Source organism: Leifsonia sp. LS1, assembly GCF_020521355.1.
Lineage (GTDB): Bacteria > Actinomycetota > Actinomycetes > Actinomycetales > Microbacteriaceae > Leifsonia.
In genome coordinates, this window is record NZ_BPER01000005.1 from 1 (window position 1) to 112790 (window position 112790).

The 112790-nt window shown below is 71.0% G+C and carries 103 protein-coding genes, 2 tRNA genes and 1 pseudogene (1 of these 106 running past the window's edge); 67 read left to right on the forward strand and 39 right to left on the reverse strand.

The window, feature by feature from the left end:
• Positions 1-178: 178 nt before the first annotated feature.
• The 3 genes from groL to LLS1_RS10195 all read left to right on the forward strand — a co-directional run bounded on the left by groL (position 179) and on the right by LLS1_RS10195 (position 4165).
• Entirely contained in the window at positions 179-1798 is a 1620-nt protein-coding gene (gene groL / locus LLS1_RS10185) for a chaperonin GroEL (RefSeq protein WP_223357670.1), read from the forward strand.
• Between the two features lie 183 nt (positions 1799-1981).
• Complete coding sequence (locus LLS1_RS10190) at positions 1982-3064, forward strand: hypothetical protein (RefSeq protein WP_226655253.1); 1083 nt, start codon at positions 1982-1984, stop codon at positions 3062-3064.
• A 3-nt stretch (positions 3065-3067) separates the two neighbouring features.
• The gene (locus tag LLS1_RS10195) at positions 3068-4165 is read left to right on the forward strand and encodes a hypothetical protein (protein WP_226655255.1); all 1098 of its coding nucleotides are present in this window, start codon (positions 3068-3070) and stop codon (positions 4163-4165) included.
• Between the two features lie 160 nt (positions 4166-4325).
• Here LLS1_RS10195 and LLS1_RS10200 read toward each other — a convergent pair whose 3' ends face one another.
• The gene (locus LLS1_RS10200) at positions 4326-6050 is read right to left on the reverse strand and encodes a cell wall metabolism sensor histidine kinase WalK (protein WP_223357667.1); all 1725 of its coding nucleotides are present in this window, start codon (positions 6048-6050) and stop codon (positions 4326-4328) included.
• 69 nt (positions 6051-6119) lie between these two features.
• Positions 6120-6812 carry a response regulator transcription factor gene (locus LLS1_RS10205; protein ID WP_018191755.1) on the reverse strand — a complete coding sequence of 231 codons (693 nt, stop codon included), beginning with the start codon at positions 6810-6812 and terminating at the stop codon, positions 6120-6122.
• Between the two features lie 116 nt (positions 6813-6928).
• On the opposite strand from LLS1_RS10205, the gene LLS1_RS10210 reads away from it, so the two are divergent.
• The 3 genes from LLS1_RS10210 to LLS1_RS10220 are packed head-to-tail and all read left to right on the forward strand — an operon-like array spanning position 6929 to position 9789.
• Positions 6929-8146: an NAD(P)/FAD-dependent oxidoreductase gene (locus tag LLS1_RS10210; protein ID WP_226655257.1), complete on the forward strand. Its 1218-nt coding sequence runs from the start codon at positions 6929-6931 to the stop codon at positions 8144-8146.
• Positions 8133-9044 (forward strand): dihydropteroate synthase, encoded by a 912-nt coding sequence (folP, locus tag LLS1_RS10215; RefSeq protein ID WP_226655259.1) that lies wholly within the window; start codon positions 8133-8135, stop codon positions 9042-9044. Before LLS1_RS10210 ends, folP begins: the two co-directional genes overlap by 14 nt.
• On the forward strand, positions 9037-9789 hold the full coding sequence (locus tag LLS1_RS10220) for a pyrimidine reductase family protein (protein ID WP_226655260.1): 753 nt from the start codon (positions 9037-9039) through the stop codon (positions 9787-9789). Before folP ends, LLS1_RS10220 begins: the two co-directional genes overlap by 8 nt.
• A gap of 100 nt (positions 9790-9889) precedes the next feature.
• Here LLS1_RS10220 and LLS1_RS10225 read toward each other — a convergent pair whose 3' ends face one another.
• The 3 genes from LLS1_RS10225 to LLS1_RS10235 form a co-directional block, all read right to left on the reverse strand.
• The gene (locus LLS1_RS10225; RefSeq protein ID WP_223357663.1) at positions 9890-11533 is read right to left on the reverse strand and encodes a DNA repair helicase XPB; all 1644 of its coding nucleotides are present in this window, start codon (positions 11531-11533) and stop codon (positions 9890-9892) included.
• 78 nt (positions 11534-11611) lie between these two features.
• The gene (locus LLS1_RS10230; protein ID WP_226655262.1) at positions 11612-13507 is read right to left on the reverse strand and encodes a helicase-associated domain-containing protein; all 1896 of its coding nucleotides are present in this window, start codon (positions 13505-13507) and stop codon (positions 11612-11614) included.
• Positions 13508-13529: 22 nt separating this feature from the next.
• Positions 13530-13826: a hypothetical protein gene (locus tag LLS1_RS10235; protein WP_226655264.1), complete on the reverse strand. Its 297-nt coding sequence runs from the start codon at positions 13824-13826 to the stop codon at positions 13530-13532.
• 56 nt (positions 13827-13882) lie between these two features.
• Between LLS1_RS10235 and LLS1_RS10240 the strand changes: the two genes are divergently transcribed.
• Together LLS1_RS10240 and LLS1_RS10245 are read left to right on the forward strand one after the other, a co-directional pair.
• The gene (locus LLS1_RS10240) at positions 13883-14263 is read left to right on the forward strand and encodes a cold-shock protein (RefSeq protein WP_223357660.1); all 381 of its coding nucleotides are present in this window, start codon (positions 13883-13885) and stop codon (positions 14261-14263) included.
• Complete coding sequence (locus LLS1_RS10245) at positions 14256-15053, forward strand: DUF3027 domain-containing protein (RefSeq protein WP_226655266.1); 798 nt, start codon at positions 14256-14258, stop codon at positions 15051-15053. The genes LLS1_RS10240 and LLS1_RS10245 overlap by 8 nt, the downstream gene beginning before the upstream one ends.
• Before the next feature lie 107 nt (positions 15054-15160).
• Here the strand turns inward: LLS1_RS10245 and LLS1_RS10250 are convergent, their stop codons facing one another.
• Both LLS1_RS10250 and serC read right to left on the reverse strand, forming a co-directional pair.
• Positions 15161-15385, reverse strand: a complete 225-nt coding sequence (locus tag LLS1_RS10250) for a DUF2530 domain-containing protein (protein WP_223357658.1) — start codon at positions 15383-15385, stop codon at positions 15161-15163.
• An 8-nt stretch (positions 15386-15393) separates the two neighbouring features.
• Positions 15394-16509, reverse strand: a complete 1116-nt coding sequence (gene serC, locus LLS1_RS10255) for a phosphoserine transaminase (RefSeq protein WP_226655267.1) — start codon at positions 16507-16509, stop codon at positions 15394-15396.
• Between the two features lie 130 nt (positions 16510-16639).
• On the opposite strand from serC, the gene LLS1_RS10260 reads away from it, so the two are divergent.
• The 6 genes from LLS1_RS10260 to LLS1_RS10285 all read left to right on the forward strand — a co-directional run bounded on the left by LLS1_RS10260 (position 16640) and on the right by LLS1_RS10285 (position 20951).
• A complete protein-coding gene (locus LLS1_RS10260) occupies positions 16640-17338 on the forward strand; it encodes a metal-dependent transcriptional regulator (protein WP_226655269.1) in 699 nt (232 codons plus the stop codon).
• Between the two features lie 221 nt (positions 17339-17559).
• Positions 17560-18501: a C40 family peptidase gene (locus LLS1_RS10265; RefSeq protein ID WP_226655271.1), complete on the forward strand. Its 942-nt coding sequence runs from the start codon at positions 17560-17562 to the stop codon at positions 18499-18501.
• Positions 18502-18893: 392 nt separating this feature from the next.
• Positions 18894-19391 carry an HNH endonuclease gene (locus tag LLS1_RS10270; RefSeq protein WP_223357654.1) on the forward strand — a complete coding sequence of 166 codons (498 nt, stop codon included), beginning with the start codon at positions 18894-18896 and terminating at the stop codon, positions 19389-19391.
• 41 nt (positions 19392-19432) lie between these two features.
• Positions 19433-19504: transfer RNA gene (locus LLS1_RS10275), tRNA-Arg, on the forward strand.
• Positions 19505-19710: 206 nt separating this feature from the next.
• Positions 19711-20469 (forward strand): SDR family NAD(P)-dependent oxidoreductase, encoded by a 759-nt coding sequence (locus LLS1_RS10280; protein ID WP_226655273.1) that lies wholly within the window; start codon positions 19711-19713, stop codon positions 20467-20469.
• On the forward strand, positions 20466-20951 hold the full coding sequence (locus tag LLS1_RS10285) for a MarR family winged helix-turn-helix transcriptional regulator (RefSeq protein ID WP_226655275.1): 486 nt from the start codon (positions 20466-20468) through the stop codon (positions 20949-20951). Before LLS1_RS10280 ends, LLS1_RS10285 begins: the two co-directional genes overlap by 4 nt.
• Before the next feature lie 100 nt (positions 20952-21051).
• Here the strand turns inward: LLS1_RS10285 and LLS1_RS10290 are convergent, their stop codons facing one another.
• Together LLS1_RS10290 and arfB are read right to left on the reverse strand one after the other, a co-directional pair.
• The gene (locus LLS1_RS10290; RefSeq protein WP_226655276.1) at positions 21052-21612 is read right to left on the reverse strand and encodes a dihydrofolate reductase family protein; all 561 of its coding nucleotides are present in this window, start codon (positions 21610-21612) and stop codon (positions 21052-21054) included.
• Between the two features lie 38 nt (positions 21613-21650).
• Positions 21651-22088 carry an alternative ribosome rescue aminoacyl-tRNA hydrolase ArfB gene (gene arfB / locus LLS1_RS10295; RefSeq protein WP_226655277.1) on the reverse strand — a complete coding sequence of 146 codons (438 nt, stop codon included), beginning with the start codon at positions 22086-22088 and terminating at the stop codon, positions 21651-21653.
• 49 nt (positions 22089-22137) lie between these two features.
• Between arfB and LLS1_RS10300 the strand changes: the two genes are divergently transcribed.
• From LLS1_RS10300 to LLS1_RS10335, 8 genes are all read left to right on the forward strand, one after another.
• A complete protein-coding gene (locus LLS1_RS10300; protein ID WP_226655282.1) occupies positions 22138-22365 on the forward strand; it encodes an RNA-binding S4 domain-containing protein in 228 nt (75 codons plus the stop codon).
• 34 nt (positions 22366-22399) lie between these two features.
• Complete coding sequence (locus tag LLS1_RS10305; RefSeq protein WP_226655284.1) at positions 22400-22747, forward strand: LysR family transcriptional regulator; 348 nt, start codon at positions 22400-22402, stop codon at positions 22745-22747.
• Positions 22748-22898: 151 nt separating this feature from the next.
• On the forward strand, positions 22899-25736 hold the full coding sequence (locus LLS1_RS10310) for a discoidin domain-containing protein (protein ID WP_226655286.1): 2838 nt from the start codon (positions 22899-22901) through the stop codon (positions 25734-25736).
• Between the two features lie 178 nt (positions 25737-25914).
• Positions 25915-27162 carry an extracellular solute-binding protein gene (locus LLS1_RS10315; RefSeq protein WP_226655289.1) on the forward strand — a complete coding sequence of 416 codons (1248 nt, stop codon included), beginning with the start codon at positions 25915-25917 and terminating at the stop codon, positions 27160-27162.
• Positions 27163-27218: 56 nt separating this feature from the next.
• Positions 27219-28097 (forward strand): carbohydrate ABC transporter permease, encoded by an 879-nt coding sequence (locus LLS1_RS10320; protein ID WP_226655291.1) that lies wholly within the window; start codon positions 27219-27221, stop codon positions 28095-28097.
• Complete coding sequence (locus tag LLS1_RS10325) at positions 28084-29001, forward strand: carbohydrate ABC transporter permease (RefSeq protein ID WP_226655292.1); 918 nt, start codon at positions 28084-28086, stop codon at positions 28999-29001. The genes LLS1_RS10320 and LLS1_RS10325 overlap by 14 nt, the downstream gene beginning before the upstream one ends.
• Positions 29002-29027: 26 nt before the next feature.
• Positions 29028-30470: a glycoside hydrolase family 5 protein gene (locus LLS1_RS10330; protein ID WP_226655294.1), complete on the forward strand. Its 1443-nt coding sequence runs from the start codon at positions 29028-29030 to the stop codon at positions 30468-30470.
• Between the two features lie 17 nt (positions 30471-30487).
• Positions 30488-31717: an ROK family protein gene (locus LLS1_RS10335; protein ID WP_226655296.1), complete on the forward strand. Its 1230-nt coding sequence runs from the start codon at positions 30488-30490 to the stop codon at positions 31715-31717.
• Positions 31718-31734: 17 nt separating this feature from the next.
• Here LLS1_RS10335 and LLS1_RS10340 read toward each other — a convergent pair whose 3' ends face one another.
• Positions 31735-32673: an Lrp/AsnC family transcriptional regulator gene (locus tag LLS1_RS10340; protein WP_226655298.1), complete on the reverse strand. Its 939-nt coding sequence runs from the start codon at positions 32671-32673 to the stop codon at positions 31735-31737.
• A 226-nt stretch (positions 32674-32899) separates the two neighbouring features.
• Here LLS1_RS10340 and LLS1_RS10345 point away from each other — a divergent pair, with 226 nt between their 5' ends.
• From LLS1_RS10345 to LLS1_RS10390, 10 genes are all read left to right on the forward strand, one after another.
• Positions 32900-34246: an MFS transporter gene (locus LLS1_RS10345; RefSeq protein WP_223357646.1), complete on the forward strand. Its 1347-nt coding sequence runs from the start codon at positions 32900-32902 to the stop codon at positions 34244-34246.
• 3 nt (positions 34247-34249) lie between these two features.
• Positions 34250-35923: an amidohydrolase gene (locus tag LLS1_RS10350; RefSeq protein WP_226655300.1), complete on the forward strand. Its 1674-nt coding sequence runs from the start codon at positions 34250-34252 to the stop codon at positions 35921-35923.
• Positions 35924-35948: 25 nt separating this feature from the next.
• The gene (locus tag LLS1_RS10355) at positions 35949-37598 is read left to right on the forward strand and encodes a thiamine pyrophosphate-binding protein (RefSeq protein WP_226655302.1); all 1650 of its coding nucleotides are present in this window, start codon (positions 35949-35951) and stop codon (positions 37596-37598) included.
• 9 nt (positions 37599-37607) lie between these two features.
• A complete protein-coding gene (gene speB, locus LLS1_RS10360; RefSeq protein WP_226655304.1) occupies positions 37608-38633 on the forward strand; it encodes an agmatinase in 1026 nt (341 codons plus the stop codon).
• Positions 38626-39618, forward strand: a complete 993-nt coding sequence (locus LLS1_RS10365; protein ID WP_226655306.1) for a C-terminal binding protein — start codon at positions 38626-38628, stop codon at positions 39616-39618. Before speB ends, LLS1_RS10365 begins: the two co-directional genes overlap by 8 nt.
• A gap of 220 nt (positions 39619-39838) precedes the next feature.
• Positions 39839-40264 (forward strand): VOC family protein, encoded by a 426-nt coding sequence (locus tag LLS1_RS10370; RefSeq protein WP_226655308.1) that lies wholly within the window; start codon positions 39839-39841, stop codon positions 40262-40264.
• Positions 40265-40312: 48 nt separating this feature from the next.
• Positions 40313-41086, forward strand: a complete 774-nt coding sequence (locus tag LLS1_RS10375) for an SDR family NAD(P)-dependent oxidoreductase (protein WP_226655310.1) — start codon at positions 40313-40315, stop codon at positions 41084-41086.
• A 134-nt stretch (positions 41087-41220) separates the two neighbouring features.
• Positions 41221-42693, forward strand: a complete 1473-nt coding sequence (locus LLS1_RS10380) for an FAD-dependent monooxygenase (protein WP_226655312.1) — start codon at positions 41221-41223, stop codon at positions 42691-42693.
• A 123-nt stretch (positions 42694-42816) separates the two neighbouring features.
• Positions 42817-43911, forward strand: a complete 1095-nt coding sequence (locus LLS1_RS10385; protein ID WP_226655314.1) for an acyl-CoA desaturase — start codon at positions 42817-42819, stop codon at positions 43909-43911.
• A gap of 172 nt (positions 43912-44083) precedes the next feature.
• The gene (locus tag LLS1_RS10390; protein WP_226655316.1) at positions 44084-45490 is read left to right on the forward strand and encodes an LPXTG cell wall anchor domain-containing protein; all 1407 of its coding nucleotides are present in this window, start codon (positions 44084-44086) and stop codon (positions 45488-45490) included.
• 369 nt (positions 45491-45859) lie between these two features.
• Here LLS1_RS10390 and LLS1_RS10395 read toward each other — a convergent pair whose 3' ends face one another.
• Both LLS1_RS10395 and LLS1_RS10400 read right to left on the reverse strand, forming a co-directional pair.
• Positions 45860-46573 (reverse strand): DUF3592 domain-containing protein, encoded by a 714-nt coding sequence (locus tag LLS1_RS10395; RefSeq protein WP_226655318.1) that lies wholly within the window; start codon positions 46571-46573, stop codon positions 45860-45862.
• The gene (locus tag LLS1_RS10400) at positions 46570-46800 is read right to left on the reverse strand and encodes a PLD nuclease N-terminal domain-containing protein (RefSeq protein ID WP_223357636.1); all 231 of its coding nucleotides are present in this window, start codon (positions 46798-46800) and stop codon (positions 46570-46572) included. The genes LLS1_RS10395 and LLS1_RS10400 overlap by 4 nt, the downstream gene beginning before the upstream one ends.
• 345 nt (positions 46801-47145) lie before the next feature.
• Between LLS1_RS10400 and LLS1_RS10405 the strand changes: the two genes are divergently transcribed.
• Positions 47146-47751 (forward strand): DUF1992 domain-containing protein, encoded by a 606-nt coding sequence (locus tag LLS1_RS10405; RefSeq protein WP_226655320.1) that lies wholly within the window; start codon positions 47146-47148, stop codon positions 47749-47751.
• A gap of 37 nt (positions 47752-47788) precedes the next feature.
• Here LLS1_RS10405 and LLS1_RS10410 read toward each other — a convergent pair whose 3' ends face one another.
• The 4 genes from LLS1_RS10410 to LLS1_RS10425 form a co-directional block, all read right to left on the reverse strand.
• On the reverse strand, positions 47789-48532 hold the full coding sequence (locus LLS1_RS10410) for a hypothetical protein (protein ID WP_226655322.1): 744 nt from the start codon (positions 48530-48532) through the stop codon (positions 47789-47791).
• Positions 48529-48975, reverse strand: coding sequence for a DUF6114 domain-containing protein (locus tag LLS1_RS10415; protein ID WP_226655324.1), 447 nt, complete (start codon positions 48973-48975; stop codon positions 48529-48531). The genes LLS1_RS10410 and LLS1_RS10415 overlap by 4 nt, the downstream gene beginning before the upstream one ends.
• Positions 48966-49562, reverse strand: coding sequence for a DUF6230 family protein (locus tag LLS1_RS10420; RefSeq protein ID WP_226655326.1), 597 nt, complete (start codon positions 49560-49562; stop codon positions 48966-48968). Before LLS1_RS10420 ends, LLS1_RS10415 begins: the two co-directional genes overlap by 10 nt.
• 77 nt (positions 49563-49639) lie before the next feature.
• Positions 49640-50185 carry a hypothetical protein gene (locus LLS1_RS10425; protein ID WP_226655328.1) on the reverse strand — a complete coding sequence of 182 codons (546 nt, stop codon included), beginning with the start codon at positions 50183-50185 and terminating at the stop codon, positions 49640-49642.
• A gap of 70 nt (positions 50186-50255) precedes the next feature.
• Between LLS1_RS10425 and LLS1_RS10430 the strand changes: the two genes are divergently transcribed.
• Both LLS1_RS10430 and LLS1_RS10435 read left to right on the forward strand, forming a co-directional pair.
• Positions 50256-50885, forward strand: a complete 630-nt coding sequence (locus LLS1_RS10430; RefSeq protein WP_226655330.1) for a TetR/AcrR family transcriptional regulator — start codon at positions 50256-50258, stop codon at positions 50883-50885.
• A 9-nt stretch (positions 50886-50894) separates the two neighbouring features.
• On the forward strand, positions 50895-51500 hold the full coding sequence (locus tag LLS1_RS10435; RefSeq protein WP_226655337.1) for a TetR/AcrR family transcriptional regulator: 606 nt from the start codon (positions 50895-50897) through the stop codon (positions 51498-51500).
• On the opposite strand, the gene LLS1_RS10440 is transcribed toward LLS1_RS10435, so the two are convergent.
• Both LLS1_RS10440 and LLS1_RS10445 read right to left on the reverse strand, forming a co-directional pair.
• Positions 51497-51793, reverse strand: a complete 297-nt coding sequence (locus LLS1_RS10440) for a hypothetical protein (RefSeq protein WP_226655339.1) — start codon at positions 51791-51793, stop codon at positions 51497-51499. The two genes, LLS1_RS10435 and LLS1_RS10440, sit on opposite strands and share 4 nt — an antisense overlap.
• Before the next feature lie 124 nt (positions 51794-51917).
• Positions 51918-52823 (reverse strand): thioredoxin domain-containing protein, encoded by a 906-nt coding sequence (locus LLS1_RS10445; protein ID WP_226655340.1) that lies wholly within the window; start codon positions 52821-52823, stop codon positions 51918-51920.
• 120 nt (positions 52824-52943) lie between these two features.
• On the opposite strand from LLS1_RS10445, the gene LLS1_RS10450 reads away from it, so the two are divergent.
• Positions 52944-53570: a bifunctional 2-polyprenyl-6-hydroxyphenol methylase/3-demethylubiquinol 3-O-methyltransferase UbiG gene (locus LLS1_RS10450; RefSeq protein ID WP_226655342.1), complete on the forward strand. Its 627-nt coding sequence runs from the start codon at positions 52944-52946 to the stop codon at positions 53568-53570.
• A gap of 79 nt (positions 53571-53649) precedes the next feature.
• Positions 53650-54273, forward strand: a complete 624-nt coding sequence (locus LLS1_RS10455; RefSeq protein ID WP_226655344.1) for a G5 domain-containing protein — start codon at positions 53650-53652, stop codon at positions 54271-54273.
• 24 nt (positions 54274-54297) lie between these two features.
• Here LLS1_RS10455 and LLS1_RS10460 read toward each other — a convergent pair whose 3' ends face one another.
• From LLS1_RS10460 to LLS1_RS10470, 3 genes are all read right to left on the reverse strand, one after another.
• Complete coding sequence (locus tag LLS1_RS10460) at positions 54298-55554, reverse strand: alpha-hydroxy acid oxidase (protein WP_226655345.1); 1257 nt, start codon at positions 55552-55554, stop codon at positions 54298-54300.
• An 11-nt stretch (positions 55555-55565) separates the two neighbouring features.
• Positions 55566-56321: a FadR/GntR family transcriptional regulator gene (locus tag LLS1_RS10465; protein WP_226655347.1), complete on the reverse strand. Its 756-nt coding sequence runs from the start codon at positions 56319-56321 to the stop codon at positions 55566-55568.
• A gap of 146 nt (positions 56322-56467) precedes the next feature.
• Positions 56468-57913, reverse strand: a complete 1446-nt coding sequence (locus tag LLS1_RS10470) for an MDR family MFS transporter (RefSeq protein WP_374758266.1) — start codon at positions 57911-57913, stop codon at positions 56468-56470.
• A 75-nt stretch (positions 57914-57988) separates the two neighbouring features.
• Between LLS1_RS10470 and LLS1_RS10475 the strand changes: the two genes are divergently transcribed.
• The 4 genes from LLS1_RS10475 (at position 57989) to LLS1_RS10490 (ending at position 63946) form a co-directional block, all read left to right on the forward strand.
• On the forward strand, positions 57989-58573 hold the full coding sequence (locus tag LLS1_RS10475; RefSeq protein WP_226655349.1) for a helix-turn-helix transcriptional regulator: 585 nt from the start codon (positions 57989-57991) through the stop codon (positions 58571-58573).
• Positions 58570-59907, forward strand: coding sequence for an MFS transporter (locus LLS1_RS10480; RefSeq protein ID WP_226655351.1), 1338 nt, complete (start codon positions 58570-58572; stop codon positions 59905-59907). The genes LLS1_RS10475 and LLS1_RS10480 overlap by 4 nt, the downstream gene beginning before the upstream one ends.
• 9 nt (positions 59908-59916) lie before the next feature.
• On the forward strand, positions 59917-63678 hold the full coding sequence (locus LLS1_RS10485) for an AAA family ATPase (protein ID WP_226655353.1): 3762 nt from the start codon (positions 59917-59919) through the stop codon (positions 63676-63678).
• Positions 63679-63772: 94 nt separating this feature from the next.
• Positions 63773-63946 (forward strand): hypothetical protein, encoded by a 174-nt coding sequence (locus tag LLS1_RS10490; RefSeq protein ID WP_226655354.1) that lies wholly within the window; start codon positions 63773-63775, stop codon positions 63944-63946.
• 49 nt (positions 63947-63995) lie between these two features.
• On the opposite strand, the gene mscL is transcribed toward LLS1_RS10490, so the two are convergent.
• The 3 genes from mscL to LLS1_RS10505 are packed head-to-tail and all read right to left on the reverse strand — an operon-like array spanning position 63996 to position 65389.
• Positions 63996-64433: a large conductance mechanosensitive channel protein MscL gene (gene mscL / locus LLS1_RS10495; protein WP_223357615.1), complete on the reverse strand. Its 438-nt coding sequence runs from the start codon at positions 64431-64433 to the stop codon at positions 63996-63998.
• Between the two features lie 43 nt (positions 64434-64476).
• Positions 64477-64764: an FmdB family zinc ribbon protein gene (locus LLS1_RS10500; protein WP_226655355.1), complete on the reverse strand. Its 288-nt coding sequence runs from the start codon at positions 64762-64764 to the stop codon at positions 64477-64479.
• Between the two features lie 40 nt (positions 64765-64804).
• Positions 64805-65389 carry a 5-formyltetrahydrofolate cyclo-ligase gene (locus LLS1_RS10505; protein WP_223357613.1) on the reverse strand — a complete coding sequence of 195 codons (585 nt, stop codon included), beginning with the start codon at positions 65387-65389 and terminating at the stop codon, positions 64805-64807.
• Between the two features lie 59 nt (positions 65390-65448).
• Here LLS1_RS10505 and galU point away from each other — a divergent pair, with 59 nt between their 5' ends.
• The 5 genes from galU to LLS1_RS10530 all read left to right on the forward strand — a co-directional run bounded on the left by galU (position 65449) and on the right by LLS1_RS10530 (position 69108).
• Entirely contained in the window at positions 65449-66402 is a 954-nt protein-coding gene (gene galU, locus LLS1_RS10510; RefSeq protein WP_226655357.1) for a UTP--glucose-1-phosphate uridylyltransferase GalU, read from the forward strand.
• Between the two features lie 62 nt (positions 66403-66464).
• A complete protein-coding gene (locus tag LLS1_RS10515) occupies positions 66465-67133 on the forward strand; it encodes a GNAT family N-acetyltransferase (protein WP_226655359.1) in 669 nt (222 codons plus the stop codon).
• A 55-nt stretch (positions 67134-67188) separates the two neighbouring features.
• Positions 67189-68268, forward strand: coding sequence for a hypothetical protein (locus LLS1_RS10520; protein WP_226655361.1), 1080 nt, complete (start codon positions 67189-67191; stop codon positions 68266-68268).
• A gap of 58 nt (positions 68269-68326) precedes the next feature.
• Positions 68327-68402, forward strand: a tRNA-Ala gene (locus LLS1_RS10525).
• Positions 68403-68496: 94 nt separating this feature from the next.
• On the forward strand, positions 68497-69108 hold the full coding sequence (locus LLS1_RS10530) for a GyrI-like domain-containing protein (protein ID WP_226655363.1): 612 nt from the start codon (positions 68497-68499) through the stop codon (positions 69106-69108).
• A gap of 30 nt (positions 69109-69138) precedes the next feature.
• On the opposite strand, the gene LLS1_RS10535 is transcribed toward LLS1_RS10530, so the two are convergent.
• Positions 69139-70656 carry an alpha-N-arabinofuranosidase gene (locus LLS1_RS10535; protein ID WP_226655364.1) on the reverse strand — a complete coding sequence of 506 codons (1518 nt, stop codon included), beginning with the start codon at positions 70654-70656 and terminating at the stop codon, positions 69139-69141.
• A 242-nt stretch (positions 70657-70898) separates the two neighbouring features.
• On the opposite strand from LLS1_RS10535, the gene LLS1_RS10540 reads away from it, so the two are divergent.
• Positions 70899-74042 carry an endo-1,4-beta-xylanase gene (locus LLS1_RS10540; RefSeq protein ID WP_226655366.1) on the forward strand — a complete coding sequence of 1048 codons (3144 nt, stop codon included), beginning with the start codon at positions 70899-70901 and terminating at the stop codon, positions 74040-74042.
• A 138-nt stretch (positions 74043-74180) separates the two neighbouring features.
• A complete protein-coding gene (locus LLS1_RS10545; RefSeq protein ID WP_226655368.1) occupies positions 74181-75407 on the forward strand; it encodes an MFS transporter in 1227 nt (408 codons plus the stop codon).
• A 110-nt stretch (positions 75408-75517) separates the two neighbouring features.
• Here LLS1_RS10545 and LLS1_RS10550 read toward each other — a convergent pair whose 3' ends face one another.
• Positions 75518-76417 carry an AraC family transcriptional regulator gene (locus tag LLS1_RS10550; RefSeq protein WP_226655370.1) on the reverse strand — a complete coding sequence of 300 codons (900 nt, stop codon included), beginning with the start codon at positions 76415-76417 and terminating at the stop codon, positions 75518-75520.
• Between the two features lie 71 nt (positions 76418-76488).
• Positions 76489-77088: a LysE/ArgO family amino acid transporter gene (locus LLS1_RS10555; RefSeq protein WP_226655372.1), complete on the reverse strand. Its 600-nt coding sequence runs from the start codon at positions 77086-77088 to the stop codon at positions 76489-76491.
• A 71-nt stretch (positions 77089-77159) separates the two neighbouring features.
• Here LLS1_RS10555 and LLS1_RS10560 point away from each other — a divergent pair, with 71 nt between their 5' ends.
• Entirely contained in the window at positions 77160-78047 is an 888-nt protein-coding gene (locus LLS1_RS10560; RefSeq protein WP_223357603.1) for a LysR family transcriptional regulator ArgP, read from the forward strand.
• Positions 78048-78078: 31 nt separating this feature from the next.
• On the opposite strand, the gene LLS1_RS10565 is transcribed toward LLS1_RS10560, so the two are convergent.
• Positions 78079-80949 carry an aminotransferase gene (locus LLS1_RS10565; protein WP_226655374.1) on the reverse strand — a complete coding sequence of 957 codons (2871 nt, stop codon included), beginning with the start codon at positions 80947-80949 and terminating at the stop codon, positions 78079-78081.
• A gap of 132 nt (positions 80950-81081) precedes the next feature.
• Here LLS1_RS10565 and LLS1_RS10570 point away from each other — a divergent pair, with 132 nt between their 5' ends.
• Positions 81082-81462: a DUF3054 domain-containing protein gene (locus LLS1_RS10570; RefSeq protein WP_374758259.1), complete on the forward strand. Its 381-nt coding sequence runs from the start codon at positions 81082-81084 to the stop codon at positions 81460-81462.
• A gap of 44 nt (positions 81463-81506) precedes the next feature.
• Here LLS1_RS10570 and LLS1_RS10575 read toward each other — a convergent pair whose 3' ends face one another.
• Genes LLS1_RS10575 through LLS1_RS10590 form a run of 4 tightly spaced genes read right to left on the reverse strand, consistent with a single transcriptional unit; the run spans position 81507 to position 85937 of the window.
• Positions 81507-82811, reverse strand: a complete 1305-nt coding sequence (locus LLS1_RS10575; RefSeq protein ID WP_226655376.1) for a DUF445 domain-containing protein — start codon at positions 82809-82811, stop codon at positions 81507-81509.
• Positions 82808-83920, reverse strand: a complete 1113-nt coding sequence (locus LLS1_RS10580) for an aminopeptidase P family protein (protein ID WP_226655377.1) — start codon at positions 83918-83920, stop codon at positions 82808-82810. The genes LLS1_RS10575 and LLS1_RS10580 overlap by 4 nt, the downstream gene beginning before the upstream one ends.
• Positions 83921-83972: 52 nt before the next feature.
• Entirely contained in the window at positions 83973-85130 is a 1158-nt protein-coding gene (locus LLS1_RS10585; RefSeq protein WP_226655379.1) for an acyl-CoA dehydrogenase family protein, read from the reverse strand.
• A 51-nt stretch (positions 85131-85181) separates the two neighbouring features.
• Entirely contained in the window at positions 85182-85937 is a 756-nt protein-coding gene (locus LLS1_RS10590; RefSeq protein ID WP_226655380.1) for an SDR family NAD(P)-dependent oxidoreductase, read from the reverse strand.
• 58 nt (positions 85938-85995) lie between these two features.
• On the opposite strand from LLS1_RS10590, the gene LLS1_RS10595 reads away from it, so the two are divergent.
• From LLS1_RS10595 to LLS1_RS10605, 3 genes are all read left to right on the forward strand, one after another.
• Positions 85996-86586, forward strand: coding sequence for a TetR/AcrR family transcriptional regulator (locus LLS1_RS10595; RefSeq protein ID WP_226655382.1), 591 nt, complete (start codon positions 85996-85998; stop codon positions 86584-86586).
• Positions 86583-87389: an alpha/beta fold hydrolase gene (locus tag LLS1_RS10600; protein ID WP_226655383.1), complete on the forward strand. Its 807-nt coding sequence runs from the start codon at positions 86583-86585 to the stop codon at positions 87387-87389. The genes LLS1_RS10595 and LLS1_RS10600 overlap by 4 nt, the downstream gene beginning before the upstream one ends.
• Positions 87390-87581: 192 nt before the next feature.
• Entirely contained in the window at positions 87582-88562 is a 981-nt protein-coding gene (locus LLS1_RS10605) for an aldo/keto reductase (RefSeq protein ID WP_226655385.1), read from the forward strand.
• A 96-nt stretch (positions 88563-88658) separates the two neighbouring features.
• Here LLS1_RS10605 and LLS1_RS10610 read toward each other — a convergent pair whose 3' ends face one another.
• Together LLS1_RS10610 and LLS1_RS10615 are read right to left on the reverse strand one after the other, a co-directional pair.
• A complete protein-coding gene (locus LLS1_RS10610; RefSeq protein ID WP_226655386.1) occupies positions 88659-89540 on the reverse strand; it encodes a hypothetical protein in 882 nt (293 codons plus the stop codon).
• Between the two features lie 119 nt (positions 89541-89659).
• On the reverse strand, positions 89660-90871 hold the full coding sequence (locus LLS1_RS10615) for an MFS transporter (protein ID WP_226655388.1): 1212 nt from the start codon (positions 90869-90871) through the stop codon (positions 89660-89662).
• 312 nt (positions 90872-91183) lie between these two features.
• Here LLS1_RS10615 and LLS1_RS10620 point away from each other — a divergent pair, with 312 nt between their 5' ends.
• Together LLS1_RS10620 and LLS1_RS10625 are read left to right on the forward strand one after the other, a co-directional pair.
• Complete coding sequence (locus tag LLS1_RS10620) at positions 91184-93655, forward strand: ribonucleoside-diphosphate reductase subunit alpha (protein WP_223357590.1); 2472 nt, start codon at positions 91184-91186, stop codon at positions 93653-93655.
• 126 nt (positions 93656-93781) lie between these two features.
• Positions 93782-94771 (forward strand): ribonucleotide-diphosphate reductase subunit beta, encoded by a 990-nt coding sequence (locus tag LLS1_RS10625; RefSeq protein WP_226655389.1) that lies wholly within the window; start codon positions 93782-93784, stop codon positions 94769-94771.
• 96 nt (positions 94772-94867) lie between these two features.
• On the opposite strand, the gene LLS1_RS10630 is transcribed toward LLS1_RS10625, so the two are convergent.
• Positions 94868-95026 carry a hypothetical protein gene (locus tag LLS1_RS10630; protein WP_226655391.1) on the reverse strand — a complete coding sequence of 53 codons (159 nt, stop codon included), beginning with the start codon at positions 95024-95026 and terminating at the stop codon, positions 94868-94870.
• A 96-nt stretch (positions 95027-95122) separates the two neighbouring features.
• Here LLS1_RS10630 and LLS1_RS10635 point away from each other — a divergent pair.
• The 5 genes and pseudogenes from LLS1_RS10635 (at position 95123) to LLS1_RS10655 (ending at position 100302) form a co-directional block, all read left to right on the forward strand.
• Positions 95123-95958: pseudogene (locus LLS1_RS10635) on the forward strand (sulfurtransferase).
• Between the two features lie 116 nt (positions 95959-96074).
• Positions 96075-97094 carry a PLP-dependent cysteine synthase family protein gene (locus LLS1_RS10640; RefSeq protein WP_226655392.1) on the forward strand — a complete coding sequence of 340 codons (1020 nt, stop codon included), beginning with the start codon at positions 96075-96077 and terminating at the stop codon, positions 97092-97094.
• 32 nt (positions 97095-97126) lie between these two features.
• Positions 97127-98428, forward strand: coding sequence for an NtaA/DmoA family FMN-dependent monooxygenase (locus LLS1_RS10645; protein WP_226655394.1), 1302 nt, complete (start codon positions 97127-97129; stop codon positions 98426-98428).
• Positions 98428-99897 (forward strand): aromatic amino acid ammonia-lyase, encoded by a 1470-nt coding sequence (locus LLS1_RS10650; RefSeq protein WP_226655396.1) that lies wholly within the window; start codon positions 98428-98430, stop codon positions 99895-99897. The genes LLS1_RS10645 and LLS1_RS10650 overlap by 1 nt, the downstream gene beginning before the upstream one ends.
• Before the next feature lie 45 nt (positions 99898-99942).
• Positions 99943-100302, forward strand: coding sequence for a cell wall-binding repeat-containing protein (locus LLS1_RS10655; protein ID WP_226655397.1), 360 nt, complete (start codon positions 99943-99945; stop codon positions 100300-100302).
• Here the strand turns inward: LLS1_RS10655 and LLS1_RS10660 are convergent.
• The gene (locus tag LLS1_RS10660) at positions 100289-100825 is read right to left on the reverse strand and encodes a GNAT family N-acetyltransferase (RefSeq protein WP_226655399.1); all 537 of its coding nucleotides are present in this window, start codon (positions 100823-100825) and stop codon (positions 100289-100291) included. The genes LLS1_RS10655 and LLS1_RS10660 overlap by 14 nt on opposite strands.
• A gap of 144 nt (positions 100826-100969) precedes the next feature.
• On the opposite strand from LLS1_RS10660, the gene LLS1_RS10665 reads away from it, so the two are divergent.
• The 5 genes from LLS1_RS10665 to LLS1_RS10685 all read left to right on the forward strand — a co-directional run bounded on the left by LLS1_RS10665 (position 100970) and on the right by LLS1_RS10685 (position 104977).
• Positions 100970-101215 carry a hypothetical protein gene (locus tag LLS1_RS10665; RefSeq protein ID WP_223357581.1) on the forward strand — a complete coding sequence of 82 codons (246 nt, stop codon included), beginning with the start codon at positions 100970-100972 and terminating at the stop codon, positions 101213-101215.
• 221 nt (positions 101216-101436) lie between these two features.
• Positions 101437-102345, forward strand: coding sequence for an ABC transporter substrate-binding protein (locus LLS1_RS10670; RefSeq protein WP_223357580.1), 909 nt, complete (start codon positions 101437-101439; stop codon positions 102343-102345).
• A gap of 5 nt (positions 102346-102350) precedes the next feature.
• A complete protein-coding gene (locus tag LLS1_RS10675; protein ID WP_226655401.1) occupies positions 102351-103337 on the forward strand; it encodes an amino acid ABC transporter permease in 987 nt (328 codons plus the stop codon).
• Between the two features lie 32 nt (positions 103338-103369).
• The gene (locus tag LLS1_RS10680; protein ID WP_223360990.1) at positions 103370-104122 is read left to right on the forward strand and encodes an amino acid ABC transporter ATP-binding protein; all 753 of its coding nucleotides are present in this window, start codon (positions 103370-103372) and stop codon (positions 104120-104122) included.
• A 72-nt stretch (positions 104123-104194) separates the two neighbouring features.
• Complete coding sequence (locus LLS1_RS10685) at positions 104195-104977, forward strand: SDR family oxidoreductase (RefSeq protein ID WP_226655403.1); 783 nt, start codon at positions 104195-104197, stop codon at positions 104975-104977.
• Positions 104978-105041: 64 nt separating this feature from the next.
• On the opposite strand, the gene hrpA is transcribed toward LLS1_RS10685, so the two are convergent.
• Complete coding sequence (gene hrpA / locus LLS1_RS10690; protein ID WP_226655405.1) at positions 105042-108896, reverse strand: ATP-dependent RNA helicase HrpA; 3855 nt, start codon at positions 108894-108896, stop codon at positions 105042-105044.
• Positions 108897-109047: 151 nt separating this feature from the next.
• Here hrpA and LLS1_RS10695 point away from each other — a divergent pair, with 151 nt between their 5' ends.
• Positions 109048-110610, forward strand: a complete 1563-nt coding sequence (locus LLS1_RS10695; RefSeq protein WP_226655407.1) for a long-chain fatty acid--CoA ligase — start codon at positions 109048-109050, stop codon at positions 110608-110610.
• A 102-nt stretch (positions 110611-110712) separates the two neighbouring features.
• On the opposite strand, the gene LLS1_RS10700 is transcribed toward LLS1_RS10695, so the two are convergent.
• Positions 110713-111129 carry a hypothetical protein gene (locus tag LLS1_RS10700; protein ID WP_226655408.1) on the reverse strand — a complete coding sequence of 139 codons (417 nt, stop codon included), beginning with the start codon at positions 111127-111129 and terminating at the stop codon, positions 110713-110715.
• A 36-nt stretch (positions 111130-111165) separates the two neighbouring features.
• A complete protein-coding gene (locus LLS1_RS10705) occupies positions 111166-111999 on the reverse strand; it encodes an aldo/keto reductase (RefSeq protein WP_226655410.1) in 834 nt (277 codons plus the stop codon).
• Between the two features lie 54 nt (positions 112000-112053).
• Here LLS1_RS10705 and LLS1_RS10710 point away from each other — a divergent pair, with 54 nt between their 5' ends.
• Positions 112054-112790, forward strand: the start of a protein-coding gene (locus LLS1_RS10710; RefSeq protein ID WP_226655412.1) for a thioredoxin domain-containing protein. It continues 1150 nt past the right edge of the window; only the first 737 of its 1887 coding nucleotides appear in the window; it begins with the start codon at positions 112054-112056; its stop codon lies off the right edge, out of view.

Genomic DNA, 112790 nt, shown 5'->3' on the forward strand with positions numbered 1-112790 from the left:
GTGTGCGCGGGGCATCGGCGCCCCGCGCACACTCGTCTCCGCCGACGGCCGGCGTCACGGCCTCCCTCCCTCGTCTTGCACTCGACCGCCGCGAGTGCCAGAATCGCTTTAGCACTCCATCTGATCGAGTGCTAACAGACGGAATCTTTCGCAGACGTCCGGGAGGGACGAGAAACACATGGCAAAGATCATTGCTTTCGACGAGGACGCCCGCCGCGGCCTCGAGCGCGGCCTGAACATCCTGGCCGACACGGTCAAGGTGACCCTCGGCCCGCGTGGTCGCAACGTCGTCCTCGAGAAGAAGTGGGGCGCCCCGACGATCACCAACGATGGCGTGTCCATCGCCAAGGAGATCGAGCTCGACGACCCGTACGAGAAGATCGGCGCGGAGCTCGTCAAGGAGGTCGCCAAGAAGACCGACGACGTCGCCGGCGACGGAACCACCACCGCGACCGTGCTCGCCCAGGCGCTCGTCAAGGAAGGCCTGCGCAACGTCGCGGCCGGCGCCGACCCGATCACCCTCAAGCGCGGCATCGAGAAGGCCGTCGCCGCGGTGACCGAGGAGCTCATCACCAGCGCCAAGGAGGTCGAGTCCAAGGAGGAGATCGCCGCCACCGCGTCCATCTCGGCCGGCGACAGCACCATCGGCGAGATCATCGCCGAGGCGATCGACAAGGTCGGCAAGGAGGGCGTCGTCACCGTCGAGGAGTCGAACACCTTCGGCACCGAGCTCGAGCTGACCGAGGGCATGCGCTTCGACAAGGGCTTCCTGTCGCAGTACTTCGTGACCGACCAGGACCGCCAGGAGGCGGTCTTCGAGGACCCGTACATCCTCATCGCCAACCAGAAGATCTCCTCGATCAAGGACCTGCTCCCGATCGTCGACAAGGTCATCCAGGCCAACAAGCAGCTCCTCATCATCGCGGAGGACGTCGACGGCGAGGCGCTCGCGACCCTCATCGTCAACAAGATCCGCGGCATCTTCAAGTCCGTCGCCGTCAAGGCCCCGGGCTTCGGCGACCGCCGCAAGGCCATGCTGCAGGACATCGCGATCCTCACCGGCGGCCAGGTCATCTCCGAGGAGGTCGGCCTCAAGCTCGAGAACGTCACCCTCGACCTGCTCGGCCAGGCCCGCAAGGTCGTCATCACCAAGGACGAGACCACCATCGTCGAGGGTGCGGGCGACCCGGAGCAGATCGCCGGCCGCGTGGCTCAGATCCGCAACGAGATCGACGCCACCGACAGCGACTACGACCGCGAGAAGCTCCAGGAGCGCCTCGCGAAGCTCGCCGGCGGCGTGGCCGTCATCAAGGCGGGCGCGGCCACCGAGGTCGAGCTCAAGGAGCGCAAGCACCGCATCGAGGACGCCGTCCGCAACGCGAAGGCCGCCGTCGAGGAGGGCATCGTCGCCGGTGGTGGCGTCGCCCTCATCCAGGCCGGCAAGCTCGCCTTCGAGAAGCTGGAGCTCGTCGGTGACGAGGCCACCGGTGCCAACATCGTCAAGGTCGCCATCGAGGCGCCCCTGAAGCAGATCGCGATCAACGCGGGCCTCGAGGCCGGCGTCGTCGTCGAGAAGGTCCGCAACCTCCCCGTCGGCCACGGCCTCAACGCCGCGTCCGGCGAGTACGTCGACATGCTGGCCTCCGGCATCAACGACCCGGTGAAGGTGACCCGCTCGGCGCTGCAGAACGCCGCGTCGATCGCCGGCCTTTTCCTCACCACCGAGGCCGTCGTCGCCGACAAGCCCGAGAAGAACCCGGCTCCGGTCGGCGACCCGACCGGCGGCATGGACTTCTGAGTCCCACCGCCTCGAGTCCATCTCGTCGCTGACGAAGAGGGCGTCTCCCGCACGGGAGGCGCCCTCTTCGCGTTTCGATGCGACACCGTTACGCCAGGTGCGAGCGGGACCGCTCGACTGCTCGATAGTCTTCTGACATCGGGTGGTCCAGCCATATGCCGCTCGGGGAATGGGCGGGGATCGATGCGCAGAACACCAGCGCTCCTGGCCGCGGCAGCGGTCGTCGCTGCGGCCGCACTCGCACTGACGGGATGCACTCCCGGTGCGAAGGGGGAGTCGACGCCGTCGGCCACCGCGCGTCCGACCGGCACATCGACGCCGATGGCGCTGACGACCCCGGCGCCCGCCTGCTCCGCGCTCGTCGACCCGAGCGAGGTGACCGCTCTCGTGGGCGGCACGGGCGAACCTCAGACGTTCGAGCATCTTCAGTCGGGAGGCGTTTTCAACTCAGCGTCCTGGGCGGCGCTCACCGCCAATGGCGCCGTCTGCGGGTGGGGCCAGAACGGGCTCATGGAGCTGACGGGAGACTTCGGGTCGCCCTCCGTGTCTGTCCAGCTCGCTCCGGGGCTCGAGAGCGCCTGGAACGAGCTGGTCGAGCAGCACAAACCGAGTGCGGGGAGCGCCTATGACGGCGCCGCCTCCCGCGGCGGTGCGTGCGAGGGCTCGTTCTGCTTCACCGACCTCCTCGTCGAGGGCGCCTGGCTGCGCGTGGCCGCCAGGGGCGGTGGGACGGCTGTCCGCGAATCCGGCTTCCACGATTTCGTCCAGCAGATCGTGACGCGCTATCGCGCTCTTCCCCGGCCGACGGTGCTCTCCGCGCATCCCCGTGATTGCGACGACGAGGCCCTCCTCTCGTCGGTGCGCAGGTCCTTCGGCGACGGCGTGCAGCGCGGCGACAAGGACGATGCGTTCGCCTTCGGGATCGGGTTGCAGCGCGCCGGCTACGCGACGTCCTGCCGGTTCGACGACGACGGAGGTGGATCGCGCATCCAGAGCGAAGTGACCGTGCTCGATCACGCGACCCCCGCCCTGATCGCCGCCTACCGCTCGGGAGTCGATCACCCGGGCGCGAAGGATGTGGACGTCTCGTCGCTCCCCGGGTCCGCATCGGGCCTGTTCGAGCCGACGGAGGACTCGGAGCGCACCATCGTCGACGTGCTCGACGAGGGGAGGTGGGTCGAGGTCGTGACGTATGAGACCGATGACTCGGCGAAGACGGTCGACCTCGCGAAAGCCCTTCTTGCGAGCGACTGGGTGCGGAAGTAGTCCATGTCCCTCCGCGTCGGCACGGCCGCCATCAGCGCCCTCGTTGTCGCTCTCGTCCTCAGCGGGTGCTCGCTCCTCGGCATCCCCGATCCGGGAGCCTCCGCCTCCCGCACGCCGACGCCCACCCCGGCCGCCGCGTTCGCGCTCGACTGCCCGGCTGTCGTCGACGATGCGGATCTCACCGCGTTCCTCGGCGCCGACGCGAAGCCGGTCACCGACGTCGCCGGGATCACCACCTCCGTCGCCGCTGCAGGCCCACTCGCACTGCCGGCGGTGGGAGGCTCCTCCTGCGGGTGGGCGCACGGGAAGGACACGCTGACGGTCGTGGTGCTCCCGCACGCTGCGGACGCGTGGGGACAGCTCGCCGCCGAGCATCCCGATGTCGCCACGCCCGGCGCCGATTACGAGGGCGGGGTCTCCCTGGGCGGCGACTGCGCGCTGACGCCGACCGTGTGGTGCCGCACCAACGTCCTAGTCGGCGGTGCGTGGCTCGCGGTCGACCTTCGGGCGGCCGCGGTCGCGGGGCTCACCGAGGCGGGTTTCCATGACGCCGTGCAGCGGATGCTGCCGACCGTCACGGCGGAGGAGTCGTCCGCTCCGGCCGCGGCGACCGGTGCGCCGCTCGACTGTTCCGCCGACGATCTGCGCGCGCAGATGCAGACAACGTACGACCTGCCCGCGGTCACTCCGATGGACGTTGACGCGACGTTCCGGGTGGATTCCGCCGTGCTGCGGATGGGCGGCACGACGCTCTGCGCGTTCGGGCGAGGAGGCGGCGGAGATGGCGGAGATGGCGGCAGCGGCGGCGGCACCGCGGCCGGCAGCGGCTACCTCGGCAGCCTCTCGGTGCTGCCCGCTGCCCCCGGCGTCTACGACAGGCTGCGCGCGGCCGTGCTCGCCCTGGATGCGAGCGCACACAGCGAGACGATCACGGTGAAGGGCGAGGAGTATCCGGCGCTCGTCTGGAACGGCGAGGTCGAGGGCACCCCGTTCGCCTCCGTCGACGCCGTCGTCGGCGGTCGATGGATCGAGTTCCACTCGACCGACACCGACCCGTCGCGCGCCCTCGCGATGGTGCAGTGGGCGGCCGGGAAGCTCTGACCGCGTCTCCCCGACACGCGGGTCGAGCCGCGGCTCACGCTGCGCCGCACGTCCCGACCGCTGCCCTTCGGGACGACCGCGGCACGGCGCCGCGCCGCGGTCGTCCCGAAGGGCAGCGGGCGCGACGCAATCGACCCGAAGGGCAGCGCAGCCGCGGGGCCTACGCCGTGAGCGGCTTGGGCGCCGCGGGCGACGCAGCGAGCGGCAGGGATACGCGGAAGGTCGCGCCGCCGCCCTCGGTCTCCACGACCTCCACGGAGCCGTTGTGCGCGGCGACGATGGAGGACACGATGGCGAGGCCCAGGCCGCTGCCGCCGGTCTCGCGGGCGCGCGAGGTGTCGGCGCGCCAGAAGCGCTGGAAGATCTTCTCGCGGATCTGCGGCGGGATGCCCTCGCCGTGGTCGCGCACCTCGAGCGACGCCCGCTCGGTGCGGTGGTCGATCTGCACGGCGATCTCGATCGGGCTGTCCTCCGGCGTGTAGCGGAGGGCGTTGCCCATCAGGTTGGTGACGACCTGGCGCAGCTTGTTCTCCTCCGCGAGCACGATGGCGGGCTCGGCGGGGGCCGGGTTCGTCAGGACGACCTTCTCGGCCGTCACGATGGTCACGGGCTCGGTGCCGCGGCGCGGGCGGCTGCGGCGCAGGCGGGCCAGCGCGGAGCCGGCGAACGCGATGGGGCCGGTCGCGTTGGTGGGCCTGTCCGCCGGTGTGGTGGTCGGCAGCTCGGAGAGCGGCATCGGGACGGTGTCGAGCGTCGGCTCGTCGGGGTCGGCCGGCGCCGCAGCCGCGGGCACCGGGTCCGGGGTGAGCACGGTCACGGTGCGGCCGGGTGCCCCGGCCATCGCGTCCATGGCGGCGTCCTGCGCGATGCGCGTGAGATCGACGGGGTGCAGGTCGAGGGGCTTGGTCTCGTCGAGGCGGGCGAGCTCGAGGAGGTCCTCCACGAGGATGCCCATGCGGATCGCCTCCTTCTCGATGCGGTCCATGGCCTGGGCGACGTCCTCCGGGGTCTGGAGGGCGCCCATCCGGTACAGCTCGGCGTAGCCGCGTACCGACACCAGCGGCGTGCGCAGCTCGTGCGAGGCGTCGCCGACGAAGCGCCGCATCTGGTCGATCGTGCGCGCACGGTCGCTGAACGCGCGGTCGATCCGGTTCAGCATCGTGTTGAGGGAGCGGTTGAGCCGCCCGACCTCGGTGTTCGGCGTCGCCCCGCCGAGGCGCTGGCTGAAGTCGCCGTCGGCGATGCGCGCGGCGGTCTGCTCCACCTCCCGCAGCGGCTGGAACGTGGTGGTCACGAGCATCCGGGTCAGGCCGGCGCCGACGATGATGACGATGACGCCGAAGCCGAGGAAGATCGCGAGGAAGCTCGCCATCACCGTGTCGATCTGCGTGGTCGTCGTCGCGACGATGGCCGTGCCGAGGGCGCCCGGCGGATTCGTCAGCGTCACCGTCTGCGCCAGGGCGCGGTACGTCGTGTGCCCGTCGTTGCTCTGCAGCGGGTAGCCTCCCGCGGGCAGCTTCTTGCCGTCGGCGACGCTCAGGGTGTCGGGCACCGCGGGCCGGTGCGAGTACGGGATGTTGGTCCAGTTGGTCTTGACCAGGTTCCCGTCGGCGTCGTACAGCGCCGCGAAGTAGTCCGACGGGCTGGCGTCGGAGGCGATCTTCTCGCTGTCGGACGAGGTGCCGTAGAGGTAGGTGTTGAGGTACGACGCCCCCGACGCGGCCGAGAGCTGCGCATCCAGCTGATCGAGCAGCACCGGCTTGAGCATCGACATGGTGCCGATGCCCGTCACGAGCAGCCCCAGCGTCAGCATGAGCACGGTGACACCCGTGATCTTGGTGCGCAGGGAGATCGCGTTCCAGCGGTCGAGCAGGCGAGAGTGCATGAGGCCGTCAGTCTATGCGGTGCGTGCTGGGCTCCTCCGGTGCGTACGCTGGGCGCAGCACGGGAGGAGTCACGCCTTGGCGGCCTTGAGCATGTAGCCGAAGCCGCGCTTGGTCTGGATGAGCGGCTCGCTCGAGTGCGCGTCCACCTTGCGGCGCAGGTACGAGATGTACGACTCCACGATCCCCGCATCGCCGTTGAAGTCGTACTCCCAGACGTGGTCGAGGATCTGCGCCTTCGAGAGCACGCGGTTCGGGTTGAGCATCAGGTAGCGCAGCAGCTTGAACTCGGTCGGGCTGAGCTCGATCGGGGTGTCGCCGACGAAGACCTCGTGGGTGTCCTGGTCCATGGTCAGCTCGCCCGCGCGGATGACCGCGTCCTCATCGGCCTGCATGGTGCGGCGGAGGATGGCCTTGATACGCGCGACGATCTCGTCGAGGCTGAACGGCTTGGTGACGTAGTCGTCGCCGCCGACCGTGAGGCCGGTGATCTTGTCCTCGGTGTCGTCCTTCGCGGTGAGGAAGAGGATGGGCGCGGTGTAGCCGGCGCCGCGGAGGCGCTTGGTGACGCCGAAGCCGTTCATGTCGGGCAGCATGACGTCGAGGATGATGAGGTCTGGCTCCTCTTCGAGGACCGCGGAGATCGCCTGTGCCCCGTTGCCGACCGCACGCACGGCGAAGCCGGCGAAGCGGAGGCTGGTGGTCAGCAGATCGCGGATGTTCGGCTCGTCGTCGACGATGAGAATGCGAGGTCCGGCGTTCATGGTGCCTAGTATCTGCGCGGCAGCTGTGTCCTGCCTGTGAGCGGCCGGGGCGCAACCTACGCGGGGGGCTGGCGGAGGCCGTACGATCCGTGGATGCTGTGGTGGAGGAGGCTGCCATGTCCAATCACACCGTCGTCATCGCCGGGGCCGGTCTCGCGGGCGCCACGACCGCGGTCGAGCTGCGCGAGCGCGGCTTCGCCGGCCGCATCCTGCTGCTCGGGGCGGAGGAGCACCATCCGTACCTCCGCCCGCCGCTGTCCAAGGACTACCTGAAGGGGGAGGGCGACCTCGGCGACGCGTACGTCAAGCCGGGGGAGTGGTATCCCGAGCACGACGTCGAGTTCCTGCCCGGAACGGAGGCCGGGTCGTTCGATCCCGGTGCGCACGAGCTGTTCGTGGCGGGCGGCGGCCGGCTCACCTACGACAGCCTGGTGCTCGCGACCGGCGCCCGGCCGCGCCCCGTGGACGTGCCCGGCAGCGGACGCGGCGACGTGCTGCGCCTGCGCACGATCGAGGACAGCCAGCGTCTCTACGCGGCCCTGGAGGTCGGTCACCGACGGGTGGTGATCGTGGGCTCGGGCTGGATCGGCATGGAGGTCGCCGCCGCCGCGCGCGGCTACGGCAACGATGTGACCGTGGTCGGCCGTCAGGAGGTGCCGCTGTCCGGCGCGATCGGGTCCGAGCTGGGGCGCGTCTTCGAGCAGCTCCACCGCGACAACGGGGTGCGGTTCGTGACCGGCGCGGTGGCCGCCGTCGACGGGGGCCCCGCCCACGCGGTGGTGCTCGCCTCGGGCGAGCGCATCCCGGCCGACCTCGTCGTCGCCGGGGTCGGCGCGGCCCCGGACGTGCTCGTGGGCGAGCGCTCCGGCCTCACGATCGAGAACGGCATCCTCACCGACAAGGGGATGCGCACCTCCGCGGAGGACGTCTATGCCGTCGGCGATGTCGCGAACCCCTACCTGCCGGCGATCGGCCGCCATCTGCGCAACGAGCACTGGGCCAACGCGATCGCCGGGGGGACGGTCGCCGCGCGCAGCATCCTGGGGGAGTCCGCGAGCTACGACGACATCCCGTACTTCTACTCCGACCAATACGATCTGGGCATGGAGTTCTCGGGATACGCGCCCCTCATGGCGGACGCCCGCGTCGTCTACCGCGGAGACGTGGACGCGCGCGAGTTCGTCGCGTTCTGGCTGCGCGGCGACCGCGTGGTGGCCGGGATGAACGTCAACGTCTGGGACGTGCAGGACGACATCCAGCGGCTCATCCGCAGCGGCGACCGCCTCGACCCCGCCCGCCTGACGGACGAGAGCGTGGACCTTGCCGCGCTCTGAGACCTACCTGCCCCCGCTCCGCATACCCGTCCGCACCATCGGCGCGCGCACCTTCGACTTCTCGCGGCAGGTCGCCGTCATGGCCGTCGTGAACCGCACCCCGGACTCCTTCTTCGACCAGGGGCGCACCTACGCGCTGGAAGCGGCCGTCGACGCGTGCTTCGAGGCCGTAGCCCGCGGAGCGGACTGGGTCGACATCGGCGGTGCTCCGTTCGCCCCCGGCGAGCCGGTGCCGGTGGAGGACGAGATCGAGCGCGTCGTGCCCGTCGTCGAGCTGCTCCGCCGGGGCTCGGACGTGGTGATCTCGGTCGACACCTTCCACTCCCGGGTCGCGCGCGCCTCCCTCGCGGCCGGCGCCACGGTGATCAACGACACGACCGGACTGAGCGACCCCGACCTCGCCCGCGTCGTCGCCGACAGCGAAGCCACCCTGGTGATCACCCACAGCCTCGCCGAGCCGCGCACCGTCTACCCGCGTCCGCACTACGGCGACGTCGTGACCGAGGTGGCCGATTTCCTCCTCGACCGGGTCGAGCGCGCACGGGAGGCCGGTGTGCCGGAGGAGCGGATCATCGTCGATCCCGGCCACGACCTCAACAAGAACACGCTCCACTCGCTCGAGCTCACCCGCCGGCTGTCCGAGATCGCCGACCTCGGCTACCCCACCCTGGCCGCCGTCTCGAACAAGGACTTCATCGGGGAGACCCTGGACGCGCCCCGCGGCGAGCGGCTCGAAGGGTCGCTGGCCGCCGCCGTCGTGTCGATCGTGAACGGCGCCCGCATCATCCGCATGCACGACGTGCACGCCTCCGTCGCCGCTGCGCGCATGACCGAGGCGATCCTCGGGCTGCGCGCCCCCGCCCACCTGCGCCACAACATGGGAGACGTGAATGAGTGACCCCGCCATCGGACGCCTGCACCCCCTCCCCGCGGCCGACGCCCTGACCGACGCGGACCTCACCGCGCTCTACGACGACCCCCGGCGCGCGCCGTGGGTGCGGGTCAACTTCGTGAGCAGCCTCGACGGCGCCGCCACCGTGCAGGGACTCTCGGCAGGACTCGGCGGCGATGCCGACCACCGCGTCTTCGACCTGCTGCGCCGGCTCTGCGATGTGGTGGTCGTCGGCGCCGGGACGGTGCGGGCCGAGGGCTACGGCGCGATGCGGGTCGACCGGGCCGCGCAGCGCGCGCGGGAGGGCGCCGGCCTCGCCGCCCACCCCGTCTTCGCGATCGTCTCGGCGCACCTCGACCTCGACCCGGGCAGCGCCGTCTTCACCGATGCGCCCGTCCGTCCCCTCGTCGTCACCACCGAGGCCGCCCCGCAGCGGCAGCGGGAGGCGCTCGCCGCTGTCGCCGACGTGCTCGTCTGCGGCGTCGACAGGGTCGACCCCGCCGCGATGGTCGCCGCGCTCGCCGATCGCGGTCTCGCGCGCATCCACTGCGAGGGAGGTCCGCACCTCTTCGCCGACCTGATCGCCGCCGGGGTCGTCGACGAGCTCTGCCTCACCGTCAGCCCGCTGCTCGTCGCCGGCACCGCCTCCCGCATCGCCGCGGGCGCGACCCCGGACGTCCCGCTGGAGCTGGGGCTGGCGCACGTGCTGCACGCGGACGGCACCCTGCTGCTGCGCTATGTCCGACCCTGAGCCCGGCGGCCCTCCAGCAACTCCGGCAATGTGGCTCGACTCCGCGCAGATCACCGGAACAACGGCGAACTGAGCGGCGCGTCGCGTCGGAACTCCGGACCTACGCCGCCTGCAGCGTGTGCGCGTCCAGGATCGTGTACGAATACCCCTGCTCGGCGAGGAACCGCTGCCGGTTCTGCGCGAAGTCCTGGTCGACGGTGTCCCGCGAGACGAGGGTGTAGAAGTTCGCCGACAGGCCGGACTCCTTGGGGCGCAGCAAGCGGCCGAGGCGCTGCGCCTCCTCCTGCCGGGAGCCGTAAGAGCCGGAGACCTGGATGGCGACCGTCGCCTCGGGGAGGTCGACCGAGAAGTTCGCGACCTTGCTCACGACGAGCACCGGTGTGCGGCCGTCGCGGAACTCCTGGTACAGCCGTTCGCGCTCGTCCACCGGCGTCGCGCCCGTGAGCTGTGGCGCGCCCAGCGTCTCCGCCAGTTCGTCGATCTGGTCGAGGTACTGGCCGATCACGAGGATGCGCTCGCCGGCGTGCCGGTCGACCAGCTGACGCACGACGTCCAGCTTGGCCGGGGCGGTCGCCGCGAGGCGGTAGCGCTCGTCGTCCGCGGCCGCCGCGTAGCTGAGGCGTTCGGAGGCGGGGAGGTCGATGCGCACCTCGTAGCAGGCCGCGGGGGAGATGAAGCCCTGCGCCTCGATCTCCTTCCACGGCGCGTCGAAGCGCTTGGGGCCGATGAGACTGAAGACGTCGCCCTCGCGACCGTCTTCGCGCACCAGGGTCGCGGTGAGGCCGAGGCGGCGGCGGGCCTGCAGTTCCGCGGTCAGCTTGAAGACCGGCGCCGGCAGCAGGTGCACCTCGTCGTAGACCACGAGCCCCCAGTCGAGCGCGTCGAGCAGCGCCAGGTGCGCGTACTCGCCCTTCCGCTTGGCCGTGAGGATCTGGTACGTCGCGATGGTGACCGGCTTGACCTCCTTGACCTGGCCCGAGTACTCGCCGATCTCGTCGGCGGTGAGCGTGGTGCGCTTGAGCAGCTCGTCGCGCCACTGCCGCGCCGAGACGGTGTTGGTCACGAGGATGAGCGTGGTGGTCTGCGAGGTCGCCATCGCGCCCGCGCCGACGAGTGTCTTGCCGGCGCCGCAGGGCAGCACGACGACTCCCGAGCCTCCGTCGAAGAAGTTGCTGACGGCCTTGCGCTGGTAGTCGCGCAGGGCCCAGCCGTCCTCGCGCAGCCCGATGTCGTGCGGAGTGCCGGGGGTGTAGCCGGCGAGGTCCTCGGCGGGCCAGCCGAGCTTGACCAGCTCCTGCTTGAGCTGCCCGCGCGCCCACGCCTGCACGGCGAACGTGGTGTCGTCGCGGCGCTCCAGGAGCAGCGGGGCGATCCGCTTGGCGCTCGCGACCTCCGTCAGCACCGCGAGATCCGCCGAGCGCAGCACGAGCTCGCCCTCGTCGTCGCGCTCGATCACCAGGCGGCCGTAGCGCGCCACCGTCTCGGCGACGTCCACCGACACCGTCTGCGGGATGGGGAACTTGGAGTAGCGCTCCAGCGTCGCCAGCATGTCGTCGGCGGTGTGACCGGCCGCCCGCGCGTTCCACAGGCCGAGACGGGTGATCCGGTACGTGTGGATGTGCTCGGGTGCGCGCTCCAACTCGGCGAAGACGGCGAGGTCGTGGCGGGCGTCCTCGGCGGCGGGATGGGCGACTTCGAGCAGGACGGTTCGGTCGCTCTGGACGATCAGGGGGCCATCGGACATAACGGCTGAGTCTACGCCGCGCGGGTGAATACTCGGCGAAGCGGCCTCCTCCGCGCCCGTCCGCGCCGGGCGTGCGTCTCAGAGCGGCCGGACGGCCTTCACGCTCGACAGCGGCAGCGTCCGCTCGATGTCCGCGGAGCGGTCCCGCCCGCGGAGCCGCCCGCCACCGACCCCGGTCGGCTCCAGCACGAGGTCGACCACACTGCCGTCGGGCATCGCGACCTCGACGACCACCGGCTGCCGGGCGCGCACCGCCTGGTCGAGCTGACGGGCGAGCCACTGCTCGGCCGTGTCGTCCGTGACGGCGGCGTCGACCGCGCGCAGCCGCTCGACGAGTTCGCGGTCCTGGTCGCGGTTCGGGGCGGTCTGCGGGTGGGCGTAGCGCTGGCGGCGCAGAGTGACGGGCTCCCCGTTCTCATCCTCCGCGACCACGGGGTAGCGGGCGTCCGACAGCGCCCAGAAGACGACATCGCGTGGGAAGCGGCTGTGCAGCACGTCGGCCCGCGCGGGCGTGAGCCGCAGGGAGCTCAGGGACTGGTCGACCTCGATCGTGCGCAGGAGGGTGGTGTCGGCAGAGTGCACCGCCGTGCTCGCCTCCCCCTCGTCGACGGTGCGCACCCGCACGCGGCCGTGGCGCTCGGTCACATCGGTGATCAGATAGTCGAGCGGCTGGGGGAGGCCGGTGAGCGAGATGCCGGAGAGGAACTCCCGGATCGTGGCGGCGGTCTCGCCCGCGGTGATCGCGCGGTCGACCGAGGCGGGGGAGAAGCGGAACGTGGAGGCCAGCGCCCGGCTCTCCAGATCGGCCATCGTGCGCAGCCGTGCCTCCAGGTCGGGCGCGAGGGGACCCGGCGAGATCATCGTGAGGTCGTGCTGCAGATAGACCTGACGCACCTCGGCGGGGAAGGCGGGGGCGAGCGCGTCGGCCGACGCCTCCGGCCCCGCCTCGACGAGCACGGTGCCGGGGCCGGAGGGCGCGCCGTGGGCCGTGATGCCCAGCCACTCGGCGTCGCGCAGGTGGGCGTCGACCCGTGCCCGCGCCTCGTCGGCCGCGGCCGGGTAGAGCCAGCCGACGTGCTCGCGGAGGCTGTCGCCCCACTCCGCGCGGCTGCGGTCGGCGACGAGCGCGCGCAGATCGTCGGGCAGCGCCCCCAGCCAGGCGCCGGCCAGTGCGCGCCAGCGGTCCGGCGTGGAGGCGTGGAGCCACGCGGCGGCCGGCTCCGCCGGGAGCCACTGCCCGGCCTCCACCGCGACGAGACCGGCGCGGGAGGCGACCGACAGCACGGTCGGGACGGCGTCCGCATCCACGGCGAGGGCTTCGGAGAGCCTTTTGACGGCGGGGAGCGCGAGGCCGCCGCGCTGCAGCTCGCGGGCGCCCTCCCTCCCCAGCTCGGCGAGCAGCTCCGAGACGGCGACGACGGCCTCGAACGCGCGGTCGGCGGCGAGGCGGTCGGTGAACCTCCGCTCCGTGTCCGGCACGGGCGCCAGCGCGGGCGGGGGAGCGGTGCGCAGGAGCTCGTCGGGGGAGGGGAGGCCGGCGTCGGGCCAGGCGATCAGGCGGGCGGAGACGGCGTCGTACGCCCCGTAGCGGGGCGTGCGGCCGTCTGCGGGGTCGGCGTCTTCCGGGTCGCTGTCGGCCGGGTGCGCCAGCAGGAGGCCGCTCAGCGCGTCCAGCGCGGCTGCGGCCTGCTGCTCGGTCGCGCCGGCGGTCGCGGGCTCCCGGTCGAGCGCGACGGCCACCTCCCGCACCTCCAGCGGACCGGCGGCGCGCCCGAGCGCGATCAGCGTGGCGAGTCGGGTGCGGTCGAGTGCGACCAGCGCCCGCTGTACCGACTCGCCGTCGAGGAGCGCCTCGGCGAGATCGAAGAAGTCGGAGATGCCCGAGCGCCGCACACTCCGGCGGTGCAGGGCGGCGACGAGTTCGTCGTCCGGGAGCGCGCGCAGACGCGCCGCCAGTGCGAGCGTCGTCGTCATCGCGCCGGTCCGCTGTCGCTCGCTAGCGCCGGGCCTTGGGGTCCAGGTCCTTCGCGGCCTTCGCCGCCTTGCTGCGCTGGCGGCCCACCACGATGATCAGCGCGATGATCAGCACGAACGCGATCGGCAGGGCGATCAGCGGGAAGACGAACACCGCCGGCCACAGCCCCTCGCCCGATCCCTGCTGGGCGAAACCGCCCACCGCGGTGCCGATCAGGATGGCTGCGATGCAGACCAGGGAGACGATCACGAGCGCCGCGATGATGTACGAGAGGATGCGCTGCACGCGCGATGCGGGCGCCGGGGTCTGCTGGGTCACGAAATCAAGGATAATTGAGGTTGGTCATTCGATCCCCCATGTGAAGTGAGGTTCCCATGCCAACCGGCAAGGTCAAGTTCTACGACGATGAGAAAGGCTTCGGCTTCATCAGCGCCGACGACGGTCAGGAGGTCTTCCTGCACGCGTCCGCGCTGCCCGCCGGCGCCGTCGTCAAGGCGGGATCGCGGCTCGAGTTCGGCATCGCCGACGGCAAGCGCGGTGCGCAGGCGCTGTCGGTGCGCGTCCTCGAGACGCCGCCGAGCCTCGTGAAGATGAAGCGCAAGTCGGCCGACGACATGGCGATCATCGTCGAGGACCTCGTGAAGCTCCTCGACGGCATCGGCGCGAACCTGCGTCGCGGCAAGTACCCCGACAAGCAGCACGGCGCCAAGATCGCTGCCGTGCTGCGCCGTGTTGCGGACGACCTGGATGCCTGACACCGGCATCGAGGACCTGCTCGCGGCCGAGCCGCTCGCCCGCCGCGCCCTCGCGGAGATCACCCCCGAGGCGACGATCGGCGCCGCCGCGGGCCACATCGTCGAGGGGGAGGCCGTCGTCTCCCTGCTCTTCGAGGCCAAGCTCGCCGGCTACCCCGGCTGGCGCTGGACGGTCACGATCGGCCGCGCCGACGAGGACGCCGCCCCCACGGTGCTCGAGGCCGAGCTGATGCCCGCCGAGGGCGCGCTGCTCGCGCCCGACTGGGTGCCGTGGTCGGAGCGTCTCGCCGACTACCAGGCCGCCCAGGAGGCCATCGCCGCCGCCGAGGCCGAAGCCGCAGCGGAGAACGACTCGGACGAGGACGACTCCGACGAGGACGATGAGACCGACGACGAGTCGGACGAGGACGACGCGGACGACTACGACGACGAGGACGCGGAGGACGACGAGTCGGACGATGACGAGGACGAGGACGACGATCACGACGTCCACGACCTCCACGGCGACGATGACCTCGACGGGGTCGACATCGACAGCCTCCACGGCGACGACGCCGAGTCGGACGACGACGCCGAGTCGGACGGCGACGACGCCGAGTCGGACGACGACGCCGAGTCGGACGACGACGCCGAGTCGGACGACGACGCCGCGGTCGTCGACGCGCTCGATCCCGCCTTCGACGAGGTCACCGACGTCGACGCCGATCTCGACCTCCCGGCCGAGGAGGCCGCCGCGCTCGAGGAGCCGGAGCCCGCAGAAGCCGGGCCGGAGTCGACCGAGCAGCAGTAGCGCCGCCTCGGCGCAGGTCCGTCCGCGCGCAGGGTCCGTCCACGGATCCTGCGCCGGCCGGGCGCACCTGTCGCGTGCGGGTCGGCGTACCCGGGTCGACGCGCCGGTCAGCCCCGTTTGCGCCGGGTGACCGTGAGGTACACCATCCCGAGGACCCCGAGAGCCAGCCCGACGACGACCGTCCAGGTCCAGACGCCGCCCGGGCCGGCGATGAGCACGACGACGAGCGCCAGCACCCAGAGCGCGAGGCCGACGAGAACGGCCCGCCGGTCGTCCGTCTTCACGGGGACCGGGTCGGGCCGTCGTTCGTCGTCGCGGAGCCAGAGCCGCATGGCGGTCGTCAGCCCAGCCGCTCCACCACGTACTCGACGCAGCCGATGAGCGCGCGCACGTCGGAGGGCTCGATGGCCGTGAACGTGGCGATGCGCAGCTGGTTGCGGCCGAGCTTGCGGTAGGGCTCGGTGTCGACGACGCCGTTCGCACGGAGCGTCTTGGCCACCGCGGCGGCGTCGATGCGGTCGTCGAAGTCGATCGTGACGACGACCTGCGAGCGGTGCTCCGGGTCGGCGACGAACGGGGTGGCGTAGTCCACGCCCTCCGCCCACGCGTACAGCGCATCGGACGACTCGCGCGTGCGGGCGTCGGCCCAGGCGAGACCGCCGTTGCCGTTCATCCACTCGATCTGGTTGTCGAGCAGCGCCAGCGTGGCGACGGCCGGGGTGTTGAGCGTCTGGTTGAGGCGCGAGTTGTCGATCGCGTTCTTGATCGAGAGGAACTCGGGGATGTAGCGGTCGGTGGCCGCGATGCGCTCGACCCGCTCGATCGCGGCGGGGGAGAAGAGGGCGAGCCACAGGCCGCCGTCCGACGCGAAGTTCTTCTGCGGCGCGAAGTAGTAGACGTCCGCCTGCGACGCGTCGATGTCGACGCCGCCCGCGGCGCTGGTCGCGTCGATCACGGTGAGCGCGCCCGCGTCGCCGGTCACGCGGCGCACCGGGGCCATGACGCCGGTGGAGGTCTCGTTGTGCGGCCAGGCGTAGACGTCGACGCCCTCGATCGGCTCCGCGGTGCTGCGCGAGCCGGCGGGGGCTTCGATGACGTGCGGGGCCTGGAGCCACGGAGTCTTCGCCGCCTTGGCGAACTTGCCGCCGAACTCGCCGAAGACGAGGTTCTGGCTCCGGGTCTCGATGAGGGAGAACGCCGCGGCGTCCCAGAAGGCGGTGGAGCCTCCGTTGCCGATGACGACCTCGTAGCCCTCGGGGATCCGGAACAGGTCGGCCAGACCGTCGCGCACGCGGCCGACGAGGTTCTTCACCGGCGCCTGCCGGTGGGAGGTGCCGAGCAGCGCGGCGCCCGGGCCGGCGAGGTACGCCAGCTGCTCCGGGCGGACCTTGGACGGGCCGCAGCCGAATCGTCCGTCGGCGGGCAGCAGATCAGTGGGAATCGTCACATCCGGCATAACAGAAGTGTATGGGCTGTTGTAACCACCTGATGGCCGCCGGGACCGCCCGGACGCGCCTGCACGTTTCTGTCGTCGGCAGCAAGTAGGCTCTACCCCGACATTCGCGTGCCTGCAAGTGGAGGGGTTCATGACCGATCTGATCGACACGACGGAGATGTATCTTCGCACCATCCTGGAGCTCGAAGAGGACAACATCATCCCCCTGCGCGCGCGCATCTCGGAGCGCCTCGGCCACTCCGGCCCCACTGTCTCGCAGACCGTCGGCCGCATGGAGCGCGACGGCCTCGTCGTCGTCTCGGGCGACCGTCACCTGGAACTCACCGACGAGGGCCGCCGCAAGGCCGTCAACGTCATGCGCAAGCACCGCCTGGCCGAGCGCCTGCTCAGCGACGTGATCGAGCTCGAATGGGAGTACGTGCACGAGGAGGCCTGCCGCTGGGAGCACGTGATGAGCGAGCAGGTGGAGCGCAAGCTGCTCACCATGCTCGGTCACCCCACGGAGTCGCCGTACGGCAACCCCATCCCGGGCCTCGGCGACCTGGGTGACCAGGGCGCCGTCGACGCCGCCGCCACGCAGAGCCTGGTCAACCTCGTCGACGTCGTCCGCGGCTCCGATTCCGGGGTGACTGCCAGGATCCGCCGACTCGGCGAGCCCGCGCAGGTGGACCCGGAGCTGCTGCTGCAGCTCAAGCAGGCGGGTGTTTTTCCGGGCTCGACCGGCACTTTCTCTCCCGCCGGCTCCTACGTAGCCGTACAGATCGACGGCTTCGAGACGGGGCTGGAGCTGCCCAATGAGCTCGCCGCCCACATCTTCGTCGACGCCTGAATTCCGTTACCGGTTCGTTAAAAAAGTCTCGAAATGATGTGACAAACGGGAGTACGTCCCGTAGTCTCTTACGAGTTCGAACGGGCCACAAGCCGGCCCATCAGAACCCGAACCGGGACGCTCCACACCCCCTGAACCCGTCTCCCGGTTCGTGAAGCCGAAGCCAATACGCATCGGGCGGGGGCAGCTCCCTAGTGCTGCCGGAGCGCTGGAGGTTGCACTTGGCACACTCGAGTACGCCCGGTCCTGACCAGGACCGCACGAGCACCGACGCCACACAGACCCCCGCCGACTCTGCTCTCGTCTCCCGCCGCTCTCTCCGCGCTGAGCGCACCGCCGCCGAGCGCACCGCGAAGGCCGCCCCGAAGCCGTCGGTCGCCGCGCGCACCGCCGCTCCGGCGAAGACCGCGTCCACTGCCACCGGCTCCACGGCCGCCGCGAAGAAGCCGGCCGCGAAGCGCAAGGGCGGCTGGGCCATCAATGTCGCGGTCATGACCGTGGCCACCGGCATCATCGCCACCATGTCCATCCCCGCGTTCGCCTTCAACCCGGACAACGCCGAGACGTCCGCGTTCGGCACGAGCGCCGCGGACAGCATGAAGAAGGCGCAGGCGCAGACCGTCGAGGTCGGCACCACCGTCGCCTCCGCCGCCGTCGCCCGCGACGCCGCCTCCGCCACCACGGAGGAGCAGCTCGCTTCGCAGAAGGCCGCCGCCGCTGCCGAGGCCGCCCGTCAGCGGGCCGCCGTCACGCTGACGAACTACGCGAACAGCTACTCCGGCCCGTCGGTCTCCGACTTCCTGGCCAACCCGCCCTACCCCAACTTCAGCCTCGCCTCCGTCTTCTCGGTCGCGCAGCAGTACATCGGCACCCCCTACGTCTTCGGCGGCGCCTCCCCGGCCGGCTTCGACTGCTCCGGCTACGTGCAGTTCGTCTACGCCCAGTTCGGTGTCTCCCTCCCGCACTCCGTGTCGGGCCAGGCGGCCGCCGGCAAGCGGATCTCCATCGAGGACGCTCAGCCCGGCGACCTCGTCATCATGTCCGGCCACGACGGCTTCTACGCCGGCAATGGCAACATCATGGACGCCCCCGAGGTCGGCCGTTCCATCTCGGTGCGTCCCATCTGGACGAGCGACTTCTACATCGTCCGTCTCGGGATCTGATCGGGTTTCAGTTTTCTGGCCGGCGGGTGAACGCCCTTCTTACCGGAGGGTGAACTCTGGCCGGCCCGGCTGTGAAACGGCGCGCCTCGAATAGGAGGTGCGCCGTTTCTGCGCTACTCTGATCCCCTGATGCCGCGTCATCCGGTTGCTGTTCCGCCCGGAGTCAGGTCGCTGAGGGCGACCCGACGGGCCGAGCGCGGCCTTCCCGCGGTGGAGCGCCGCCGCGACTTCTTCGCCTGCCGCCACCATGTGGAGCCCTGCCTCCACCATCACGTGGTGCGTCACCACCACCCTGTCGTTCCTTCATTGGGCGCTGTCCGCACGGACAGTGCCCTTTTTGTTTGCCCTGCAGCGTCCACCCCCACCCCTCTCGCCCTCCCGGAAGGTCGCAGATGAAGACTCTGGTCCTCAACGCCGGCTACGAACCCCTCGCGGTCGTCTCGTTCAAGCGCGCCCTCGTCCTCGTGATGAATCACAAGGCCACCGTGCTCTCCATCGACCCCGACCACCCCGTCTGGACCATCTCGGGCAGCTTCGAGCGCCCCTCCGTCATCCTCCTCACCCGCTACGTGCGCCTCCCACGCGGCCGCGCCGTCCCCGTCAGCCGCCGCGGCGTCCTCCGCCGCGACCTCCACCGCTGCGGCTACTGCGGCAAGTCCGCCACGACCATCGACCACGTGCAGCCCCGCTCCCGCGGCGGCCGCGACAGCTGGGAGAACCTCGTCGCCTGCTGCCTCCGCTGCAACAACCTCAAAGGCGACCGCACCCCCGCCGAAATGGGCTGGACCCTCGCCGTCACCCCCCGCGCCCCCCACGACGCCTCGTGGATGGTCCGCGGCACCGAGATCTCCCAACCCGACTGGGAGGACTACCTCGCCCCCGCGGCGTGATTCCTGCTCCTCGCGTCGCTTTCGCTAGACTCGATGGGCTGGCCTCTGTAGCTCAATGGAAGAGCTGCTCCGTCCTAAGGAGAAGGTTGGGGGTTCGAGTCCCTCCAGGGGCACCGACTGGCCAATTACCCTCGGCGGCGATCGTCGCCGACGCCGATTCATTCACTGCGCCGGGAGCGTGCCTTAGCCGTGCCGGGAGCCCGGCCCGCATCTCTTTCACGATCGCCGTGACCGCTGCCCTCCACCCATCTCGCCTCAACCCTTGCGCTTGGTCCGGCACCGCGCGAAACTAGTTCGGTACCGAACGAAAGGATGAGTCATGACATTCACGCGCATTGCTCTGATCACGGGGGCGAATCAGGGTGTCGGGTTCCAGGTGGCGAAGGAGCTCGTGGCCAATGGGGTGACGGTTCTCCTGGGCTCGCGTGACGCGGCCAAGGGGGCTGCTGCCGCTCAGGAGATCGGTGAGGGTGCCATCCCGATTCAGATCGACATCACGGACAGTGCCTCGATTCGTGCGGCCCGGGAGCGTATCGAGGGCGAGTTCGGTCGGCTCGATCTGCTCGTCAACAATGCGGGCATCTCGCGCGCGGTCCGGCCTGACGGGGACTTCCTCGAAGGGTACGCGGCGGCGAACAAGGCCAGCACGGCGTCGCTGGACGAGATCCGCACGGTGTGGGAGACGAACGTCTTCGGCACGCTCGCGGTCTACCAAGCGATGCTCCCGCTGCTGCGCAGGTCGTCGGATGCACGGATCGTCAACGTGTCGAGCGGTGTGGGGTCCCTCACCGCGAACGCCGACCCGAGCTACCCGTACCACTCGATGTTCGGCCCCGTGTATCCGGCGTCGAAGGCGGCGGAGAACGCCATCACACTGGCGATCATGGTCGAGCTCGAGGACACCGACATCAAGGTGAACCTGGTGTCGCCCGCATACACCGCCACGAACCTGAACGCATTCGCGGGCACCGAATCGGTGGAGGACGGGTCCCGCGAGGTGGTGCGCGTCTGCCTGCTCGGCCCGGATGGACCGAGCGGCACGTTCACCCGCTGGGAGAACCAGAGCATCCCGTGGTGACAGAGGAACCGGTGAACGCGACGACCGCCGAGAAGGACTCCCTCGGCACCTGGGCGAAACGCTACTACTACGCGAACCGACTGGCCGTCGAGACGCTCCTGAAAGCACATGGCATCGGCTCGACCCAGTGGCTGGTCCTCCGCCACCTCGCCCACGCCGGACCGACCGCGCAACGCGACCTCGGCCCCATCATCGATGCCGAGCGCGCGGCGCTCAGCGGCATCGTGTCGACCCTGGTGCGCAAAGGCTTCGTCGAGCAGACGATCTCCCCGGCGGACCAGAGACAACGCGAGCTCACCCTCACCCCGTCCGGACGCGGGCTGCTGGACGGACTACCGGACCCGTTCGCCGTGGTCCGCGGTGTCGCACTCGCCGGAATCGACCCCGCCGCCATCGACGCCGCGATCCAAGTGCTGGAACGCGCCATCGCCCAGGTACAGGCCCACGACTTCGGCCGGTCCTCACCGGAGCAGGGGCGCTGAGAACGGGCACTGACCGAGAGCGGGCGCTGATCGACAGCGGGCGCTGATCGAGAACAGGGTCTGAGGAAGACGTGCGGATGCCCGACCTCCCCACGCTCGCCTACTCGTCCGCCCGACACCGCACCACCTCCACGCCCGACCCGAACACCCGCCGCTCCACGACCTCCAGCCGCACCGTCTCCCGCAGCCCCGCGAGCAACGTCGGCCCGTGGCCCGCCACCATCGGCTGGACCACGAACACGTACTCGTCGATCAGTCTCATATCGGCCAGGGCGCGGGGGAGGGTCACGCCGCCCACGAACAGTCCGCTGCCCGCCTCCTCCTTGAGTCGCTCGACCGCGGTCCGCAGGTCGCCGCGCAGCAGGTCGGCGTTCCAGTCGACCTCGTCCAGGGTGCTCGACACGACGTGCTTCGGGGCCGTGTCGATGGTCTCGGCGAACGGACGCTGCCAGTCGGCCATCCACTCGGGCCAGGATCCGGACGGGGGCCGGCGCCAGGCGGATTGCATCATCTCGTAGGTCGTGCGGCCGAAGAGGAGGGCGTCGGCGCGGTGCAGCTCGGTGGTCCAGAACCGCATCGAGTCCTCGTCGGGCGGGAGGCCGGCCTCGTGGTGGACGCAGCCGTCGAGGGTGACGTTGATGGCGTAGCGAAGGGGTCGCATGGTCTCTTCCTCGAGGGTAGGCCGCCAGTGGGTGGCGGTCAGTCCTGTGGCGGGCGGCGCAGGCGTTTGACGTCCGTCCGGCGCTTCTTGGCGTCGAGGCGGCGCTCGCGGGCGCCGCGGGTCGGCTTCGTGGGGCGGCGCGTGGGGGCAGGCGGGCGGAGGGCGTCCGCGACCAGGGCGGCCAGGCGGAGGCGCGCGGCCTCCCGGTTGCGCAGCTGGGCGCGGTGCTCGGAGGCCGCGATGGTCAGAACCCCGTCCACCAGTCGGCCGGAGAGGCGGTCGAGGAGGCGGTCACGCTGGGTCGGCGACAACGCTGCGGATGCGGCGACGTCCCACACCAGCTCCGCGCGGGAGTCGGCGGTGTTCACGCCCTGGCCGCCGGGGCCGGAGGAGCGCGAGAAGCGCCAGGTGAGCTCGGACTCGGGGATGGTGAGTCCGGCGTCGACCCGGAGGCCAGGGCGGTGGGGAGGGGGCACGGGTCCATCATCCTCCTGGCTCGGCGGCGCGGTGGGCTACCATTTTGGAATGACCACCCCACCCGCGATCGACGACATCCCGATCGGCGGGGACGGCATCCGGCTGGGCCAGTTCCTGAAGTTCGCGGGCCTCCTGGACTCGGGGGGCAACGTCAAAGAGGCCATCATCGACGGGTATGTGACCGTGAACGGCGAGGTCGATCGGCGTCGCGGGCGGCAGCTGCAGGTGGGGGATGTCGTCACGTTCGAGGGGCGCAGCGTCCGCGTCTGCCCGTGATGAGCGTGACGAGAGCGACTGGAGCGCGTATCCCGTGAACATCACCCTGCTGACCCGGTTCGTCGCCGTCGCCGAAGAGCTGCACTTCCCGCGGGCGGCGAAGGCACTCAACATCCCGCTGGCGTCGCTCTACTCGTCGATCGCGAAGCTGGAGGACGAGGTGGGGTCGCCGCTGTTCGTGCGGGATGCCTCAGGAACCCGGCTGACGAACGCCGGCACGCTCTTCCTCGCGACGGCGAGGGCCGAGATCGCGGCGGCGCCCACGCCGGCGCCGAAGCCGGTGGTTCCGGCGGGCGGCAAGGCCAAGGCGTCCAAGGGCACGGGGCGGGCGCCGATCGTGAAGGGGCAGCCGAAGCCGTACAAGAAGCGCCAGGGACGGTAGTTTCAGCATCCCGCGACCGCGATGAAGGCCGAGCGGAGCCGTGCCCCCTTCCGCCGCGACTTAATTTAAGACCTTGACAAAGCCCCCTCCCGATCGCCATCCTGACCGTGCGACGGAACGACCAGACGTTCCGCACTGATCAAGGAGGATCGTGAAACGACATGTTCTGGCCGCGCTGGTGACAGCGGCGGCCGTGGCGGCGACAGCCGTCCTGCCCGTCACCGCGGCGAACGCCGCGGCCCTGACCGCGGCCGACTTCCTCAAAGCCAGCGGCAACGTCCTCAAGAAGGCCTCCGGCACCGGCGCGGCGATCAATCTGCGCGGCACGAACATCGGCGGCTGGCTCACCCAGGAGGACTGGATGTCGCCACTCGGCGAGTTCGCCGCCGACCGCACGGGCTGGACGGCCACGGCGTCCGCCGGGACCGCGGGCAACGCGCTCGACGGCTCGGGCACGAGTCGCTGGACCACGGGAGCGAACCAGGCGGGCGGGGAGTGGATCCGGCTCGACCTGGGCGCCAACACGCTCTTCAACCGGCTGACGGTCGACAACACCGCCAACGCGGGCCAGTGGCCGCGGATGCTCAACGTCGAGACGTCGACGAACGGGACCACCTGGACGAGCGTGGCGACGCAGGCGGGAACGGACGGGCTGACGACGGTGAAATTTAGCCCGCAGGTGGCGCGCTACGTGCGGGCCACGCAGACGGGCACGGCGGCGACGCCGTGGTCGGTGGGCGAGATCAACCTGTACAGCGACCCGGTGCTGTTCAACGGCACGCACACGGCGACGGCGTCGGTCAGCGCCGCCGGGACGAACGCCCAGATGGTGCTCGACGGCAACGTCTCCACCGTCTGGCAGACGGGTGCCGCGCAGACCCCCGGGCAGAGCGTCACCATCGACCTCGGGCGCAACGTGGACATGGACAAGGTGCTCTTCGACGCGGGAGCGGCGACGGCCAACGACTACCCGCGCATCTACGACGTGTTCACGTCGTACGACAACACGAACTGGACGCAGGTGGCGAGCGGGTACGGCTCCAACCGCGTCGTGCAGGCCGACTTCCAGGGCACGAAGAACGGGCGCTACCTGCGGATCGTGTCCAACGGGACGTCGTCGCAGTGGTGGTCCGTCGCCGAGGTTGCGATCTCGAGCGGGACGTCGGTCGACCGCGGCGGCTGGAGCGTGACGTCGACGGTGGGTGCGACACCCGCGAACATGCTCGACGGAAACACCGCCACGCGCTGGACGACCGGCGTCGCGCAGGCCGCAGGGCAGGCGGTGACCGTGGACATGGGCGCGCTCGTGACCCTGAACAACGTCACGACCGACACGGCCAAGAACACGACGGACGAGGACGACTGGGCCCGCGGCTACACGCTCGCCCTCTCGCGCGACGGCAGCACCTGGAGCACGGTCGCGACCGGCGTGGGCACCCGCAAGGCCAGCACCATCGGGTTCACCGCACAGGCCGCGCGCTACTTCCGGCTCACCCAGACGGGATCGGCGGGCAACTGGTGGTCGATCGGCGAGCTCACGGCCGGGCTGTACAACGACGACTACTCGCTCACGAACACGATGACCTCCCGGTTCGGCGCCACGACGACGGCCTCGGTCGTCGGCACGCACCAGGACACCTGGTTCACGAGCAGCGACCTCGACGCCATCCAGGCCTCCGGGATGAACTTCATCCGGGTGCCGATCGGCTGGAACGTCTTCCTCAACCTCGACGGAAGCTGGAAGTCGAACCCGTGGACGAAGATCGACTGGGTGGTCAGCCAGGCGGCGGCACGCGGGATCTACGTGCTGATCGACCTGCACACCGTCCCGGGTGGAGGCTGCCCGTGGGGCTCCTGCGGCCGGATCGGCCCGAACCCGAACGGCTTCTGGGGCAGCGCCACCTACCAGAACTGGGTCGAGGACATCTGGAAGAAGATCGCGACCCGCTATGTCGGCAACCCCGCCGTCGCCGGCTACGATCTCATCAACGAGCCGCTCATCGACTACGACGAGGATGCCGCCGACGTCGCCCAGAAGAGCGACTACTACAACCGCCTCTACACCGCCGTCCGCGCGATCGACGCCGACCACGCGATCTTCCTCGGCGCGTTCTTCGGCCTCGACAAGATCGCCCCGCCGTCGACCTACGGATGGACGAACGTGGTCTACGAGTACCACCCGTACGACATGCCGAACTCGAAGGACTGGACGGCGCAGAACCAGCTGGTGACGAACGAGCTCGGCGGCCTCGCGGCCAAGCTGTCCAACCCGGGCGTGCCGATCCTCTACGGCGAGTACTCCCTCTACTACAACGACGACGTGTGGGCGCGGTTCATGGCCGGGCTCAACGCCTCCCAGGTGTCGTGGTCGAACTGGTCGTACAAGGTCAAGGGATCGGCGGAGGACGGCTTCGCCTACTGGGGCATGTATTACGACGACCGGAAGCCCGTGCCGGTGATCAACAGTGACGACGCCGCGACCTTCCAGTCGAAGCTGGCGCAGTTCGGCACGGCGAACTTCACGCAGAACACGCGGTTCGTGGCGACGATCGCGAAGTACGCGGGAGGCCTCTCCACCTTCTCGCCCGCGGCGATCAGCCACAGCGGCTGGACCGCGACCGCCTCCACGACGGCCGCCGGCTCCTCCGCCGCGGCCGGGATCGACGGCGCCAACGGCACCTCGTGGCAGAGCGGGCAGGCGATGGCCGGAGGGGAGTGGTACCGCATCGACATGGGTGCCAACCGCACGGTGGCGATGGTCACCGTGCAGACGGCCAGCGGATCGAAGTGGGACTACCCGCGCGGCTTCGCGGTGGAGACGTCGGTCGACGGTTCCACCTGGTCGACCGCCGCCACCGGGATCGCGTACGGCTGGAAGCGGCCGATCTCGATCACGCCGACGACCGCCCGCTACATCCGGATCACCCAGACCGGGGTGGCTCCGCAGTGGTGGACGATCGACGAGGTGACCGTCTACTCGTCGTACTGAGCGGACACGCGCAGGGGGTCGCCTCGCCGGCGGCCCCCTGCGTCGCGTCCGCCCGACCTCGCGAGAGCCGGAAATCGCTCTTGCGTCGTCGGTTATCCATGCCTTAATCTAAGCCGTAGATAAAGGCGTCACGCACGTGCACCTCCCCCTGCACCTGCACACCCGAAAGGAAATCTCGATGAAGAGAATGCGCTGGCTCGCCCTGGGCACCGCCGCCCTGGCCGCCGCCACCCTCGCCGGATGCTCGTCCTCCGGATCCGGTGACGGCTCGGCCGCCGCCAAAGAGCTCACCGTCTGGGTCATGGGCGACAGCTCGACCCACTTCGACACCCTCGTGAAGCCGTTCGAGAAGAAGACCGGCATCGACGTCAAGACCGTCGCCATCCCGTGGGACAACGTCGACCAGAAGTTCACGACCGCCGTGGCCTCCGGAGGCGGCCCGGACGTGCTGCAGATCGGCCTCTCGAAGCTGCGCACGTACGCCGACAGCGGCGCCCTGCTCACCCTCGACGACGCGGCCCTCTCCGGCCACGACAACCTGGCGGCGTCCAACTTCGTCGACGGGGTCGCGGGAGACGCGACCGCCATCGGCGGCAAGGTCGTCTCCGTGCCGTGGGTGTCGGACACCCGCGTCCTCTTCTACCGCAGCGACATCCTGCAGAGCGCCGGGATCGACGCCCCGCCGGCGACCTGGGACGAGCTCCGTGCCGACGCCAAGACCCTCGCCGCCCGCGGGGACGGCTCGTACGGCTACTACATCCCGCAGTGGGACAGCGCCCTGCCCGTCATCATGACCTGGGACCAGGGCGGGGAGATCGTGGACTCGAAGGGCGCGATCGATTTCGACACCCCGGCGTTCGACAAGGCGGTCGATCTGTACACCGGCCTCTACGCCGACAAGAGCGTCCCGACGAACAGCGACTTCGACCAGACGCAGGGCTTCATCACCGGCACGACGCCGATGCTGGTGAGCGGCCCCTACCTCGCCGCCGCCATCTCGCAGGCCGCCCCCGAGCTCGCCGGAAAGTGGAGCGTGACCACCGTCCCCGCCGCTGAGAAGGACACGTCGCTGCTCGCCGGATCCAACCTCGGCATCTGGGGCTCCACCAAGAACAAGGAGGGTGCGCTGCAGCTGCTCGACTATCTCTCGCAGCCCGACGTGCAGGTGCAGTGGTACGAAGCGGACGGCCAGCTGCCCACCGCGAAGAAGGCCCTGGAGGACGAGAAGCTCGCCGCCGACCCGATGGTCGCCGTCTACACCAAGCAGCTCGCCTCCTCTCGCCTGCTCCCGCTCGTCCCCAACTGGGACGGCGAGACCGGCAAGGCGTTGCTCGACTCGCTCAACTCGATCGTGCTGACCGGGGCGAACCGGGACGACGCGCTGAAGACCCTGTTCACCACCACCGGCGGAACCTCCGCGAAATGAGACCACCGGCGGTGCGCGGTGGCGGAGGCCGCCGCGCATCGCCGGCCTCGAGGCCCATGAAGACCCGACTCGTCCCCTACACGTTCGTCGCCCCGGCGATGCTGCTGCTGATCGCGTTCGGCATCCTGCCCATCGCGGTCGCGCTGCTCGTCAGCTTCACCGACATGAACCTCGCCGGTCTCGGCGACTGGTCCCGCATCCGGTTCGTCGGCGGCGACAACTACTCCGCCCTGTTCGCCGACCCCGCCTTCTGGCAAGCGCTCGGCAACACGGCCCTCTTCGCCCTGGTCGGCGTGCCGAGCGTGATCGTGCTCTCGCTCGTGATCGCGCTCGCGCTGAACCGCTCGCAGGGGCGTTTCTTCCGCGCGCTGCGCTCCTTCTACTTCGTTCCGGCCATCACGGCGATCGTGGCGGTCGCTCTGGTGTGGGGCTACCTCTACAACACGCAGTTCGGTCTGTTCAACTACCTGCTCTCGACGGTCGGGCTCCCTCCCGTGCCGTGGCTCTCCGACCCGACGGTCGTGAAGTTCTCCGTCGTGCTGGTGGCCGTCTGGCGCGGGCTCGGGCTCAACGTGATCATCTTCCTCGCGGCCCTGCAGGGTGTGCCGAAGGAGTACCTGGAGGCGGCCGCGATCGACGGCGCGTCCGGCCTCCGGCGCACCGTCTCCATCGTCATCCCGCTCCTGCGGTTCGCGATCTTCTTCGTGACCATCACCACGGTGATCGCCTGGCTGCAGTTCTTCGACGAGCCGTTCGTGCTCACCAAGGGCGGACCGCTGGGCTCCTCGACCTCCATCGCGCTGTTCCTGTACCAGAAGGGCTTCTCGTCGAGCCAGTTCGGGTACGCCAGCGCCGGCTCGGTCGTCCTGGTCGCGATCATCGCCGTCATCACCGTCGTCCAGCTGCGCCTGAGGAGGGCCGATGTCGACTACTGAGCTGCTGTCCGCCGGGAGCCGGAGCCTCGCCGACGCCGAGGAGGACCGGGGCGGCCGCGATCGGCGACGCCGTCCCCGTCCGGGCTCCCGCCGCGGTCGGGCCGGAACGATCGTGATCGGCGCGCTGCTGGCCGTGGGCGCGCTCGCCACCGCGTTCCCCTTCCTCTGGATGGTGTTCGCGTCGGTCAAGCCGCGCAGCGAGTCGGTCGCGTACCCGCCGCAGCTGCTGCCGAAGCAGCCGACGTTCGAGTACTTCGTCCAGCTGTTCACCGAGCTCGACTTCGGCCGCTACCTGCTCAACACGCTCATCATCGTCGTCATCTGCATGCTGGGCCTCCTCCTGATGGCCGCGGCCGGGTACGGGTTCGCCAAGTTCCGCTTCCCCGGCCGGGACGCGCTGTTCTTCCTCGTGCTCGTCACGATGATGATCCCGGGCCAGGTCACGATGATCCCCAGCTACCTCATCCTCAACGGGATGAAGCTGACGAACACGCTGATCGGGATCGCGCTGCCCATGCTCGTCTCCGGCTTCGCCGTCTTCCTGTTCCGCCAGTTCATGGCGACCATCCCGACGGAGATCGTGGAGGCGGCGCGGATGGACGGCGCGGGGGAGTGGCGGATCTTCTTCCGCATCATCCTGCCGATGTCGGGCCCGATCCTCGCCGTGCAGGTGGTCCTGACCTTCATCGCCGGCTGGAACAGCTTCCTCTGGCCGCTCATCATCGCCAACGACCAGAGCCTGTACACACTGTCGGTCGGGCTCTCCCTGCTGAACCAGCAGATCGCCACCAACCCGTCCCTGCAGATGGCCGCGTCCACGCTGATGGTGGTGCCCATCCTGATCGTCTTCGTCATCTTCCAGCGCTACGTCGTGCAGGGGTTCGCCCTGTCCGGCCTCAAGTGAGCGACCCGAGACCCGTGAGGAACACCATGGACACTCCCTCCCGCCCCCGGCCCGGCGGCTTCGTGCGCGCCGACGGGACGCAGCTGATCGACGACCACGGACCGCTGCTGCTGCGCGGTGTCGGGCTCGGCAACTGGCTGCTCGCCGAGGGCTACATGTGGAGGTTCGGCGACGACATGTCGTCCCCGCGTCAGATCGAGCGCCGCATCGCCGGCCTCGTCGGCCGGGAGCGCGCCACCGCGTTCTGGCAGCGCTTCCGCGACGCGTTCGTCACCGAGCGGGACTTCGAGCTCATCGCGGCGCTGGGGTTCGACCACGTGCGCCTGCCGATCAACGCGCGCGGGGTGATGGACGACGACGGCCACGTCCTCGAGGAGGGCTTCGCACTGATCGAGCGCGCGGTCGGCTGGAGCGAGCGGCACGGGCTGCGCATCCTGCTCGACCTGCACGGCGCCCCGGGCGGGCAGACGGGGACGAACATCGACGACTCCCCGAACGGCATCCCGGAGCTGTTCATGTCGAGCCGCTACCGCGCGCAGACCGTCGAGCTCTGGCGCGAGCTGGCCCGGCGCTATCGCGACCGGGAGGCGGTGCTCGGCTACGACCTGCTCAACGAGCCGCTGCCGAACGAGTGGCAGCATCACTACAACGACGAGCTCGTCGACCTGTACCGGGAGCTGACGGCGGCGATCCGGGAGATCGACGACCGGCACCTGCTGATGTACGAGGGGAGCCACTGGGCCACCAACCCGGAGCCGGTGCGCGTACGCTACGACGACAACCAGGCGGTGCAGTTCCACCGCTACTGGTGCGCACCCGACGAGACGAGCATCGCCGACTTCCTGCAGCTGCGGCGCGACCTGGGCGTGCCGATCTACATGGGCGAGGGCGGCGAGAACACGCCGGGTTGGATCTACGGCGCCACGCGGCTCTACGAACGGCACGGGATCGGCTGGAACTTCTGGCCGTGGAAGAAGCTGGACACGCTGACCTCGCCGCTCTCGGTGACGGCGCCGGAGGGATGGGAGCTCATCGCCGATCCCGAGGCGCGTCCCGAGCCGGAGCGGGCGTGGAGCATCCTCGAGGCCTTCCTCGCGGGTGTCGCCGCCGACCGCTGCGAGGTCCGGACACCCGTGCTCGACGCTCTGTTCGCGCGGCCCGAGCTGCAGCTCCCGGCCTGGACAGGCGTGCGGGACTCCGCCGAGACGCCGATCGTGCAGCTCACCCCCGCGGAGGTCCCGGAGGGGATCTGGCACCACACCGCCGGGCGCCCGTACACCTCCGACGAGTACGTGCCGGTCGAGCTCGCGCCCGGGTCGCGCCTGACCTTCGGGTTCTCGTCGCGGCCGACCGCCTGGACGGTCGATGCCGACCTGCCGCACGCCGTGACCGCGGAGTGGGAGCGCGGGGCGCTGACGCTCGCGGCCGATGAGCGGGTGCTGGTGCGCCGCCTCGAGGTGAGCGTGTGACGGGCTATCGTCGAACCATGAGCGCACAGGCACGGTCGGCCGTCCCCGGCACGCGGGAGTCGGCCACCGTCACCTCCCTGCGTCAGCAGAACCGCGCGGCCGCGCTGCAGTTCGTGCTGCAGGAGCGCGAGACCACGCGCGCGGAGCTGGCGCGGCGCTGCGGGTTCTCCTCCGCGTCGGCGGCGAACATCACCGCCGAGCTCATCGAAGACGGCCTGATCGCCGAGGTCGGCTCGGTCGCCTCCCGCGGCGGGCGGCCGATCTCGCTCCTCGCTCCCCGCGCCGACGGCGCGTACGCGATCGGCGTCGACGTCGGCGAGCGGGGCGTGGCCGTGGAGCTGTTCGACCTCTCGCTCGCGATGGTCGACCGGGAGTTCCGCGGCGGCCGCCAGGAGGAGTCGCCGGACGACATCCACCGCGATCTGAAGGAGGCCGTGGCCGAGCTGCGCGAGCGCAACCGCGAACGCTGGCCGCGGGTCCTCGGCATCGGGCTGGGTCTGCCCGGAGTGGTGGAGACGGAGCCGGACGGCTCGCAGGTGCTCTACGCCCAGAGCCTCGGCTGGGACCCCCGCCCCATCCCGCTCGACCTGGACCCCGACCTCCCGGTGTTCGCGGAGAACGGCGCGAAGACCCAGGCCCGTGCCGAGCTCTGGTACGGCGCCGCGCGAGGCATCGAGCACGCCGTCGTGGCCCTCCTGGGCCGCGGGGTCGGCCTCGGCGTCATCAGCGACGGGGAGCTGGAGCACGGTGCCTTCAGCAGCGCGAGCGAGTGGGGGCACACCAAGATCCGCTACGGCGGGGAGCTCTGCCGCTGCGGCCAGCGCGGCTGCGTCGAGGCCTACCTCGGCGCCGACGCCATCCTGAACTCGTGGCGTGCGCACGGCGGCTCCTTCGACGGGAGCGGTTGGCAGGCCGTCGGCGCCCTCCTCGCGGCCGCAGACGCCGACCCGGACGCGGCCGAGGTCGTCGACGACGTCCTCGAAGCCCTCGGCGCCGCTCTCGGCAGCGTCGTCAACCTGACCAACCCCCAGCGGATCGTCGTCGGAGGCTGGGTCGGGATGCGGCTGATGGAGCACCACGCCGACCGGATCGCCGCCGCGATCCGCCGCAACTGCCTGGACCGGCTCGGCGACCAGTTCGAGCTCGTCCCCGCGACCTTCGGCGGCGACACCGTCGCCCTCGGGTCGGCGCTGATGCCGATCCGGGCGCTGATCGAGACACCCCGGGCGGAGCTGTTCGCGGTCTGATCGATCGTCTCCGCGACCTACCCCCGCACGATCCGACCCAGCGTCCGCGCGTAGTCCTCCTTGATGATGTCGAGGTGCGCCCACGTCTCCACCGCGCCGACCTCCGGCAGGGCCCGCAGGTCCTCGATCACCTCGAGCACCCCGACGCGGGTCGTGCCGACGATCGTCGCGATGACGTCGTAGGCTCCGTGGGCGTCGGCGGCGAGGTCGACCGCGGTCGCGTCGACGAGATAGCGGTGCACCGGGTCCGCCGAGCCGCGCAGGGCGATGCCGACGCCGACGGCGACGCGGTTGCGGGAGAGGCCGCCGGCGTCGATGGCGGCGATGCGGATGACGCCGGCGTCGAGGAGGCGCCTGACCCGGGCACGCGCGGACGACGGGGAGAGCCGCACGCGGTCGGCCAGGGCGCGGTAGCTGGCGCGGCCGTCGTCCTGCAGTACGGCGATGAGGTCGTGGTCGAGGCGGTCCAGCTTCACGGAGGTGACGGTGGCGGCGGTGATGAACTCCTTGAGGAGGGCGTCGTAGGTGCTGACGCGGAGGCCGCGCACGCCGGGAATGTTGCGGATGGCCGTGAGGGTGGCGTGCAACTCGTCGGTGTCGCCGTGACGGGACTCGAAGACGATGGGGGAGGAGCCGCCGACCAGGGACACGAAGACGGTGTCGGGGAGGTCGGCGATGCGCTCGGCGACGGGCCGGGCGCGACCGTCGACGGCGACGAGGCCGTGGATGAGGACGTTGAGGCCGGCGAAGCCGGGATCGAGGGCGGCGACGACGCGCAGACCGTCCCGCCCGATCAGCGTGCCGAGGCGGCGGGAGACGAGGTCGCGGGAGACGCCGAGGGTGCGGGCGAGCTCGTGGATGCTGGCACGGCCGTCGGCCTGCAGCGCACGGAAGAGGCTGCTGTCGAGGGCGTCGGTGTCGCGGTCGGGGGCGGCGCGTTCGGGGCGGGCGGGCACATCCGCAGAATACCCGGAAACGCATCCGTTCGGCTGCAAAAGAATCGCATGGCACGCATCATGCTGCCGAATCGCGCGCGAATTGGCGCGATAACCCCGCAGAAGAGCGGAACCGTCCCACTCTCGACGCGGAACTGCGCTTGCGCATCCCGGCCGACGGGATGAGACTTCACGACGAAACGCGCACGACAATCGAATTTCGGCAGTACGAGCAAAGGAGCTTTGTGTGTCTGCAATCGCGACGCAACCCCCCGGGCACGCCCGTGCGTTGAAGGCCGGCCTCGCCTCGGTGGTCGGCACGACCATCGAGTGGTACGACTTCTACGTCTACGCCACGGCCGCCGCCATCGTCTTCCCCCAGGTGTTCTTCCCCGAGGTCAACCACGCGCTCGGCACGCTGGCATCGTTCGGCACCTACGCGGTGGCGTACTTCATGCGGCCGCTGGGCGGCATCATCTTCGGCCACATCGGCGACAAGCTCGGCCGCAAGCGCGCGCTGACGATCACGCTCTTCATCATGGGCGTGGCGACGGTGCTGGTCGGCTGCCTGCCCGGCTACAACACGATCGGGATCGTCGCGCCCGTCCTGCTCATCGTGCTCCGCATCGCGCAGGGCCTCGCGGTCGGCGGCGAGTGGGGAGGCGCGAGCCTCATGTCGGTGGAGAGCGCACCGCCGAAGTTCAAGAACTTCTACGGCGGCTTCACCCAGCTGGGCAACCCGCTCGGCGCGCTGCTCGCCTCCGGCGCGTTCTGGATCCTCGCGGGAATGGGCGACGACGTGCTGCTGACCTGGGGCTGGCGCATCCCGTTCCTGTTCAGCATCGTGCTGATCGGCGTGGGCATCTGGGTGCGCTACCGCGTGGAGGAGACGCCGGTCTTCGAGGAGAAGATCGAGGGCCACACGCAGTCCACCCCGATCCTGTTCGCGCTGCGCAACAACTGGCTGGCCATCCTGCTCGGCTTCTGCATCATCGCGATGTCGTCGGGCGGCTATGTGATCGCGACGGTCTTCGTGCAGAACTTCGCCACGAGCCCGGAGGTCGGCCTGGACGCGAGCGTCATCCTCGGCGCCATGACGGTCGCCTCGTTCATCGAGGCGCTGGTCACTCTGCCGCTGGCGCTGCTCGGCGACAAGTGGGGAGGCAAGCGCGTCATCATCCTCGGATCGCTGCTGTCGTTCGTGGCCGTGATCCCGCTGGTGCTCGTCATCCAGAACCACCAGGTGACGCTCATCTACATCTTCGTCAGCGTCATCCGCATCACCCTGAGCGGTGCGTGGGCCCCGCTCTCGACAGTCATGACGCAGATGTTCCGCCCGCAGGCGCGCTACACATCGATGTCGCTCTCGTACGGGATCGGCGCCGCGGTCTGGGGCGGCCTGTCGCCCGCCATCGCGACCGGCCTGATCGCCGTGACCGGCACATTCTGGTCCGCCATCTGGTTCTTCGGCGCTCTCGCGCTGATCGCCGTCGTCGGCACCTGGTTCGCGCCGCAGCACTCCGACTCCGCACCGGCGACGGGATCCTTCACCCCGCGCCTGGACACGACCGCCATCAAGACCACGAGGATCTGACCCATGCGACACCTGGCAACGTTCGACGACCGCGACTCGGCTCCCACCATCGTGACGGCCGACGTGATCCTGACCGTCGACGACGACACCCCGCGCGCGGAGGCGATGCTCACCGCGGGCGGTCGCATCCTCGCCGTGGGGACGCTCGCCGAGGTCGAGGCGGCGGCGGACGCTGCCGGTGTCGCACCGGTCCGCGCGGACTTCCCCGGCGCGACGATCGTGCCCGGCTTCATCGACGCGCACGCGCACCCGCTGATGTACGGGCAGCTGCTCACGTGGGTGGACGTCAGCCCGGCCAAGGCGGCGTCCATCCCCGAGATCGTGGAGCTGATGCGGGAGGGCGCGCGCCGGCTGCCGGCCGGCGTCCCACTCCGCGGCTACGGCTACGAGCAGCGCAACCTTCAGGAGCGGCGCCACCCCACGAAGGAGGAGCTGGACCGGGTCGCCACCGACCGCGAGGTCTACATCATGAACGCCTCCGGCCACGGCGGCGTCGTGAATACCTTCACGCTGCAGAAGTACGGCATCACGAGGGACACGCCCAACCCCGAGGGCGGCGAGTTCTTCCGCGATGCGGACGGCGAGCTGACCGGCGAGCTGTCCGACGCGGCCTGCAACGTGCTCACCGGGCTGCACGGAGTGAAGATCGGCCACCACGGCCCCAACTTCCACCTCGGCGACGAGCCGGCGGAGCACCAGCGCCAGCTCGACATCGCCCAGCGCGAGTTCCTCTCCTCCGGGGTCACGGCCCTCGGCGACGCGCAGGTGTCGAAGCGCGAGCTGTCCGCCTACCTGGCGATGGCCGACCGCGGCGAGCTCTCCGTGCGCGTCTCGATGTACTTCCTCTCCCATCTGCTCGACCAGGTGGTGGAACTCGGACTCACCGGGCCGTTCGGCAACGCATTCCTGTCCGTCGCGGGCATCAAACTCTACGCGGACGGCACGCTCGGGGGATGGACGGCGTACTTCCCCGAAGGCTACATCGGCGACCCGTGCCGCACCGGGCAGCTCTACCACGAGCCCGCCGAGTACGCGGGACTCGTCGCCCGGGCGCACGCGGCCGGGCTGCAGACCGCGACGCACGCGCAGTCGCCGACAGCCATCGCGATGGTCGTGGATGCCGTGGAACAGGCGCTGACCGAGCGCCCCGACCCCGACGCCCGCCACCGCATCGAGCACTGCGGCCTCCCGGACCCGAAGGAGATCGCCCGGATGGCGCGCCTCGGCATCCGTCCGGTCAATCAGACCCAGCATTACTACAACTGGGGCGAGGGGGTGGAGCAGGCCATCGGCACGCCCGGGGAGCGGTTCAACCCGCTCGGCGAGTTCATCGAGGCCGGCGTGCCGGTGACGATCTCGTCGGACGCCCCGGTCGCCGAGCCGCGCCCGCTGGAGGCGATCCAGGCCGCCGTGACCCGGGTCACCCGCCGCGGCCATAAGCTCGGCCCCGACTCGCTGCGGATCAGCGCGGAGCAGGCCCTGCGCGGCCACACCCTGGAGGGAGCGATCACGCTCGGCCGCGAGAACGAGCTCGGCTCGCTCACGGCCGGCAAGCGCGCCGACTTCGTGGTCCTGGGGGCGAACCCGCTCACGGCGGCGGCGGACACGATCGCGGACATCCCGGTGCGCGCCACGTGGGTGGACGGCACGCCTCGCTACGACGCCGACGGCCGCTGAGACGGTTCGGGAGGGACGGAACGGAATGGAGACGACGAGCGTGGAGACGCAGCCCCGACGCACGACCGGGTGGGTGCTCATCGAAACCCTCCGCAACTACGGCGTGGACACGGTGTTCGGCATCCCCGGCACCCACAACCTCGAGTTCTACCGGCCGCTGGCCGCGTTGGGCGTGCATCCCGTGACCGCGCGTCACGAGCAGGGCGCCGGATACGCGGCCGACGGGTGGTCGCTCCAGACCGGCAAGCCGGGCGTCGTGATCACCACGAGCGGCCCCGGCCTGCTCAACGCGCTCTCGGCAGCGGGCACCGCGTACTGCGAGTCGCGGCCCATGATCCTCCTCTCGCCCGGCCCGGCGCGCGGCCGCGAGTTCGCGGACGTGGGCACCCTGCACGAGACCAAGGACCAACTGGGCGCGGCGTCGGCGATCGTCGAGTGGGGCCGTCGCGTGCAGTCCGTCGAGGAGGCCGTCGCGGCCGTCCACGACGCGTTCGCGCTGTTCCGCACCGGTCGCCCGCGTCCGGTCTACATCGAGGTGCCGCTCGACCTCCTCGAGGAGGAGACCGGCCTCGACGGCGACGCGCTCACGGCGCGGGAGTCCGCCCCCGTGGCCGCACCGGATGCCGCGGCGGTCGCGGAGGCGGCGCGTCTGCTGGCGGGCGCGAACGATCCCGTCATCCTCGCGGGAGGCGGCTCGCGCGGCGCTGCGGACGAGCTCCGCGCGCTCGCCGAGCGCCTGAACGCGCCGGTCGTCACGACCCTCAACGCCAAGGGCGTGCTCGACGAGCGCCACCCGCTGTCGCTCGGCTCCAACCTCCGCCTGGCGGCGGCACGCAACCGTGCGCGGGACGCCGATGTGCTCCTCGTCGTCGGGTCCAAGCTCGGCGAGGCCGAGCTGTGGGTGGAGGCGCTGGAGGCCCGCGGGCAGGTCATCCGCGTCGACCTCGTCGCCGCGCAGCTCGACAAGAACCAGCCGGCGGAGGTGCGGATCGTCGCGGACGCGGCCGCCGCGCTCGCCGCGATCGGCCGGCGGCTGGAGTCGCAGGAGGAGGACTCGCACACGCCGGCCTCGTCCGCGCTCCGCGACCCGCGGGTGGCCGAGACGCTGGCGGCCGTCGCCGCGGAGTGCGCCGAGCTCTCCGCGGTGAACACCGCCCTCGCCGACGCCATCGTCGCCGCCCTGCCGGACGATGCCATCGTGACCACCGACTCGTCGCAGATCGCCTATTGGGGCCTCCTGAACCGGCTGCGGGTCGCGACGCCGGACTCGACGCCGTACATGGCCACCTACGCCACGCTCGGCTACGGCCTGCCCGCCGCGATCGGCGCCCGCGTCGCGCGGCCCGACCGGCCGGTCTTCGCGGTGGTCGGCGACGGTGCGCTGATGTTCTCGCTGCAGGAGTTCATGACCGTGGTGGAGCAGCGGCTCGACGTCACCGTGATCGTCGTCGACAACGGCGGGTACGCCGAGATCAAGCAGAACGAGGCGGATGCGGGCATCGCTCCCGTCGGCGTCGATCTGGCGCAGCCCGACTGGGCGGCGCTCGCCGACGCGTTCGGCGGCACCGGGCGCCGCGTGGCGTCCGCCGCCCAGCTGGCCGATGCCGTCGCCGCAGCGGGCGCGGCGGGCGGGCTGCAGGTCGTCCACCTCCCGCAGCACACGTTCACGAGGTAGGAGAGACCCATGAGCACGATCCCCACCAGCACCCCGGCCACCAGCACCCCGGCCACCCCGCCCGTCGGGCCGGCCGACGCCTCGAAGACCCCGCGGTACGCCGGGCTCTCGACCTTCGCCCGCCTCCCGCGGCTCGAGGACGTTCCCGCGGTGGACCTCGCGGTCGTCGGAATCCCGTTCGACACCGGCGTCAGCTATCGTCCCGGCGCCCGCTTCGGCCCGGAGCACGTGCGCGCCTCCAGCCGTCTGCTGCGGCCGTACAACCCGGCCCAGGACTTCTCGGGCTGGGAGGCCGTGCAGGTCGCCGACGCCGGCGACATCGCGGTCAACCCGTTCCACATCGACGAGGCGGTGAACCAGATCGCGGAGGCCGCGGGCGCGCTCGGCGACCGGGTGCGGCGCATCCTCACGATCGGCGGCGATCACACCATCGCGTACCCGCTCCTCAAGGCCGTCAGCGCGAAGCACGGACCGGTGGCGGTGCTGCACTTCGACGCGCACCTCGACACCTGGGACACCTACTTCGACGAGCCGATCACGCACGGCACCCCCTTCCGGCGGGCGTCGGAGGAGGGCTACCTCGACCGCACCGCGTCCGTGCACGTCGGCACCCGCGGTCCGCTCTACAGCAAGCAGGACCTCGAGGACGACGCGCGTCTGGGCTTCTCGATCGTGTCGAGCGAGTACATCGAGGAGCACGGCATCCCGGCCGCCCTCGAGCGCATCCGCGCGCGCGTCGGCGACCGTCCGCTCTACATCTCGATCGACATCGACGTGCTCGATCCGGCACACGCGCCGGGAACCGGGACGCCGGAGGCCGGCGGCCTGACCAGCCGCGAGCTGCTGCGGATCCTCCGCGGCCTCACCGATCTGAACATCGTCGGCGCGGACGTGGTGGAGGTCGCCCCCGCCTACGACCACGCCCAGGTGACCGGCATCGCCGCCGCGCACGTCGCCTACGAGCTGATGACCGCGATGGCGCAGGTGATCGTGCGCGAGGGCAGTGCGCATCCCCGCGGGGCGGCCGATGACTGACGCCGCCGACCGCCGCCCGGTCGCGGTCTACACCGACGTCGAGGACACCGACCCGGCTCCCGGCATCGCACTGCTGGAGGCGCAGGGCTTCGAGGTGCGCGTGCTCGGCACCCGCGACCCCGCTGCGATCGTCGCGGGGGCGCAGGACGCGGACGCCCTCCTTCCCGGCTACGCCGCCGTCACCCGCGAGATGATCGCCGCACTGCCGCGGCTGAAGGTCGTCGCCCTCATGTCGATGGGCTTCGACTACGTGGATGTGGAGGCCGCCACCGAGCACGGCGTCTGGGTGACGAACGTGCCCGGCGCCGCGACGGAGGAGGTCGCGACGCACGCGCTCGCGCTCCTCCTCGCGAGCGCGCGCCAGCTCCCGTTCTACACGGCCTCCGCGACACCGGACCGGTGGAACGAGCGCGCCGCCTCCCCGCCGCCGCGCTTGAGCGAGCAGACCCTCGGCATCCTCGGCCTCGGGCGGATCGGCCGCGAGTTCGCCCGCCTCGCCGGCCCGCTCTTCGGCCGCGTGCTCGGCTATGACCCGATGCTGCCGGACACGCCGGAGATCGTCGCCGACCTCGGCCGGCTCGGCATCGAGCGGGCGAGCCTGGAGGAGGTGCGCGCCGCCTCCGACGCGCTGTCGCTGCACATGCCGTTGACCCCCGAGACGACGGGGATGGTCGACGCGGGGTTCCTCGCCGCGATGCCCGCCGGCTCCCGCCTGATCAACGTCTCCCGCGGCGGCCTCCTCGACAACGCCGCCCTGGTGGATGCGCTCGACCGTGGCAACCTGGCGGGCGCTGCACTCGACGTGCTCGACCAGGAGCCGCCCGCCGCAGGGCATCCCCTCGTCGGGCGTGACGATGTGGTGCTGACTCCGCACATCGCGTACTTCTCGCGCTTCACCGAGGGGGAGTACGTGCGGGTGCAGGCGCAGAACGCGGTGGACGCGGTGCGCGAGGGAGCGCCGGAGGCGCCGGTCAACCGGGTGTGAGCGGTGTCGGCTCCGCACCTCGCGGGCCTGGCGTACCTGCCTCAGGTGGTGCTCGCGCTGCTGTTCGCAGCGCTCGGCTGCTTCATGACCCTCCGGCGGCTGGGCCGGGAGGTGCGGGGGTGGCCGCGCCGGAGAGGACGTGCGCACCTGGACCGTGAGCGGCGGGCGGGGCAGGATCGATGTCGTCATGCACCCACCCTCACCGGAGAGGACTCACCCCATGGCCGGTCTCGGCAACATCGTGTTCTACGCGAACGATCCACAGGCCCTTGCTGATTTCTGGGCCGCTGCGTTCCACTATCCGCCGCAGCGGATCGAGGGGGAGTTCCGCGAGATGCTGATCGCAGGCGGCGTCCCCGCGGACGAGCTGTGGAAGAGGGCCATCGCCGAGAGTCCGGACAGGAGCGGGCCGCGGTTCTTCTTCCATCACGCGGACGGGCCGAAGGCCGGGCGCAACCGGCTGCACCTGGACATCCAGGCGACGCCGGGGCGCCGGCCGACGCCCGAGGAGCTCGACGCCGAGCGGGATCGGCTCGTGGCGCTGGGCGCGACCGTCGTGCGGCTCGTCGACCAGAGCTGGGGGCCGCTGCCCGAGCACTACTACCAGATGCGGGACCCGGAGGAGAACGAGTTCTGCCTGCAGTGACGCGATGACCCCTGGTGCGCGCACCCCTGGGCGGGGCATAGTCGCGACGTGGACCTTCACCTCACCGACACATCCGCCGTCGTCACCGGAGCCAGCAGGGGGATCGGTCTCGCGACCGTCCGTGCGCTGCTGGCCGAGGGTGCGACCGTCGTCGGCGTCGCCCGCACCGCGACCGACGAGATCACCGCCCTCGCGGCGGACCCCCGTTTCCGCTTCGTGGCGGCGGACCTGTCCGACCCCGCCCAGATCGACCGGCTGCGGGAGGCGGTGGGCGACCGGGTCGACGTGCTCGTCAACAACGTCGGCTCGGCGCCGCCGCGGCCGGGCGGCTTCGCCTCCATCACGGACGACGACTGGATGCGGACGTACGAGCTGAACGCGCTCGCGGGCGTGCGCGTGACGCGTTCGCTGCTCGATCTGCTCCCCGACGGCGCCGCGATCGTCACGATCGCGAGCGAGAACTCCCTGCTCGCCGACCCGCTGGTGATGGACTACAGCGCGGCGAAGGCGGCGGCCCTGAGCTTCTCGAAGTCGCTGTCGAAGGAGCTCGGCCCGCGCGGCATCCGGGTCAACTCGATCAGTCCGGGGCCGGTGGCGACGGCGCTGTGGCTCGGCGCGGGCGGGGTGGCGCAGACGGTCTCCGCGGCCGGGGGAGGCTCGCCGGACGAGGTGCGGCGCGGTGCGGAACAGGCGATGGTGACCGGGAGGTTCACCACACCGGAGGAGGTCGCCACGCTGGTGGTCATGCTCGCGAGCCCGCTCCTCGGCAACCTCACCGGCGCGGATGTCGTGATCGACGGCGGGATGCGCCAGACGATGTGAGGAAGCACGGCGCGCGGGCGACCGGTGCCTGCATTTCCAGGATACCGGAGCCCCCGGGGCTTGCGGCAAGCACAGTGTGATGCACCAGAATGGCTGGTCGCGGCCGAGATCCGGCGGCGAGAAGCGGGGTGGTCATGGGCGGTCCGGCAACGGTTCCCGACAGATACGATGCGATCGTCAGCGGGGGTGGTCCGACGGGGATGATGCTGGCGGCGGAGCTGCGGCTCCACGGCGTGTCCGTGCTGGTCCTGGAGCGGGACGCCGAGCCGACGGAGGCGGTGCGAGCACTGGGTCTGCAGCCGCGGAGCATCGAGCTCCTGGATGCGCGGGGCATGCTGGAGCGGTTCCTCGAGCACGGGACGCCTTATCCCGGGGCCGTCGGCTCCTTCGCCGGGCTGACCGGCCCCCGTCCGCTGCGGCTCGACAGCGCTCACGCCTACCTCCTCGGCATCCCGCAACCGGTCACCGACCGGCTGCTGACCGAGCGCGCGGCCGAGCTGGGGGCGGAGATCCGCAGGGGCGCCGAGCTCGTCGGATTCGCGCAGGACGACGACGGCGTGACGGTCGACCTCGCGGACGGAGAGCGGCTGCGCGCGTCCTGGCTGATCGGCGCCGACGGCGGGCGCAGCAGGGTGCGGACGCTCCTGGGCGTCGGCTTTCCCGGCGAGGCGGCCGCGACCGAATGGCTGCTGGGCGAGGTGGAGGTCACGGCGTCCGCGGAGGAGATCGCGACCGTGGGGGCGGAGGTGCGGAAGACGCACCGCGGCTTCGGCATCGGGCCCGCCGGCGACGGACGCTACCGCGCCGTCGTACCCGCGGCCTCGGTCGCGGAAGACCGCTCCGTTCCGCCGACCCTGGAGGAGTTCCGCACGCAGCTCCGCGCCTACGCGGGCACGGATTTCGGCGTGCATTCGCCGCGGTCGCTGTCGCGCTTCACCGACGCCACGCGGCTGGCGGAGCGGTATCGCGTCGGCCGGGTGCTGCTGGCGGGCGATGCGGCGCACGTCCACCCACCGCTCGGCGGGCAGGGATTGAACCTGGGCATCCAGGACGCGGTCAACCTCGGCTGGAAGCTCGCCGCCGAGATCGCGGGCACCGCGCCGGAGGGACTGCTCGACACGTACTTCACGGAGCGGTACGCCGTCGCCGACGATGTGCTCACCCTCACCCGGGCGCAGAGCGTGCTGATCGCGGCCGAGCCGGGGCCGCAGGCCGTGCGCCGGGTCGTCGAGGACCTCCTCTCGTTCGACGACGTCGCCCGGTTCCTGGCCGAGCGGATCAGTGGCACGGGCATCCGCTACGACGTCGACGGCGCCGGTGACGGGAACGCGCCGGAGCTGGTGGGGCGCCGCCTGCGCGACATCCCGCTCGCGGGCGGCGGCCGGCTGTACGAGCACCTGCGCACCGGGCGCGGGCTGCTGCTCGACCCGTCGGGCGCGCTCTCCGTGACGGGGTGGGAGGATCGTGTCGACCTCCTCGTCGCGCGCAGCGACGAGCTCGATGCGTCGGCGATCCTGGTGCGGCCCGACGGTCATGTCGTCTGGATCGGCAGCGATCAGGCCGGGCTGGAGGAGCGGCTGCGCCGGTGGTTCGGCGAGGCGGAGTGAGCTGCGCGGCGCGGATCGCCCGCTACGCGGCTGGTGCCCAGCTTCGCCGCGTACGGTTGCAGCATCTCGGGCAAACTGCCCCTCACCTCGGCTGGGAAGTCGCCTGAACCAGCGGAGGGGCGCATGCCCACATCCACTCTCGGACCGGTCCGTCCGACGCGCACGCGTCCTGAAGGCCGGGCGCCGGTCACCAGCACGTACAACGAACTGCTCGGGGAGGTCCGCGGAGCCGGTCTCCTGGAGCGCCGCCGCGGGTTCTACGCCGGGGTCTTCGCCGTGCTGATCGTCGGCCTGGCCGGCGCATCCGCCGGATTCGTCCTCCTCGGCGACTCCTGGTTCCAGCTGCTGATCGCCGCGGTCCTGGGGGTCATCTTCACGCAGCTCGCCTTCCTCGGTCACGAGGCATCCCACCGGCAGGTGTTCGCGTCCGGCCCGGCCAACGACCGCGCGGGGCGGTTCATCGTCACCTGGCTGGTGGGCATGAGCTACCAGTGGTGGATGACGAAGCACACCCGGCACCACGCCAACCCCAACGTCGTCGGCAAAGACCCCGACATCGCGCGCGACACGATCTCGTTCACGACGGACGACGCAGCCCGCGCCACCGGCCTGCTGGCGGCGATCACCCGCAGACAGGGTCACTTGTTCTTCCCGCTGCTCCTGCTGGAAGGCGTCAACCTCCACGTCACCTCGATCCGCTCCCTCGTCGAGGTGCGCAAGGTCGACGGACGCCGGCGCGAACTCGTCGCGATCGGCACCCGTCTCTCCGTCTATGTGGCGATCGTCTTCCTCATGCTCCCGGTCGGGATGGCGTTCGCCTTCCTGGGCGTGCAGCTCGCCGTCTTCGGCGTCTACATGGGCGCGTCGTTCGCGCCGAACCACAAGGGCATGCCGCAACTGCCGGCCGGAGCCCGCGTCGACTTCCTCAGCAAGCAGGTGCTCACCTCCCGCAACATCCGCGGCGGCTGGTGGATGGACCTCCTCATGGGAGGCCTCAACCACCAGGTGGAGCACCACCTGTTCCCGAGTATGCCGCGGCCCAGCCTCGCCCGCGCTCGCCGGATGGTGCGCGCGCACTGCGCGACCCACGGCATCCCGTACACGGAGACCGGGCTGGTGCGGTCGTATCGGATCGTGATCGACTACCTGAACCGCGTCGGCCTCTCCGCACGTGACCCGTTCGACTGCCCGATGGTCACCCAGTTCCGCCGGGCCTGACGGCCGCGGGCGGCGACGCACGGTGAAATGACCCCCATTCGGGTAATAGTTGCAGTAGTCAACCAACGCCTAAGCTCAAGGGATAACAGGGGGAATCGCACGTGTTCACGCGCGCCCACGCCCCGGTTGCACACCAGACGAGCGACACCGACGTGAATGGGTCATTGACACTGTGAATTCGACGAAGAACACCACCTGGGCCGCACGCGCTGCGGCCGTCGGTCTGAGTGCGGTCATCGCGGGCGGGATGGCGCTCGTCGCCTCCGCACCCGCACACGCCGCCCCGGCCACCGTGGAGGTCCACCAGCAGGACATCCGCTCGAACGAGGACACCTACCCGGGCTGGCACCAGGGGTACGCGAACGCCGAACACCGTGCGGTCGTGGGCGCCAACGGCCTCGAGCTGACCGGCGAGTCGCAGATCCTCTACGGCTACACCGAGCAGGAGCGCCTGACCGGGGCGCAGCTCGAGAGCCTCGTGCAGGCCGGAGGCGTCTCCTGGAAGACCTCGTGGAACTCCGCGTACTTCCAGCTCCCCCTCTTCTACGGGGATGCGACGGCACCCAAGTTCACGACGCTGCGCCCGGCGTCGCCGGTCGAGGGCGCCAACACCGCTGCGCTGACCGACACCTGGGTCACCAGCACGGCGATCACCGACGCCGACGGCGCGCCGCTCTACGCCAAGAACGACTCGGCCACCCTCGGCGACTTCCTCGCCGCGCTCGACGTCGACACCGTCCAGGTGCTCGGTTTCGGCGTGCTCACCGAGGCCGGCACGCAGGCGGACGTCGACTCCGTCACTTTCAACGGCACCACGTACTCGTTCGTCCCCACCGGCACCGCGACGGTCGCGGGTGCTGCGACCGTCGGCACGACGCTGACCGTGTCCCCGGCCGGGTTCCCGGAGGGTTCGCAGTTCTCGTACCAGTGGTTCGCCAGCTCGGGCCAGTCCGGCAGCGAACTCGGCAGCACGACGGACAGCTACACCGTCACCGACGCCGAGGTGGGCATGAGCGTCGGCGTCATCGTGACCGCGACGCTCGCCGGGCACACGACCGCGTGGGTCCGCAGCAGCACGACCGGCGTCGTCACCGCCCCGCAGAAGCCCGCCGCCGTGGCCCCGGTGCCGAACTCGGACGCGCTCCCGGCCTACCTCGCTGCGAACGGCGTCACGCCCGGCACTCCGCTCTCGGCGGGCCTGCCGGCGACGCTCGACCCGACGAAGGGATACACGGCCTCGGTCGAGTGGACCTCGGCGGACTCGTTCGTCGACGTCTACGTGTACTCGACCCCGATCCTCCTGGGCTCGTTCCCGGTCGTCGACGGTAAGGTCCAGGTCACGCTGAGCGCCGACGTGCTCGCTCAGCTGGCCGCCGGATCGCACACGCTCGTACTGGTCGGGCAGAGCTCGGGCGGCGTCCAGGCGGTCGCCCTGAGCGTCGCCGCCGTCACCACGACCGCCGCGCTCGCCGCGACGGGATCCGACGCCGCGATCCCGGCGACGATCGGTGGCCTCCTCGTCCTGCTCGGCGCCGCCGGTGTGCTGGTCGCGCGCCGTCGTCGCTCCGCGCAGGCGTAACGCACCTCACCAGCGACGGCCCCCGTTCCTGGAACGGGGGCCGTCGTCGTGCTGGACGCGGTGTCGACGCGAGCGCGCGGATTGGACACCGTGTCGATTCAGGCGTGCACGGGACGCGACGTAGCATCCCAGGCATGCTCGCCAGCGCCGTCCTCGAAGAACAGCCCGACGTCGATCGGTTGCGCGAGGACGACGTCGTCATCCTCGGCTACGACTGAGTCGTCGCCTGGAGCGTGCCGCACCCGTCCGGCACAGAGCGGCCGCACCGACGTGGCAGCGCAAGGCCCGTCTCGCGAACGTCTGCGCCGGTTCGGGACGTTCGCGGTGCGGCGCCCCGCCGCAGTCGTCCCGAACAGCGGCGGCCGCGACTCAGCGGCGCAGCGCGTTCGCGCGCGCCAGCTCCACCACGATGCTGCGGGTGTCGCCCGGGTTCGCCGCGTCGTACCAGAGGCGGGTCTCCTGACCCTCCATGATCGGGGCGGACTGCTCGATCAGCACGGTCTTCTGCACCCAGCGCTGCGTGCCCTGGAGGTCGGTGAAGGTGAACGTGACGGTGGTGAGGATGCGCGAGCTCTCGTGGAAGAAGTCGTAGCCCTTGTCGCTCACGGTCGCCGTGGTGAGCATTCCGGACTCCATGATGCGCTCGTCCCGTGAGCCCTGGCGTCGGCGGGCGGCCGCGGCGGAGGCGCCGAGGACGAGGAAGAACGCGCCGAGCACGAACAGCGCCCACGCGATCCCGTGGGCGACGACGTTCTGCGTGCCCTGGAGGACGGCCATCAGACCGGCGCCGCCACCGAGGAGCTCCGCCGCGGCGCCGTATCCGAGGCCGACATCCGACCGGCGCAGCATCGTCGCCGTCCAGCCGGCGAATCCGGCGACGGAGAGGATCAGGCCGCCGACCGCTCCGAGCACCGCGCCGACGGGAGGTTCGGCATCCTCGCCGATGAGGGCGAAGCCGCCCCACCCCCATCCCATGAGCACTCCGCCGGCGAACAGCACGACCAGCAGGACGACGACGCGCGTCGTGCTGGGGCGACGCGCCTGGCGGGCGGCGCGGGCGCGGGACGGGTCGACGGTGCTCATGCGGCGCCTCCCGTCGACCGGTTGGCGGGTGCGTTCGTCCGTCCGAGCGTGAACCACAGGATGGCGCCGATCACGGGAACCAGGGTCGCGATCGCGATCCACGCGATCACATACGCGGCGGTGGTGCGGCTCAGCGCGATCTGCACGAGGGCGATCACCCAGAGCACGAGGGGGACCACCCACACCAGCAGCATGATCGTGTGCCATCCCGCGAGTCCGCTCAGCATGGCATTTCCCCCTCATGTCGGCGTCGGTGCGCGCGCTCGGCATCGCCTCCGGCCCGCGCCGCCACTCTACCGTCCGCGCGCAACGACGACCGGCTCACCCGAGAAGCCGGCCGTCGCCTGCCGGTTATCGCGGTGGCGGCCCGCCCCAGCGGGTCGGCGCGCCGTCCGGCCGCGCGGCGCCGCCATGCGGGACGCCGTGGTCACCCAACACAGTAGAGCCGATCGCTGAGAAGTCAACGGATATCAGGGGTTCTGCTCTCAGCGACGCATGTGCGCCTCCAGGGAGATCACCGCCGCTGCGACCGCGTCCGGAGCCTCCCCGCGGGCCGCGCGTAGGGTGGAGGCATGTCCGACTCCCGCGAGCCCGCGCCGCAGCAGGGGGATGCCCGCGTCGACGCCGTGCGCTACCGGCTCCGCAGGGAGGCGCAGGAGCGCGGCGAGGAGGTGGAGGAGGCGAACGCCGGTCAGCCGTCGATGGACCAGCGGGCGCACGTGATCGAGAACGCCATCCAGCAGGCCATCCGCCGTGGCGACTTCGACGACCTGCCCGGCGCCGGCAAGCCGCTGCCGGGCCTGACCGGCACGCACGATCCCGACTGGTGGATCCGGCGCAAGATCGAGCGCGAGAAGCTCACCGGCCTGGGGCCGCCCGCTCTCACGCTCCGCACGGAGGACAGGGAGTTCGCCGAGCGTCTGGATCGCCTCGGCTCCGAACGCGCCGTGCGCGAGCACGTCGAGGACTTCAACCGCCGGGTACGGGAGGCGCGCCGCCAGCTGCAGGGCGGCCCTCCCGTCGTCACCGCGACGCGGGATGCGGACGCGGAGGTCGCGGCGTGGGCGAAGCGCCGTGCCGAACGACTCCGGGTCGCCGAGGAACGGCGCCGGGCGGAGGCGGAGGCGTATGCCGCGCTGAGCCGCCGCGAACGCCGCCGTCTGCGCCGCGCCCGCTGAGGGGCCGTGTCACCGCGCCGGCCTCACCGCGCCGGGCTCACTCCGAGAGGTGCTGCTTCGTGTTCGTGTAGACGATGGAGTCGGCCGTCGCGCCCACGAGCCCGAGCGTCACGCGCAGCAGGTCGTTCGGCACCCCGTCCGCCGGGGGAGGAGTGTCGGCGCCGAGGGTCAGGGAGCGCCCGTCGGCTGTCGTCGCGGTGATCGAGTTCAGGTAGACCTGCACGTGGCCCTTCAACGTCATCGTGTCCGCCGTGGTGGCGAGCGACGGGCCGGTGTCATGCCGCACGGTGAGGCTGAAGCCGCCGATCGTGATGCTCTCGGCCGAGATCCTCAGCGCGGGGACGCGGCTGCCGTCGGCCAGCGGCACGTTCACGACGGCGATACCGCTGAGCCCGGTGAACGAGAGCGACTGGCTGCCGAGCTGGGCCGGCGGCTGAGTGAAGATCGGGGCGCTCGTGTCGTCGGTGGGCGCCGGAGCCGGCGTCGCGGGCGCGGAGGGCGTTGAGCCCGGAGCGCCCGGTGCGGGCGTCGGCGTGGGCAGCAGCGGGTCGAGCGGTGAGCCCGGCGCGCCCGAGCCGCCCCCGGTCCCGGACCCCGGCGAGGGTGTCGGTGTCGGTGTCGGAGTCGGTGTCGAGCACGGGATCAGGATCGGGATGCAGAACTCGCTGCGCGCGGTGGCCGGGAGGCGCGCCGCGCCGAGACCGCCCACGGCGACGACCACGCACGCCAGCAGAGCGCCGACCATGACGCCGGGCCGCGTCCGCCTGCCGTGCGGGCTCATCGCTCGTCGTCTCCGGCGTCGGTCGAGGTCTTCTTCGGCATCCATGCCACCGTGAGCACGCCTCCGACGCTGGCCAGCAGCATCCCGACGAAGAACCCGCCGAGGTTGACGCCGACGAGCGAGTACACGGCGACCGCGAGGGCGATGACCCCGTAGAAGACGTGGTGGGCGGGCATCGCGACGGCCAGGACGCCGAGCAGCACCAGCACGATCGGGATGATCGTCGCCTGGAGACCCTCGATCCCGAGCTGCACGTGGATCTTGCCGATGTCGAGCTGCCCGGAGAAGAACAGCTCGATGCCGCCGAGCGCCGTGAGCAGCCCGCCGACGAATGGACGGGAGCGACGCCAGGAGCGGAACCGTGCGCGCCGCGAGCCGGAGGGGGCGCGGACGACGCCCGCCGTCCGGCCGCCCGACGCCGCGGCCGCCGCGTTCAGAAGCACCCCTTGGAACCGTCCGTCAGCTGCACGTGCATTCCGGTGAGGGTGAACACGGAGGCCTGCGTGCTCCAGGCCGTCTGCTGCAGGTTCGAGATCGTGACGGTGTCGGCGTCCTGTGCGAAGTCGCCTGCGGTGCCCTTGGCGGCCGTGTTGACCGCGGAGGCGTCGACGCCGATCCTGATGTTGCCGAACTGCGAGTCGCCCTTGAGGTCGGTCATGCCGATCTGGAGGTCGGAGGCCGAGGCGGGCGAACCGCCCCCGCCCGCGGTGATGAGCATGCCGACCTTGCCGAGCGGGGTGTCGGTGACGACCGACTGGCAGAGGTCGGCCAGTGTCGCCGACTTGATGTTGGCGATCGCGACCTGGTGCTCTGTGCCCGCAGTGTCGGGTGCGACGCCCGCGTACTGCGAGAATCCGCTGCCCTCCAGCTTCGAGGCGGAGATCTGGAATTGGCTGCCCGAGACGGCGAACGACACGGGCACGGCTCCCTGCGCGACTCCCGCCATCAGCAGTGTCGACACCACGGCGACGGGCACGGCGGCGAGCACGATGCGGCCCCCGTGGGTGCCGGCGAACTTTCGAAACCTCATCGATCCTCCTGTTCGGGGCCGTGACAGCGCCAGTGCGGTCAGGTCCAGGAGCAAACCTAGACGTTATTGACAGTTTGTCAATAGGTGGCACCCGTTCGAGGGGCCGGACGCGGCCAGATCGTGTAGCTGACCGCCCACAGTGCGTCGATCCCGACCACCACGCACAGGATCGGGAGGAACGCCGCGACCGCCTGTGAGCGTTCCGGATCTCCCGCGACGAGGATCAGCAGGCCGATGACGCCGGCGGCGATGGCGGCGCCGAGCAGGGTGCGGAGCACATCCCGCCAGCAGGCGCGGGTGTAGTCCGCCCCTGTGCGCCTGATCGGGGCAGGACCGTCGGCGAAGCGGTGGGCGAAGCGGATGTCCGCCCACCGGATCATCGCGTCCCCGTATGCGACCGACAGGCCGAGGTAGATCGCTGCGATACCGTGCGCTGCCGTCGCCGTCGCTCCTCCGGCGAGATCGATCGCGGTCGTGGCCAGGAGCAGCACGTCGGTCACCGGGGCGAGGGCGAGCAGCGCGGCCCCGAGGCGACGCCGGCGGAGCAGATAGCGAGCACTGAGCCCCGCGACGATGAAGACCCAGAACAGGACCTCGCAGGCGATGATCACGGCGACGACCACGGACACCCCTTCCTGGTTGGTAGCACGATTGTACTAGCAAATTAGCACGCTCGTGCTAGCATCCGATTCCATGCCGCGCACGATCGACCACGACGCCCGCAAAGCCGACCTCGCCCAGGCTGTCTGGCGCGTCATCGCCGATCGTGGTCTCGGAGCGGTCTCGGTTCGCACCGTGGCCGCGGAGGCGAAGGTGGCGGTCGGGTCCCTCCGGCATCTGTTCCCGACGCGGACCGAGTTGATCGAGTTCTCCGCCGAGCTGATGGTCGAGCGCGTCACCGACCGCATCCAGGCCCTCCCGCGCCGCGCCGACCCCCGGGAATACGCGCTCGACGTGCTCACCGAGCTGCTTCCGCTGACGGCGGACGGCCGCGCCGAGCTGGAGGTCAACATCGCGCTCATCGCGGAAGCGCCCGCCGAGCCGGGCCTCGCCCGCATCCGCGACATCGCCGACCAGGCGCTGTCGCGGGCATGTCTCCACCTGGTTCGCCTCCTCCGCCGGGAAGCCGGGACCGAGGGTGCCGACGCCGGTGCGGACGACACCGGTGCGGACGCCGCCGATCGAGAGCGCGCGCTCGGCACGGACGCGCTCCGCCTGCACGCTCTCGTCGACGGCCTCGCCCTCCACCTGCTCGTGCGCGACGGGTCCCCGGAGTGGGCGCTGGACATCCTCCGCGCCGAGGTCGACCGCCTCGCCGCCTAGGCTGGCAGCATGTCCACCGATCGGCGCACCCGGCTCACTCCGGACGAGCGTCGTGCCCAGTTGGTGGCGCTCGGCATCGCCCTCCTGGCCGAAGAGCCGCTGGATGCGCTCACGATCGACATCCTCTCCGAGCGCGCCGGGGTCTCCCGGGCGCTCCTCTTCCACTACTTCGGCTCGAAGCAGGGCTTGCACCGGGAGGTCGTCCGCACCGCCCGCGACAGCATGCTGCACGCCACGGAACCGGTGCCAGAGCTGCCCCCGCTCGAGCGCCTCCACGACACGCTCGAGCGCATCGTCCGGTTCGTGCGCGAGCACCGCGGCACGTTCTACTCGCTCGTGCGCGGCGTGGCGAGCGGCGACAGCGAGGTGCGCGCCGTCGTGGAGGAGGCGCGGGAGGAACAGGCCGGCCGCGTCGTCGCGGCCTTCCTCGAACTCGGCGTGCCCGACACTCCGCTGCTGCGCATCGCGCTGCGCTCGTGGGTGGCCTTCGCCGAGGAGGCCCTCGTCGAGAGCGCACTCGGCACCGACCTCTCGTCCGACGAGATCGTCGGCTTCCTGGAACGGAGCGCCCGCGGCGTGGTCGCGGCGATCCCGGTTCCCGGCCGGCCGGCCTAGATCCCTTCCTCCTCCACGTCCTCCTCCGTCAGCACACCCTCGTCGGGGTCGTCCAGGAGGTCGTGCTCATCCTCGATCGGGGAGGCCTCGTCGCCGGCCGGGTTGCCCCAGACGGTCTCGCCGGCGACGCCGTCCGTGGTGACGAGCTCGTCGGCGAAGTCGGCCTCGGCGATGGGGTCGTCGGCGGCGTAGTCGACGTCGCCGTCGGCGGGATCGACCCAGCCCGCGGTGTCGCCGGCGTCTCCGTCGCCGTACTGCTCGTCCTCGACGCCGTCCTCGGGGATGCGGTCCATGCGGGGCCTCCTGTCGCTGCGGGATGCGGTGGGTGCGATGCGGCGAACCTACACCCGCACGCGGCGACGCAGAAGGCGGCCGGCCCGTGAGAGCCGGCCGCCGTCTCGAGCGGTGCGGGAGCGGTCAGCTCTTCTTCGGGAAGGTGACCGAGCCGCTGTCACCGGCGTCCTTGACGGCGGTGGCGACGAACGTGGCGAACTGGGTGGCGTCGGTGAAGCCGCCCTGGTAGCGCTCGCCGTTGACGAACACGGTCGGCGTGCCGAAGCCGCCGCTGGTGGGGTTCGCGAGCTGCTTGCTGGCGACCGCCTCCTTGGTGCGGTTGGTGACGAACTGCGCGTAGGTCTGGTTGTTCACGCAGTCGGTGATCGCCTTCGACTCGACGCCCGCATCCTTGAACAGCTTCAGGATCTCGGCGTTCGTGAGTCCGGTGCCGGTCTGCTCATCCGGCTGGTTGGCGAAGAAGGCGCTGTTGATGTCGAAGAACTTGTCCGGGTCGTAGTTGGCCACGCACGCGGCCGCGGCCGCGGACCGCGTCGAGTACTTGTTGTTCGTCGACGAGTCGAGGATGGCGACCGGGTGGATCTCGAGGGTCGCGGTGCCGTCGGCCATCATCTTCTTCATCTGGTCGCTGTTCGTCGTCTCGAACTGGTCGCAGTAGGGGCACTGGTAGTCGAGCCAGATCTGGATGTGCGCCGTCTTGCCGTCCAGCTTCTGCGTGGTCGGCGTCGGGGCGTCGCCGCCCGTGATCGCGGCGCTGGTCACGGCCTGGTCGGCCTGGGTGAGCACGATGCCGCCGCTGATCATGTTCTTGGGATTGGCGACGTTGGCCGAGGCGCTGACGCTCGAGTAGATGACGAGGCCGACGACCGTGAGCACCGCGAGCACACCGACGATCACGGAGCTCTGGACGATGACCTTACGGCGCTTCGCCTTCTTCGCGGCCTCCTCGCGCATGAGGCGCGCGGTCTCGCGCGCCTCTTCGCGACGGTCGCGTTTGCTCGGGCCGGAGGCCCCTCTACCCGTTGCCATTCAGTTCATCCCATCCGAGTGCGGACATTCCTCCACCGATCGTAGGGGTAGTTACCTATGAGAGGGCTGGTGGCATCGGCGCCAGCCTAGGGCCATGCGAACAGACGATGGCGTGAGCTGATGGCGGACGGGACGCCGGACGCAGGCACGGGCGAGGGCACGGCGGGCGACGAGTACGCCGAACGGCTCCGGCGGCTCGACGGATCGTGGTGGAGGCGCACGCTGAACGTGCAGGCGCCGTACCGCTGGAACATCCGCCGCCTGCGGCTCGGCCGGGTGCTGGACGTCGGCTGCGGACTCGGCCGCAACCTCGCGCACCTCGGCAACAACGGGGTCGGCGTCGACCACAACGCGGCGTCGATCGAGATCGCGCGGGCGCGCGGCCTGACGGCGTTCACCTCCGACGAGTTCCCGTCGACCGAGTACGCGGTGCCCGGCGCCTTCGACTCCATGCTCGCCGCGCACCTGGTCGAGCACCTCGACGCGGATTTCGCGGTCTCGCTCCTGACGGACTACCTCCGGTACATCAAGCCGGGCGGCCGCGTCTGCTTCATCACCCCGCAGGAGGTCGGCTACCGCAGCGACGCCACCCACGTCAACTTCGTCGACTTCGACGGCCTGGCGCGGCTCAGCGAGAGGAACGGCGTGCGGCCGGAGCGCCACTACTCATTCCCCTTGCCGCGCGCGGCGGGCAAGGTCTTCCAGTACAACGAATTCGTCATGGTCTCCCGGATCCCGTCGGCGTAGCGTCCGCCCCTCGTTCGGGTCCTTGCCGTGCGCGGCCGCACTCGGCAGACTGCAGCGAGCACGACCCGAAGGAGCGAACGTGACACGACGCAGGCTGACCTCGCTGGGCTGGCCGATCGCCGCCGCCGCAGCCGCCCTGGCGCTCGTGGTCGGTGTGTCCGCCTACGCCGCGGGCGGGCGCGCTCCGGAAGAGGTCGCCGAGTCCGACGCCTCCTCATTCGTGTCGGTGCCGACCGCCTCGGCGCCGCACACGCCGCAGATCGAGGTGACCACCGTCGACGTGGAGGTCGCCCTCCCGTTCGCGTCGACGACCGTCGACGACCCCGGCCTCGATGTGGGCGTCCGCTCGGTCACGACGGAGGGACGCGACGGCGTCACCACGCGCCGATACAGCGTCACGCTGGTCGACGGGGCGGAGACGTCGCGCACCCTCGTCTCCGAGACCGTGACCACACCGCCCGTCGATCAGGTCACGAGTGTGGGCACGCGACAGCCGGCTCCGGCCGCAGAAGCCGCCCCGCCGCCGCAGCAGCAGGGGACCTGCGACCCGAACTACTCCGGAGCCTGCGTCCCGATCGACTCGGATGTCGACTGCGCCGGCGGCAGCGGCAACGGACCCTCCTACGTCAGCGGGCCGGTGCAGGTCGTCGGGACGGACATCTACGACCTGGACCGCGACGGCGACGGGGTCGGCTGCGAGTAGCCGCTGCACCATCGCCGCCCCCTCTCAGCGGACGGCGGCCGAGCCGGTCGCGCCGACGGGCACGAGGCGCTGCAGCTGGGTGACGTGCCCCGGCGTCAGCTCGGCGAGCGACGAGACCTCGAGCAGCTGCATGGTGCGGACGATCTGGTCGGACAGGATGCGGATGGTGCGGTCGACGCCCGCGCGGCCTCCCGCCATCAGGCCGTACAGGTACGCGCGGCCGATGAGGGTGAACTTGGCGCCGAGCGCGTACGCGGCGACGATGTCGGCGCCGTTCATGATGCCGGTGTCGATCGCGACCTCGGTGTGGTGGCCGACCTCCTGCACCACCTTGGGCAGGAGGTGGAACGGGATGGGCGCGCGGTCGAGCTGCCGGCCGCCGTGGTTCGAGAGCACGATGCCGTCGACGCCGAGATCGACCAGCTTGGCGGAGTCCTCGACGTTCTGCACGCCTTTGACGACGATCTTGCCCGGGAACAGGTCGCGGATGATCTTCAGGTCGTCGAAACTGATCGACGGGTCCATCGCGGCGTCGAGCAGGTCGCCGACGGTGCCGCCGGTCGACGACAGCGACGCGAACTCCAGCTTGGGCGTCGTGAGGAAGTCGTACCACCACCACGGGCGCGGGATGGCGTTGACGATCGTGCCGAGCGTGAGCTGCGGCGGGATCGAGAAGCCGTTGCGCTTGTCGCGCAGGCGCGCGCCGGCGACCGGCGTGTCCACGGTGAAGAACAGGGTGTCGAATCCGGCCGCGGCGGCCCGGCGCACGAGCTCGTACGAGATCTCGCGTTGGCGCATGACGTAGAGCTGGAACCAGTTGCGGCCGGTCGGATTGGCCGCCTTCACGTTCTCGATGGACGTCGTGCCGAGCGTGGAGAGGGTGAACGGGATGCCCGCCGCACCGGCGGCTCCGGCGCCAGCGACCTCGCCCTCGGTCTGCATCAGGCGCGTGAAGCCGGTCGGTGCGATGCCGAACGGGAGGGCGGAGGGGCCGCCCCAGATCTCGCACGAGGTGTCGACGACCGACACGTCCTTCAGGATCGACGGGTGGAACTCGATGTCCTGGAACGCCTGACGGGCGCGGGCCAGCGAGAGCTCGCCCTCCGCGGCGCCCTCGGTGTAGTCGAAGGCGGCCTTCGGGGTGCGGCGCTTGGCGATGCGCTGCAGGTCCTCGATCGTGAGTGCGCCCTGCAGGCGGCGCTTCTTCGCGTCGAGCTCCGGCTTCTTGAACTTCATCAGCTCGAGGAGCTCGGCGGGCTGGGGGAACTGGCGGGTGACCATGTGCGGGCTGCCTATCTGGATTCGTGGGTGGCGGTGGCGGTGGCGATGGCGGGTTCGGAGTCGGGGGCGGACGGGAAGGCGTCGCGGTAGTAGCCGCTGATGTGCGCGTGGACGCGCGTGCGCGCCGCTGCGGCATCGCCTGCTCCGATCGCCTCGACCACCGCGCGGTGCTCGGCCCGCAGGCGGGCGGCCATGGCCTCCCAGTCGGTGATGCGGGCGAGGCCGGCGAGCACGTAGCCCTCGATGGAGGTGCGGAGGCCGGCCATCGTCGCCGCGACGACGGTGTTGCCCGAGGCGTCGGCGAGCGCGAGGTGGAACTGCGCGTCGAGCGCGAGGAACTCCTGCGGCGTGAGCGCCGGGTCGTCCATCGCATCGAGCAGCTGCCCGGCATCGGCGAGGCCGACCGCGCCGGGGCGCTCGGCGAGCTCGTCGGCGACGGCGGTCTCGAGTAGCAGTCGCGTGCGGACGACATCGGCGACGGGGAAGCCGCTGGCCGCGACCTGGAGCCGCATGAGCGCCTGCATGCCGCCGACGGGCCGCGCGACGATGATCGCGCCGGAGGTCGGTCCCGAGCCGGTCTGGGTGCGGACGAGACCCATCGCCTCCAGCACGCGGATGGCCTCGCGCACGCTCGAACGGCCCACGCCGAGCTCGGCGGACAGCGCCCGCTCCGCGGGGAGGTGGTCGCCCGGCCGGAGCCGTCCGTCGACGAGGCGCGCCTCGATGTGGGCGAGCACGCCCTCCCACGCCCGCGGCTCCGCGGTCATCGCCCCTCCTGTGGTCCGACCATATGGTCAGACCACACTAGCACGCACTCTGCGAGCCGCCCGCATGCATCGAGGCGGCGAATAGCGGGCCGTCTCGGTGCGAGACGGCCCACTATTCGCCGCCTCGATGGAGGGGCGCGCGCGGGCTACTCGGCGGTGGCAGGCTGGTGGCCGAGCTCGACGTCCTCGACCCGGGAGCGCGGCATCGCGAGGCCGGCGACGATGGTGAGGGCGGCCGCGATCGCCACGGCGACGAACACCGCGGTGGACGCCGCCTGCACCGTTCCCGGGTCGTGGTCGCCGCCGGCGGAGGAGGCGATGATGGCGTTCGCGATCGCGCCGAACACGGCGACGCCGACCGAGCTGCCGATCGAACGCGAGAACATGTTGGTTCCGGTCACCACGCCGCGTTCGTTCCACGCGACGCTCGACTGCGCGGCGATGAGGGTCGGGGTCGCGACCAGGCCCATCCCGAGCCCGACCACGAAGCAGCTGATCGCGACGAACGCGACGCTCGGGTGCACGGAGGTCGCGGCGAGCGCGATCGCGCCGACGATGGCGATGGAGGTGCCGAGCAGCGCCGTGCTGCGGAACCCGATCCGCAGGTAGAACCGGCCGGAGAGGCTCGCCGCGATCGGCCAGCCCAGGGTCAGGGCGGCGACGGCGAGCCCGGCGATCAGCGGGGAAGCGCCGGTGGTGGTCTCCAGGTACGTGGGGACGTACGAGGTGAGGCCGATCAGGATGGCGCCGATGCCGAGGGAGATCAGGGTCGTGGTCACGAGCAGCCGTCGCGAGAACACCCAGAGCGGCAGGATCGGCTCGGCCGCCCGCCGCTCCACCAGCAGGAAAGCCATGAGCAGCAGCCCGCCGACGACGAAGGCGCCGATGCTCCACACCGAATTCCATGCCCAGGCCTGGCCCCCCTCGAGCACTGCGAGGATGAGGAGGCTCATTCCGACGGTCAGCAGCGCGGCGCCCGCGTAGTCGATGCGGTGCGGCCGGCGCTCGATGTTCTCGTGGAAGTTGCGCGCGAGCATCCACGCGGCCAGGAGGCACAGCGGGATGTTGACGAAGAAGATCCACCGCCACGAGACGAACTGCGAGAAGACTCCGCCGAGGGTCGGGCCGACGACCGAGGAGATCGCCCAGACGCTGGCGAGGTAGCCCTGGACCTTCGCACGCTCGGTGATCGTGTAGATGTCGCCGGCGATGGTGATCGCGATCGGCTGGATGGCCCCCGCACCGAGGCCCTGGATGACGCGGAACAGGATGAGCGCGGGCATCGACCAGGCAAAGCCGCACAGGATCGAGCCGAGCAGGAAGAGCCCGATCCCGATGAGGACCAGGGGCTTGCGGCCGACGGTGTCGGCGAGCTTCGCATACACGGGGACCGAGACGGCCTGTGCCAGCAGGTAGACCGAGAAGAGCCAGGGGAACTGCGAGAACCCGCCCAGGTCGGTGACGATCGACGGCACGGCGGTCGCCAGGATCGTGGAGTCGATCGCGACGAGTCCTGTCGTCAGCATGAGGGCGATCAGGACGGGGCCGCGCTCGGACCGGAAGCCGACACTCGCGTGGGTGGGATTGTTCACACGTGTGAACAACGCACGGAGGCTTCGTCCATTCCCGTCTTGACGTGAAAGAAGCGGCAGTGGACAATCTGAAACATGTCTTTCAGATCGCCGGAGCGCCGCACCGTCACCGACCCGCGTGCCCTGCGCGCCCTCGCGCACCCGCTGCGGCTCGCGCTGCTCGATCACCTGATGGCGTTCGGCCCGCGCACCGCGAGCGAGTGCGCGGAGACCGTCGGCTCCACGGCCTCCAACTGCAGCTATCACCTTCGCTCCCTCGCCAAGTTCGGGCTGGTGGAGCCGGCGGAGGCCGACGACGGTCGCGAACGGCCGTGGCAGTCCACGGCCACCGGGCTCTCGTTCGGGCGCACCGACGACCCGGGCTTCCGGCTGGGCGCCGACACCGCGGAGCGCCTTCTCGCCGACCGGCAGATCGACGATCAGGCCGAACTGGCACACCGCGCTTTGGCGCAGCGGGACGATCAGCCGGAGGAGTGGCGCGACGCGAGCATGCTGTCCGGCTACGCGCTCCGCCTGACGCCCGCCGAGCTGAAGGAGCTCGGCACGAAGCTGGACGCCCTCATCCGGCCGTACATCGGGCTGACCCGCGCCGATCCGCCCGAGGGAAGCGACGTCGTCGCCTTGCACCTCGCAGCGTTCCGTCACCCGGACGCCTCATGACCTCCCGTGACCAGGCGACCTCGCCCGAGCAGTCGACCTCCCCGCGCCCTCCTGCCTCGCGGTCGCCGCTGCTCCGCCGCGACTATGCGCTGATCTGGTCGGCCGGCCTCGTCTCCGACACCGGCGACTGGCTGCTGATGATCGCGCTGCCGCTGTTCGCCTTCGCCGCGACCGGCTCCGCCCTCGGCGCGTCGACCGTCTTCCTCGTCGAACTCGTGCCGATGCTGCTGCTCGGCACCTTCCTGGGCGTGCTCGTCGACCGCTGGGACCGCCGCCGCACCATCATCGTCACGGCGCTGCTGCAGGCCGTCGCGCTGCTCCCGCTGCTCGCCGCCTCCGCCGACCGGATGTGGATCGTCTACACGGTCGCCGCGGTGGAGGCGTGTCTCGGCGCCGTGATCAACCCCGCGCGCCAGGCGCTCGTCCCGAGCCTCGTCGAGCCGGATCAGCTCGCCCGCGGCAATGCCCTCATCGCGGTGAGCGACAGCATCGCGCGTCTCGTCGGCTCCCCGCTCGGCGGGATCGCGTTCGCCGCGGGCGGCCTGCCGGGCGTCGTCGTCGCCGATGCGGCGACGTTCCTCGTCACGGCCGCGCTCGTCGCCTTCATGCGGCGCACGCCCCGCTCCCCACGCACGAACCCGGCCGCAGAGGAGGCCCCGGCGGCGGTCGAGCGCCGCCTGCTGCGCGAATGGCGGGAGGGGCTCGCCCTGATCGGCCGCTCCGGCACGCTGCGGACCCTCGCCGCCGTCACCGCGCTCGGGAGCGTCTCGCAGGGCCTCTTCCTGGTCCTCTTCATCGTCTACGTCACGCAAGACCTCGGCGCCGGGGATGCGGGAGTCGGCCTCCTGCGCGGCGTCCAGGCGATCGGCGGCGTGCTCGGCGGCCTCCTCTCCGGCATGCTGGTGCGACGGCTCGCCCCGCGGGCTCTGGTCGGGGCCGGCTACCTGGTGTTCGGTCTCCTCTCGCTGCTGACCTGGAACCTCGCGCCGTTCACGACCGTCCTCGGGGTCTATGCTGGGCTCTTCATCGCGATGGGCATCCCCGCGGTGGCGACGGCGACCGGCGAGATCACACTGGTCCAGACCGCGACGCCGCCGCACGCGCTCGGCCGGGTCATCGCCGCGATGACCACGGTCGCGGGCGCGGCTCAGGGCGTCGGCCTCCTGGCGGGCGGCCTCCTCGCCGAACGGTTCGACGTGGTCACGATCCTCGACGGACAGGCGGCGCTGTATCTGGCGTGCGGGGTGATCGCGCTGCTGGCGCTGCGACCCCCCACCCCCGTTTTGCCGCGAAACCCGCCCGGGATGCCGGGTGTTTCCGGTAATCGCACGTAGGGTGTCCGTGTGTGGCGACTGGATAGGAAGAACGAGGAGGACCTGGACGGGTCCCGCCTCGCGGACGACGACGCCCTGCACCCGGTCGCGAACTCGACCGCGCCGCACCAGCTGAGCCTGGGGGATCCGGGCCTGGTGGCCGGCAACATCGCCGACCCGGTGCGGAAGCGCTGGCAGGACGAGATCGCGTCCATCGGCGGCGTCTCCCCGCTCCTGCACTTCGAGGACAGCCCGCGGGCGCGCATCGAGCTGAGCACGACGCACCCGGGCGGACTCCCGCAGTTCATCACGGGCAAGAGCACCCTGCTCTCCAGTCTGATCCGCGACGAGCTCGCGCTGCGCACCGCGCGCGCCGCGGCGAACGCGATCACCACCAAGGGCATCGAGCTGCGCACCGTGCGCGGAATCGAGTCGGTGCATCTGGCGATCGGCCTGGCGCAGTGGCGGCACGGCGGCGATGAGCTGACCGCGCCCATCCTGCTGCGACCGCTGGCGATCCGCCGCTACGGCCGTGACTTCGAGCTGAAGCTGAAGGGGCAGCCCTTCCTCAACCCGGAGCTGTCTCGCGCCCTCGCCGAGCAGTTCCAGATCACCCTCGACGCGAACGCGTTCGTCGCCCTCGCGCTCACCAACGGCGTCTTCAAACCGCAGCCCGTGATCGACCGGCTGCGCGGCCTCACCTCGCATCTGCCCTGGTTCAACGTGCAGCCCCGCCTCGTGGTGTCGTCCTTCGCCGACGTCGCCCCCGCCCTGCGAGCGGAGGCCGAGGATCTCGACACGACCCTGCTCAATGCGCTCGCGGGCAACCCGTCCGCGCGGACGACGATCGAGAGCGCCTTCAACCCGGTGGAGCACATCCCCCAGGACGAGCGGCCGCCGGCCACCGACACGCTCCTGCTCGACGCCGACGAGGAGCAGGAGGCCGTGGTCGAGCAGATCGCGGCAGGCAACTCCCTCGTCGTCAAGACCCTCCCCGGAACGGGAGGGACCCAGACGGTCGTCAACGCGATCGGCGCCCTCGTCTCCCAGCACAAGCGCGTGCTGGTGGTCAGCCCGCGCCGGTCGAGCCTCGACGACATCGCGCAGCGCCTCACCCGCGTCGGCCTCCCGGGCCTCGCCGTGACGCCGCGCACGCTGCGCCGCGACCTCATCCAGTCCATCGGCCGCAACGAGAAGGCGACGCAGCCGCGTGTCACCGACGTGGACGAGGCACTCGTGCGCCTCCGCAAGGTGCTACTCGACTACCGCTCGGCGCTCGGCCGCCGCGACCCCGTGCTCAAGGTCTCGGTGCTCGACGCCCTGCGCGAGCTCTCCCGTCTCTCCCTGCTCCCGTCGCCGCCGTCGACCACCGCCCGGCTCGGCCGCACGTCCATCGAAGCGCTCGCGGTCGACCGCGACGCGTCGGCGGACGCCCTGATCCGTGCCGCGCGACTCGGGGAGTTCCGCTATGGTCCCGACGACTCGCCCTGGTACGGCGCGTCGTTCACGACCACGGAGGAGGGCAAGGCCGCCCACGACCTCGCCAAGAAGCTCAACCGCGCCGAGCTGCCGCGCCTGATCGACCGCGCTGGCGCGCTCATCGGCCAGACGCGGATGCGTCCGTTCGAGTCGATCGCCGAGCTCGGCGTGTACCTGCGGCTGCTGCTCGACATCCGCGAGACCCTCGACCGCTTCACACCGGCCGTGTTCGACCGCTCGCTCGCCGAGCTCATCGCCGCGACCGCGTCGCGCCGGGAGTCGGCCACGATGACAGGCGCCAACCGCCGTCGGCTGCGCAAGCTGGCGCTCGAGTACGTGCGCCCCGGCGTGCATGTCACCGACCTCAACGAGAGCCTGCGCCGCATCCAGCAGCAGCGCATCCTGTGGAACCGCTTCGCCGTCGCCGGCGTCGTTCCCGAGGTCCCGGTGGGCATCGCCGACGTGCAGGTCGCCTACCAGCGCGTCGCGGAAGACCTCGCCCGCCTGGACATCCCGCTGCGCCGCACCGGCGCGCCGCAGTCGCTGGCCGCCCTGCCGATCGAGGTGCTCACGCGCCAGATCGCTGGGCTCGCGGCCGAGTCGGAGGTGCTCGCCAACCTCCAGGAGCGCACCGCCCTCCTGGGACAGCTGCGCGACCTGGACCTCGACCCGCTCATCCAGGACCTGTCGGTGCGCCACGTGCCCGAGTCGCAGGTCAGCGCCGAGCTGGAGCTCGCCTGGTGGCAGTCGGTGCTGGAGTCGCTGCTCGCCGCCGACCGTGCCCTCCTGAACGCCAACACCGGTGTGCTCGACCGTCTGGAAGCCGACTTCCGTCTCGTCGACGAGGCGCACGCCTCCGCCACGGGCAAGCAGCTCGCCTGGCTGATGGCCGAGACCTGGAAGATCGGCATCGTCGACTGGCCGGACGAGGCCACGGCGCTCAAGCGGCTGCTGAAGGCCGGACACCCCACCGCGTCCGCCCTCGAGGCGGCGGCGCCGCACCTGTCGCGGCCGCTGGCGCCGGTGTGGCTGATCTCGCCGTACGAGGTGCCCGAGCTCGGACCCGACCTCGCCTTCGACACCGTGGTGCTGGTGGACGCCGGCGCCTCCACGCTCGCCGAGAACATCCCGGTGCTGCGTCGCGCCAAGCAGCTGGTCGCGTTCGGCGACCCCGTCACGCAGACGCCGTCGCGCTTCGACATCGGGGTGCACGAGTACGGCACGTCCTTCGATGGCGTCCCCGACGACGTCGACGCGATGCACGCCGACTCCGCCCTGGCCCGTCTCGCCGAGCTGTTGCCGGTCTACACGCTCAAGCGCAGCTACCGCGCCGGAGGCGAAGACCTCGCGGAGCTCGTCAACCGTCGTTTCTACGGCGGCATGATCGACTCGCTGCCCTGGGCGGGCACCTACCTCGGCCACGGCAGCCTCGCCTTGCACTACGTCTCCGGCGGTCAGGGCATGCCCGACAGCGACACGGGAGCGGTGGAGAGCACGGACGCGGAAGTCGCGAAGGTCGTCGAGCTGGTGCTCCAGCACGCGATCGAGCGCCCGCGCGAGTCGCTGATGGTCATCTCGGCGAGCGATCGGCACGCCGTCCGGGTCAACCAGGCGGTGCTGGCGGCCTTCGCCAAGCGCACCGACCTCGCCGACTTCATCCTGGGCGACCGCGCCGAGCCGTTCTCGGTCGTCACGCTCGACCAGTCCGTCGGGCAGAGCCGCGACCGCGTGATCTTCTCGATCGGCTACGGACGCACCCCGCACGGGCGCCTGCTCTCGAACTTCGGCGCCCTCGCCGAGCCGGGCGGCGACCGCCTTCTCGCCATCGGCATGACGCGCGCCCGCCGCGGGATGGACATCGTGTCCTGCTTCTCGCCCGACGACATCGACGAGACCCGCATGCGGCACGGCATCGCCGCGCTCGCGCAGGTGCTGGGGGAGGCCGACCAGCTCCAGGCCGCGGCGCCCGAGCACCTCAGCCCCGACGCGGACCCGATGATCATCGATCTCGCCAAGCGCCTCGCCCGGCGCGGCCTCGACGTGCACCTGGGCTATCGCGGCAAGCTCACCCTCATCGCTTCGCACGAGGGCCGGGCGGTCGTCGTCGAGACCGACGAGGACGTCCACTCCGGCAGCCTGCGCGAATCGCTCCGCCTGCGCCCCGATGTGCTCCGCCGCCTCGGCTGGCACTACCTCCGCGTGCACAGCTTCGAGCTCTTCGCGGACCCGGACGCCGTCGCATCCCGCATCGCCCGCCTCATCGGCGCGGCTGAGCCCGGGACCGAGACGGCCCCGATCACGCTCCCGGCCTAGGCCGGCCGCCGAGACGGCGGACTCTGCGCCGTCTCGCGTGTTCTGCGTGCACTTCGCGCCGTCTCGCGGCCGTGGCGGCGGCTACGCTGGAGGGATGAACGAGCCCCGTCCCGAGCGTCGGCACCGGCGGGTGCAGCGCCCCGGCGCACCCGGAGCCGACCCGACTCCGCAGGTGCGGAACGAGGGAGCGGGGGAGGACTCGGACCATGTGCCGTCGTTCGGGTCGAACGACGAGCAGCTGCGGCGGGACGTCCCGCCGCACTACTGACGCGGAGCCCGTGCAGTCAGGCCCCCGGGTCGCATAGGACAGCGAGCGGTCAGGCCTGCGGGTCGGAGTGCTTGCCGGTGGCCTGCGGCGGCGCCTGCTGCGTCTGCAGGAGGTCGCGGATCTCGGTGAGCAGGTCGAGCTCGGTGATGGGCGCGTCGGGCTCGACGACGCCCTTCTTGCGGAGGCGCTCGGCGCGCTCCTTGACCAGGTTGAGCGGGTAGACGAAGACGAAGTAGACGACCGCGGCGACGATCACGAAGCTGATGATCGCGCCGACGACGGCCCCGAACTTGATCGTCGCGTCGCCGACGGGGACGTCGAGCGCATTGTCCAGTGTGTCGGCCTTGAAGATGGCGCTGATCAGCGGGTTGAAGATGTTGCCGACGATGGAGTTGACGACGGCCGTGAACGCGGCGCCGATGACCACGGCGACGGCCAGATCGATCACGTTCCCGCGGAGGATGAACTCTTTGAAGCCTTTGATCATGGTCGGTCCTTTCGCCAGGGGTGGTGCACAGGTCGCGCGGAGCCTAGGAGGAGGAGCCGCTGGAGGACGACGAGCCGCCGCCGGTCGACGAGCCGCCGCCGGTCGACGAGCCGCCGCCGGTCGACGAGCCTCCCGACACTCCCGAACTCTTCGTACCACGCGAATCCGTCCGGTAGAAGCCGGAGCCGTTGAACGTGACGCCGACGGCGCCGAACACCTTGCGCAGGTTCCCGCCGCAGTTCGGGCACACCGTCAGGGCGTCGTCGGTGAAGGCCTGCTGGATGTCGAAGGCGTGGCCGCAGTCACGGCAGGCGTAGGAGTAGGTGGGCATGAGGCTCCGTTGAGTACAGGTGCGTCCGAGTGCGGGTGCGTCAGGTGAACTGGACGATGCGGGTCGGGGTGACGACTCCGTCGACCGGCTGGTCGTGCCGCTCGCGCGGCACCTCGTCCACCAGCTCGCCGTCGAACAGGACGGCGTACACCGGGGGACATTTTTCCATGCTGCCGAGCGTCTTGTCGAAATAGCCGCGTCCCCAGCCCAATCGCATACCCGAGGCGTCGACCGCGGCGGCCGGCACGATGATGAGGTCGACGTCGTTGATGGCGATCGGGCCGAGCAGCTCTCCGACGGCTTCGGGCATCCCGAACAGGCCCTCCGTCTCGGTCTCGCCGTCGCCCGTGGTCCAGTCGAGGAGTCCGTCCGCGCGGGAGATCGGCAGCAGCACCCGCAGCCCCTGCGCGTGCGCCCAGTTGAGGAAGGGGCGGGTGTCCGGCTCGATCGTGGTGGAGAGGAAGCAGGCGACCGATCGCGCGTTCAGGTCGGTGGTCAGGTCGACGAGGTGCCGGGTGAGACCGGCCGTCGCTGCGGCCCGTTCGGTGGTCGTGAGGTTCTGTCGTCGCTCCCGCAGTTCCGCGCGCAGGGCGCGTTTGCGATGGGCGGCAGTGTCAGAGTCCATGGCGCAATCCTAGAAGATGGGGCCGTGACGCCGGAGGAAATGCGGATACTGTAGGCGGCATGGCTAACCACGTCACCAAAGCAGTCATCCCCGCGGCCGGTCTCGGCACCCGATTCCTGCCCGCCACCAAGGCGATGCCGAAGGAGATGCTCCCGGTCGTCGACAAGCCGGCCATCCAGTACGTGGTCGAGGAGGCGGTCGACGCCGGCCTCCACGACGTCCTGATGATCACGGGCCGCAACAAGAACGCGCTCGAGAACCACTTCGACCGCAACGCCGAGCTGGAGGACACGCTCAAGGCGAAGGGCGACACGGACCGTCTCGAGAAGGTCAACTACTCGACCGCCCTCGCCGACATGCACTACGTGCGCCAGGGCGACCCGAAGGGCCTCGGCCACGCCGTGCTGCGCGCCAAGATGCACGTCGGCCGCGAGCCGTTCGCCGTGCTCCTCGGCGACGACATCATCGACTCCCGCGACCCGCTCCTCAAGCGCATGCTCGAGGTGCAGCACGAGCACAACACCACGGTCGTCGCCCTGATGGAGGTCGACCCCGACAGCATCCACCTGTACGGCGCCGCCGCCGTCGAGGAGACGGACCAGGACGACGTCGTCCGCATCACCGGCCTCGTGGAGAAGCCGAACAAGGAGGACGCGCCCTCCAACTACGCCATCATCGGCCGATACATCCTCCGCCCCGAGGTCTTCGACGTGCTGGAGCGCACCGAGCCGGGCCGCGGCAACGAGATCCAGCTGACCGACGCGCTGCAGTCGATGGCCCACGCCCCCGACTGGACCGGAGGGGTCTACGGCGTCGTGTTCCGCGGGCGCCGCTACGACACCGGCGATCGTCTCGACTACATCAAGGCGATCGTGCAGCTCGCCTCCGACCGCGAGGACCTCGGCCCCGAGCTGCGCCCGTGGCTGCGCGACTTCGCGAAGGGGCTGGACGACGCCCCCGAGGAGGTCGTCGAGGAGATGCCCGCCGAGCCCGTGGGCGAGCCGACGGCCTGAGGGCGACGCCCCTCCCGTCATCCGCCCTCGAACGCAACTGAACAGTAGCCCGCACGAAGGAGATGCCCGTGGCGATCGTCGTCCCCACGCTCGGTGAGGGGCCGGTGGGGTTGCGCCCCATCCGCCTGCGCGACGCGCGCGCGCTCGAGCGGTCCCTGCTCGACAACCGCGGCTGGCTGCGGCAGTGGGAGGCGACCAGCCCCTACTCGCCGGGGTCGTTCGACACCCGGGCGAGCATCCGTTCCCTGCTCGCCAACGCGCGCGCCGGGCACGGGCTGCCCTTCATCGTCGAGTACGAGGGTGCGCTCGCCGGACAGCTCAACGTGTCGTCGATCGCGTACGGCTCCCTGTCGAGCGCGACGATCGGCTACTGGGTGGCGGAGGAGTTCGCCGGTCGCGACGTGACGCCGACGGCCGTCGCCCTCGCCACCGACTACTGCTTCTACCAGCTGGGCCTGCACCGGATGGAGATCTGCATCCGCCCGGAGAACAAGCCGAGCCTGCGCGTGGTGCAGAAGCTCGGCTTCCGCTACGAGGGCCTCCGTCGTCGGTACATCCACATCAACGGCGATTGGCGGGACCACTTCTGCTTCGGGCTCGTCTCGGAGGAGCTGACGCAGGGCGTGCTGCGGCGCTGGCGCGACGGCGCGGTGCCTCCGGATGCGGCGACCGTCACCGCCGAGGACCTCGCGGCGGCGGCACTCCCGCTGCCGATCGCCCGGATTCGCTGAGACACGCCCGGCCCGCTGCCCCGCCCGCACGCCCGCGGCCCCCTAGCGTAGAGACATGAACGGGGATGTGATGGGCGGAGGGGTGGTCGTCGCCATCGCGGCGGTCCTCTGGCTGGCCTATCTGATCCCGGTCTGGCTCCGACGCCGCGAGTATCTCGCCACCGAGCGCAACGCCGTACGACTGCAGCAGACCCTCCGCATCCTCGCGGAGACGAGCGAGCTGCCCGACGAGGTCCGCATGGAGGCCACGGCCCGCACGGTCGCGGAGCAGCAGCGCGTGCTGCGCCGGGCCGAGCAGCGCCAGCTCGTCGAGGCACGCGCCGAGGCAGCGGCCCACGCGCGTCGCGAGCAGGCGATCGCCGAGGAGCGCCGGCTCGCCGCCGAGGAGGCCGAGCGCGCCGCCGAGGCTGCGATCGCCGTCGAGCGCGCCTCCCGCGCCGCCGCCGCCCAGCGCGCCCGCGCCATCGCGGCCGAGAGCAGCCGCCCGATGCTCTCGCCGCAGCGCCGTCGCCGTCTCCGTCGCGCCCGCGCGCTCAGCACCCTCGTGCTCGTCGTCGGCGTGATCGGCGTCGTCGTGGGCACCGGTGTCATGCTGTCCACCGGGGCCTGGCTGGTTCCCGCGCTGTCGGCCGCGGTCTCCGTCGCCGCGCTCGGGATGCTGGGGCGCCTCGCGCACCCGCAGGAGGCTCCCGCCGCTCCCGCGCGCGCCGTCACCATCCCGGCCGCACCGGCTCTCTACGACGACGCTCAGCACGACGAGCTGCCGGTCCAGGAGCGTCTGCGCCAGAGCTGGACACCGCGGCCCCTCCCGAAGCCTCTCCACCTCTCGCCCGGGACCATCGCCGCAGCGGCGATGGCGTCGGTCGACGCCGCCACCGAGCTGCGGCGCTCCGCAGCGCGCGCCGAGTTCGACCGCAAGGCCTCCGAGCTCGCGCCGGTCGCGCCGCCGGTGCCACTGCGCCCCGCCGCGGTGACGGAGGAGGTTCCGGCCTCCTCCGTGCAGGCGGTCGCCCCGGTTCGACCGATCCCCGAGCCCGTCCCGAGCCGCTACGCGAGCATGGGCATCGTCGATCCCGCGTCCGACGGAGCGATCGATCTCGACGCGGTGCTCCGCCGGCGCCGCGCGGCGAGCTGAGCGGCGCTCGATTTCGGCTCGGAGCGGATGGGATGCTAGGCTTTCAGAGCAGTTCCCCGGGGCTATGGCGCAGTTGGTAGCGCGCTTCGTTCGCATCGAAGAGGTCAGGAGTTCGAATCTCCTTAGCTCCACCAGAACACCGCAGAAGGGCCGCTCGCCAGAGCGGCCCTTCTGCGTGGGAGCCCGATACGCCATGCTGGAGCAGACGGCGATCCGGGAGAGGGCTCGATGAAGACCGACTTCGTGAAGACGCTCGACCGGTATCGGGCGCAGGCGGGCACGTTCCGCATCATCGAGGTCCCGCCGCAGCGTTACCTCATGATCGACGGCCAGGGCGACCCGAACACGTCCGCGGCGTACGCGGATGCCGTGGCGACGCTCTACCCGGTGGCCTACGCGCTGAAGTTCGCGAGCAAGGACGGCCTCGACCGCGACTACGTCGTCCCGCCGCTCGAAGCGCTCTGGTGGGCCGAGTCGATGGCCGCGTTCACGTCCTCCCGCGACAAATCCGCCTGGGACTGGACGGTGATGATCCTGGTGCCGGACTGGATCACGGACGACCTCGTCGACGCCGCCCGCGCCACAGCCGCCGCCAGGAAGGCTCCCGCGCTCGACCTCCTGCGGGTGGAGGAGCTGGACGAGGGGACCTGCGTGCAGACCCTCCACCTCGGCCCCTACGACGACGAGGCGGCGACCCTCGAACGGATGCACGACACGTTCATCCCGGAGTCCGGCCTCCGGATGACGGGGAAGCACCACGAGGTCTACCTCAGCGACGCCCGACGCGTCGCACCCGAGAAGCTGCGGACGCTGCTGCGGCAACCCGTGCTGCGGGGCTGAGGACGCCGCGGGGCGTCCGAGCGAACGAGGTCAGTCGCCGAGCGTCAGCGCGACGGCCGTCCACGACACGGGCGGGAGCGTCACGGTGATCAGCCCGTCCTCGACCGACGCGGACGGGTTGGGCCGGAGGGCGACGCGCGCCGGATCGGCGGGGGAGTTCGTGGCATTCGGATCCGCGTCGTGGAGCATCGCGGTCTCCCGTATCGCGCTGACCCCGAGGCTCCGGGCGTCGATCGTGGCGACGATCGGCTCGGTCAGGCTGCGATTGACGAGGAAGACCGCGGCGCTCCCGGACTCCTCGTCCAGCGTGGCCACCGCGTCCACCACCGCCGCGTCGCCGTAGACCGCGGTCTCGTAGGTGGCGCAGGTGACCGTCGGGCGCAGAACGACCCCGCGAGCGAGCCGACTCGTCGTCGCGAACGGGAAGAACGTGGTCTGCCGCCAGGCGATACCGCCCGGTTCGGTCCGGATGGGGGCGATGACGTTGACCAGCTGCGCGAGACTGGCCGACGTCACCCGGTCGGTGTTGCCGAGGAGGGTGATGAGCAGGTTGCCGAGCACGACGGCATCCGCCACGGAGTAGACGTCCTCCAGGAGGTGCGGCGCGAACTCCCAGGTGTCCGACACGTCGGTGAGCGACTGGTGCTCGTCGAGATACCAGATGTTCCACTCGTCGAACGAGACGTCGATGGTCTTCGAGCTCCGCCGCCGCCGCTTGACCTGATCGGCCGTCGTCGTGACCGTGTCGATGAAGAACTGCATGTCGAGCGACGAGGCGAGGAAGGACCCGAGATCACCGCCGCGCTCCTGGTAGTAGGCGTGGCAGCTGATGTAGTCCACGTGGTCGTACGCCCGCTCCAGCACCACCCGCTCCCACTCTCCGAACGTGGGCATGGCCGAGCCGGACGAGCCGCAGACGACGAGCTCGAGGTCTTTGTCGGCCATCTTCATCGCGGATGCCGTGCGCGCGGCGAGGGCACCGTACTCCTCGGCCGTCAGATGGCCGAGCTGCCACGGGCCGTCCATCTCGTTGCCGAGACACCACATGCGGATGTCGTACGGCTCGACGGCGCCGTTGGCGGCACGGAGGTCGCTGAGCGCCGTCTCCGCGGGCTGGTTCGCGTACTCCAGGAGGTCGAGGGCCTCGGCGATCCCGCGGGTGCCGAGGTTGACGGCCATCATCAGCTCCGAACCCGTCGCGGCGCACCAGCGCGCGAACTCGTCGATCCCGACCTGGTTCGACTCGAGGGAATGCCACGCGAGATCGCGCCGGACAGGGCGCGTCTCGCGAGGGCCGATCCCGTCCTCCCACCGGTAGCCCGAGACGAAGTTGCCTCCGGGGTAGCGGACGGTCGTCACGCCGAGCTCCTTCACGAGCGCGATCACGTCGCGGCGGAAGCCGTCCGCATCCGCATCGGGGTGGCTCGGTTCGTAGAGCCCGTCGTAGACGCAGCGACCCAGATGCTCGACGAACGAGCCGAACAGGCGGCGGGGGACGGGGGCGACGACCGCGCTGCGGTCCAGTGTGACCTGGGCGTGAGAGACCAACTGCCATCCTTCATCCGGCCGGGCGGCACGAGCTCCGGCGGGTCGGCAGGCGGCTCGCGCCGGCGCCTCGGCGTCTGTGCACGAACCGCCAGTGTCACAGCACGCGGGTCGTCTGTCCATCATTTTCGAAAACGTTTTCCGGGGTTTTTGAAAATTGTTGCAACACGCTGCAAATGCCGCTAGCGTGCGGCTCGCACCACCCTTCCTGTCAGAACTCTCAGACAAACGCGAGGCATTCAACGATGAAGAGACCCCCGAAACGGCGTGCGTTCGCCCTCGCCGCGGCAGTGGCCGCGGCTCTGGTGAGCAGTACCCTGTCCCTCCCCGCTCAGGCGGCCACCGTCGAGGAAGCACCGACCACCGTGCTCTTCTCCAACTTCGAGCAGGGGCGGATCGCTCCGTGGAGCGCCTATGGCTCCGGTGTCGCCGTCGCGGCCTACAACGCGGTGCGGCTCAGCCACGAGACGAGCCTCCGGGTCACCGGCCGCACGGCGAGCTCGCACGGCGTGGGAACACCCATCGGCACGCTCCTGCGGGCGGGCGAGCGCTACACCGCCAGCGTCTGGGCGCGCCTGGACGCCGGTGCGAGCCCGTCGCGCATGAGGATCGACGTCGTCGAGGACGGGGGCGCCGTCGTCCCCGTCGCGACAGCTCAGACGGTCACGGCCGACGGCTGGACCCGCCTGAGCGGCGACTACATCCGGGCCGGCGCCGTGACCGGCGGGACGCTCGTGATCGCGGCCGAGGATCCCACGGTGACGTTCCTGCTCGACGACCCGCTCATCACGGCCTATCGCGCCGGGGGGACCGTCATCGACGGCACCGCCCCGCTCAAGGACGCGCTGCCCTTCCCGATCGGGGCGGCGACGTACCAGCGTTTCACCACCGGTCAGCCCGGCGATGTCCTCACGCGGCACTTCAACCAGGTGACCCCGGAGAACTACATGAAGCCGGAGGCGTGGTACACCGCGGACAAGAGCTTCGTCGCCGCGAACCCCGAAGCGGATGCGCTCATGGACTGGGCCCGGCGGACCGACGGCCGCGTCTACGGCCACGTCCTCGTGTGGCACAGCCAGGTCCCGGCGTGGTTCTTCCGCACCGACGCGGGAGTCGCCCTCACCTCGTCCGCCGACGACCAGCAGATCCTGCGCGAGCGGATGCGCGCGCACATCTACGGCGTGGCCGGCTACTTCGCGGACAAGTACGGACCGTTCGGCTCCGCAGGCAACCCGCTCACCGCCTTCGATGTCGTCAACGAGGTCATCGCCGATTCCGCGGCGACGGCGAGCAACGGGATGCGAACGAGCAACTGGTACAACATCCTGGGCGAGACGTTCGTCGACGATGCCTTCCGCTTCGCGGACGAGGCCTTCAACGATGTGTACGCGGACCCCGCCGCGACACGTCCGGTGAAGCTGTTCATCAACGAGTACGGCACCGAGGGCGGCGATGGCGCGTCGACCAAGCTCCGCCGCTATCACGACCTGGTCGAGCGACTCCTGCAGCGAGGAGTGCCCGTCGACGGCGTCGGGCACCAGTTCCACGTCAGCCTCAGCACCCCCGTCGCCAACCTGGACACCGCCCTCACCGCCTTCGAGACGATGCCGGTGGTGCAAGCGGTCACCGAGTTCGACGTGGCGACCGGGTACCCGGCCACCGAGCGCCTCCTCGTCCGTCAGGGCGCGTTCGTGAAGCGGGCGTTCGACATCTTCCGGCAGCACGACCGGGTGAAAGACCTCTACTCGGTGACCGTCTGGGGCCTCGCCGACCTGGGCTCCTGGCGATACTACGAGGGCGCTCCGCTGCTCTTCGACGACTACTACAACGCGAAGTGGGCGTACGTCGGGGCGCGGGGCGGCGAGATCCCCGCGGAGCCGAAAGCCATGAACGTGTACGGGGGCGACGTCGCGCTCGACCACCGGGCGACCTCCAGCCCCGTCTGGGCCCAGCTCGCGCCCACGGCGCTGGCGGACGGCACCTCTTTCGCCCTGCGCTGGAGCGCCGATCATCTGACGGTGAAGGTGGTCTCCGCCGATCGCACGCCCGAGGCCGCCGACGGGATCGATGTCACCCTCGATGGGCGCGTCTACACCTACGGGCGGGACGGGTCGGGTGACGTCGAAGGCGTCCGCAAGGAGACCGCGACCGGTTGGGAGGCCGTGCTCCGCATCCCCGCGTCGGCACTGGCGTCGGGAGGCACCCCGAAGTTCAACATCGTCGTCACCGACGGCGGCGCCGCTCACGGGTGGAACCCCGGCGGCATCGACGGAGATCTGGCGCTGCTCGACGACCTCCAGAGCGTCGACGTGCTGAAGGCGCCCTCCGCCCCGGCGATCGACGGCGTCGTCGACGAGCTCTGGGAGCCCGCCAACGCGGTGTCGACGGACAAGGCCGTGACAGGAACGGGAACCGCCACTGCACGGGTGCGCACCCTCTGGTCGGGCGACGGCGACACGCTGTTCGTCCTCGCCGAGGTCGCCGATCCCGTCATCGACACGAGCGCGTCCGCCGCACACGAGAAGGACTCGGTCGAGCTGTTCGTGGACCTCGGGAACCGCAAGGCCGGTGCGTACACCTCCGACGACATGCAACTGCGGATCAATGCCGCGGGGGCCGAGAGCTTCGGCTCGGGCGACGCGGCCGCGCAGGCCGCCCGCGTCGACTCGGCGGTGACGGTGGTCGGCGGCGGCTACGTCGTCGAGGCGGCGATCGCCCTTCTCGGAAAGGGCGGACCGGGCGCGACCATCGGCTTCGAGGCTCAGGTGAACGATGCGAACGGCGGGCGTCGGGTCGGCGTCCGCAACTGGGCGGACAGCAGCGGCGCGAGCTGGAACAACACCACCCGCTGGGGCGTGGCCCGCCTCGTCGAGCAGACCGAGACGGCCGACGCCGCGATCGTCCCCGCTGCGCCGTCGGTCGAGGCCGGGTCCACGGTGGACGTCACGGTGTCCGGCTTCACCACGGGGGACGTCGTCGACGTGTGGCTCGAGCCGGCTCCCGCGCCCGGCGAGCGGGCGAGCGTCGCCGCCGCGGCCGCCATCGCCGGGCCGACCGCGAACTCCGGGGGGCTGCTCGGCAGCGTGGCGATCGGCGACGACGGCTCGGGCGCGGCGACGCTGACCGTGCCGCAGGCCACGCTCGCCGGGGACTACCTCCTCGAGGCGCGGCTGGGCGACACGACCGCGGCCACGGCCTCGCTCGCCGTGGTGGCCCCGGCGGCCGGCGGCGTACCGGGGGCGGTCGGCACCGACACGGCGGCCACCGCATCCGGTGACCTCGCCGCGACGGGGTCGACGAGCGCGGCCGGCTACGCCGTCGCCGCTCTCGTGGGGCTCGCCCTGCTGGTCGCCGGGGGGATCGTCCTGCGGAGGCGCCGCGCGATCTGACCGGCGATGATCGACGCGGGGGCGCGCCGGTGCTGCGGCATCGGCGCGCCCCTCGCGTCCAGCCCGTTCCGGACGCAGAGTCACACCTCCCGGACGACCGATCAGGTGGGCGCTCCACGGTGCCGTGAGCATGGAGTCATGACCGCCAGCGACACCGTTCCGACCTCCCCGACCGCCGCGATCCCGCTGCCGGGAACACCCGGCGGTCAGACCGCCCGCTGGGCCGGCGTCGTCGCGCTGCTCGTGGGAGTGTTCGTCCTGGTGACCAGTGAGTTCCTGCCCGCCAGCCTCCTGCCCGCCATGGCGGCGGAGTTCGGGGTGACGGAGGGGGTCGCCGGGCAGGTGGTGACGGCGACCGCTCTCGTGGGCGTCGTGGCCGGTCCCGCGACGGCGCTGGTGTTCCCGCGCCTCGATCGGAAGAGGCTCCTCCTGGGCCTGCTCGCGCTGGCGCTCGCGGCGAACCTGGTGACGGCGATCGCTCCGGCGTTCTGGATGGTCGTGGTCGCGCGTGTCGCGCTCGGGCTGGCCATCTCGGGAACCTGGTCGATGGCGCTCGCGGTCTCGGCCCATCTCGTCCCCGCGCGGCACCTCGGCCGGGCGATGATGGTCGTCAACACCGGCGTCTCCGCGGCCACCGTCGCGGCGGTCCCGCTCGGCGCCCTCATCAGCTCGGTCGCCGGGTGGCGGGTCGTGTTCTTCGCCGTCGCCGGGGCGACCGCGGTCGCGATCGTGGTCATGGCGCTGGCCATGCCGTCGGTGCCGGCCGCCGCGGGGACCGGGCTGCGCGCGCTCGTCGCGACCGTGCGCTCCAGGGCGATGATCGTGGGTCTCGTCGGGGTGCTCCTCATCGTCGCCGGCCACTTCGCGAGCTTCACCTACATCCGTCCCGCTGCCGAACAGGTACCGGGACTCGGTGCGACCGGGATCGTCGCGCTGCTCGCGGTCTACGGTGTCGGCGGTCTTCTGGGCAACCTGATCACGGGAAGCGTGGTCGACAAGCGCCTGGCCACGACGCTGGTGGTGCTGCCCACTGTTCTCGGCGCGGCGGTGATCGCGTTCTCGTTCGCGTCCGGCTCGGTGCTGCTCGCGTTCGCGGCGGCCGCGATCTGGGGCATGGCGTTCGGCGGGGTGCCGACCATGGCGCAGACCTGGTCGGCCCGGGTCGAGCCCGAACGGATGGAGAGCGCCGGTGGGCTTACGGTCGCGACGTTCCAACTGGCGATCTCCACGGGTGCCGTGGTCGGCGGCGTGCTGATCGACGCCACGACGGTCTCGGTGGTGTTCGTGGCCGGCGGCGTCTCGGCCGTACTCGGCGGACTGCTGCTCGCCTCTACCCGCCGCTGGTTCGGCCGCCGCGCCGCCTGACCGGCCCCGCCTCGGCCCACCTCCCGCAGAGGGGTCGCATTCTGCCGCAAAGCGCGCGGCTTTCCGGCAGAATGCGACCCCTCTGGCCGTACGGAGCGCGGCGGCGAGGCTCAGGCTCTGCGCCAGGCGGACGGGGTGGAGCCGGTGTGCCGCCGGAACGCGCGGCTGAAGGCGGCCTCCGAGCCGTACCCCAGCGACAGGGCGGCCTGGGCGACGCTCACGCGGCCGTCGGACAGGAGCGATTTGGCCCGCTCCATCCGCACCCGGAGCAGGTAGCGCGCGGGCGGCTCACCGACGACGGCGTGGAAGCGTTCGGCGAACGCCGAACGCGACGTGCTCGCGACGCGGGCGAGCCGCTCCAGTGTCCACGCGCTCCCCGGGTCGTCGCGGATGGCTGCGACGGCGCGCGCGATGTGCGGATCGCTCGCGGGAAGGAGCCAGCCGTCCGGGGCGCAGCCGTTCTCGACCCACGCCCGCACCGCCGCCGCCGCGAGCACGCTCACGAGCCGCCCGGCGAAGGCGCACGAGGCCGGGCGCGCGCTCGCCACCTCGGCCAGCAGAGCCTCGGCGAGCGCGTTGAGGTGCGCATCCCGCCGCAGCAGCTGGCACGCGATCAGCGCGTCGGGCAGAGAGCGGGCCAGAGGGTGCTCGGTGCCGGAGGCCAGTCGCAGTGAGCCGGCGACGACCTCCGCGCCGGACGTGGCGTGGATCCGGTAGGCGGTCGGCCGGGTGCGCAGGACGAAGTCCCCGCCGTGCAGCAGGGTGCTCTCCCCGTCGGTCCGCAGCTCGATCTCGCCGCTCATCACCAGGAAGAAGGGCACCTCGATCACCCGGCCGGAGATCGTCTCGCCGTCCAGCAGCTCGTGCCGCGCGAAATCGACGAGCGTCCAGTCCAGGGCGGCGAGCATCTGCTCGAGCAGCCGGGCCGTGTCTTCGGTGAGCTCGCGGGAGGCCGCGGCGGCCGGGACGGAGGCGACGGCGGGAGGGGCGTCCGATTCGATGATGCTCACGAAGAGCGCAACCGCGGGGGACGGGACGGGATTCCCACACCGCCGAGCCGCACCTCGATCGACCTGTGGCATCACACCACGAGGAGCACCGCCAGCCCGAGCATGAGCACCGCGATCCCGGCGTCCAGGATGCGCCAGGCGATCGGCCGGGCGAAGAGCGGTGCGGCGACGCGGGCGCCGAACCCGAGCACGCTGAACCACAGCAGGCTCGCCGTCGCGGCGCCCGCGCCGAAAACCCAGCGGCCGGGATCCCCGTGATCGGCCGACAGGGAGCCGAGAAGCAGCACCGTGTCGAGGTACACGTGCGGGTTGAGCCAGGTGATCGCCAGGCACATCCCGAGCGTCGCGAGCAGAGACGGCGAAACTCCCGAGGCCGCGGTGAGCGTCGACGGCTTCAGTGCGCGCCGGGCGGCGAACACCGCGTACCCGAGCAGGAAGGCGAACCCGGCCCAGCGGACGATCCCGAGCGCGAGCGGCGCAGCTTTCACCAGCGCACCGATCCCCGCCACCCCGGCGGCGATCAGGACGGCGTCGCTGAGCACGCAGAGCGCCACGACCGGGAGCACCTGCTCCCGGCGCAGGCCCTGGCGCAGGACGAAGGCGTTCTGCGCGCCGATGGCGACGATGAGTGAGGCGCCGGAGCCGAGGCCGGTCAGGAAGATAGCGAGCACGTCTCGACGATAGGGAGCGCCGCGCGTTCAGTACAGCTTGGGTTCCTTACGACGCATTAGCATCACTGTTCATGGACGTGAACGCCGAGCACCTCCGGACCCTGGCCGCCGTGATCGACCACGGCACGTTCGAGCGCGCCGCGCTGGCTCTTCACATGACGCCCTCGGCGGTCAGCCAGCGGATGAAGGCGCTCGAAGAGCGGGCCGGCCGCGTGCTCGTGCGCCGGAGCAAACCGATCGCGCCCACCGACGCCGGGCGCGTGCTGCTGCGCCTCGCCCGCCAGGTCGCCCTGCTGGAGGAGGAGGCCGCCGCGGAGCTGGGCGGAATCGACGGGTCCACGCCCGCGATCCCGCTCGTCGTCAATGCCGACTCCCTGGCCACCTGGGTGCTCCCCGCCCTCGCGAGCCTCCCGCACTTGGTCTTCGAGGTCGGCCTGGACGACCAGGAGCACACCCTCGACCGGCTGCGCGACGGCACGGCGATGGCGGCGATCGGCTCGGATGCCGACCCGGTGCAGGGATGCACGGTGTCGCCGCTCGGGGCGATGGTCTACCGCCCCGTCGCCAGCCCCGCCTTCGTCGCGCGCTGGGCGGCGGAGGGCTGGACCCCGGAGGCCGCGGGCGTCGCGCCCATGCTCGTCTACGACCGCAAGGACGCCCTCCAGGACCGCTACCTCGCGCGATTCGCGCCGCGCGCGCGCCCGCCACGGCAATACATCCCCGCGTCGACCGAGTTCGTGCGCGCGGCCGAGCTGGGGCTCGGCTGGGGGATGCTGCCCGACCTCCAGATCGTGACGCACCTCGCCGAGGGCCGGCTCGTCGTGCTCGACGACGCCGGTGCCGAGTCGGTCATGCTCCACTGGCACCAGTGGTCGATGCGCTCGGACACGCTCGCGGCGGTCGCCGACGCCATCCGGGAGCACGCGGCGGCCGCCCTGCAGCCGCCACGCCGCTCCTGACCGGCTGCGCCCGACGCGCAGCGCCCGCCGGCTAGAGCGTCGCCAGCACCAGGTCGAGCGCGTCGGCGAAGCGGTCGGCGCTCTCCCGCGTGATGCACAGCGGCGGCTTGATCTTGAGCACGTTCTTGTAGTCGCCCGTGGGCTGCACGATCGCGCCCTCGGCCAGCATGCGATCGCACACGAGGGTCGCCTCCGCGGTCGCCGGGATCATCTCCGCCCGGTCGAGCACGAGCTCGACGCCGAGGTACAGGCCCATCCCGTGCACCGCACCCACGAGCGGGTGGCGGTCGCCGAGCTCCCGCAAGCGGGCGGCGAGGTGATCCCCGACCTCGACCGCGTTCTCCTGCAGGCGCTCGTCGCGCATCACATCGAGCACGGTGAGCCCGACCACGGAGCTGACCGGGCTGCCGCCTGCGGACGAGAAGAACGACCCCTCGGCGGCGAACGACTCCGCGATCTCCCTGGTCGTGATGACGGCCCCGAGGGGCTGGCCGTTGCCGACCGCCTTGGCGATCGTGATGATGTCCGGCGTCACCCCCTGCTGCTGCGAGCCCCAGAAGTAGTGCCCGAGCCTCCCGAAGCCCACCTGCACCTCGTCGGCGATGCAGACGCCGCCGCGGGCGCGGATCCGCTCGTAGACGCCGGCCAGGTAGCCGTCGGGGAGCATGAGACCGCCGGCGTTGCCGAACACCGGCTCGGCGATGTAGCCCGCGACATCGATCCCCTCCGCCTCGAGCGCGGCGAGGTCGTCGTCGAGATCGGCGAGGTAGGCTCCCGCCGAGTCCGGACCGCGGTGGATGCCGCGCAGCGCGTTGGGGGCGGCGACCAGCTTCACCCAGTCGGGCCGGGTCTCCAGGGCGCGCGGGTTGTCGCCGAGCGAGGACGAGACGGAGTCGGAGCCGACCGTCCAGCCGTGGTAAGCCTCCTTCACCGCCAGCACGGTGCGGCGACCGGTGTGGGTCTGCGCGAGGCGGAGGGCGAGGTCGACCGCCTCGCTGCCCGAGTTGACGAGGAAGACGGTGTCGAGGCCTTCCGGTGCGAGCTCCGCCAGTCGCTCGGTGTAGCGCGAGAGCTCCTCGTAGTGGAACCGCGAGTTCGTATTGAGACGCGCCCACTGGTCGCGCACCGCCTCGACCAGACGCGGGTGACCGTGGCCGATCTGCGTCACGTTGTTCACCATGTCGAGGTAGCTCTGCGCGCGCGTGTCGAAGAGGTGGTGGCGCCAGCCGCGCTCGATGAGCGGCGGGTGTGCGAAGTAGTGCTCCTGCACGCGGGCGAAGGTGTCGTCGCGGCGGGCGAGCGCGCCGGCCGGGTCCGGGATGGTCGCCGTCACGTCGAGCCCGAACAGCTCGGACGGATCGGGGGAGACGGCAGTCCAGAGCGCGAACGGCGCGGCCGGCGTGACGAAGGCGGGCGGGCGGTGGCCGCGGGTTCGGCTCAACTGCGCCGTAAGGCGGACGGCGGAGCCGATCTCGTCGCCTGCCGCCACGGCGGCGGTCGTGAGCGGGCGGGCGAGCCCGTCCAGCCACAGCTCGATCCCGTCGCCGCGGAGGAGCCAGGCGCCCTCGACGAGGGCGAGCTCGCCGGCGAACGGCGCGAGCACGGCGACGCCCGCGGGCGCTTCCAGCGTCACCCCGAGCGCGATGGTGGCGGTCGATCCGGTGCGATCGCGCACTGCACGGGTGAGGCGGGCCTCCCCGTAGCGGGTGATCGCGTGACCGGCGTCGCGGCACACCCGGGCGAGAGCGTCGTCCTCTGCGGAGTCCTGCGTCCACGCCCCGGCATCCTGGTCGCGGCCGAGCACCGAGAGGTCGGCCAGGTTGCGCGGCTCACTGTCGAGGGCGACGAGCCTGCCCACCTCGGGCGACACCGCGGGCGCGCTCAGGCGGTGCCGGAGGAGGGCCTCCATCTCGTCGGCGTCGATGCGGCGCGCGACGTCGAACGCGAGCCACTCGTGCGCGCGGTTCTCGTCCGCGTACGCGTTGTCGCCGTCGAGGGCGACCTGCTGCTCGCCGCTCACGACGAGCACGGCCCCGCGCAGCACGACGAGCGGCCACAGCGCGGCGAGGTCGGCGTCGTCGAGCGGCGAGTGCTCGTGGAACGCCTCCACCACGTCGAGCACGGCGGCGAAGGGTTCCTCGGGCACATGATGCAGCACGCTCGTGACCGTGGCGGCGAGCTCACCGGCCAGCCATCCGTCCGCGACGTCGCCGAAGTCGATGACGCCCGGGCCGGTGGCACCGAGCACGATGTTGTCGTCGGTCACGTCGCCGTGCGTGGCCTGCACGCGGAGGCGCGAGCGCAGCGGCTCCAGGCGCGCGAGTGCAGCGTCGGCGGCGGCCCGCACCACGCGCCGCTTCGCCGGCTGCCCGACGTGCTCCAGGAGGAGGTCGACCACCTCACCGCCGATGCGCGCGTCCCATTGGGTGGTGCGGTCGAGCCCGGGGTGCTCCAGTCCGGCGAGACCGGCGGCGATGCCTCCCGCCAGCGCTCCCAGCGTGCGCAGCTGCTCGCTGGTCGGGCGGGCGACGTCGGTCAGCGGATCGCCGTCGAGGAAGCTGAGCACGCGGGCGTGCAGCTCGACCCCGCGCACGTCGACGGGCTCCAGCTCGCCGCCTCCCGTCGCGGACACGACAGACGGCACGCGGATTCCCGACCCGGCCAGCACGCTCAGCGCCGCGTTCTGCGCGAGCAGCTCGTCGGCCGAGAAGACAGGGTTGGCGATCTTGAGCACGAAGCGGCTCTCGCCGGTGTCGATGAGGAAGTTGCGGTCCTGCTGGCTTCCCAGCTCGGTGACCGCACCGCTCAGCCCGAAGCGCTCTGCGGCGATGGCACGCGCGTCGTCGGGGGTGATGTCCGGGCGGGGAAGGGAGGGCTGCTCGAGGAAGTCGAAGTTCGGCACAGGGGCTCCAGGGCTCGTCGGCGGGCTGTGTCCAGTCTAGTGAGCGTGGCCCTCCCGGGCGCTGCGAAGATCCTCGCCGTCCGCCGTCCGGCACCCAGGCAACGCACGGGGTGCGACGCGTAGCATCGACGCGTGAAATCCTGGAGGACGGCGGTCATGGCATTCGCCATCGATGCCGCCCTCGTGCTGGTCTTCGTGCTCGTCGGGCGCCGCAGTCACGGCGAGTCCGCGAGCGTCGTGGGCCTGTTCACGACCCTCTGGCCGTTCCTCGTGGCCCTCGTCGCCGGATGGCTCGTGACCTGGGCGTGGCGCCGGCCGCTGGCGATCGTCTGGCCGGGCATCCCCATCTGGCTGATGACGGTGGCGCTCGGGATGCTCATCCGGACCTCCGCAGGCCAGGGCGTCCAGCCGAGCTTCATCGCCGTCGCGTTCGTCGTGCTCGGCGTCTTCCTCGTGGGCTGGCGGCTCGTGGCGCTCCCGTTCGTGCGCCGCCGCGCCGTCCGTCGCGCCTGAGGCCCCTCTGCACGTCGCGATGTTCGGCGCGAATCGCGCGCGGGTCAGCGGGCGAGCGTGGCGATGAGCGTCGCGGCGCTGTAGATCGCCACGCCGGCGAGGGCCCCGACCACCGTGCCGTTGATGCGGATGAACTGGAGGTCGCGTCCCACCTGCGTCTCGATCTTGTCTGTGGTCTCCGCGGCGTCCCACCCGCGCACCGTCTCGCTGATGATCCCGGCGATGTCGTGCCGGTAGGCGCTCACGAGGTGCAGCGCGGCGTCGTTGATGCGGGAGTTGAGGGACGCGCGGAGGTCGGGATCGCCCGCCACCCGGCGCGCGGCGTCGGCGAGGGCGGCCTCGGCGCGGCGGCGCAGCTCGCTCTCCGGGTCGGAGAGCGCGTCGACCGCAGCCGTGCGGGCCGCCGCCCACGCTGATGCGGCGAGCTCACGGATGCGGGGGTCGTCGAACGCCCGCGCCTTGGCCGACTCCAGCCGGCTGACGGTGTCGGGATCGTGCTGCAGGCGGTCAGCGAGCTGCGCGAGGGCGTCGTCGATCGCGTGCCGCAGCGTGTGCTCCGGATCCCGTCGCACGTCGGCGAGGAACCGTCGCGCCTCGGTGTGCAGACGCTCGTCCACCACTCTGTCGACGAATGAGGGCACCCACGACGGGAGCCGGCGCGAGACGAGGGTGGCGAACGCCTCGGGATGCGCGGCGAGCCACTCGTCCACCCGGTCCAGCACCAGGTCGACGACCTCGCGGTGCCCGCCGGAGGCGAGCACCTTCTCGCCGAGCCGGCCGAGCGGGGGACCCCATGGCGGGTCGATCAGGTGGGTGCGCACGACCGCCTCGATCGCGTCGCGCATCCGCTCGTCGTCCAGCAGCCGCGCCACGCCGACCAGCGCACCGGAGCCCTCGGCGACGATCCTGCGGGCGTTCTCCGGCTCGGCCAGCCAGCCGGCGGTCGCGCCCGCGAGGTCGAGGGAGCCGAGCTTGCCCGCCACGACATCGTCGGCCAGGAAGTTCGTCTCCACGAACTCGCCCAGGCTCTCGCCGATCTCGTCCTTGCGGGTCGGGATGATCGCGGTGTGCGGGATGCGCAGTCCGAGCGGGTGCCGGAACAGCGCGGTCACGGCGAACCAGTCCGCGAGCGCGCCGACCATCGCGCCCTCCGCAGCGGCGCGGACGAAGCCGAGCCACGGGTAGCGGTCCTGGAGGGCGAAGGCGACGGCGAACACGAGCGCGGCGATCGCCAGGAGAGAGGTGGCGAGGGTCTTCATCCGGCGCAGGGCGCGTCGGCGCTCCGCATCACGGAGAGCGGTCGTGCGGTCGTCAGCGGCGCCGTCCGCGGGCGCCCGGTCGGTCGTCACCGGACCAGGTGCAGTTCGCGGCTGGTGTTGTTGAGGCGGTGCGCGCCGTCCTCGCCCGCCACGACGATGTCCTCGATGCGGACGCCGAACCGGCCGGGCAGATAGATCCCGGGCTCCAGCGAGAAGCACATCCCCGCCTCGATCGGCTGCTCCTCGCCCTCGACCAGGTACGGCGGCTCGTGCGTCGTGGTGCCGATGCCGTGCCCGACGCGGTGGATGAAGTAGTCTCCGTAGCCCGCGTCGCGGATCACCGCCCGCGCGACCCGGTCGATCTCCTGGCACGGGATGCCGACGGCGACCGCCTCGAAAGCGGCCTGCTGTGCACGCTTCACGACCTCGAACACCTCGTGCTCCTCGTCCGTCGGCTCGCCGACGTGGACCGTGCGCGTGGTGTCGGAGCCGTAGCCGTCCATCAGCCCGCCGAAGTCGAGCACGACCATGTCCCCCTCGCCGATCGTGCGGTCGCCGGCCTCGTGGTGCGGGTTAGCGCCGTTCGGCCCGGACCCGACGACCGTGAAGTCGACCTGCTCGTGCCCGTGCTCGCGCAGAAGCCGATCGAGGTCAGCGGCGACCTCGCGCTCGGTGCGGCCCGCGAACCGCACGGACAGGATGCCCTCGAACGTCGCATCGGCGGCCGCCCCCGCGGCGGCCAGCCGATCGATCTCATCGGCGTCCTTGACCGCGCGCAGCATGGGCAGAGCCCGCGAGAACGACTCGAACCGCGCCTCCGGGAGCCGCGCCTGCAGGCCGAGGAGGTGCATCGCCCAGAAGGCGTCCGACACCGCGTACCGACCTCCCGGTCGGAGCAGCGCCGCGGTCGGGACGTACTCGTCCTCGCCGTCCGCCCAGTCGACGAGGTGGATCGCGTCCGCCGCCCTGGTCGCCGCCGCACTGTCGTGCTCCAGGACCGGGACGACCATCGCCGGGTCGCCGTCCGCCGGGACCACCAGCAGGGTGATGCGCTCGGTCGTCGCGATCGGGAGGTAGTCGGCGAAATACGCGAGGTCGGGGCCGGGCGCGACGAGCAGACCGTCGAAGCCCGCCTCCCGCGCCCGCGCGGCGCCTCGCCGGATCCGCTCGGCGAAGTGCTGGGCCGTGATCTGCTGCATGGAGTCCTCCGATTCGCTGCGGGATGTCTCGCGGGCGACGACCCGGGTCCGCTCAGTCCGCCACGGGTCCGAGCCAGGCGTTCGCGACCGTGTTGTGCGCCGACTCGGCGTCGGACGGATGGAAGATGCCCGCCAGCACGTCGCGGTACAACCGCCCGAGCTCGTTGCCGGCGAAGTAGGTCGAGCCTCCCGAGACGCGCACGGCCTGGTCCACCACGCGACGCGCGGTCTCGGTCGCCCGGACCTTCAGGCCGACGAGCTTCGGGAACCACAGCGCGCCGTGGTCCGCGAGCGCGTCGACATCGCGTGCCAGGGCGTCGAGCTGGGGGAGGAGGGCGTCCTGCTCGATCGCGGCCTCCGCGACGCGCCACCGGATGTCCGGATCGTTCGCGTAGCTCCGGCCGTCGTCTTTCAGGCTGGTGCGGCGATGGGCGGCGGCCACGGCCAGCTCCAGAGCCCGGGCGCCGATGCCGGTGTAGACGGCGGCGAGGAGGATCTCGAAATTGGCGAAGATCGCGAAGACCAGCGGGTCGGGGTTGGGGCCGGGGGCGAGCCGCCGAACGATGCGGTCGGCGGCGGACCGGGCGCCGTCGAGCACGGTCGTGCGGCTCTGGGTGGCGCGCATCCCGATCGTGTCCCAATCGTCGCGGATCTCGAACCCGCCCGCGTCGCGGTCGATGAAGCCGTAGACGATCTTCGGGGCGTCGGCGCTCGCCGAGTCGAGCCCCATCGTGCCGAGCCGGGTCCAGGCCGGGGAGAGGGAGGTGAAGATCTTGCGGCCGTGGAACGTGTAGGAGCCGTCTCCCGCGGGACGGGCCTCCGTCGTCGAGCCGAACAGAACGAGGTCGTTGCCGGCCTCGCTCAGCCCGAAGGCGAACACCTCGCCGGCGCCGGCCTCCCGGAGGACGAGGTCGAGGGTGTGGTCGCCGCGGTCGTGCAGGGTCTTGGCGATGCCCGTCCACACCAGGTGCATGTTGACCGCGAGCGCAGTGGCGGGTGCCGCCCCCGCCAGCCGCACCTGGAGGCGCGCGGTCTGCTCCAGGCTGAGGCCGAGGCCGCCGAACTCCGCCGGGACGAGCGCCCGCAGGTAGCCGGCCTCGACGAGCTCGTCGAAGTCCTCCTGGAAGAAGCGGTTCTCGGCGTCGTAGGCGGCGGCACGCCCCCGGAACCGCTCCAGGAGGTCGTCGGTCAGCAGCTCGTGCTCGGTCACGGTCCTCAGCCTAGGCGAGCGTGACCGCGCACGAAACGGGTGAACGGTGACTCACTGGGCGGTGTAGCCGCCGTCCACCAGGTGGTAGCTGCCGGTGATGAAGCTCGCGGCGTCCGACGCGAGGAAGGCGACGAGGGCGGCGACCTCCTCCGGCTCGCCCAGGCGGCCGAGCGCGTGCTTGCCCTCGAGGAAGGCGAGGGCGTCGGGGGTCATGTTCGCCTCGACGAGCGGGGTGCGGATGAAGCCGGGGCCGACCGCGACGACGCGCACCTTCCGGTCGGCGTACTCGAGCGCCGCGTTCTGGGTGAGGCCCAGCAGACCGTGCTTGGCGGTCACATAGGCGGACGAGTTGGCGAACCCGACGCTGCCCAGGATGGACGCCATGTTGACGATCGCGCCTCCGCCGTTCTCGGCCATGGCCTTCAGCTGCGGCTGCATGCCGTAGAAGACCGCGTTGAGGTTGATCTCGATGACCTTGCGCCAGCCGTCGAGCGGATAGTCGCCGACGGGCGCGGACTGGCCGCCGATGCCGGCGTTGTTGACCGCGATCCTGAGCGGTGCGAGGGCGCCTGCGGCCGCGACGCTGGCCTCGCCGAACGCGGTGTCGGTCACATCGCCCGCGAGCGCGGCGGCCCTTCCGCCGGCCGCCTCGATCTCGGCCACGACGGACTTCGCGTGCTCCTCGTCGATGTCGGTCACGAGGACCGCCGCGCCGCTGGCCGCGAGGGTGAGCGCCACGGCGCGCCCGATGCCCGAGCCGCCTCCGGTCACGATCGCGGACCGGTCGGCGACGTCATACTGAGCCATGAAAATCTCCCTTCAGTTATCCGACATCTGTCGGATAACTCCATTGTACGATCGAAAAGTGGATGCCCGCCAGGAGAAGACGCTCGCCCGATTGACCGCGGCGATCCTGCGGCTCGCCACGGCGGGCCCGGTCGCCGATGTCTCCGTCTCGGCGCTCGCCGCAGCGGCGGGAGTGCACCGATCGACCGTGTACACCTACGCCGCCTCGCCCGTCGAACTGCTCCAGCGTGTGCTGCGCGCCGAGCTGGACGATCTGCGCGCCGCCTACCTCGTCGGCGTCGCGCCGGAGGATGCGGCGGCCGCCGTGAGCGGTGTCACCCGTGCCGTCCTCCAGCACGTCGACGCCCACGACGTCATCTATCGGCGCGGGCTGGGCGCCGAGAGCGGCAGCTCCAGCCTCCACGCCCTCCTGAGCGAGCACTTCGAAGGGTCCATCGAGCTGCTGCTCGACCAGCACAGCGTCGACGTGCCGGCCGGCGACGAGCTCGAGCGCCGGGCCATCGCGCGCTATCTCGCGGACGGGACCATCGGCGCGATCGACGTGTGGCTGAGCCGCCCGCGCCCCCGCGACATCGACGGGCTGCTCGACCTGATCGGGAGGGTGACCCCGGCCTGGTGGCCGGACCGGGCAGGAGCGACGCACCCATGAGAGGAGCCAGGGGCCGCCTGCGCGATGTCTTCGACGGCTGGTTCCGCCGCGCCCCGCTGCTGCACGTCGCGGGCGACGAGGGGGAGGGGCCCGTCGTCGTACTGGTCCACGGGATCGCATCGTCGTCCGTCACGTTCCAGAACCTCGTCCCCCTGCTCGAACCGGGCCACCGGGTGATCTCGATCGACATCCTGGGCTTCGGGCGCTCGCCCGCACCGCCCGACGCGACGTACACCCTCGAAGAGCACGTCGCCGCCCTGCACCGCACGCTCCGAGCCCTGAGACTGCGCGCTCCGTTCGTCCTGGTCGGCCACTCCCTCGGCAGCCTGATCGTCGCCCGCTACGCCGCCGACCATCCCGCCGCCCTGACCCGGCTCGTTCTGGTCGGGCCGCCGGTCTACGGCCCGCCCGCGGCGATCGGCGACCGGCGCGTGCGCACGCGGGTGAGCGCCTACCTCCGCGCGTACGAGTTCCTGCGGGCCAACAAGGAGTTCACGATGATGAACGCCACCATCCTGGCGCGCATGCTGCCCATCAAGGGGGTCTTCGAGATCACGGAGCGCACCTGGCGGCCGTTCGTCCTGTCGCTGGAGAACTGCATCGAGCAGCAGACCGTCGTGAGCGACCTCGCGCGCGTGCGCGTACCGGTCCACGTGGTCTACGGGACGCTCGACGCCTTCATCGCGCCGGGGAGCCTCGCCGTGATCGAGGCGATGCGCTCCGTCACCATGCACCGGGTCGAGGCCAACGACCACATCATCCGCAAACGGCTGGCACGCGTGGTCGCCGCGGCATGCGGCTGAGGTCACGGCGCCGGGTCCGGACCGTCGGTCGGGAGGTCGGGAGGTCGGGAGTCGCGGGCCCCACGCCTGCAGCAACCCGGGCTCATCGGGGTGCTCGTCGGGCGCTTCCCGCAACCGGCGGGCCGTGACGGCTGCGGTCTGACCGCTGGCCGGCCCCTGCGCCCCTCTCGGCCGCGGGTTAGGGTGGGGCGCATGGAGCAACGGACGCTGGGCAGGACCGGCCGTGAGGTCTCGGTCGTCGGACTCGGGACCTGGCAGCTGGGGGCAGACTGGGGCGACGTCGACGAGCATGCGGCGTTCGAGGTGCTCGACGCGGCGACCGCCGCCGGGGTCACCTTCTTCGACACCGCCGACGTCTACGGGGACGGCCGCAGCGAGCAGCTCATCGGCCGGTTCCGTGCCGCGCGCCCCGACCTCCCGCTGACCGTCGCCACCAAGATGGGGCGTCGGGAGGAGCAGGATCCGGCCAACTTCACCCTCGCGAAGTTCCGCGAATGGACCGACCGCTCCCGCCGCAACCTCGGTGTGGACACGCTCGACCTCGTGCAACTGCACTGTCCGCCGACCCCGGTGTTCTCGAGCGACCGGGTCTACGACGCCCTCGACACGCTCGTCGCCGACGGCGCCATCGCGAACTACGGCGTCAGTGTCGAGACCTGCGACGAAGCGCTCACCGCGATCGCGCGCCCGGGCACGGCGAGCGTGCAGATCATCCTCAACGCCTTCCGGCTCAAGCCCCTGGACCAGGTGCTTCCCGCGGCCCGCGCGGCCGGGGTCGGCATCATCGCGCGGGTGCCGCTCGCTTCCGGCCTCCTGAGCGGCCGTTACACCGAGCAGACCGAGTTCGCCGCCGACGATCACCGCTCGTACAACCGTCACGGTGAGGCCTTCGACGTCGGCGAGACCTTCTCGGGGGTCGACTACGAGGAGGGCGTGCTCGCCGCCCGCGAGTTCGCCGCGCTGGCGCCCGAGGGCTTCACGCCCGCCCAGACCGCCCTCGCGTGGATCATCGCGCAGCCCGGCGTCTCCACCGTCATCCCGGGCGCCCGCTCCGCGGACCAGGCCCGCGCCAACGCCGCCGCCGCGCGCGTCCCGCACCTCCCCGACCTCGACCCGGCCGTCCGCGCCATCTACGACACCCACTTCCGCGCCGCCGTCCACCCCCGCTGGTAGCCCACTCCCGCTCGTGGCCCACCCCTCTTCTGAAGTTCACGTCGTTGCGCTCATTCCGGCATTTGAGGGGCAACAACGCGAACTTCGACGGGCGTCTCATTCCTGCAGGAGTCGGCGGACGCGCGTGAGCAGCTCGGCGGGGTGGGCGATGTCGTCGCCGCTGACGCGAACCATGCGCCAGCCGAGGTCGGCCAAGCGTTCACGGCGGCGGAGGTCCTTGCGCCAGACGTCGCGGTCCACCCGATGGATGTCGCCCTCGTATTCAAGCGCGACCTTCGCCGTCGGGTAGGCGAGATCGACCCGGGCGACGAAGACGTCGCCGTCCCGGATCTCCCGATTGAGGTCGGGCATCGGCAATCCGGCATCGATGAGGAGAAGCCGGAGTCGGGTCTCGCCGGGCGACTCCGACCCAGGACGGACCCGATCGAGCGCACGGCGGGCACGCGCGATCCCACGACGGCCGGCCGACGCTGCGATCCGATGCGCGAGCTCTTCACGGGTGCACAGCGCCGCGCGCTCGGCGACGAGGTGGTCGCCGGCGACGACGAGCTCGCGCAGGGGGAGGAGCGGCGCGAGATCGATCCACGTCTGCGCGGGGGTCGTGATGGGAAGGCCCTCACGCTCGACGGTGGCCCAATCCGTCAGCTTGTGGCCGACGAAACCGGCGATCTCAGGCGCTCGACCCGGTGCGGGGACGCTCACATGCATCGCCGGATCCAGTCCGAGTGGGAGGGGGACGCCCAGGAAAAGGGCTGCCGTCGTGTGGCTGAACGCGAAATCCAGCGCGCGATGCTGAGCGTACGCACGGCACCTCTCGATCAGGCCATCAGAACCTGCGGGAAGCCGTGCACCGCGGAACGGGCGGGTCAGGTCGCCGCCGCGCAGGCGCGATCGCGAGAGTCCCTCCCCGAGTGCGTCGCGGACGAGGAACGGGCCGCCGGTGAGGGTGGTCGGTAGTGAGCTGCGCTGTCGTGCCATCTGCGCACTCTGCCATTCGCCGAACCGACCCTCCCGACTTATCCACACCCCACACCGCTGAAGTTCACGTTGTTGCGCTCAAAACCGCGAAATGGGCGCAACAACGTGAACCTCGCGGGTCAGGAGGGGACGACGGGGACGGGCTCCGTGTCGGGGATGGGCGAGGCGTCGCGTCCGCGGAGGTCGGGGTGGATGCGGTGCGCGAGGGCGGCGACGATGAAGCCGACGAGGGCGAAGGCGGCGGCGGCCCAGAAGGCTCCGACGGCACCGAAGCTGTCGATGAGGAAGCCGGCGAGGGCGGAGCCGAGCGCGGCGCCGATCAGTTGGCCGGTGCCCACCCAGCCGTACGCCTCCGCGGTGTCGGAGAACTTGACGCTGGCGGAGACGATCGCGAACAGGACGGCGAGGGCGGGAGCGATTCCGACGCCGGCGATGAGGAGGGTGACCGAGAGGGCCCAGGGAGACCACAGCATGAAGCTCGACAGGGCGACGCCGACGAAGACGAGCAGCATGCGGCGTGCCGTGGCCCACGGCCCGATCGGCACGTGTCCGAAGGCGAGACCGCCCACGAGCGAGCCGACGGACCAGATGGCCAGGACGATGCCCGAGAGGGGGGAGCCCTCGTCGAACGTCGCGACCACCCCGGCCTCGACCGCGGCGCAGGAGCCGATGAGGAGGAAGCCGACGACCGTGGCGAGCAGCACGGGCGGGCGTGTGAGCACCACGCCGAACCGCCGCTTGCTGCGCGGGATGCGCACGCGCCCGACCTCGGGCGAGGAGATGAACCAGAACCCGCCGAGCAGCATGATCGCGACGGACATCAGAATGCCCTCGACGGTGCCGACCTGGGTCGAGACGAAGGTGATCGCGACCGGCCCCGCGATCCAGATGATCTCCTGGGCGGAGGCATCGAGCGAGAAGAGCGGGGTCAGCTGGCGGGAGTTGACCATCTTCGGATAGATCGTGCGGACCGCCGGCTGGATGGGCGGCATGCTCAGGCCGGCGAAGAACGCCACCGCCATCGTCACCGGGATGGGCATCACGAGCACGCCGATGAGCGCGACGGCGATGGCGCAGAGGCCGAGCGTCGTCCACAGCACGACGCGCATCCCGAGCACGCCCATCAGCCGGCTCGTCATCGGGCCGGCGATCGCCTGACCGATGCTCATCGCCGCGAGGACCAGCCCGGCCGCCCCGTAGGAGTGGTGGACGCGCTCGATGTGGAGCAGGAACGCGAGCGAGAGCATGCCGAACGGGAAGCGCGCCGTCAGCTGCGCGGCGATGATGCGCGCGACGCCCGGGGTCTTCAGAAGGCTCGTGTAGCTGCTCACAATCCGTTCACTCTATCGGCAGCGGACGACGTTCCACGAGGGCCGGCAGGCTGCGCACGCCCCGCATTGGGGGCTGTGGAAATGTGCATAACTCATGCACATCTGTGGACGACACGCCCACTAGATGTGGGGGGATGGAAATGTCGGCACCCCGCTATATAGTGGTCCCACACGGATCGCCCCAGCACGCGGAAATCGCTCCCGCTGCGGCTCGATCCGACGGGGAAACAGCGCCGGACCAGCCCTTCGAGGGAGCCGGTGCACGACCATGCCATCACTCGGATTGATGGGCAGTGCGAAGAGGGAGAGAACGTGGCAATCACCGTCGTGAAGCGCAACGGCGAGCGCGAGCCGTACGACGCCAACAAGATCAACCTGGCCATCGAGACGGCGGCCCAGGGACTGGATGACAACATCACGTGGGTCACCCAGATCGCGAGCGAGCTCGAGCTCACTCTCTTCGACGGCATCACGACGCAGCAGCTCGATGAGGCGGTCATCCAGGTCGCCCTGCAGAACGTCAAGGACGACCCGGCGTTCGACACCGTCGCCGCCCGCCTCCTCCTCAAGACGATCTACAAGCGGGTGCTCGGCGACTACGCCGACGACGCCGAGCTCGTCTCCCTCCACTCCTCCCACTTCCGCGCCTACATCGAGCGCGGCGTCTCGGAGACGCTGCTCGACTCCCGCTTCACGCAGCTGTTCGACCTCGACCGCCTCGCCGCAGCGCTCGACCCGTCGCGCGACGAGCTGCTCAAGTACATCGGCGTCGTCACCCTCAACAACCGCTACGGCATCAAGGCGCGCAACGGCGACTCGCTCGAGGTGCCGCAGTACTTCTGGATGCGCATCGCGATGGGCCTCTCGCTCAACGAGGCCGACCCGACCAGCCACGCCCTCGCCTTCTACGAGAAGATGTCGAAGCTCGAGTACCTCGCGGCAGGCTCCACGCTCGTCAACGCCGGTACCGCGTACCCGCAGCTCTCCAACTGTTTCGTCATGGAGATGCAGGACGACATCGAGCACATCGCCAAGTCGGTACGCGACGTGATGTGGCTGACCAAGGGCACCGGCGGCATCGGTCTGTCGGTGACCAAGCTGCGCGCGCAGGGGTCGCCCATCCGCTCCAACAATACGACCTCGACCGGCCCGATCCCGTTCATGCACACGATCGACTCCGTGCTGCGCGCGGTGAGCCGCGGCGGCAAGAAGTTCGGCGCGCTGTGCTTCTACATGGAGAACTGGCACATGGACTTCCCGGAGTTCCTGGACCTGCGCCAGAACTCCGGCGACCCCTACCGCCGCACCCGCACCGCCAACACGGCCGTGTGGATCAGCGACGAGTTCATGAAGCGCGTCCAGAACGACCAGGACTGGTACCTCTTCGACCCGCTGGAGGTCGCCGACCTCAACGAGCTGTACGGCAAGGCGTTCTCCGAGCGTTACCAGCACTACATCGACGAGGCCGAGGCCGGCCGCATCGCGATGTTCAAGAAGATCAGCGCGCGTGCGCAGTTCAAGGACATCCTGATGAGCCTCCAGACCACGAGCCACCCGTGGCTCACCTGGAAGGACACGATCAACAACCGTGCCCTCAACAACAACACGGGCACGATCCACCTCTCCAACCTCTGCACGGAGATCACGCTCCCGCAGGATCGCGACAACGTCTCCGTCTGCAACCTGGCGTCGATCAACCTGTCGCGGCATCTCGTCGACGGCAAGATGGACTTCGCCCGCATCGAGGAGAGCGCCCGCCAGGCCGTCCGCCAGCTCGACAACCTGATCGACATCACGGTGTCGAGCGTCGACGAGGCCGACTTCTCCAACCAGCAGAACCGCGCGATCGGTCTCGGCGTCATGGGTTTCACCGACATCGTCGAGCGCCTCGGCCTCAGCTACGAGAGCGAGGAGGCGTACGCCCTGATCGACGAGATCATGGAGCACGTCTCGTACGCGGCCATCGACGAGAGCGCCGACCTCGCCCAGGAGCGCGGGGCGTACCCGAACTTCGAGGGATCGCGCTGGTCGAAGGGACTCGTGCCCTACGACTCGATCGCCCTCACCGAGGCCGACCGTGGCACTCCGATCACGGTGGACCGCACCATCCGCCTCGACTGGGACCGCCTGCGCGAGAAGGTCAAGGGCGGCATGCGCAACGCCACTCTGATGGCGATCGCGCCGACGGCCTCGATCGGCCTCGTCGCCGGCACGACCCCCGGCTTCGACCCGCAGTTCTCGCAGATCTTCAGCCGGTCGACCTCGTCGGGCAAGTTCCTCGAGGTCAACCGCAACCTGGTCGCGGCGCTTCAGGAGCGCGGGCTGTGGGAGGACGTGCGCGAGTCGATCCTCCGTTCGCAGGGCGACATCCAGGGCATCGCCGCCATCCCGGACGAGATCAAGGCCGCGTTCAAGACGAGCTTCCAGCTCTCGCCGCACGCCTTCATCGAGGTGGCCGCGCGCGCTCAGAAGTGGATCGACCAGGCCATCAGCCGCAACATGTACCTGGAGACCCGGGACATCGGCGACATGATGGACATCTACTACGCGGCGTGGGAGAAGGGCGTGAAGACGACCTACTACCTCCACATGAAGCCGCGTCACCAGGCCGAGCAGTCGACGGTCAAGGTGAACAAGTCCGAGGAGATCTCGGGCGGCCGCAAGGGCTTCGCCACCGTCGGCGCGGGTGCTCCCGCTGCCGCAGAGCCCGCCGCTGCTCCGGCTCCCGCTGCGCCCGCTCGTCGCGGGTTCGGCTTCGGAGGTCTCGCGGGAGGTGACAAGTGATGAACAACGCCACCGTGATCGAGGACTACTACGTGCCGGTCGACCCGATGGACGACCTGCAGTGCGAGTCCTGCCAGTAATCGCTCCCCGCGCGAGCCACCGAGTCTGATAGAGGAGAAAGAGAACATGGGCATCCTGGGTACCGGGATCGAAGAGGGCCTGCTGCTCAAGCCGGTGAAGTACCAGTGGGCGATGGACCTGTACGACCAGGCCGTCGCGAACACCTGGTTCCCGAACGAGATCCAGCTCGGCGAGGACATCGCCGACTTCAAGAAGATGACCGACGAGGAGCGTCACGCGGTCACCTTCCTGATGAGCTACTTCAACCCGAACGAGCTCCTCGTCAACAAGGCGCTCGCGTTCGGCGTGTACCCCTACATCAACGCGGCCGAGGCGCACCTCTACCTCGCCAAGCAGATGTGGGAGGAGGCCAACCACTGCATGTCGTTCGAGTACGTCCTCGAGACGTTCCCGATCGACCGTGAGCAGGCGTACAACTCCCACGTCGACGTGCCGTCGATGGCCCGCAAGGAGGAGTTCGAGGTCCAGTTCATCAAGCGGATGACGGAGCAGACGCTCGACATCACGACGACCGAGGGCAAGCAGGACTTCATCCGCAACCTCGTGGCGTACAACGTGATCCTCGAGGGCATCTGGTTCTACTCCGGCTTCATGGTCGCGCTCTCGTTCCGCCAGCGGAACCTGTTGCGCAACTTCGGCTCGCTGATCGACTGGGTCGTGCGCGACGAGTCGCTGCACCTCAAGTTCGGCATCAACCTCATCCTCACGGTGCTCGAGGAGAACCCGGACCTGCAGACCCCGGAGTTCGCAGGCGAGATCCGCCAGATGATCCTCGACGCCGTCGAGATGGAGGAGCAGTACAACCGCGACCTCCTGCCGGGCGGCATCCTGGGCCTCAACGCGAACTACATCAACCAGTACGTCCGCTATCTGGCCGACCGTCGCCTGGAGGAGCTGGGCTTCGAGGCCGAGTACAAGGTGTCGAACCCGGCCAAGTGGATGGCGACCGCCAACGACACCCTCGAGCTGGTCAACTTCTTCGAGTCGACCAACACCTCGTACGAGTCGAACGCGAAGGCGTCCAGCGGACGCTGATCCAGCGGCTGCTGCGTCAGCGGCCACTGCACACCGCGCACTGACTACGAAGGAGCGGCCCGGGATACCCCGGGCCGCTCCTTCGTAGTCATCCGATCATTGGGATCGTACGGCCGCCGTCACGATCGCGCCGATCGCCGCGAATCCGGCCACGCCGAAGAAGAGCAGCCGGAACCGGCCGGCCGTCGCCTCCACTGGCGCCGATCCCGAACCCAGGAGCGCGGAGGTCTGCGCCGCCGCGATGCCACCGAGCACCGCCTCGCGTCGGTCGTCGGCGGCGGAGAGGATTTGCCTTCCGCACGACCCGGGGCGGAGAAGGCGGAGAAGGAGGGGCGGTGCGAGAATCGGGTCATGCGCCCTCTCATCGCCGCGCCCGACCTCGCCGCAGAACTCGCGTCCGCCGTCCCGCCTCGTGTCCTCGATGTGCGCTGGAGGCTCGGCGGTCCGCCGGGAGCCGCTGAGTTCGCCCGCGGTCACATTCCGGGAGCGGCATACGTCGACCTCGACACGGAGCTCGCCGGCCACGGGGCTCCCACGGAAGGACGGCACCCACTTCCGGCGGAGGCGGACTTCCAGGCCGCCGCTCGGCGCTGGGGGCTGAACGACGGCGACGCTGTCGTGGTCTACGACGACGTGTCCGGCACCTCAGCCGCCCGCGCCTGGTGGTTGCTCCGTCATGCGGGCGTGAGAGACGTCCGTGTGCTCGACGGCGGGCTCACCGCTTGGACGGATGCGGGCGGCGCCCTCGAGAGCGGGACGGCCGCGCCGGCCGCGGGACGGTGACCCTCGCCTTCGGCGCGCTCCCGACCGTCGACGCGGACGGCGCCGCGGCGTTCGCCGCGGACGGTCTGCTGCTCGATGCCCGCGCGGGGGAGCGGTTCCGCGGTGAGGTCGAGCCGGTCGACCCGCGGGCGGGCCACATCCCCGGAGCGGTGAGCGCGCCGAACACCGACACGATCGGACCCGACGGGCTGCTCCTCGATGCCGACCGCCTCGCCGCGCGTTTCGCCGAGCTGGGCGCGCTTCCTGGAGCACCGGCGGCGGTCTACTGCGGCTCGGGGGTCACCGCCGCGCACACCGCACTCGCGATGGAGGTCGCGGGGCTGCGGGTGCCGGCGCTGTACCCCGGATCGTTCTCCGCCTGGTCCAATGACCCCACGCGGCCCGTCACCACCGGCGACGCGTGACCACGCTGCGCGGGGCGGGTCGGCCGCCGTCCGCGGCAACGCCGTCGTCCGCGGCAACGCTGTAATACGCGGCAACAGGAATACGGCTGCGTCGCAGAACCGCCTAGTCTCCCTGCATGACAACGCTCGACCTCCGCCCCTCGGACCTCTCCGGCGCGCTGCCGGAGGCCGAGGTGTGCGACTCGGTCGCGGCGCTCATCGGCAATACGCCTGTCGTCGAGCTGCACGCCCTCACCCGCGGGCTCGCCTCCCGGGTGCTGGTGAAGCTCGAGGGGCGCAATCCGGGAGGGTCTTCCAAGGACCGCATCGCGCTCAACATGATCCGCACGGCGGAGGCGTCCGGCGCTCTCGCGCCCGGTGCGACCATCGTGGAGGCCACCAGCGGCAACACCGGCATCGGGCTGGCCCTCATCGGACGGCTGACCGGCCATCCCGTGGTCATCGTGCACGCCGCCGACATCTCGGAGGAGAAGCGGAAGGTGCTCGCCGCCTACGGCGCCCGTCTCGTGGAGGCGGACTGGGAGGCCGACCCGAGCGACCCGGCGAACCCGCGTGCCGTCGCCGACCGGATCGCAGCGGAGACGCCGGGTGCGTGGCGCCCCGCGCAGTTCGCCAACGCCGCGAACCCGGACGCGCACTATCGCGGGACCGGCCCCGAGATCTGGCGCCAGACGGGCGGTCGGGTGACCCACTTCGTCGCCGCGATCGGAACCGGCGGCACGGTCAGCGGAACGGGCCGCTTCTTGAAGGACGTCACCGGTGGCGCCGTGCGCGTCCACGGGGCGAACCCGGTCGGATCCACGTACGGCGGCGGTCCCGCCGGGCGCATCCTCGTCGACGGGGTCGGCAGCGCGTGGCCGCGCGAGTTCTGGCCGCAGACGTTCGACCACGGGGTCGTCGACGAGGTCCACACCGTCGAGGACGCCGAGGTGTACCGCACGGTGCGTCGGCTCGCGGCCGAGGAGGCCCTCCTGCTCGGGCCGTCGTCCGGCTTGGCGGTCGCGACCGCGTTGCGGATCGCCGAGCGGGCGCCGGCCGGCTCGGTGATCGTCGCGGTCGCTCCGGACGGCGGCATCAACTACCTGACCAAGGCGTTCGACCCGCTGTGGCTGCGGGCCTCCGGCGTCGGCGACTGACGGCCACGACAGCGGATCACGGAAAGACACTCATGGCACTCCTCCACTTCGGTTGGTTCCTCGGCGCAGGCTTCGGCGTGCAGGGCTGGGGCGATCCGACGTACGGCATCGGCTACGACTGGCGTCAGCCTCCCCTCTATCAGGACGCGGCCCGCACCTTCGAGGCGAGCGGGCTCGATCTGTTCATCATCGAAGACGGTGTCGCGGTCCCCGACACGTACGGCGGCAGTGCCGAGGTCAACCTCTCCGCCGCGCGCTTCGTGCCCAAGCACGACCCGCTGCCGCTCGTGCCGTACCTCCTGGGGGCCACCAGCCGACTCGGGATCGTGCCGACGCTGAGCGCCAGCTTCTACGAGCCCTTCACGGCCGCTCGGCTGCTCAGCACGCTCCAGCACTTCGCCGGTGGTCGTCTCGGCTTCAACGTGGTGACCAGCGGCTCCGATCTGGCAGCCCAGAACTACGGGCTCGACAAGCAGGTCGAGCACGACTTGCGGTACGACCGCGCCGACGAGTGGGTGGAGGTCGTCCGCAAGCTCTGGCGCAGCTGGGAACCCGACGCGATCGTCGAAGACGCCGCGAACGGCGTCTTCGCCGACTTCCGCAAGGTGCACACGATCGACCACGAGGGGAGATTCTTCCGCGTGCGTGGCCCGCTCAACACGGCGCCCGCGGCGGAGGAGCCCGTGATGGTGCAGGCCGGCGCGTCCGGCCGTGGACGCGACTTCGCAGGCAAGAACTCCGATGTCGTGCTCGCACTCGCCTCGACGGCCGAGCGGATGCGAGAGTATCGCGACGGCATCCGCGCCGTTGCGGCGGAGAACGGCCGGGACGCCGACGCCATCAAGGTCCTCTTCGTCGTGCAGCCGATCGTCACCGCGAATGCGGCCGAGACGGCGAGCGTGCGCGCCGCGCGGGCCGAGCTCACCCAGGCGGCGATCGACGAGCAGCTGCAGTCCATCTCCTATCTGACGGGCGTCGACTTCAAGGCCTTCGACCTGGACGCGCCCCTTCCCGAGCTCAGCACCAACAGCAACCGCGGCACCCTCGACAACTTCGTGCGCTCCGCACCCGCGGGTTCGACCCTGCGCGAGATCCTGCAGACCCGCGCCACGAGGGACGGTCTGGCGATCGTCGGGACGGCGGACGAGATCGCCGACCATCTCGGTGAGCTGGGCGGGGCGGTCGGCGGCGACGGCTTCCTGTTCACCGGCCAGGTGCATCCCGCGAACGTGCATCGCACGCTCGATCCGCTCGTCCCGGCGCTGCGGAGACGCGGCCTGTTGCGCAGCGAGCTCGGCGACGGCGGCCTGCGCCGCAACCTGCTGGACTTCTGATGACGGCGGGCGCGCCGGTCGTGCTCGGGGGTGCGCCTCCGCGTCCGGAGGACATCGCGGCGATCGCGGACGGGGCGAGGGTCGAGCTCGACCCGGAGGCGCGCGCCGCCCTCGAGGCCGCGCGCGCGGTCGTCGAGCGCGCCATCGCCTCCGGCGAGGCCGTGTACGGGCTCAACCGCCGCCTCGGGGCGGGGCGGGACGAGGCCATCGACCCGAACGAGTTCGCCGCCTTCCAGCGGAGGACGATCGCCAACCACCGTGGCGGCGTGGGCGATCCGCTGTCGCACGGGGAGGCGCGGGCCGTCGTCGCCGCCCGACTGGCGGGCTTCACGCGGGGCGGAGCGGGCGTGCGCCCGGTGCTCGCGCAGGCGTACGCCGACCTCCTGAACGCGGGAGTGGTGCCCCTGATCCCGTCGCGCGGATCGGTGGGAGCCGCCGACCTGACGGCGCTGGCGGAGGTCGCGGCCGTCGTGACCGGCGACGGGACCGTGCTCGACGGTTCCGTCGGGGGAACGCCGGCCGGTGCGGCGCTCGCCGCCGCCGGGCTCGAACCGCTGGCTCTCGCACCGCACGAGGCCCTCGCGGCGCTCAGCTCCAACGCCGTCAGTATCGGCGTCGGCGCCCTCGCGCTGCGGGAGGCGGAGGCGCTCGTGGAGATGGCGGACCGTGCGGTCGCCCTCTCCCTCGAGGCCGTCGCGGCCGGGGGTCCGGGCGGCAACCCGAGCCCGTACAGCGCCGTCGTCGCCGACGCGCGCGGCGGGCGCGGCCAGCAGGCCTCGGCGGCGAGCATCCGCGACGCTCTCGCCGGCAGCGCCCTCCACGACCCCGCACGTGTGGTCACCGTGCAGGACCCGCTCGTCTTCCGCAGCGCGCCGCAGCTGCACGGGGCCCTGCGTGAGGCCGTCGACCGCGTCCGCGCGGAGCTGGAGGTCGAACTGGCCGGGCGCAGCGAGAATCCGGTCGTCGACGTCGCGACGGGTCTCCTGGTGTCCGGCGGCAACTTCCAGGCCCTCCCGCTCGCCCTCGCCTTCGAGGGGCTTCGGCTCGCCCTCGCGCATGTCGCCGCCGCGTCCGAGCGGCGGACGGCGGCGCACTCGCTCGCGCTCGCGACGGCCCGTGCGGAGGGCCGGACCCGCGTTCCCGGTCTGCTGCTCTACTCCGCCGCCTCCGACGCGGCCGAGCTGAAGCAGCTCGCGGTCCCGGCCACTCTCGGCAGCACCCCTCTCTCCGGTGTCGAGGACCACGCCTCTCTGGCGCCGCTGGCCGTGCGACTCGCGCAGCGCTCGCTCGCGTTGGCGGCCGACGTGTTCGCCGCGGAGGCCCTGCATGCCGCGGAACTGCTGCACGCGAGCGGCGTGCTCCCGACCGGCGCAGGGACGGGACCACTCGCGCACCGCCTCGACGATCTGGTCGCGACGGGAGCCCCGGCCCGCGTTCTGGTGGAAGGCGCGGCGCGCCTGCTCCGATAGTTTCGTCCGTGGGGCTCGCGCCGGCGGGCGGGAGAAGGACGATCCATGCATCGTGTCGTGCTGACAGGTCTCGCGGTGGGCCTCGCCATCGGACTGCTCACGGGCTGCGTCGCGGCGTCCGAGGAACCAGCTCCGCACGAGACGCGGGGCCCGGAGTCCGCGGTCGCGCGGTCCGTGTATCCCTCGGCTCAGACGGTGTATCTCGCCTCGGGCGTCGCCTTCCCCGACGCGCTCACCGGCTCCGGGCTCGCCGCGGTGGCCGCGCAGCCCCTGCTGCTCACGATGGGCGGCTGCGTGCCGGCGACCGTGCCGTCGTCGATGGCGGGGTGGGGAGCGACGGCGGTGACGCTGATCGGTGGTCCGAACGCGCTCGCGCCCGACGTGGAGGCTCTCAGATCGTGCTGACGTCCTTGCGGAATCCCAGGTAGGAGACCGCCTCCCAGTCTCCCTCGAGGTCGAACAGCGGCTCGTAGCCGAGCGACAGGTAGAGTGCGACGGCTTCGGGCTGGCGGGCGCCGGTGGTGAGGACGAGGGTGCGGACGCCGCGCCGGCCCGCTTCGGCCTCCAGCTCGGCCATCACGCGCCGGGCCAGCCCCTGCCGGCGGCGGGAGGAGTGGGTCCAGACGCGCTTGATCTCGACGGTGTCGTCGTCCTCCCGCATGAACGCGCCTCCCGCGACGGGCTCCCCGTCGGCGTCGAGCAGCAGCAGGAACGTCCCGCCGTGCTCCGCCGTGAACAGCTCGGCCGGGTAACGGGAGAGCTCGACCGACGAGGGGATGCCGTTGTTGAGGCCGTAGCGCTCGTCGTACTCGCGCGACAACTCGCCGACCAGTGGGGCGGCGAGTGGGTCGTCTGCGCGCGTGACGACCACGCGGACGGTCTCGGACAGAGGGCGCGCCGACGCGCCGTCGGATCTCGGTTCGGTCACGCCTCGACCCTACGACAGCGTCCCGACGCGCGCGGGGTCCGCGTCTCGAACGTTACGAAGATCGGGCATTGTTGGCCCCATCCCTCTCTGATAGACAGGCTGTGTCGCCGGGGGTCGGCGATGAATCACCTTTGAGGGGGATCGATGAAGAAAACGCTCAAGATGTCCGTTGCTAGCGCTGTCGTCGGCAGCGCGATCGCGCTCGGGGCCGCGCTTCCGGCGCAAGCCGCGACCGAACACTACTCGCCGTACTATCCGACTGCTGCCGCGTGTGGCACGGCGATGGCAAGCCAGCAGCGAGCGGGACGACCCGTCAACGGCTGCTACTCCATCGTGATCCCCGGCGCGGGCGTGTGGGTGCCGCAGTACTACTTCATCTACTACACCTGATCGCTCACGGTTGGCGGTTCGATGCGCAGGAGGCCAGCCCTCTTGCGCATCGTTCGCTCTTGCCACGAATTCCACGCAAGGAAACGCGAAATGTGTTCGAAACCTGCAGGAAAAGCAGCGTTTCACGCGCAAATTAGTGTGATGGATGCGCCCGAGTGCTGAGGTATGCTCCCCATACCTCCTGCACCCCTCTGCACACAGGAAGAAGGACCATCACCATCATGCGTATCCGATCCGTGGCCCCGGTGGCCGCACTCGCCGCAGTGGCCGCCCTGGCGCTCACCGGCTGTGTCGACAACTCCACCCCGTCCAGCAGCGGCACCTCGACGTCGAGCGCCGCGGCGATCGACGTCAAGAAGGACGACGCCCTCGCGGCGTCGCTGCCCGAGAAGATCAAGTCGGCCGGCAAGCTCGTCGTCGGCATGGACAACACGTACCCGCCGAACGAGTACAAGGATGACGCCGGACAGCCGGTCGGCTGGGAGGTCGACCTGACCAACGCCATCGCGTCCAAGCTCGGCGTGAAGGTCGAGTTCGCGATCGCGAAGTTCGACAACATCATCCCGTCGGTCGCGGGCGGCAAGGACGACTTCGGCATGTCGTCGTTCACCGACACCACCGAGCGTGAGCAGCAGGTCGACTTCGTCAACTACTACACGGCCGGAATCTCGTGGGCCTCGGCTAAGGGCAAGACGGTCGACCCCGACAACGCCTGCGGACTCAAGGTCGCCGTCCAGTCGACGACTGTCGAGGACACGGAGGAGGTGCCCGCGAAGTCGAAGGCGTGCACGGACGCAGGCAAGGACGCGATTCAGATCCTCCGCTACGACACGCAGGACGATGCGACCAACGCGGTCATCCTCGGCAAGGCGGACGCGCTCAGTGCAGACTCTCCGGTGACTGCCTACGCGATTTCGAAGACGGACGGCAAGCTGCAGGCCGCGGGCAAGGCGTTCGAGGTCGCCCCGTACGGTCTCCCGGTCGCCAAGGGCTCCGCGCTGACGCCGGTGCTGCAGAAGACGGTGCAGGCGCTCATCGACGACGGCACCTACGGCAAGATCCTGGACAAGTGGGGCGTCTCCGACGGGGCCGTCACGACCGCCGAGGTCAACGCCGCCTCGAAGGGCTGACCCGAATGTCCCAGGGCACTCCTGGCCGACCGGCGGCGGGGACGACCCCGCCGCCGGCCGGCGCCCCGGCCTCCGAGCCGATCAAGGCCGTCAAGCTCAAGCACCCGTGGCGGATCGTCTTCGCCGTCGTGCTCATCCTCGTCCTCGTCTGGTTCCTCGTCGATGCGGCGCAGCGCAGCGCCTACGGCTGGGAGTACGTCGGCAAGTACGTCTTCGACAAGCGCATCAGCGCCGCTGCGCTGGTCACCCTCCAGCTGACCATCTACTCGATGGTCATCGGCGTCGCCCTGGGCCTGGTGCTCGCGGTGATGCGCCTCTCGCCGAACCCGGTCGTGAAGTCGATCGCCTGGCTGTACCTGTGGATCTTCCGCGGGACGCCGGTGTACGTGCAGCTCGTCTTCTGGGGCCTGTTCTCACTCATCTACCCGCAGCTGGTGCTGGGGGTGCCGTGGACCGAGTTCCACGTCACCTTCGACCTCGGGTTCATGCAGAACGCGTTCATCATCGCCGTCATCGGCCTCGCGCTGAACGAGGCCGCGTACATGGCGGAGATCGTGCGCGCGGGCCTGCTCTCGGTCGACGAGGGCCAGGAGGAGGCGGCGACCGCGCTCGGCATGTCGTGGTGGCAGACGATGACCCGCATCGTCATCCCGCAGGCGATGCGCGTGATCATCCCGCCGACCGGCAACGAGGTGATCTCGATGCTGAAGACCACGTCGCTGGTGGCGGCCATCCCGCTGACCACGGACCTGTACGGGGTGGCCCGTGACATCTCCGCGGTGACATACACCCCGGTGCCGCTGCTGATCGTCGCATCGCTGTGGTACCTGCTGTTCACGTCCATCCTGATGATCGGGCAGTACTTCCTGGAGAAGCGCTTCTCGCGGGGCGTCAACGCCCGCCGCCCGGAGAACCGGGAGCCGGCGCTCGCCACGGGCGCCCTGCCGGCCACGGGAGCACCGGACGGCAATGACCTCGGAGGCAAGGGATGACCGACATCAACGCAGCCACGTCCGCGACGCCCATGGTCCTCGCCGAGGGCGTCTCGAAGAGCTTCGGCTCCAACGAGGTGCTCAAGAGCATCTCGCTCTCGGTCAAGCCGGGGGAGGTGCTCTGCATCATCGGACCCTCCGGCTCGGGCAAGTCCACCTTCCTGCGCTGCATCAACCACCTCGAGCGGGTGGACGCGGGCCGGCTGTCGGTCGACGGGCAGGTGGTCGGCTACCGCCAGCACGGCGACAAGCTCTTCGAGCTCAAGCCGAAGGAGGCCGCGAAGCAGCGTCGGGAGATCGGGATGGTGTTCCAGCGCTTCAACCTGTTCCCCCACATGACCGCCCTCGAGAACATCATCGAGGCGCCCATCCGCGTCAAAGGACTGCCCAAGGCGCGGGCCGTGGAGCGGGCGAAGGAGCTGCTGGCGCGCGTCGGCCTGAGCGACAAGGGCGACCACTACCCGTCGCAGCTGTCGGGCGGCCAGCAGCAGCGCGTGGCCATCGCTCGTGCCCTGGCGATGGACCCGAAGCTGATGCTCTTCGACGAGCCCACCTCGGCGCTCGACCCCGAGCTCGTCGGCGAGGTGCTCGACGTGATGAAGGGGCTGGCGCAGTCCGGCATGACGATGGTCGTCGTCACCCACGAGATGGGCTTCGCGCGCGAGGTCGCGGACGAGCTGGTCTTCATGGACGGCGGCGTTGTCGTCGAGTCGGGCGACCCGCGGGAGGTGCTCGCGAACCCGCAGCACCAGCGGACGCAGACGTTCCTCTCGAAGGTGCTCTGACACACCGTCCCCGGCCCCGTCCGCCGTCTTCACGATTCGCGGGCGGGGCTCGCGGGCCGCTAGCATCGCGGGATGAGCGATGAGGCGGGGGAGCGCGGGCGCCGGTCCGTCGTGCTGATCACCGGCGTGGGGCGGGCGCGGAGCATCGGAGCCGCCATCGCCCTCGACCTGGCCGTGGCGCACGATGTCGCGTTCTCGTACTGGGACGGGTACGACGCGACCATGCCGTTCGGGAGCGAGCCGGAGTTCCACGCCGAGCTCGCGGAGCGGATGCGGGCCCTCGGCGCGCGCGTGCTGCCTCTGGAGGCCGACCTGGCCGATCCGGCCACACCGGCCGCCCTGATCGCGCGGGTGCGGGACGAACTCGGCCCGGTGCGCGCGCTCGTGCTGAGCCACGCGCACTCGGTGGACAGCGGCATCCTGGACACCTCGGTCGCAGCCTTCGACGCCCACTTCGCCGTCAACACCCGCGCGAGCTGGCTGCTCATCAAGGCGTTCGCGGAGAACTACGCGGGCCCGCACGGGTGGGGTCGGATCGTGGCGCTAACCAGCGACCACACCGCCCACAACCTCCCGTACGGGGCGAGCAAGGGCGCTCTCGACCGCATCGTGCAGGCGGCGGCCGTCGAGCTGGCGCCGCAGAGCATCACGGCGAACCTCGTCAATCCGGGCCCGATCGACACCGGCTGGATGACCCCCGAGCTCGCCGCCGACCTCGCGGCCGAGACCGCTCTCGGCCGCCTCGGCACCCCGCACGACACCGCCGACCTCGTGAGCTTCCTGCTCTCGGCCGCCGGCGGCTGGATCAACGGCCAGCTCCTCCACTCCAACGGAGGCTTCCACCTCCCCGTATAAGCCTCGAGACGCCGCGAAATCGGGTCGGATCCACCCAGGCGGCCGATTGTGGGCCGCCTCGGGACTAGCCGGCGAGGACTTTGCGGATGCGCTGGAGGGAGACGGACTCGGCGGTCCCGAGGGACTGGGCGAACAGCGAGACGCGGAACTCCTCGAGCATCCAGCGCGCGTGCACGAGGTGGGGCGGGCTGTGCGGGGCGAGCGGGATGCGCCCGCCGGCGTCCGTGTACAGCGCCACCGCGGTCTCCACCTGGGTCTGCCACGCACGGTCGCGGCCCGGATTCACCGGGAGCGCCTGGATGCGCTGGCTGATGCCGGCGAGGTAGCGCGGCAGGTGCCGCAGCTGCTCCAGCCCGGTCGCCGAGACGAAGCCGGGATAGACCAGGCCGGCCAGCTGCGCCTTCGCGTCATTGAGGGAGGCGAGGAATACGAGCGACGTGGCGCCGCCGATCGCCTTCTCCGCCGCCCGCGCCGCGGTGAGGATGCGGGTGACCAGCGCGACGGTCTCGAACATCGCGTCCATCACGATGCCCGAGACGCGGTCGCGCACGGCCTCGAACTCGGCGCGCATGAAGACCTGTCCGTCCGGCTTCATCCGGTAGAGGACCGAGTCGATGACCGCGAGCAGGCAGTCGTCGAAGAGCGCCTTCGTATTCGGGTAGGGGCTCGCGGCGAGCGTCAGCTTCTCGTTCGCGGTGAGGTGCTGCTGCACGTACGCGACGGGCGAGGGGATGCTTGCGAGCAGCAGCCGCCGCACGCCGCCGGGCATGGCTCTCGCCTGATCCGCCGGGGTGCTCATCAGCTGGATGGACACGCTCTGACCGTCGTCTACGAGCGCGGGGTAGGCGCGGATGGTGTTGGACGAGCCTCCGGGGCCTTCGTGCGTGCTGTCGAGGAAGCGCGGGAGCTCGTCGAGGTCCCAGGTCGTGAGCCCGGTGCGCTCGATCGCGTCCGGTGTGCGGGCCTCGGCCACCCGCGCCACCGAGTCCCGGGCGCGCGACCGCAGACGCTCCTGCAGCGCGCCGAGGTCTTTGCCGCTCGCGAGGGCGCGGCCGCGCTCTCCGATCACCTGGAACGTCGGCCGCAGGTGCGCCGGGAGCCGCTCGGTGTCGAAGTCCGTCCCGCTGACCCGCGAGCCGGTGAGGCGTGAGATCGTCGCCGCGAGGGTGTCGGTGAGGGAGGCCGCCGGGCGCTCGCCCTCGTGGGCGCGCATCCCCGTGGTGGTCGAGAGCTCGCCGAGTAGGCGCTGCGCCCAGTCGGCCGCGGGCACCACCTGCCGACGGATCGCCTTCGGCAGCGACTTGATGAGCGCCGTGACCAGTTCGTGCCGCAGACCGGGCACCTGCCAGTCGAAGCCGTCGGGGAGCAGCCCGGCGAGCAGCGGCAGCGGCACCTGCACGGTCACCCCGTCGTCCTCCGCGCCCGGCTCGAAGCGGTAGCGCAGGGTGAGGCGCTGGTCGCCCTGGCGCCAGACCGGCGGGAAGGCCTGCTCGTCGACCTCGGCCGCATCCTCGTCGAGGAGCGACTCCGGGGTCATGGTGAGCAGGTCGGGGGTCTCGTTCCGCGCCTTCTTCCACCAGCCCTCGAAGGTGCGGGTGGAGACGATGTCGGCCGGGATGCGCGCGTCGTAGAACTCGAAGACGGTCTCGTCGTCGTTCAGGATGTCGCGCCGCCGGGTGCGTTCCTCCAGCTCGCGCAGCTCTGCGCGAAGCTTCCGGTTCGCCCGGTCGAACGCCTGGTGGGAGTCCCACTCGCCGTCGACGAGCGCGTGCCGGATGAACAGCTCCCGCGACAGCGGTGCGTCGATCCGGGAGTACTGCACGCGCCGGCGCGGGATGATCGGCACCCCGAACAGTGTGACCTTCTCGAACGCGACGACGGAGCCCTGGTTCTTCTCCCAGTGCGGCTCGCTGTACTGCCGCTTGCAGAGGTCGCCGGCGATCGGCTCGGCCCAGGCCGGATCGATGGCGGCGTTCATCCGGGCGAAGAGGCGGCTGGTCTCGACCAGCTCGGCGCTCATCAGCGCGTTCGGCTGCTTCTTGGCCAGGGTGGAGCCGGGGAAGATCACGAACCGGGCCTGGCGGGCGCCGAGGTACTCGGACTGGCGGGTGCGCGCCCCGCCCTTGTTGCCCGACTCGCGCTGATCCTTCAGCCCGATGTGCGACAGCAGCCCGGCGAGCAGCGAGCGGTGGATGCCGTCGGGGTTCACCGACGCCTCGCCGATGGTCAGCCCGAGCGGCTTGGCCAGCTGACGCAGCTGCCGGTAGACGTCCTGCCACTCGCGCACCCGGAGGAAGTTGAGATACTCGGCCTTGCAGAGCCGGCGGAACGCGCTCGACGACAGCTCCTTCTGCTGCTCCTCGAGGTAGTTCCAGAGGTTGAGGAGGGTGAGGAAGTCGCTCGTCGGGTCGGCGAAGCGCGCGTGCTTCTCGTCGGCGCTGCCGCGCTTCTCGACGGGGCGTTCGCGCGGGTCCTGGATGGTGAGCCCGGCGACGATCGCCATCACCTCGCGGGAGGTCCCGTGCCGCTTCGACTCGACGACCATCCGCGCGAAGCGGGGATCGATCGGGAGCAGGGCGAGAGAGCGGCCGACCTTCGTGAGCGCCGGGTCGCCACCGCGCGCGGTCGTGATCGCGCCGAGTTCGGTCAGCAGGTCGAGGCCGTCCTTGATGCCGCGGGAGTCCGGCGGCGTGAGGAACGGGAAGGCCGCGATGTCGCCGAGCCCGAGCGAGATCATCTGCAGGATGACCGCCGCGAGGTTGGTGCGCAGGATCTCCGGCTCGGTGAACTCCGGGCGCTTCTCGAAGTCCTCCTGCGAGTAGAGCCGGATCGCGATGCCGTCGCTGGTGCGGCCGGAGCGCCCGGAACGCTGGTTGGCGCTGGCCTGCGAGACCGCCTCGATCGGGAGGCGCTGTACTTTGGCGCGCGTGCTGTACCTGCTGATGCGGGCCGTCCCCGCGTCCACCACGTACTTGATCCCGGGCACGGTGAGGCTGGTCTCGGCGACATTGGTGGCGAGCACGACGCGGCGACGCACGCCCGGCGTCGACGAGGGCTGGAAGACGCGGTGCTGCTCGGCGGCCGAGAGCCGGCCGTACAGCGGGAGCACCTCCGTGCCGGGGAGACTGCGGCCGCGGATGGCGTCGGCCGCGTCCCGGATCTCGTTCTCGCCCGAGAGGAAGACCAGCACATCGCCCGGTGCCTCGCGAGCCAGCTCGTCGAGGGCGTCGTTGATGCCCTGCAGGTAATCGCGGTCCGCTGCGGGAACCGGATCCGGGTCGTCCTCGTCCTCCATCGCCTCCGCGACCAGCGGCCGGTAGCGGATCTCGACCGGGAAGGTGCGTCCCGACACCTCGACGATCGGTGCGGGCGTGCCGTCGGCCGCCGCGAAGTGCGCCGCGAAGCTCTCCGGGTCGATGGTCGCCGAGGTGATGATCACCTTCAGGTCGGGGCGCTTCGGCAGCAGCTCGCGCAGGTAGCCGAGCAGGAAGTCGATGTTGAGGCTGCGTTCGTGCGCCTCGTCGATGATGATGGTGTCGTACTTGCGCAGCAGCCGGTCGCGGTGGATCTCGTTGAGCAGGATGCCGTCGGTCATCAGCTTGATGCGGGTGTCGGCGGAGACCCGGTCCGTGAACCGCACCTGGTAGCCCACCAGCTCGCCGACCGACTGGCCGAGCTCCTCGGCGATACGCTCGGCGATCGTGCGCGCGGCGATCCGGCGCGGCTGGGTGTGGCCGATCGAGGTGCGGCCCAGCTCCAGGCAGATCTTCGGCAGCTGCGTCGTCTTGCCCGAGCCGGTCTCGCCGGCCACGATCACGACCTGGCTCTCGCGGATGGCGCGCGCGATGTCATCCCGCTTCTGGCTGACCGGCAGCTCGGGCGGGAACGTGATGCGGGGGAGGGCGGAGGTCGCAGACATGAGCCCTCCAGTCTATCGCCGTGAGCGGCGGCGCGACGGGGCGAGACGGCGGCGCCCACGGCGGCACAGCGGCACTTCGCAGCATCCTCGGCGGATAGGTGCTGTAGGTTGCCCTCACCCGGCCCTTGTCAACGTCGATGAAGGAGACCCCATGAGCCACGGTTTCGCCACCATGTCCGTCGCGAGCATCCTCGCCGAGACGGCGCATCGCATGCCCGACAATGTCGCGCTGATCTTCCAGGGGCAGGAGCTCCGCTACGCCGATCTCTGGGAGCAGACCACGCGGTACGCGGGAGCGCTGCGCGCCCGCGGGATCGGCCCGGGGGATCGGGTGGCGCTGATGATCCCGAACGTCCCCGACTTCCCGCGCGCCTATTACGGCGTGCTCGCGCTGGGCGCATCCGTGGTCCCGGTCCACGCGCTCCTCAAGGCGGAGGAGATCGAGTACGTGCTGCGCGACTCGGGCGCCGCCCTGCTGATCTGCGCCGCGCCGTTGCTGGCAGAGGGTGCGAAGGGCGCCGCGCTGGCGGGCGTTCCGACCCTCTCGGTGCTGGTGCCCGACGACCTCGTCGAGCAGCTGCCGTTCCCGCGGCTGGAGGTGGAGGCAGCGGCTGCGGAGCCGATCGACACCTACCTCCCGCGCGACCCGTTCGACACGGCGACCATCCTCTACACCAGCGGCACGACCGGCAAGCCGAAGGGGGCGGAGGGCTGCCACTTCTCGCTCATCGAGCAGGTGAACGTGCTCCTGGCGGAGGCGCTGGACGTGCTGCCGACGGACCGCATCCTGGGCTGCCTCCCGCTGTTCCACACCTTCGGCCAGACCTGCGTGATGAACCTGGGCTTCCGTGCCGGAGCCGCCGTCGTCCTCGTGCCGAAGTTCGACCCGGCGACCGCCCTCGACCTGCTCAACGAGCACGCCTGCACGATCATGACCGGCGTGCCGACCATGTACATCGCCCTGCTGGAGGCCGCGAAGTCCAACCCGGAGCGACCGCCGCTGCGGTACGGGATGAGCGGCGGCGCGGCCATCCCCGTCGCGGTCATCGAGCGGATGAAGGAGGTCTACGGCATCGACGTCCACGAAGGGTACGGCCTGACCGAGACCTCCCCGGTCGCCTCTTTCAACCACCGCGGCCGTCCGACCCGCGTCGGCACCGTCGGTACGCCGATCTGGGGCGTCGACGTCGACATCGCCGACGCCGAGGTCGACGACCGCATCGAGCTGCTGCCCCGCGGCGAGCTCGGCGAGATCGTCGTGCGCGGCCACAACCTCATGAAGGGCTACCTCAACCTCCCGCAGGCCGACGCGGAGGCGGTCGTCGACGGCTGGTTCCGCACCGGCGACCTCGGCACCAAGAGCGAGGACGACTACATCACCATCGTCGACCGCAAGAAGGACATGATCGTCCGCAACGGCTACAACGTCTACCCGCGCGAGGTGGAGGAGGTACTCTCGACCCATCCGGCCGTCGCACTGGTCGCCGTCTTCGGCGTCGCCCACGACACGCACGGCCAGGAGGTCATGGCCGCGGTGACGCTGATGCCCGGCGCCGAGACGACCGGCGACGACCTGATCGCCTTCTCGCAGGAGCACGTCGCGGCCTACAAGTTCCCGCGCCGCGTGGAGATCCTGGAGGCGCTGCCCCTCGGCCCGAGCGGCAAGGTGCTGAAGCGCGAGTTGGTGGCGCGGTTCGAGAGCGCCGCCGTGTGAGTCGGCGGCAGCGGAGGAGATCTCACCCCATTCGCCCGGGAACTCCTCCGCTGCCCGGCACGGCACGTCGCGACGGCCGGAATCTCCTCCGCTGGACCCGCCCTACGACGCCGTGTCCATCGTCCGCAGACGCACCGACGAGTGGAGGTAGAACGCCGCGAGCGCCGCGTAGCAGACGCACGCGACGGTGGGGATGAAGGAGCTCTCCGGACGGCTGGCCAGGGCCCCGACGCCCGAGACGAAGGCCGCCCCGGCCAGCCCGCCGCCGATCCAGAAACCGGCGGCGGGCTTGGCGGTCGCGCGCCACCAGGCGCGCGGGTCCTCGCGATTCTCCTCGGCGCCGCGGAACGTGCGGACGCCGAAGGCGACGTAGAGGAGGTTGAGGGCCGCCACGATGAGCACGTCGACCGTCTGGTCGACGAGCTGCTGGAACACGAACACGTTGAGCGCCAGCAGCAGTCCGTAGCCGCCGATGACGTAGGCGATCTTGCCCGTCACCGTCGTGATCCTCAGCTTCACGTGGGAGAGCCTATCCGCCGTGGCCCCGGGATCCGGTCAGTTGACCTCGTTGGGGTGCGCGCTCACGCGGCCCTCCCGCTCGAGACCGGTGATGGCGGCCACCTCGGCGTCGGTCAGCTCGAAATCGAAGACGTCGAAGTTCTCGGCCATGCGCTCGCGGCGGTTCGACTTCGGGAACACGATGTTGCCGGTCTGCAGGTGCCAGCGGATGACGACCTGCGCGGGCGTCTTGCCGTGGGCCTCGGCGGCGCCGGCGACCTCGGGCAGCTCGAAGAGCGGGTATTTTCCCTGCCCGAGCGGGCCCCACGCCTCGATCTCGATGCCGTGCTCGCGCGAGAAGGCGGTGACGGCGGGCTGCTGGTGGGCGGGGTGCAGCTCGATCTGGTTGACGGCTGGCACGACGTCGGTGTTCGCGAGCAGCTTCTCCAGGTGCGGCACGAGGAAGTTCGAGACGCCGATCGCCTTGGCGCGGCCGGAGGCGTAGATGGTCTCGAGCGACTTCCAGGCCTCGACGAAGGTGTCCTTCTCCGGGGTGGGCCAGTGGATGAGGTACAGGTCGACGTAGTCCAGCCCGAGCTTCTCGAGGGACTCGTCGAAGGCGGCCTGCGCGTCGGTCTGGCGGTCGTTCCAGAGCTTGGTGGTCACGAAGAGCTCGTCGCGGGCGATGCCGGAGGCGGCGAGAGCGTCGCCCACGCCCTTCTCGTTGCCGTAGATGGCGGCGGTGTCGATGTGGCGGTAGCCGACCTCGAGCGCGTCGGTGACGATCCGCGTCGTCTCGGCCGGGTCGACCTTGAAGACGCCGAAGCCCAGCTGCGGGATGGTGGTTCCGTTGTTGAGGGTCAGGGTCGGAGTATTTGCGTTTGCAACCATATCGACAACGCTACCAGCCGCCCCGACCGCGGTCACCGGTCGTAGGGTGTGGCCATGGCGAATCGACTGCGGGACGCGATCAGCCCCTACCTGCGTGCGCACGCGGACAATCCGGTCGACTGGTGGCCGTGGGGCCCGGAGGCCCTCGCGGAGGCGAGACGGCGGGATGTCCCGGTGCTCCTCTCCATCGGCTACGCCACCTGCCACTGGTGCCACGTGATGGCACGCGAGAGCTTCTCCGACCCCGCGCTCGCCGCCGATCTCAACGCGCGGTTCGTCGCCATCAAGGTCGACCGGGAGGAGCATCCCGAGGTCGACGCCGCCTACCTCTCCGCCGCGAGCGCCTTCACGGAGAATCTCGGATGGCCGCTCACCGTCTTCGCGACGCCGACCGGCCGCGCGTTCTTCGCCGGCACCTACTTCCCGCCGATCCCGGTGGACGGACGGGCCTCGTTCCGCCAGGTGCTGGACGCGGTCGCGGACGCGTGGCAGCAGCGTCGCTCCCAGGTCGAGGCCGACGCGGGCCGGGTCGTCGCCGCTCTCGCCGCGGCGTCGGCGGCGGCCACCTCGGCCCACGATCTCCCGGACGGCCGAGAGCTGGACGCGGCCGTCGCGCTGCTGACCGAGGCGGAGGATGCCCGGTACGGCGGATTCGGCACGGCGCCGAAGTTCCCCGTGGCGCCCGTGCTCGGCTTCCTGCTCGAGCGGCCGGCGGGCCGTCCGCTCGCGCACCGCACGCTGCAGAAGATGGCGGACTCCCCGCTCCGCGACCGGGTCGACGGCGGCTTCTT

What these genes read in the sequence shown, in the direction of transcription:
- LLS1_RS10325 (WP_226655292.1), top strand. Translation starts at nt 28,084, where the DNA reads ATGTCGACTACTGAGCTGCTGTCCGCCGGGAGCCGGAGCCTCGCCGAC.
- LLS1_RS10460 (WP_226655345.1), bottom strand. Translation starts at nt 55,554, where the DNA reads ATGGTCACCCGCCAGTTCCCCCAGCCCGCCGAGCTCCTCGAGCTGATG.
- LLS1_RS10610 (WP_226655386.1), bottom strand. Translation starts at nt 89,540, where the DNA reads ATGGCACGACAGCGCAGCTCACTACCGACCACCCTCACCGGCGGCCCG.
- LLS1_RS10320 (WP_226655291.1), top strand. Translation starts at nt 27,219, where the DNA reads ATGAAGACCCGACTCGTCCCCTACACGTTCGTCGCCCCGGCGATGCTG.
- LLS1_RS10675 (WP_226655401.1), top strand. Translation starts at nt 102,351, where the DNA reads ATGTCCCAGGGCACTCCTGGCCGACCGGCGGCGGGGACGACCCCGCCG.
- LLS1_RS10380 (WP_226655312.1), top strand. Translation starts at nt 41,221, where the DNA reads ATGGGCGGTCCGGCAACGGTTCCCGACAGATACGATGCGATCGTCAGC.
- LLS1_RS10270 (WP_223357654.1), top strand. Translation starts at nt 18,894, where the DNA reads ATGAAGACTCTGGTCCTCAACGCCGGCTACGAACCCCTCGCGGTCGTC.
- LLS1_RS10420 (WP_226655326.1), bottom strand. Translation starts at nt 49,562, where the DNA reads ATGAGGTTTCGAAAGTTCGCCGGCACCCACGGGGGCCGCATCGTGCTC.
- LLS1_RS10560 (WP_223357603.1), top strand. Translation starts at nt 77,160, where the DNA reads ATGGACGTGAACGCCGAGCACCTCCGGACCCTGGCCGCCGTGATCGAC.
- LLS1_RS10210 (WP_226655257.1), top strand. Translation starts at nt 6,929, where the DNA reads ATGTCCAATCACACCGTCGTCATCGCCGGGGCCGGTCTCGCGGGCGCC.
- LLS1_RS10395 (WP_226655318.1), bottom strand. Translation starts at nt 46,573, where the DNA reads ATGAGCACCGTCGACCCGTCCCGCGCCCGCGCCGCCCGCCAGGCGCGT.
- serC (WP_226655267.1), bottom strand. Translation starts at nt 16,509, where the DNA reads ATGCCGGATGTGACGATTCCCACTGATCTGCTGCCCGCCGACGGACGA.
- groL (WP_223357670.1), top strand. Translation starts at nt 179, where the DNA reads ATGGCAAAGATCATTGCTTTCGACGAGGACGCCCGCCGCGGCCTCGAG.
- LLS1_RS10335 (WP_226655296.1), top strand. Translation starts at nt 30,488, where the DNA reads ATGAGCGCACAGGCACGGTCGGCCGTCCCCGGCACGCGGGAGTCGGCC.
- LLS1_RS10515 (WP_226655359.1), top strand. Translation starts at nt 66,465, where the DNA reads ATGCCCGTGGCGATCGTCGTCCCCACGCTCGGTGAGGGGCCGGTGGGG.
- LLS1_RS10260 (WP_226655269.1), top strand. Translation starts at nt 16,640, where the DNA reads ATGACCGATCTGATCGACACGACGGAGATGTATCTTCGCACCATCCTG.
- LLS1_RS10400 (WP_223357636.1), bottom strand. Translation starts at nt 46,800, where the DNA reads ATGCTGAGCGGACTCGCGGGATGGCACACGATCATGCTGCTGGTGTGG.
- LLS1_RS10605 (WP_226655385.1), top strand. Translation starts at nt 87,582, where the DNA reads ATGGAGCAACGGACGCTGGGCAGGACCGGCCGTGAGGTCTCGGTCGTC.
- LLS1_RS10590 (WP_226655380.1), bottom strand. Translation starts at nt 85,937, where the DNA reads ATGGCTCAGTATGACGTCGCCGACCGGTCCGCGATCGTGACCGGAGGC.
- LLS1_RS10280 (WP_226655273.1), top strand. Translation starts at nt 19,711, where the DNA reads ATGACATTCACGCGCATTGCTCTGATCACGGGGGCGAATCAGGGTGTC.
- LLS1_RS10600 (WP_226655383.1), top strand. Translation starts at nt 86,583, where the DNA reads ATGAGAGGAGCCAGGGGCCGCCTGCGCGATGTCTTCGACGGCTGGTTC.
- LLS1_RS10520 (WP_226655361.1), top strand. Translation starts at nt 67,189, where the DNA reads ATGAACGGGGATGTGATGGGCGGAGGGGTGGTCGTCGCCATCGCGGCG.
- LLS1_RS10200 (WP_223357667.1), bottom strand. Translation starts at nt 6,050, where the DNA reads ATGCACTCTCGCCTGCTCGACCGCTGGAACGCGATCTCCCTGCGCACC.
- LLS1_RS10225 (WP_223357663.1), bottom strand. Translation starts at nt 11,533, where the DNA reads ATGTCCGATGGCCCCCTGATCGTCCAGAGCGACCGAACCGTCCTGCTC.
- LLS1_RS10330 (WP_226655294.1), top strand. Translation starts at nt 29,028, where the DNA reads ATGGACACTCCCTCCCGCCCCCGGCCCGGCGGCTTCGTGCGCGCCGAC.
- LLS1_RS10435 (WP_226655337.1), top strand. Translation starts at nt 50,895, where the DNA reads ATGTCCACCGATCGGCGCACCCGGCTCACTCCGGACGAGCGTCGTGCC.
- LLS1_RS10475 (WP_226655349.1), top strand. Translation starts at nt 57,989, where the DNA reads ATGTCTTTCAGATCGCCGGAGCGCCGCACCGTCACCGACCCGCGTGCC.
- LLS1_RS10300 (WP_226655282.1), top strand. Translation starts at nt 22,138, where the DNA reads ATGACCACCCCACCCGCGATCGACGACATCCCGATCGGCGGGGACGGC.
- LLS1_RS10490 (WP_226655354.1), top strand. Translation starts at nt 63,773, where the DNA reads ATGAACGAGCCCCGTCCCGAGCGTCGGCACCGGCGGGTGCAGCGCCCC.
- LLS1_RS10645 (WP_226655394.1), top strand. Translation starts at nt 97,127, where the DNA reads ATGGCACTCCTCCACTTCGGTTGGTTCCTCGGCGCAGGCTTCGGCGTG.
- LLS1_RS10680 (WP_223360990.1), top strand. Translation starts at nt 103,370, where the DNA reads ATGGTCCTCGCCGAGGGCGTCTCGAAGAGCTTCGGCTCCAACGAGGTG.
- galU (WP_226655357.1), top strand. Translation starts at nt 65,449, where the DNA reads ATGGCTAACCACGTCACCAAAGCAGTCATCCCCGCGGCCGGTCTCGGC.
- LLS1_RS10685 (WP_226655403.1), top strand. Translation starts at nt 104,195, where the DNA reads ATGAGCGATGAGGCGGGGGAGCGCGGGCGCCGGTCCGTCGTGCTGATC.
- LLS1_RS10365 (WP_226655306.1), top strand. Translation starts at nt 38,626, where the DNA reads ATGACTGACGCCGCCGACCGCCGCCCGGTCGCGGTCTACACCGACGTC.
- LLS1_RS10370 (WP_226655308.1), top strand. Translation starts at nt 39,839, where the DNA reads ATGGCCGGTCTCGGCAACATCGTGTTCTACGCGAACGATCCACAGGCC.
- LLS1_RS10640 (WP_226655392.1), top strand. Translation starts at nt 96,075, where the DNA reads ATGACAACGCTCGACCTCCGCCCCTCGGACCTCTCCGGCGCGCTGCCG.
- LLS1_RS10385 (WP_226655314.1), top strand. Translation starts at nt 42,817, where the DNA reads ATGCCCACATCCACTCTCGGACCGGTCCGTCCGACGCGCACGCGTCCT.
- LLS1_RS10195 (WP_226655255.1), top strand. Translation starts at nt 3,068, where the DNA reads ATGTCCCTCCGCGTCGGCACGGCCGCCATCAGCGCCCTCGTTGTCGCT.
- LLS1_RS10580 (WP_226655377.1), bottom strand. Translation starts at nt 83,920, where the DNA reads ATGCAGCAGATCACGGCCCAGCACTTCGCCGAGCGGATCCGGCGAGGC.
- LLS1_RS10445 (WP_226655340.1), bottom strand. Translation starts at nt 52,823, where the DNA reads ATGGCAACGGGTAGAGGGGCCTCCGGCCCGAGCAAACGCGACCGTCGC.
- LLS1_RS10405 (WP_226655320.1), top strand. Translation starts at nt 47,146, where the DNA reads ATGTCCGACTCCCGCGAGCCCGCGCCGCAGCAGGGGGATGCCCGCGTC.
- LLS1_RS10500 (WP_226655355.1), bottom strand. Translation starts at nt 64,764, where the DNA reads ATGCCCACCTACTCCTACGCCTGCCGTGACTGCGGCCACGCCTTCGAC.
- LLS1_RS10350 (WP_226655300.1), top strand. Translation starts at nt 34,250, where the DNA reads ATGCGACACCTGGCAACGTTCGACGACCGCGACTCGGCTCCCACCATC.
- LLS1_RS10315 (WP_226655289.1), top strand. Translation starts at nt 25,915, where the DNA reads ATGAAGAGAATGCGCTGGCTCGCCCTGGGCACCGCCGCCCTGGCCGCC.
- LLS1_RS10290 (WP_226655276.1), bottom strand. Translation starts at nt 21,612, where the DNA reads ATGCGACCCCTTCGCTACGCCATCAACGTCACCCTCGACGGCTGCGTC.
- LLS1_RS10655 (WP_226655397.1), top strand. Translation starts at nt 99,943, where the DNA reads ATGCATCGTGTCGTGCTGACAGGTCTCGCGGTGGGCCTCGCCATCGGA.
- LLS1_RS10545 (WP_226655368.1), top strand. Translation starts at nt 74,181, where the DNA reads ATGACCGCCAGCGACACCGTTCCGACCTCCCCGACCGCCGCGATCCCG.
- LLS1_RS10220 (WP_226655260.1), top strand. Translation starts at nt 9,037, where the DNA reads ATGAGTGACCCCGCCATCGGACGCCTGCACCCCCTCCCCGCGGCCGAC.
- LLS1_RS10705 (WP_226655410.1), bottom strand. Translation starts at nt 111,999, where the DNA reads ATGGTTGCAAACGCAAATACTCCGACCCTGACCCTCAACAACGGAACC.
- LLS1_RS10190 (WP_226655253.1), top strand. Translation starts at nt 1,982, where the DNA reads ATGCGCAGAACACCAGCGCTCCTGGCCGCGGCAGCGGTCGTCGCTGCG.
- LLS1_RS10245 (WP_226655266.1), top strand. Translation starts at nt 14,256, where the DNA reads ATGCCTGACACCGGCATCGAGGACCTGCTCGCGGCCGAGCCGCTCGCC.
- LLS1_RS10205 (WP_018191755.1), bottom strand. Translation starts at nt 6,812, where the DNA reads ATGAACGCCGGACCTCGCATTCTCATCGTCGACGACGAGCCGAACATC.
- LLS1_RS10480 (WP_226655351.1), top strand. Translation starts at nt 58,570, where the DNA reads ATGACCTCCCGTGACCAGGCGACCTCGCCCGAGCAGTCGACCTCCCCG.
- LLS1_RS10665 (WP_223357581.1), top strand. Translation starts at nt 100,970, where the DNA reads ATGAAGAAAACGCTCAAGATGTCCGTTGCTAGCGCTGTCGTCGGCAGC.
- LLS1_RS10505 (WP_223357613.1), bottom strand. Translation starts at nt 65,389, where the DNA reads ATGGACTCTGACACTGCCGCCCATCGCAAACGCGCCCTGCGCGCGGAA.
- LLS1_RS10230 (WP_226655262.1), bottom strand. Translation starts at nt 13,507, where the DNA reads ATGACGACGACGCTCGCACTGGCGGCGCGTCTGCGCGCGCTCCCGGAC.
- LLS1_RS10430 (WP_226655330.1), top strand. Translation starts at nt 50,256, where the DNA reads ATGCCGCGCACGATCGACCACGACGCCCGCAAAGCCGACCTCGCCCAG.
- LLS1_RS10670 (WP_223357580.1), top strand. Translation starts at nt 101,437, where the DNA reads ATGCGTATCCGATCCGTGGCCCCGGTGGCCGCACTCGCCGCAGTGGCC.
- LLS1_RS10465 (WP_226655347.1), bottom strand. Translation starts at nt 56,321, where the DNA reads ATGACCGCGGAGCCGCGGGCGTGGGAGGGCGTGCTCGCCCACATCGAG.
- LLS1_RS10450 (WP_226655342.1), top strand. Translation starts at nt 52,944, where the DNA reads ATGGCGGACGGGACGCCGGACGCAGGCACGGGCGAGGGCACGGCGGGC.
- LLS1_RS10650 (WP_226655396.1), top strand. Translation starts at nt 98,428, where the DNA reads ATGACGGCGGGCGCGCCGGTCGTGCTCGGGGGTGCGCCTCCGCGTCCG.
- LLS1_RS10440 (WP_226655339.1), bottom strand. Translation starts at nt 51,793, where the DNA reads ATGGACCGCATCCCCGAGGACGGCGTCGAGGACGAGCAGTACGGCGAC.
- LLS1_RS10250 (WP_223357658.1), bottom strand. Translation starts at nt 15,385, where the DNA reads ATGCGGCTCTGGCTCCGCGACGACGAACGACGGCCCGACCCGGTCCCC.
- LLS1_RS10355 (WP_226655302.1), top strand. Translation starts at nt 35,949, where the DNA reads ATGGAGACGACGAGCGTGGAGACGCAGCCCCGACGCACGACCGGGTGG.
- LLS1_RS10240 (WP_223357660.1), top strand. Translation starts at nt 13,883, where the DNA reads ATGCCAACCGGCAAGGTCAAGTTCTACGACGATGAGAAAGGCTTCGGC.
- LLS1_RS10410 (WP_226655322.1), bottom strand. Translation starts at nt 48,532, where the DNA reads ATGAGCCCGCACGGCAGGCGGACGCGGCCCGGCGTCATGGTCGGCGCT.
- LLS1_RS10530 (WP_226655363.1), top strand. Translation starts at nt 68,497, where the DNA reads ATGAAGACCGACTTCGTGAAGACGCTCGACCGGTATCGGGCGCAGGCG.
- LLS1_RS10625 (WP_226655389.1), top strand. Translation starts at nt 93,782, where the DNA reads ATGGGCATCCTGGGTACCGGGATCGAAGAGGGCCTGCTGCTCAAGCCG.
- speB (WP_226655304.1), top strand. Translation starts at nt 37,608, where the DNA reads ATGAGCACGATCCCCACCAGCACCCCGGCCACCAGCACCCCGGCCACC.
- hrpA (WP_226655405.1), bottom strand. Translation starts at nt 108,896, where the DNA reads ATGTCTGCGACCTCCGCCCTCCCCCGCATCACGTTCCCGCCCGAGCTG.
- LLS1_RS10695 (WP_226655407.1), top strand. Translation starts at nt 109,048, where the DNA reads ATGAGCCACGGTTTCGCCACCATGTCCGTCGCGAGCATCCTCGCCGAG.
- LLS1_RS10540 (WP_226655366.1), top strand. Translation starts at nt 70,899, where the DNA reads ATGAAGAGACCCCCGAAACGGCGTGCGTTCGCCCTCGCCGCGGCAGTG.
- mscL (WP_223357615.1), bottom strand. Translation starts at nt 64,433, where the DNA reads ATGATCAAAGGCTTCAAAGAGTTCATCCTCCGCGGGAACGTGATCGAT.